Raw genomic sequence first — 111,775 nt, 5'->3', positions numbered from 1 at the left:
GCTGTCTCAGAAGCGTGCGGACAACGCCATCGAGCTGCTGCGGCGGATGAGCGCGCAGTGATCGACCTGGGATACGTGCTCGACACCTCGCTGCTGGCCGAGATGGGCCGGGGAGACTTCGGCCTGATCGATCTGATAGCCACACTCGACGGGCGAAGCGTCCGGATGAGCGTCCCGATCCTTGCGCTGTCAGTCGCAGCGGCGCATCTGAACAAGGAGCAGCGAGACCTCCTCGCCGGGGCACTGCTGCTCGAGCACGTCGAGCTCGACGGTCTCTCCAGCATCGACGACGCCGCGCGCCTCACCTTGCTGGTCGAGCGGTTGGCAGATCCACCGAGCGAGCGGCCCTCGGATCTGGCCGTGGCGCACACGGCAGCTGTGGCGCGCCGGCTTGGCTGGCCTGTCCTGACCGCCGATCGCAAGCCCTGGGATGCGGAGGTCAGGCCGCTGCTGCCTTGGGACCTGATCGTGGTGGATCTGCGGGAGTTCGACAGGTGATGGCAGCCCGACACGAGAAAGTCCGCCGCTGCGACGCAGCGACGGACTTTCTCGATGTCTTTCAACCCGCCGGACGCGGGTAACCCTGCGGTCAGACCTGGCCGGCCTTCTCCAGGGCGGCGCAGCAGGTGTCGACCAGGAGGCGGGTCACCACGTAGGGGTCGACGTTGGCGTTCGGGCGGCGGTCCTCGATGTAGCCCTTCTTGTCCACCTCGACCTGCCAAGGGATGCGCACCGAAGCGCCGCGGTGGGAGACGCCGTAGCTGTACTTGTTCCACGGGGCGGTCTCGTGGGCGCCGGTCAGGCGCGACTCGATGCCCGAGCCGTACTGGGTGACGTGCTCCATCGGCTTGTCGCCCTCACCCAGCGCCTCGCAGGCGGTGATGATGGCGTCGTAGCCCTCGCGCATGGCCTTGGTGGAGAAGTTGGTGTGCGCGCCTGCGCCGTTCCAGTCGCCGCGGGCGGGCTTGGCGTCGAGGGTGGCCTCCACGCCGAACTCCTCGGCGGTGCGGTAGAGCAGCCAGCGCGCGATCCACAGGTGGTCGGAGACCTCGAGGGGGCCGGCGGGGCCTACCTGGAACTCCCACTGGCCCGGCATGACCTCGGCGTTGATGCCGGAGATGGCCAGACCGGCGGCGAGGCAGCGGTCGAGGTGCAGCTCGACGATCTCGCGGCCGAAGATGGCGTCGGCGCCGACACCGCAGTAGTACGGGCCCTGCGGGGCGGGGAAGCCACCCTCGGGGAAGCCGAGCGGACGCGAGCCCTTGAAGAAGGTGTACTCCTGCTCGATGCCGAACCACGACTCCTGGTCGGCGTAGCGCTCGGCGATAGGACGCAGCAGCGCACGCGTGTTGCTGCTGTGCGCCTGGCCGTCGATCTCCTCCACCTCGCACAGGACGAGAATGTGCTCGCCACCGCGAATGGGGTCGGGGCAGGTGAAGACAGGGCGGAGCACGCGGTCGGAGGAGTGACCCTCGGCCTGGTTCGTGCTCGAGCCGTCGAAGCCCCACACCGGCGGCGTGGCGCCGTCGGCCAGGATCTTGGTCTTCGAGCGGAGCAGAGCCGTGGGCTCGGTGCCGTCGATCCAGATGTACTCAGCCTTGATGCTCACGGCGGTCCTTTCGGGGTGTTTCTCAGCCACGCCGAGATTCGCATTGCGCCGTTTCGAGGTCTTTGCCCATATGTGAACGCCGTGTTAATCGGTGCGGCTGTGAGCAAGGTCACTCGTCGGGTCGGTCATCAGCGACATGGGGATGAGCACCACCGCGGTCGTGCCCCCGTAGGGCGAGCGTTGCAGGGTGACCTTGATGCCGTGCCGGACGGCCAGCCGCCCGACGACGAACAGGCCGAGCCTGTCGCTGTCGGCCAGGTCGAACTCGGGCGGCTCGGCCAGGCGGCGGTTGTGCTCGTCGCGCTCGGCGTCGGCCAGACCCAGGCCGCGGTCCTCGATCTCGACGGCGAAGCCGCGGGCGACCAGCTCGCCGCTCACGTTGACGTGCGTGTTGGGCGGGGAGAAGACGGTCGCGTTCTCGACCAGCTCGGCCAGCAGGTGGATGACGTCGGCCGCGGCGCCGCCGGTGAGCGTGGAGTGCGGCATGGGCTGCACGTTGACGCGCAGGTAGTCCTCGACCTCGGCGACCGCGCCGCGCACGACGTCGATCATGGCGACGGGGCGGCGCCAGTGCCGGCCGGCGGGCGCGCCGGACAGGATGACCAGTCCCTCGGCCTGCCGCCGCATGCGGGTGGTGAGGTGGTCGAGCCTGAACAGGTCGCTGAGCTGGTCGGGCTCGGTGGTCTTGCGCTGCATCGCGTCGAGCTGGCCGAGCTGACGGTGGACGAGCGACTGGTTGCGCCTGGCGAGGTTGCGGAAGACCCTGTTGAGCCCCTGGCGCAGCTCGGCCTGGCCGACGGCGGCCTGGACGGCGGTGCGCTGCACGCTCTCGAAGGCGTTGGCCAGGTCACGTACCTCCTGCGTGGCGGCGGTGGCGGCGATGCGCGGGGTTCCCGCCTCGACGGGCTGGCCGAGGCTGAGCCGCCTGACGAGCTGGGGCAGGCGCACCTCGGCCAGGTCGGTGGCGGCGCCGCGCAGGCCGTCCAGCTCCTCGACCAGGCCGCGGCCGAGCCGTACCGACCAGATGACGGCGGCCAGGATGGCCGCGAGCCCGAGACCGCCGACGATGACGATCGTGGCGATGATGCCGCCCGCCGAGTCGTCGGCCCTCCCGGTGAGCAGGCCGATGCGTGAGGCCAGCAGCTGGTCGAGGGCGGGGTCGAGTCTGGCGGTGACGGACTGCCACGCGGCCCGGTCGGCGGGCAGTTCGGCCTCCTCGATGATCTCGTGCTCGAGGCTGACGAGCTGCTTGTGGTCGGGCGAGTCGACCATCCGCTCGAAGGGGGCGCGCAGTTCGGCGTCGAGCGTGGCGACGCCCTCGGCCAGCAGGAGCTGCCGGTTGGGAGAGAGCACCTCCATGGCCTCGTACTCGTCGTGCGTGAGCTTGCCGGACATCACCGCGCCAGAGACCAGCGCGTCCTCTCGGGAGAGCAGGTCCTGGGCGTGGGCGATGCGCCGCAGGCCGACCGCCTGCTGGAACAGCCGCACCTGCGGCACGGTGATGAGCTGGTCGAAGAGCCGGTAGACCGTGTCGGTCACGCCGCCGTAGGCCTTGACGGCCTCCAGCCTGTTCGTCAGCCGCTCGTCCACCTTCTCCCTGAGCCTGGCCAGGCCCTGCGCGCCGTCGAGCACCGCCTCGACGGCCACGCGAACCTCCTCCGTGGTCACGGTCGAGGCCCGCTCGCCGGTGGCCATGGTCCTGAACAGCGCGACCGCCTGGTCCGTACGGCGGCGCGAGTCGGCCAGCCGCACCGCGTCAGGCCGATCGGAGCTGAGGAACAGGGCGGAGTCCCTGCGTTCCTGCTGGAGCGCGCCGACCAGGCCACTGGCGGGCGAGCCGATCTCCTCGAAGACCGCCGTGGCGGTGGACAGCTCGAAGAAGTCGCCGAGCGTGTGTCCCGCCACGAACGTCCACAGCCCGATGAGCGCCACGATCGGCAGGCTGAGCAGCGAGTACAGCTTGAAACGGAGGCTCTGGGAGGCCATGTGTCCTAGGTCATTTCGGTCAGGGGTGAACCGCCCACCACGGTCGCCGCGCAGCGGCCCGCGCCGCGCTCGGCCAGCGATCTGTAGGGGTTCTCGGAGAAGGGGTCGAGGTCGAACACCGCGAAGTCGGCGCGGTGTCCTGGGGTGAGGCTGCCGATCTCGTGCTCCAGGCCCATGGCGCGCGCTCCCCCGAGCGTGGCCGCCTCGATGAGGCGCTGGTCGAGGTCGGGCTCGTGGTAGCCCTGCCGTTCGGCCAGCTCTCTGAGCGCGGCGACGTCGGCGAGCAGGTCGAGTGAGGGCGAGGACGACAGCGAGTCGGTGCCGACGGCGATGGGGTTGCCCTCACGCAGCAGCGCCGCGACGTCGGGCCCCGGCAGTCCGAGCACGTGGTTGGAGCGGGGACAGAGCGCGACGGCGGTGCGCCGCTCACGCAGCAGCGCGCGGTCCTCGGCGGTGAGGTCGACGCCGTGCGCGATGTGGCAGCCGGGCCCGAGCAGGCCCGTCGAGTCGATGTAGGCGGTGGGCGGCAGGCCCGAGCCGTGCTCGCGCAGGATGGCGAAGTCGAGGCCGAGCTTGGTGACGTACTGCTCCAGCGGCCCCGAGCCGTGCACCGTGAACTCGCGCTCGTGGACCGACTCCGAGAGGTGGATGTGGGTGCGCATGCCCCGTTCGGCCGCCAGGCGGGCCAGGTCGGCCAGCACGCCGGTGTCGAGGGAGTAGGGGGCGTGCGGGGAGATGCCGTCGGCCTTGGCCAGCAGGTCGAGGAAGCGGCCGCGCCCGCCGTCGCGCCAGCTGGCGTCGCTGTCGCCGATCGCCTCCAGGTAGCGCAGGCCGCCGAGCGGGGTGTCGACGAGCGCCTCGGGGTCGGTGACGATGTCGGCGGCGGCGGTGGTGCCGGTGCGCAGGCACTGCCAGGCGCCGTCCATGGCGCCCGCTGCCCAGTCCCACACACCCTCACGGTGGGCGGAGTTCCAGCTGCCGTCCTGACCGCCGAAGTAGGCCAGGTCGAAGGCGCGCGCCCAGTCCTCGAAGGAGGCGTAGACCCGGCTGCCGATCTCGGCCATGGCCGTGTACTGCAGGTGGGTGTGCGCGTTGACCAGCCCCGCGACGAGGATGCCCTCGTAGTGGACCTCGCCGCGTCCCGTGCCGACCTCCTCGATCCTGCCCTCGCGCACGACGATCCTGCCGTCGCGCACGGGCGGCCCCGAGATGGGCAGGACCAGCGGGGCGCTGAAGCTCACGGGACCCATACGACGTCGCTCCCGAAGATCTTGAAGGCGAGCAGGGCCGCCGCGAGAGCGGCGAAGCCGGACAGCACAAGGTAGTCGGTGCGGTCGAAGGCCAGCTCGCGCATCCAGGTGCGGTGCTTGGCGCCGAACCCGCGCAGGTCCATGGCGTTGGAGGTGTCCTCGGCGTCGATCAGCGAGTTGACGGTGAGCGGGATGACGATGGGCTTGAGCGACTTCAGCCGCCTGACGGGGTTGCTGGTGCGGGGGTGGTTGTACCCGCGTACGCGCTGGGCGTCGACGATCTCCTGCATGCGCGCGGCGGTGGACGGCAGGAAACGGAAGGTCAGATCCACCCCGAACGCCAGTCGCTGCGACACCCTGAGCCTGGCGAAGGTGACACCCAGGTCGCCCGGCGCGATGCAGAAGGCGACGGGGAAGCCCATCATCGCCAGCGACACGAACCGCACGAGCAGCGTCGCCGAGTACGACAGCGTCGCGGTGCTGACCGCGTTGCCGGTGACGGGCATCGAGAACAGTGTCGGCGCCTCGGCGGCCGCCTCGATCTGCAGGGCGTCGGTGAAGACGCTGTTGACCACCACGGTGATCGTCATCAGCGTGAGCACGAACGCCCAGTTGGCCCTGACCGCCCGCCACGGAATTCCCGCCGACAGGTAGTAGGCCAGGGCCACCAGGCCGCAGAGCAGGATCACCCGCAGGTCGCTGAGCCGCGCCACGGCCACGAGGTAGAACACCGGGACCAGCAGGAGCACGCGCGGATCACGGCGACCGAGGAAGGAGTCCCCTCCCAGGTAACGTGGCGTGACGTCCATCGGCTACCTGCCGATGCGCTTGGAGATCGGTTCCCAGACCGCGTCCAGCGCGGGCGTGAGGATGAGCGCGACGAGGGTGTTGCTGAGCAGCAGCGGGCCGAAGGCCACCCCTGCCCATGCCCCCAGGGTCAGGTCCTGCAGCCACATGTCGGTGATCGTGGTGGCGAAGGCGATCAGCATCGCCACCCAGGTCAGCACGCCCACCGCGACCAGGCGCACGGCCTCCTTGTTGATGCGGGAGACGACGAGGGCGAACAGGAGGCCGGCGATCAGTCCCGTGAGGGCGTTGGCCAGGCTCCAGTTCCAGTAGGTGAGGGCGCCGTAGCCCTTGATCTGGTCGATGACGATGTTGCCGACCAGGCCGGTGAAGAACCCGGCGATGGGCCCGAACCTCATGCCGAAGAACGGTACGAGGGCGAAGGCGGGGCGGATGTCGACGTTCTGGGTGCCGGGGATGGTGAAGCTGATGAGGCCGAGCACCGCGTAGAGGGCGGCGCCGACGGCGGCGAACACCACCACTCTGGAGTTGATCTCCCAGAGCGGGGGCCGGACTGTCTCGGACTTCATGGGGGGTGAGTCCTTCCTCATGGATGGGTTAATCGCGCCAACTCGAAGGGGTGCGGGACGGTTCCCGCGCCCTGAAGACGGTCGCGGACGGCCCGCACCAGGCTGGTGGCGCGCAGGCCGGAGTCGGCCCACAGCTGCTCGCGATGGGCCAGCTCGGAGGGGGAGGCGTCCGCGACGATCCGTCCCCCGTCGACGATCACGATGCGGTCGGCGGAGGTGATCGCCAGGTCGACGTCGTGGGTGATGAAGTAGACGCTGCGCAACCCGCCGAGCACCCGCTCCATGAACGTCGTGGTCGTGTGGAGGTCCTGTCCCGCGGTCGGCTCGTCGAGGATGAGCGTCTCGGGGCGCATGGCCAGGGCGAGCGCCACGGTGAGGCGGCGCTGCTGACCGTGCGAGAGCGTGTGCGGCGAGCGGTTCATGATGTCGGGCTCGTGGTGCAGCAGCATCGTGGCCAGGGCCTCGCTCGACACCTCGGCGATCTGCTCGGCCGTCCAGCCGAGGTTGCGGGGGCCGAAGGCCAGCTCCTCCTTCACCGTCGCGGAGAACAGCGCCTGGCTGGGGTTCTGGAAGACGTAGCCGAAGGTCGTGGCCAGGCTCAGCACCGAGCGGTCGCCGATGGGCGCGCCGTCCACGAGCACCTCGCCCTTCGACGGCTCGATCAGCCGCACCGCCGCCCGCAGCAGCGTGGACTTGCCCGCGCCGTTGCGGCCCAGCACGGCGACCCGTTCGGTCGCGCCGAGCGCGAGATCGACCTCGCGCAGGACGGGCCGCTCGCCGTAGCCCAGGCTGACCCCTCTGTACTCCAGACGGGTCGCCTCGGAGACGGCCCGCGCCCTCGGTACGGCCGGCGCCTCGGGCAGCTCACCCGCCCTGGCCACCAGCGCCTCGAAGGGCAGCTTGACGTGCGCGACGGGCGCCTCGCGCAGGAAGCCCGGCACGTCACCGGTGTAGCGGGCCCGCCCCTCCTCCAGGTAGAGCACCTGGGTGGGGCCGAACTCCAGCAGCTCCTCGACCCTGTGCTCGACGACGACCGCCGCGCCGCCGTCGTCCACGAAGCGGCGCAGCTCGCCCAGCAGGCGGCGGCTGGCGGCGGGGTCGAGATTGGCCAGCGGCTCGTCGACCACCACCACCTGCGGGCGCATGACCAGGACGCCCGCGAAGGCGACCATCTGCAGCTCGCCGCCGCTCAGCTCGTGCGTGGCGCGCCGGAGCAGGTGGGTGATGCCGACCCTGGCGGCGACCTCCTCGATGCGGGCGAGGATGTCGGCCCTGGGCAGGGCGAGGTTCTCGGGGCCGAAGGCGAGCTCGCTGAAGACGGTGGCGCCGACGATCTGCTTGTGCGGGTCCTGGAGCAGGGTGCCGACGACGGTGGAGAGCTGCCTGATCGTCTGCTCGGCGACCGGCCTGCCGCCGACGTTCACCGTGCCCTGGACCTCGGACCTGTAGGAGTGGGGGACCAGGCCGTTGACCATCCTGAGCAGCGTGCTCTTGCCGCACCCCGAGGGGCCGCTGACGAGCGCGAAGTCTCCTGCCGCGACGGCGAGGGAGACCCCGCTCAGCACCTGCTGCCCGGTGCTGCGGTAGCGGACGGACGCGTCGCGGATGTCGATGATCACTGGTCGAGCTCCAGTCCGAGCGCGTCGAGCTTGAGCCTGGCCACCCGTTCGTCGAGGTGGTCGGGCAGCAGGTGCAGCCCCGGCGGGAGGTCGTGGGTGAGCAGGTGCCCGACCGCGAGCGCCTGCAGCGACAGGGACAGGTCCATGATCTCGATCGGGTTCCCCTCGGCGGCGGCGCAGTTGACGCACTCGCCGTCGGCCAGCAGCCGGTACGCGCCCTCCACCCCCGGCTCGACCTCGTCCAGCACCCCTCCTGCGACGGCCACGAAGGCGCCGGGCCTGAGCGCCCGCAGGTGCTCACGGGTGATCGTATGCCGTACACCGGTCGCGGAGAAGACCAGGTCGGCCTCGGGGCAGGCGTCGGCCAGCCGCCTGACCTCGTGTCCGTCGTGGTGGGCGCGCAGGGCGGCCAGCGGGTCGACCTCGCTGACGATCACCCTGGCGCCGAGCGCGGCGGCGTAGCGGGAGACGCCCTGGCCGACATGGCCGTAGCCTGCCACGGCGACGGTGGCGCCCTCCAGGTCCAGGCCCGACAGGTCGAGGGCGGCCATGACGCAGGACTGCCCCGTGCCGTGGACGTTGTCGAAGAGGTACTTGGAGCGGGCGTCGTTGACGGCCATGACGGGCACCCGCAGCGTCATCTCGCGCAGCGGGCGCAGCCCGCTCGTGGTCTCCTCGGCCGCGCCGCGCAACCCGCCCAGGCGGTCCTCGGCGTGGGCGAGCCTGATGACGCGCGAGCCGTCGTCGACCAGGACGTCGAGGCGGGCGTCGAGCATGCGCCTGGCCAGCTCGTCGTCCTGGTCCCTGCCGGAGTCGGAGCGGGCCAGCACCGCGACGCCCTCGTGGACGAGCGCGGCGGCCACGTCGTCCATGGTCTCCCTGCCCGGGCAGGTGACGGTCACCTCGGCCCCTGCGTCCCTGAGCGCGAGCGCGAGGTTGGCCGTCTTCGGCTCGAGGACCAGCACCAGCCCCACCCTGGCGCCCTCGAGCGAGAGCTCCGAGCGCAGGGTGCCCAGGACCGGCATGAACCGGCGCGCCCAGGCGATCTTCTCCAGCCCCTCCCGCCAGCGGTCGGGGTGGCGGATGTCGGTCAGCACGTCAGGTCCACCACGAACACGTGACCGCTGGCCACCACTCCCTCGCGCATCCGCTCCCCCTCGACCGGCTGGGTGGTGGCCAGGATCGCGCCGGGTTTGAGCGTGCCGAGGTCCACGCCGTCCCCGATCACGAGGTCGGCGTCGGCGGGCGCGGCGCCGGGGTGGGCGCCCATCGCGCGCAGGCGCGAGGCGAGCCCTGGCACGTCGCCCACGATCGCCACGCGTCTGCCCGCCATGAGGAGGTTGGTGCGGCGCAGGAAGGTCTGGATGACGACCTGAGCGCCAGGAAGCCGGGTCAATGCTCTCCGTCCGAATGCGCAGAGTCCGATTAAAGGGGAGATCAGGGGCTCACTGCAAGGAACAGGAAAGCACCGAAAAGCACCAGATGGACGGTTCCCTGCATGAGTGTCGCCCTTCCCGGAGCGACTGTCAGCGTTGTCACCACCACGGTCAGCGCCAGCAGCACCATCTGGAGCGGTCCAAGGCCGAGCGCGAGGCTGCTGCCGGTGATGATCGAGACGACCGCGATCGTCGGGATGGTGAGGCCGATGCTCGCCAGAGCCGAGCCGAGCGCGAGGTTGAAGCTGTTCTGCACCCTGTCGCGGGCCGCGGCGCGTACGGCGGCGGCCGTCTCGGGCAGCAGCACCAGCATCGCGATGGCGACGCCGACCGTGGTGCGCGGCGCGCCCACGGCCGCGATGCTCGCCTCGATGGCGGGCGAGGCCGTCTTGGCCAGCCCGACCACGGCGACCAGGCAGAACACGAGCAGGCCGAGGCTGATCAGGGCGGTGCGCGCGGGCGGCGGGTCGGCGTGGTCGTCCTCGCCCCTCGCCTGGACGGGCAGGAAGTAGTCGCGGTGACGCACGGTCTGCATGAAGACGAACACGCCGTACAGGACCAGCGAGGCGACACCGGCGAAGGCCAGCTGCGCGGTGGAGTACGTCGGGCCCGACGTGGTCACCGTGAAGGAGGGCAGCACCAGCGCGAGCGTGGCGACCGCGCTCAGCGTGGCGAGCGCCGCGGTCACGCCCTCCACCCTGAACTCCAGCACCCGGTGCTTGAGCGCGCCGACGAGCAGGCACAGTCCCATCACGCCGTTGCACACGATCATGAATGCGGAGAACACCGTGTCGCGCGCCAGCGACTCCGACCCTTCGCCGCCCGCGCTCATCAGCATGACGATCAGGCCGACCTCGATGACGGTGACGGCGATGGCCAGGATCAGGGTGCCGAACGGCTCGCCCACCCGATGGGCGACGATCTCGGCGTGGTGGACGGCGGCTATCACCGCCCCGATCAGGGCCAGGGCGACCACCGCGACGAGCAGGCCGCCGGGCGAGCGGCCCCAGGTGAGCACGAGTACCAGAAAAGCGACGATTGGCACGATAAGGGTCCAACGCATCATGTGATCACCCTATCGAACCCGCTTGACGGAGTGAGTACTCACTCCTTAGCGTGTTCGGCATGACGACTCCCTCTCCCCGGCGCCGCGCGCCGGGCATGAGCCCCGATCAGCGCCGCGCCATGATCGTCGCGGCGGCGCTGCCGCTGGTCGCGGAGTCAGGCACCGCCGTGACGACCAGCCAGATCGCCCTCGCCGCTGGCATCGGTGAGGCGACCGTCTTCCGCGTGTTCGCCGACAAGGACGAGGTGCTCAACGCCTGCATGGCCGAGGCGCTGCGCCCCGACCACGCCGTCGCCGAGATCGCCGCCATCTCCATGGACCGGCCGCTGGCCGACCGCCTGACGGAGGCCGCCGACGCCCTCCAGGCCCACCTGGCCCGCATCGGCACGGTCGCGGGCGCCCTGATGGCCTCGGGACACGCCAGGCGCGAGAGCGCCGCCCGCCACGGCGACCGCGAAGGGTCCATGGAGGCGATCAAGGCCGCGGTCGCCGAGCTGTTCGAGCCAGGCACGCTGCGGGTGCCCGCCGACCAGGCCGCCGCCGTCTTCCTCGGCCTGCTGTTCACCCGCGGCAGGACGGGCGATCCCGGCACGGCCGCCCTGGTTGACATCTTCCTGCACGGCGCGCTGAACGGCGGGCCCGCATGAGCCCCACGCGCCCGGCGCTCAGGTCGCCGCGCTGAGCCCGCCGTCGCCCGAGACCGTGATCGCGGCCTGAGGGCCGCCCTCACCGCAGTCGGGACCGTTGGGGAAGCTGCCACGCGGCGTGACCGTCAGCGTCCTGTCCAGCACCGTGCCCCCGTCCGCCCCCTTCAGCTTCACCCGCACCTCCACCGGGGCCTTCGGCAGGCCCGCGACGTCGCCGAAGCCGCGCTTGCCGCCCGTCCGGGTGAGCGTCGCCCCGCAGCTGTCCGCGTCGCAGGTCTGCGTCGTCACCCGATCGGCAGGGCTCAGCGGCGGCCGCGCCGTCGTGCAGGAGCCACCCCCGCAGGCCGTCAGCTCCGCCTCCGACACCCTGGCCGCCAACGGCGGGGCGATCGTCAGCGAGACCCCCGCGGGGGCGCCGATGAGCGTGCAGTCCCTCTCGGGGGCGCAGCCGGGGAGCGCGAGCATCACGCTCAGCGTGGAGAGCATCGTCAGCCGACCTGTCACACCTCCACAGACGTAAGACGTTCCCGGCAGGTTCACTCTTGATAGCGTCGGGCTGTGCGCGCCCGTGATCTGCTCGCCGACTTCCCGGTCGTCGCGCTCGACTCATCAGCGATCGAGGCGGCGCGGCTGCTGGCCGACCAGGACCTACCCGGGCTGATCGTCGTCGACAACGCGGGGTCGCCCTTCACGATCCTGCCGGGCACCCAGGTGCTGAGGCTGGCCGTCCCCGCCTACTGTCAGGACGATCCCGCGCTGGCGCGGGTCGTGGACGAGGCGCACGCCGACCGGTTCCTGCGCGGGCTCGACGGCCTGTCGGTGCGCCAGTGCCTGCCGAAGGAGCATCGCGAGCTGCCGGTCGCCAGACCTGAGGCGACGGTGCTCGAACTGGCGGCGCTGATGGCCCGTACCCGAAGCCCGCTGGTGGCGGTCGTGGAGGGCGGGAGGCTGCTCGGTGCGGTCACGCTCCAGGCGCTGCTGGACAGGGTCCTGTGACCGTTCTGGCCTGGATCTCCCTCACGGTCTTCCTGTGCTCCTACGCCCTGATCGCCACCGAGCGGATCCACCGTGTGGCGGCGGCGCTGGGCGGGGCGGGGATCATGCTGCTCATCCACGCCACCGACGCCAGGGCCGCCTTCTTCACCGAGCACACCGGCGTCGACTGGAACGTCATCCTCCTGCTGCTCGCCATGATGATCACCGTCGGCGTGCTCAAGCAGACCGGTGTCTTCGAGTACCTGGCCATCTGGGCCGCCAAACGGGCCAGGGGCATGCCCTTCCGGTTGATGGTCCTGCTCGTGGTCATCACCGCCTGCGCCTCGGCGCTGCTCGACAACGTCACCACCGTGCTGCTGATCGCGCCCGTGACGTTCCTGGTCTGCGAGCGCCTGGCGCTGCCCGTCGCGCCGTACCTGATCGCCGAGGCGATGGCCGCCAACATCGGCGGCACCGCGACGCTGGTCGGCGACCCGCCCAACATCATCATCGCCAGCAGGGGCGGGCTGTCGTTCAACGACTTCCTCATCCACCTCGCGCCGCTGGTCGTGGCGCTGCTCGTGATCTTCATCGGGCTGTGCAGGTTCCTCTTCCGCGGGTCCTTCGTCTACCACCCCGAGCGCGCGGCCGAGATCATGGCGCTCAACGAGCGCGAGGCCATCCGCGACCGGAGGCTGCTGTGGCAGTCGCTCGGCGTGCTCGCCCTCGTCATGGTCGCCTTCGTGCTCCACCCCCTGCTGCACTACGAGCCCTCGGTCGTGGCGCTGCTGGGCGCGGGCGTGCTGGTGGCGGCCACCAGGGTCACCACCGAGCAGGCCATCGCCGAGGTCGAGTGGCCGACCCTGGTCTTCTTCGCGGGGCTGTTCGTCATGGTCGGCGCGCTGGTGGAGACGGGCGTCATCGGCACGGTCTCCGACAGGGTCGTCACCCTGACCGACGGCGACCTCAGGCTCACCACGATGCTGCTGCTGTGGGGGTCGGCGGCCATCTCGGCGATCGTCGACAACATCCCCTACGTGGCCACGATGAGCCCGATCGTGTCCGACCTGGTCAACGCCACCGGCGGCGACGGCACCTCGCAGGTACTGTGGTGGGCCCTGGCGGTGGGCGCGGACCTCGGCGGCAACGCCACGGCCGTGGGCGCGGCGGCGAACGTGGTGGTCCTCGGCATCGCCGCGCGGAACAGGACCCCCATCAGCTTCTGGGAGTTCACCCGGTACGGTCTGGTCGTGACGTTCGTGACGGTTCTCGCGAGCGTGCCCTACTTCTGGGTGAGATACCTGATTTGAACCACGCACTACCTGAGGAACGGGTCATAGTTGGTTGACATGAGGAACGACCCGGTCGTCGTGATCGGTCTCGGCCGGTTCGGCACCGCGCTCGCACTTGAGCTGACCAGACGCGGCACCGAGGTCCTGGCCATCGACAACCGCCCCAAGCTCGTCCAGGCGCTCTCCGGTCAGATCACCCAGATCGCCGCCGCCGACTCCACCGACCTCGAGTCGCTCAACCAGCTCGGCGTGCCCGACTTCTACCGGGCCGTCGTCGCGATCGGCAGCGACCTCGAGGCCAGCATCCTGACCACCTCCCTCCTGGTGGACATGGAGATCGACGACATCTGGGCCAAGGCGGTCAGCAGGCAGCACGGGCAGATCCTCAGCAGGATCGGCGCCCACCACGTCGTCCTGCCCGAGCACGACATGGGCGAGCGCGTGGCCCACCTGGTGAGCGGCAGGATGCTCGACTACATGCAGGTCGACGCCGGCTTCGCGTTGGCCAAGACCAGGCCGCCCAAGGACTACGTCGGGGTGCGGCTGGGCACGTCGGGGATGCGCAAGAAGTTCGGGGTGACCGTGGTCGCGGTCAAGAGCCCTGGCGAGGAGTTCACCTACGCCACGGCCGAGACCGAGCTCACCTACGACGACGTCATCCTGGTCTCGGGCAGGACCGCGGACGTCGAACGCTTCGCCGAACTTCCCTAGCTCCACGCTCGCACGGTCGTGGCCACGGGCCTGCCGCCCTCCCGCCGCCGCGGCGTGACCGCTTCCCGCGACCCGCGCCGAACCGCTTTCCGCCGCCATACGAATGCCCGAAATATCATGATCAATCAGTAAATGATCTGCTAGTTTTCAGGCATGCGGGGGGGTTTATCCAGGCAGGGCAAGGCATGGCGGCTGGCAGCGGCGGGGGCCGTGATCACGGCACTCGGGTACGGCACGGTGCTGGGGGACGACGACCTGTTCCCCTTCGGGCCCATGGTGCAGTACGCCTTCAGCATCCCGCCTGACGGCGAGATCAAGTCGCTGCACCTGCACGCCGAGACCGCCGCGGGCACCAGGGTCGAGATCCCGATCGAGCCCTACTACGTCGGCATCCGCAGGGCCGAGCTCGAAGGACAGCTCAGCCGCTACCTGGCCCGTCCCGAGCTGCTCCAGGGGCTGGCCGACGCCCACGCCAGGATCAGGCCCGGCGACCCGAGGCTCACCAAGCTCATCGTGGTCACCAAGGTGATCACGCTCAGGGACCGCCGTCCCGCCTGGACGACGAACGTGGAGAGGCTCTCATGGGTGGTGCGCTAGATCGCTGGTGGTTCGCGCCCGTCTCGCCGCGACGCGTGCGGATCCTGTCGGTGGTCGTCTACCTGTTCCTCCCGCTGGACATGATCCTGTTCACCGGCGGCGTCTGGGGCAACGCCGGCAACCCCTCCGGCTACCGGCCCGTGCTGGTGGCCCGCCTGCTGCACCTGCCGGGCGCCAACCCTGCGCTGGTCTACGCGCTGTTCGCGGTGGTGGTCGGCGCGGCCCTGATCGCCGCGTGGGGCAGGCTGCCGCGCGCGGCGGGCTACACCGTCGCGGCCGGCTACCTCTACTGGGCGCTGCTGGCGATGTCGTACGGCAAGGTCGACCACGACCACCTCGCGCTGGTCGTCGCCCTGTTCGTGCTGCCCACCGCCGTCCGCGCAGGAGAGCAGGCGGCGGGGTGGGCGATCAGGTGCGTCCAGATCGCGGTCGTGGCCACCTACTTCCTGTCGGCCTACGCCAAGATCAGGCACGGCGGCTCGGAGTGGCCGAACGGCGCCACCTTCCAGTGGGCGGTCAGCAGACGCGGCACGTTCTTCGGCGAGTTCGTCGCCTCCGTGCCCGGCGCCCTGCTGATCGGGCAGTGGGTCGTGCTGCTGGCCGAGACGGCCGCGCCCGCGCTGCTGTTCACGCGCGGGCGCGTGCTGTACGCGGGGGTCGGCTTCTTCGCGCTGTTCCACCTGATGACGTGGGCGGCGATCACGATCCACTTCCTGCCGCACGTGATCTGCCTGCTGGCCTTCCTACCGCTGGAGCGGGCGGCGATCGGCGGGAAGCGCGCACGCAGGGGTACCGCCGGGCAGCCTGCCACGGTTGTCGGCGACGGCGCGGTAGAGCCAGTGAGCTAGCCAGCGCACCGGCGGCACCCGCAGCAGCAGGCCAGGCGCGCTCCACGGCAGCCCCGCGTGGATCAGCAGCTTGGCCACGGCCTGCGCGCCGCCGAAGGCCCTGCCGCGCTGGTCGACCCACAGCAGCTCGTATTCGGCCTGTTCCCTGGTCACCCCCAGCTCGCCCAGGTCGGCGAACTGCCAGGCGATGATCGTCGCGTCGGGGCGCAGGTAACGTTCGACGAAACGCACGCAGGTGGTGCAGAAGCCGCAGTCGCCGTCGAAGACGAGCACAGGTCTCATGATCCGACTCTACGCCCCGAGGAGCTTGCGGACGCGGTCGGCCCCGACGGCCAGCAGCAGCGTGGGCAGCCTCGGGCCGGTGTCGCGGCCGACGAGCAGCGTGTAGAGCAGGACGAAGAACTCGCGCTGGGCCGCCTTCAGCTCCGGTGTCGCCTTGGCGTCGGCGGGCAGGCCCGCCTGGAGCTTCGGCACTCCGTACACCAGGGCGGTCAGCCCCTCCAGCGACCAGTGCTCGTCGAGCCCTTCGAGCAGCAGCCGCAGGGACTCGCGCTGCTCGTCGCCGAGCCCGGCCAGCAGGTCGGCGTCGGGCTCGGCCAGGACACTGGTGCGCTGCTCGGCGGGCACCTGCGTGCTCACCCACCGCTGTGCCCTGTCCAGGCGCGGACGCACCGACTCCAGGTCGGTGACCGGGTCGGCGGGGTCGAGCTCGCGCAGGATCCGCAGCGTCTGCTCCTCGTCGCCGGTGGTGACGTCCGCGATCGAGGCGAGCATCCGGTACGGCACCCGCCGCCGCGTCGACTCGAGCGGCCCCTCCGCCGTGCGCACCGACCTGGCGTGGACGGTCAGGTCCGCGGGCAGCGCCGTGCCGTCGGCGACCTTGCGCTCCAGCGCGTCCCACTCGTCGTAGAGGCGCTGGATCTCCTGGTCGAAGGCGACCTTGAACGACTGCGCGGGCTTGCGGCGCGCGTACATCCAGCGCAGCAGCGGCGCCTCCATGATCTCCAGGGCGTCCGCCGCGGTCGGGACGCCGCCCTTGGAGCTGCTCATCTTCGCCATGCCGCTGATGCCGACGAAGGCGTAGCGGGGGCCGATCGGCTGCTGCCCGCCGAACACCTCGCCGACCAGATGGCCGCCGACCTCGAAGGAGGAGCCCGGCGAGGTGTGGTCGACGCCCGAGGGCTCGAAGACGACGCCCTCGTAGGCCCAGCGCATCGGCCAGTCGACCTTCCACACGAGCTTGCCGCGGTCGTGGGTGGCCAGCCGTACGGTCTCGCCGTAACCGCACGCGCAGGTGTAGGCCAGCTCGGTCGTCTCGTCGTCGTAGCCGGTGACGGTGGTGAGGTCGCGCCCGCACAGCGCGCAGTAGGGCTTGTACGGGTAGTAGCCCGCCTCCTCCTCGGCCGCGCCTGAGCCTTCGAGCGCGGCGGCCTCGTCGGCGTCCTTCGCCTTCGGCTTGGCCTTGGTGCGGAAGCGGGACAGCACCGCGTCGATGCGGTCGCGCTCGCGCATCGCGTGCAGGATCTGCTCGCGGTAGACGCCCGAGGTGTACTGCTTGGTCTGGCTGACGCCCCGGTAGGTCACGCCCAGGCGCGCCAGCGCGGAGATCATCGGGGTCTTGAAGTGCTCGGCCCAGTTCGGGTAGGCGCTGCCGGGCGGGGCGGGGACCGAGGTGAGCGGCTTGCCGATGTGCTCGGCCCACTCCTCGGGGATGCCCACCGGCACCTTCCTGAAGCGGTCGTAGTCGTCCCACGAGAGCAGGTGCACGCAGTCGAGGCCGCGCCGCCTGATCTCGTCGGCCACCAGGTGCGGGGTCATCACCTCGCGCAGGTTGCCCAGGTGGATCGGGCCGGAAGGGCTGAGCCCCGAGGCGCAGACGATCGTTCTGCCGGGGGCGCGGCGCTCGGCCTCGGCGATGACGTCGTCCGCGAGTTGGGAGACCCAGTCGGTCATGGAACAACCCTTCGATCGAGGTGTGGCGACCCATTCTTCCCGAAGAATGGGGACTCATGGACTGGACTGCCCTCCGCGACCGTTTCCGCCGCGCTCCCCTGCGCCCTCCTCCGTCCCCCTGGCGGCCCGTGCCCGCGCAGAAGACGGGCGGCATCACGGACGTCGGCTTCGGGAGGCCCTCGCGGCCGGAAGGGCTCACCGCGCCCGATCTCCTGCTCGTCGCCTCGAGCACCGGCAGAGGCGTCTTCGACTGCGCGAGCGGGCAGCGGGTGTACCGCGACCACGAGGAAACCTACCCCGACGACTCTCTGGTGCGCGAGGGCATCGGCCCGCTGGAGGGCCTCCAGGTCACGATGGCGGGGCTGTGGGGCGGCGGTCTGCGCACCACGACGGACGACGGATGGGCGGTCCACCTCGTCGCCCCCGACTGGCCTGCCGAGAGCGTGCTCCTGTCGAAGGACGACGAGCCCTACCGCGGCTCGAACTGGTGGCACATCCATCGCGAGGAGGCCTGCGAGCTGCGCGCCTCCGGCTTCTCCCCCAGCGGCAGGACCCTGGTCATCGCCACGGCCTGCGACCTCGTCATCTACTCCAGAGGGGTAGAAAGGAGATCATGACCGATCCCGCCACATGGGTGGACGCCTACGTCAGGGCGTGGCACACCAACGAGCCGGCCGACATCGGCGCGCTGTTCACCGACGACGCCGCCTACTTCACCGAGCCCTACGCCCGGCCGTGGCGAGGGCGCGACGCGATCGTGCGCGGATGGCTGGAGCGCGAGGACCAGGGCGGCCCCTCGGCGTTCGAGTACGAGCCCGTCGCCGTCGAGGGCGAGACGGCCGTCGTCAAGGGCGTGACGACCTATCCCGACCGGGTCCTCAGCAACCTGTGGGTGCTCAGGCTGGACGGCGAGGGCCGCTGCGCCGAGTTCACCGAGTACTGGATGGAGCAGCCCGCATGAGATCACCGGTCGTCTTCGACCTCGACGGCGTGCTCGTCGACTCCGAGCCGGTCTGGGAGGAGGTCCGCAGGGCCTTCGTCGCCGAGCACGGCGGCACGTGGCGCGAGGAGACGCAGTCGAGGCTGATGGGCATGAGCACCGGCGAGTGGTCGGCCTACCTGGCCGAGCTCGGCGTACGGCTGCCGCCCGAGGAGATCGCGCGCGGGGTGGTCGGGCAGATGGCCGAGCGCTATCGGCACGGCGTGCCGCTCCTGCCCGGCGCGAAGGAGGCGGTCGAGCGGCTGGCGGCCGGCCGTCCCCTCGGCCTGGCCAGCTCCTCCCCCCGCGCGCTGATCGACGTGGTGCTGGAGGCCACAGGGCTGGGCGCCTTCTTCGGCGCGACGGTCTCGACAGAGGAGGTCGCGTACGGCAAGCCGGCCCCCGACGGCTACCTGGAGGCGGCCTCACGGCTCGGCGTGGACCCCTCGGACTGCGTGGCGGTCGAGGACTCCAGCAACGGGCTGCGGTCGGCGCACGCGGCGGGGATGCGGGTGGTCGCGGTGCCGCACCCGCTCTACCCGCCCGCCCCCGACGCCCTGGCCCTGGCCGCCGGCACGGCCAAGACCCTGGAGGAGCTGACCCCCGATCTGGTCGACTCCCTGCCCCGCTAGGCCAGGGGAGGCCGTGCCGTGCCCCGGGGGTCTTCGGGGCACGGCGTGAGCGGGTTCATGGACGGTCGTCTGGGCGCTGGCCGTCGTAGCCGAGCAGGCGCATCGCCGTTTCCGGGTCCATCGCCGCGGCCAGCAGCTGGGCCCTGGCGTTGGCCCTGTCGCGTTCCTGTTCGGCCCTTCGCTGGGCGGTGCGCACCGCCTTCACCGCGATGAGCGCCACCGCGACGCCCACGACGATCGCGACGACGATGATGAACAGCACCAGCAGCAATCCGGGCGACAGCGCCCCTGCCACGCTGCCGATCGCGCCCGTAGCGGCCAGCGCGCCGAACAGCGCCAGGCCCGCCAGCACGATCACGCTGCCCGCCACGACCCACACCGTCGCGGGCGACCTGCGGGAGGGCGGTGGCTCCGCCGTACCGAAGGCATGGGGGGCGCCTCCCGCGAGACCCGGCGAGGCCGGCGCGCTCGCGGTCATGGTCTCCGGCGACCAGGGGACGAACTCGGGACGGCGTTCCTCCCCGTGGGCCGTCGGCTGCACCTGGGCGGAGCCCTGCGTCGCCGGCTGAACCGCCGCCGGCTGGATCGGGACGGGCGCGGCCCCTGCGGGGGCGTAGACCACGTCGGCCTCGACGACCTCGGCCTCCACGGTGACAGGGCCCGGCAGGTCGCGCTCGACCCTGTTGTGCTCGCGGTGCGCCCTGGCCGCGTCGCGGTGGTACTCCTCCAGCTCCTCGAGGAGCTCCTGCGAGCGGTAGATCGCACCGTCCACCAGCGGGCCCTGCCTGCCCTCGAGGACGGCGACCACGTCCTCGCCGTTGAGCGTCTTGTGGGTCTCCAGCGCGTGCGCCAGGCACAGCACCTCGCGCCGGTGCTCACGCAGCAGCTCCTCGGTCTGCTCCAGCAGCCGGACCAGGTTGAACTCGACCCGCTCGCTGAGGTGCTCGGGGACGGAGGCCTCGCGCGGCGCGGGATCCTGGGCGGCGCCCTGCTGCCCGCGCATCGCCTTGCCCGCGTGGATGCCCAGCTCCTGCAGCGCGGGCAGCGAGGCGATGCCGGTGCCCATGCCCCAGTGCGACTCCATGAGCCCGACGAGGTAGGTCGCCGACATCAGGTCGCCCGAGACGCCGGAGGAGTTGTCGTCGCCGAAGAACATCCGCTCCCCCGCCAGCGAGGCGAGCGAGACCATGATGTCGGCCTCGTGCTCGGACTTCCACCGGGTGAACTGGTCCTCGGGCTTGATGGAGGCGACCATGCCGAGGTAGTCGGCGCCCTTCTCGATCGTGGCGATGTCGATCTCGAGGTGGTAGCGGGTGCGGTAGGCGACGACCGCGTGGCAGGCCTCGTGGACGGCGACCGCGTGCCGTTCGCGCTCGATGTACTCGACGTCCTCGGGCGGGCCGAGCTGCTTGAGCCGCTTGGCGCGCAGCACGTCGGACCAGGTGATGACCTCGCGCCCGTCGCGGATGGTGGTGATCAGCGCCTCGTTCACCAGGTCCTTGATCGTGGCGCCGGTGGCGTAGGGGGTGATGGTGGCGAGCTTGTCCATCTGCTCGTCGGTCAGCTCGTGCTGGACCTTGGCGAAGTAGCCCTGATAGGTGCGCACCCTCCCGGCCTTGGACGGGTAGCCCACCTTGTAGATGCGGTCGATGCGCCCTGGCCGCAGCAGCGCCTCGTCGAGGGCGTCGGGCATGTTGGTCGCCATCATGACGAGGATGCGGTACTTCGGCGGCGGCTTGGGCCGCATGCCGAGCGCGCGCCGTACCAGCCTGTTGAACAGGCCGCGCGGCTTCTTCAGCCCTGACAGCTCGGTGAGCAGCGCCTGCAGCGTGCCCATGTCGCCGCTGCCGCCGTTCATGCCGCCGCCCATGAAGAAGCGGTTGTCCTCCGCGCCGGCCGCGGGTCTGGTGAGCAGGACCGAGCGGGAGTGCTCGGACAGGTAGTTCAGGCCGTGGCAGCCGTCGGCGGTGAAGCCCTGCCCAGGGGGCGCCTGTCCGGCGAGCCTGCCCCTGCGGCCGAGGGAGTCGGCCTCGTCGAAGAAGACGATGACGCCGCCGTAGCGGAGCGCCAGCTTGCGCAACTTCCTGAAAAGGGCCTTCACCTTCAGGATGCCGATGCCCATGAACATGTTGACGAAGGCGCCTGGGTCGACGAAGACGTACGGCTTGCCCGTCTCCCCTGCCACGGCCTCGGCCATCAGCGTCTTGCCCGTCCCCGGCGGGCCCCACAGCAGCAGGCCGCTGGGCACGTACCCGCCCCTGGCCTCGATGGCGTCGGGCTGCTCGAGGAAGACGATGTTCTCCTTGACGCGCTCGACGACGTGGTCCTGGCCCCACACGTCACGGAAGCGGGTCTTGATGTCGTCGGGATAGTAGGTCTCCACGCCGCCGCGCGACAGGAACCAGAACAGTCCGACGAACTGGAAGATGATGAAGAAGAAGGCGAAGGCCAGCTGGGCGACGTACGGCAGCGCCTGGAAGGCCAGCGCGGGTGCCTGGAAGAGGGCCAGGAAGGGGCTGGTGTCGAGGACGGCGCCGAGCACGAGGGCGAGCAGCGTGACCCAGAACACGATCTTGATGAGCCTGGCGAGGCGGAACCTCGTCCAGTCGCTGAACCTGCGGTGCGTCCAGCGCTCGAACCCGCCGAAGACGCCCCTGCTCCAGAAGCGGTGGTAGCCGGAGGAGCGCTCGCTGACGAAGAAGTGGACCTGCCTGACGAACTCGGCGCCGAGCAGGTAGAAGATCCACGGATGGTTCTCCCCGATCCTGCGCAGGGCGTCGTCGAAGGGCATGATGCCCGCGTAGTCGGCCATCTCCTTCCACGCCAGCACCAGGAAGACGATCGACAGCACCAGCAGGATCTTGATGCGGTCCCAGAAGACCATCCGTTTGCGGGTCACGGTGTCGGGATCGACGGGGCCGCTGCCGGGAGCGCGCAGGCCGCCCTCTTGGTAGGTCGTGGTCACTGTGGCACCCTCATCCCGGCAACTTGAGCAGCTTGAAGGATTCGGCGATCTTGTCGAACTCCGCGGCCCTCTTGCCGAAGCACTCGGCCGTGCAGCGGATCAGCAGCACCGACACGGTTCCGCCCGTCTTGTCCAGATAGGCCGTCTGGTCGAAGGTCTGGACCGTGTCGCCGATCTGGTAGTTGAAGCGCACCCGCACGCCGCGCGCGCCGTCGCCGAGCGCGAGCTGCTGGTCGTTGAGCAGTTCGAAGCCGGTGAGCATGGGCCGCTGGCCCGCCTCCATCAGGCGCTGGACGTAGGCCTGCCGCATCTCCTCCGTCACGGGCAGCACGAAGTCGCGCATCGTGTTGAGGGAGATCATGTTGCGCTGGGGCTCGGTGAGCAGGTGAACGGTCGAGTAGACGAACGGGTCCTGGGAACCCAGCAGGTGGTCGACCGCCGGTTCGGCGGACTGGTCGAAGGCCGTCGACCAGACCAGCTGCTTGCGCAGCTTCGCCGTCTCGGAGTTGGGATGGTCACCGCTGAGCAGGAGATCGATCTGCGTGGAGTCGACCTTCGAGAAGGAGGAGGGCACCCTGAAGTAGGTGGTCCCTTCCCTGTCGCGCACGTAGGTGTATTCCGCCTGACCGCAGGCGGCGGTTCCGGCCATCAAGAAGGCCGCGACCGTGATCGCGGCCCATCTCGTCCAAGCCCGTGTCTCTTTCACCAGGGCTTACCTCCGCGTTACCCGCCAACGCCTTGGTTGTGCCCGTTTTTGCCGTCTAATCCCCTCTTTGCCGCCAGAAGCCTTCACCAAATCTTGGCCGACCCTTGGCTCCATTTGTTACAGATCGCCGAAGTGAGGGCCATTCATCCGCATGATGGCTTCCTCTCCCCGTCTCTACCCGGTCGCAACGTTTGCGCAACCGAGACCTGGTGATGATGTCTTTTCGAAGGACCTATCTCTTGCCGCCGAACTGGCTAAGGATAGGGAGCTTCGAAATCCCCTCCCGCCTCGCTCGGAGCGCGCCATGAAGGAACCTCTCAACTTCGCCATGACCGTGGAGCACCTGTTCGCCGAGGTGTGGTCACGTGAGGCGATCAGCGACCGCGACCGGCGCCTGCTGCTCGTCGGCCTGCTGGTCGGCCAAGGACTCGACGAGGCGGTCGAGGTGCAACTGGAGACCGCGCTGCGCACCGGCGACCTGAGCGCGGAGGAGCTGAGGGAGACCGTCGTCTTCCTCACGCACTACGCCGGCTGGGCACGCGGAGCCAGGCTCAACGCCCTTGCGGAGGACCTGATCGACCGGGTGATCATGAACTGATCGTCGCCGCCACCGTCGCTCCGAGCTCCCAGCACGCCTCGAGGTCCGTCCTGGTGACGGCGCCGATCACCACCACCGGCGCCGCCACCGGGCTCCAGCCGAGCCCGCCCGCGATCGACTCGACCGCGCGCACCGCGCCCGTGGCGTCGTCGTTGCCGTGCACGTACAGCCCGTACGGCAGGCGCCGCGTCTCCTCCAGGCACGGGTAGTAGATGGTGTCGAAGAAGTGCTTGAGCGCCCCGCTCATGTAGCCGATGTTGGCCGGGGTGCCGAGGATGACCGCGTCGGCGGCGAACACGTCGGAGGCGGTGGCCTGGAGCGCGGCCCTGGTCACCACCTCGACGCCGTCGAGCTCGTCGGTGCCCGCGCCCTCGCGCGTCTTCTCCAGCAGCTCGTGGGTGGCCGGTGAGGCGGTGTGGTGCACGATCAGCACCCTGCTCACGGCCCGTCCACCCGGTAGACGGGCCCCTGGAGGCTGAGCGCGTAGAGCTCGCCGTCGTGGTCCTGGCCGAAGGACGACAGCTGCTCGACCTTGCCCACCTCGACGCCCTTGGCGGGGTCGTCGGCGGGGGCCGCCCTGATCCAGCCCGCGCAGAAGTCGCCGTAGAGGAAGTGCCCGCGCAGGCCGGGGATCTTGGTGCCCCTGTAGACGTATCCGGCGATCACCGAGCAGTTGCCGCCCTCGCCGAGCGGATAGGTGATGACGGGCGCGACGGCCTTGCCGATGTCGACGCTCTCGTCGAAGGGCCTGTCGCCCTCGAAGGCGTTCCACCCGTAGTTGTTGCCGCCCCGTCCCCTGGGCTCGTGGTCGACCTCCTCCCAGGCGTTCTGGCCGACGTCGCCGATCCAGAGGTCGCCTGTCTGCCTGTCGAAGCTGAAGCGCCAGGGGTTGCGCAGGCCGTACGCCCAGATCTCGGGTTCGGCGCCGCGCCTGCCGGCGAACGGGTTGTCGTCGGGCACCTTGTAGGGCTCGCCGCGAGGGTCGATGCGCAGGATCTTGCCCAGCCACGTGCCGAGGTCCTGACCGTTGCCCTCCGGGTCGCCGCCGCTGCCGCCGTCGCCCAGCGCGATGTAGAGGTGGCCGTCGGGACCGAAGGCGAGCTGCCCTCCGTTGTGGTTGGCGTACGGCTGCTCCTGGGTGAGCACGTCGCGGCGGCCGGTGGCCTTCGTGCCGTCGAAGGCCCATTCGGTGACGTGGGTGTCACCCTCGGCGTCGGTCCAGTCGAGGTAGAGCCACCTGCCCGAGGGGTGGAAGGCGACGCCGAGCAGGCCCTGCTCGTTGCCCTTGCTGACCTCCGCCGACAGGTCGATGATCTGGGTCGTGGCGCCGCCCTTCACCGCGTGCAGCCTGCCGCCCTGCTCGGCGATGTAGAGCGCCTCGTCGCCGGCGCGCACGGCGAGGGCGACGGGCTTGTCGAGCCGGGCGATCTGGGTGAACCTCAGCTTGCCCTGCAGCCCCTGGCCCGCGTTCACGCTCGCACCGGAGGTAGGGCTCACCGCGAGCGAGGGGGCCGCGGGCGAAGGGGGCGGTGACGCGGGCGTCGTGTCCGCGGTCGGGGTGGCCGAACAGGCGGTCAGCGCCGCGACCAGCACGGCGAAGGGAAGCGCGAGGCGCACGCTGTCGATCCTCTCATGTGGGCTCTTTCCAGGGTCCTACCCCTGGCGACCGGCGGAGGTTCCCCGCGGCCTGCTGGCATTACGCTGGCGGCATGCCTACCGCAATGATCACGGGCGCGACCGCCGGCATCGGCGCGGCGTTCGCCCGCCGCCTGGCCGCCGACGGCTTCTCGCTGGTCCTCGTCTCACGTGACGAATCCAGGCTCGCCGAGACGGCGGGCCGGCTCAAGCTGAGGTACGGCGTCGCCGTCGAGACCCTCCCCGCCGACCTGGCCACCGACGACGGCCTCGCGGTCGTGGAGTCCCGCCTGCGCGACGGCGTCGACCTGCTGGTCAACAACGCCGGCTTCGGCCATCAGGGCCACTTCCTCGACGTTCCCGTCGAGGACGAGCTGCGCATGCTCAAGCTGCACTGCGAGGCCGTGCTGAGGCTGACGCTGGCCGTCCTGCCCGGGATGCGCGCCCGGGGCAGGGGCGCGGTGGTGAACGTGGCGTCGGTGGCGGCGTTCTTCACCCGCGGAACCTACAGCGCCTCCAAGGCCTGGGTGGTCAACTTCAGCGAGTCCACGGCCGCCGAGGTCGGCAGCCCGCGCATCCGCGTCATGGCGCTGTGCCCGGGGTTCGTGCGCACCGAGTTCCACCAGCGGGCCGCCATGGACGTCTCCGGCATCCCCGGCTTCCTCTGGCTCAAGGCCGACGACGTGGTCAACGAGGCGATGCGCGACCTCGCCCTCGGCAGACGGGTCTCCATCCCCGACCTGCGCTACAAGGCGATCGTCGGGATCGGCAGGCTCATCCCGCGCGCCCTGACCGAGCGGGTCTCCGCGCGCATCGGCCGCAAGTGAACGTCTAGACGGCGCGATCGGGGGCACCTTGAGGGTTCAGGCGACCCTCGGGGAGGTGCGTGCGGTGCGGCTCGAGGACTGGTTCCTTACGCACGAGGAGCGGGGCAACCCCTCGACCAAGCTCGAGGGATGGACGACGGGAAACCTGGTGCGTCCGCTCATCCACGGCGCGACCTACTTCGCCGAGCTGGCCGAGCGCATCGACGGGCTGGGCAAGGACGACCTGCTGCTGTTCGCCGACTGGCGCGGCGACCCCGACGAGCTGCTCACCGGCGGCGGGCAGCCGGTTGCCGAGGTCATGGCGGAGGCCGCCCGCAGGGGCGCGCTGGTCAGGGGGCTCATCTGGCGCTCCCACCTCGACTTCCTGCGCTTCAGCTCCGCCGAGAACAGGCACCTGGGCGAGGACATCGAGCAGGCGGGCGGCCAGGCCCTGCTCGACACCCGGGTACGGCACGGCGGCTCCCACCACCAGAAGTTCGTCATCCTGCGCCACGACCGCGACGCCGAAAGGGACGTGGCCTTCGTGGGCGGCATCGACCTGTGCCACAGCCGCCGTGACGACGCCGCCCATTTCGGCGATCCGCAGGCCGCTCCCATGCCGAAGTCCTACGGCGAGCGCCCGCCCTGGCACGACGTGCAGGTGGCCATCCACGGCCCGGCCGTGGGCGAGGTGGAGAAGGTCTTCTGCGAGCGCTGGGAGGACCCCGCACCCGAGACCCGCCAGCCGATCAGGCGGCTACGCGACCACCTGCAGCGGATGGACGACGTGCCGCCGCTGCCGAAGCCGGGGCCGCCGCCCGACCCCGTGGGCACGCACGCCGTCCAGTTGCTCAGGACCTATCCGCACCTGCGGCGCGCCTACCCCTTCGCGCCCGAGGGCGAGCGGAGCGTGGCCAGGGCCTACCACAAGGTGCTGGGCAGGGCGCGCTCCATGGTCTACCTGGAGGACCAGTACCTGTGGTCCACCGAGGTGATCGAGCCGTTCGCCGAGGCGCTGGAGCGGGAGCGGGACCTGCGCATGGTCATCGTGGTGCCCCGGTACCCGGACCAGGACGGCTGGCTGGCCGGCCCCGCCAGCCTGATCGGCAGGTCCGAGGCGCTGGCCAGGCTGACGCGCGCGGGCGAGGGCCGGGTCGCGATCTACGACCTGGAGAACCACCTCGGCACGGCGGTGTACGTGCACGCCAAGGTCTGCGTGGTGGACGACGTCTGGGCGAGCGTCGGCTCCGACAACGTCAACCTGCGGTCGTGGACGTTCGACTCCGAGCTCAGCTGCGCGGTGCTCGACGAGGAGCCCGATCCGCGCCCTCCCTCGGGCGCGAGCAGGTACGCCAGGCGCCTGAGGCTCGCTCTGGCGGCCGAGCACCTCGATCGCGACCCCGACGACGTGGACGAGCTGTGCGACCCCGTGACCGCCTTCGAGGCCTTCGCCGAGTCGGCCGCGCGGCTGGAGTCCTGGCACAAGAGCGGCCGCAGGGGGCCGCGCCCGCCCGGCCGCCTGCGTCCCCATCCGCAGCCCGAGCTCGGCCGCCTGCGCAGGACGCTGGCCATGCCGCTCTACCGCATGGTCGTCGACCCCGACGGGCGGCCGCCGAGGCTGCGCCGTTCGAAGGACTTCTGATGCGGGGCACACGAGGGAATTGATCGACGCTTCTAACGCTTACATCTGTTCGTAAGCGTTAGATTGGAGGCGTCATGAGCAGTCGGTTCGCGCAGATCGCGTTCACCCCCGGCGTCCAGCGGCACCAGCTGGAGCACGGCAGCCACCGCGCCTATCGAAGGCTGATGGAGGGCGCGGGCGGCGCCGACCTGCTCGGCGACGCCGAGCGGCTGTTCATCGGCGAGCGCGACAGCTTCTACCTCGCCAGCGTCGGCGAGAGCGGCTGGCCCTACATCCAGCACCGCGGCGGGCCGCGCGGCTTCCTGCGGGTGCTCGACGAGCACACCCTCGGCTTCGCCGACTTCCGCGGCAACCGGCAGTACATCACCCGCGGCAACCTCGACCACGACGACAGGGTCTCGCTGTTCCTGATGGACTACGCGAACAGAGGCAGGCTGAAGGTGCTCGGCAGGGCGCGCGCGGTGGAGGACGACCCCGAGCTGATGGGACGGCTGGCCGTCGAGGGCTACCAGGGGAAGGTGGAGCGGGCCGTGCTGATCGATGTCGAGGGCTTCGACTGGAACTGCTCGCAGCACATCCCGGAGCTCTACCCTCGCGACCTCGTGGAGCGGGCGCTGGGGTCGGCCCGCGACCGCATCGCCGCGCTGGAGCGCGAGAACGCGCGGCTGCGCGCCGGCCTGGCCGCGACCTGAACGTGACGACGGGTCTCCGCCGGGCGAGCCGCCGCCGATCGAGCCGGTCGGCGGCGGGGACGAAAAAGAATCCCCCCGCCGCGGGAGGGGGTCGCGGCGGGGGGACGTCTCCTTCGATGGGTCAGCGGTTGGCCTCGTGGCCGATGGCCAGGCCGCTCTCGGAGTCGAAGAAGTGCAGGTTGTGCGTGTCGAGGACCAGGTCGATCGTCTGGCCGGGACGCACGTGGCTGCGGGCGTTGACGCGGGCGGTCCACAGCGACTTGTCGCCGATCAGCGGGAGCGCCGCCTCCTCGTCGTCACCCGTGTCCTGGGCGGCGACGGTGTCCTTGTGCTCGACCGGCGGGGCGTCGATCAGGAAGAGGACGTTGATCTCGGAGCCGAGCTCCTCGGTGACCTCGGCCTTGGCGGGCAGGGTGGCCCAGCCGTTGGCGTGGCTGCCGGCGGCGCTGGCGTCCTCGAAGTCGGAGGGGCGGATGCCGAGGATGAGCGACTTGCCGATGTACTGGTCGAGGCCGGGCTTCTCGGTGAAGGTCGAGGCCGGGATCTGCAGCTTGACGTCGGCGAAGGTGACGGCCGCGCCGTCGCCGTCGCGGACCACCTGGGCGGTGACGAAGTTCATGGACGGCGAGCCCATGAAGCCGGCGACGAACAGGTTGACCGGCTTGTCGAACAGGTTCTGCGGCGTGTCGACCTGCTGGAGCAGACCGTCGCGAAGGACGCACACCCTGTCGCCGAGGGTCATGGCCTCGACCTGGTCGTGGGTGACGTAGACGGTGGTGACGCCGAGGCGCTCGTGCATCTGGTTCAGCGAGGCGCGCATGGAGACGCGGAGCTTGGCGTCCAGGTTGGACAGCGGCTCGTCCATGAGGAAGGCCTGCGGCTCGCGGACGATGGCGCGGCCCATGGCGACACGCTGGCGCTGACCACCGGAGAGGGCGGCCGGCTTGCGCTTGAGGTAGGTCTCGAGGCCGAGCATCTTGGCGGCCTCGTTGACGCGCTTCTGGATCTCCGGCTTGGGCATCTTGCGGAGCTTCAGACCGAAGGCGAGGTTCTCCTCGACGGTCATGTGGGGGTACAGCGCGTAGTTCTGGAAGACCATCGCGATGTCGCGGTCCTTCGGAGGCAGGTGGTTGACCACCTTTTCGCCGATGGAGATCTCGCCGCCGCTGATGTCCTCCAGGCCGGCGATCATCCGCAGGGCGGTCGACTTGCCGCAACCGGAGGGGCCGACCAGGACCATGAACTCGCCGTCCTTGATCTCAAGGTTCAGCCCGTTCACTGCCTTCACGCCACCGGCGTAGATCTTGTCGACATTTGACAGGACGATGGATGCCATGACATTCCTTCGCGCAACGGGCGGGGGCCCGGATGGTCGTGGGGGTCACCACGCACTGTGGATACGTTTTCATGCATCTCACCCGAAAGGGACATCGCTGTCAAGAGACCAGCCCCTGTTATTGATTAGAGCTGGAAACCTCGTGGAACCCATGATGGAATCGTTTCCATGAAGCGCACCACCATCAAGGACGTGGCCGAGGCGGCCGGGGTGGGCGTGGCCACCGTCTCCAGGGTGCTGTCGGGCGGGTCGGCCAGCCCCGAGACCCGCGAGCGCGTGCTCGCGGTGGCCGCTCATCTCGACTACCGCCCCAGCGCGCTGGGGCGCAACCTCCGTCAGCAACGTACCGGCGGCATCGGCCTGCTGCTGCCCGATCTGACGGACCCGCTGTACGGCAGGCTGGCCGAGGGCGTGCTGGCGTGCGCCCGCTCGGCGGGCGAGCCCGTGCTGGTGGGCTCGACCGGGGGCGATCCCGAGCAGGAGTCCGAGCTGATCGGCATGCTGCTCGAGCAGAGCGTCGACAAGGTGGTCGCGGTCCCGTCGGGCGACGCCGACACCTGGGGCCCGGCTCTCAGGACCGGCATGACGGTGGTCTTCGCGGGCGAGCGGCCCGACGAGCCCACCGAGGAGCCGGTCGACGACCTGCTGTTGCTCGACGGGCTGAGGGGCAGGCCCAGAGTGGAGGGCGGCATCCCCACGGTGCTCGCCGACGACCGCTCGGGCGTCCGCACGGCGGTGCAGTACCTCAAGGGCCTCGGTCACCGCCGCATCGCCTATCTCGGCGGTCCCGGCCACGCCCGGCGCGTCTCGGCCTTCAGGGAGGCGCTGGGGCCGCTCGTGGACGACGAACTGGTGGTCTTCGCGGGCGGCTCCCGCGACGCGGCCTACGCGGCGGCCTCGGGGCTGTTCCAGAGCCGTCCCGACCTGACGGCCGTCCTCGCGGGCGGCAACCAGCTGGGCGAGGCGGCCGTGCTCGCCGCCAGGGAGCTCGACCTGCGCATCCCACGGGACCTGTCGCTGGTGATGTACGACGACGTGCCGTGGGCCGAGCTGTGCTCGCCGCCGCTGACCGTCATCGCCCAGCCCGCGCAGGACCTCGGCTACCGCGCGGCCGAGCTGGTGCTGCGGGCGGGCATCCGCCGGCCGCGCAGCGTGCTGCTGCCCACCGAGCTCATCGTCAGGGGGAGCTGCGGACCTCGCCGTTGACGTAGACCCATGCGCCCTCGTGCCTGGCGAACCTGCTGACCTCGCGCATCTCCCCCGCCCTGCCGCGCCGGCTGAAACGGGCGCGGAACTCCACCGTCCCCTCCTCGTCGGCGGGTCCGCCCGCGCCGGTGGCGACGACGGACAGACGCTTCCACCGCAGGTGCGGCTCGAAGGCGAGCTCGGCGGGCCTGGTGGCGGGGTGCCAGCTCCTGAGCAGGTAGTCCGCGTCACCCACCGCGAAGGCGCTGAAGCGCGAGCGCATGAGCTGCTCGGCGGTCTCGGCCGCCGCCTCGCCCCTGTGCAGGCGCCCGCAGCACTCGTCGTAGGGCGCGGGCAGCCCGCACGGGCACGAACTCACAGGAGCTTCTCGATCGCGGAGACGACGGCGGGGTCGGTGGGCTCGGTGCCGGGCCTGAACCTGGCCACGACCGAGCCTTCACGGTCGACCAGGAACTTCTCGAAGTTCCACTGGACGTCGCCGGCCTGGCCCTCGGCGTCGGGCGTGGCGGTCAGCTCGGTGTAGAGCGGGTGCCTGCCCTCGCCGTTGACCTCGGCCTTCTCCAGCAGCGGGAAGTCGACGCCGTAGGTGGTGGAGCAGAACTCCTGGATCTCCTCGGCCGAGCCTGGCTCCTGGCCCATGAACTGGTTGCAGGGCACGCCGACCACGCTGAAGCCGCGCTGCCCGTACTCCTTCTGAAGCTCGACCAGACCTGAGTACTGCGGGGTCAGTCCGCACCTGGAGGCGACGTTCACGATGAGCAGCGCGCTGTCGCCGGCCAGCTCGGCAAGGGTGGTCGGAGCGTCCGCGATCGTGCGGACGGGGATGTCTCGGAGACTCATGAGCCGACCCTACCCCTCGCCAAAATGTGACAGGCTCCACATTTGGCGGCTATAAGCCCTGAATAACCACAAGATCGGATCTTTACTAACGATCTACCTTTTCATGGTCAATTAGCGACAAATGCTCCCTTTGCGGCAGGGTGACGCAGTCCCCCGATCGCCTTCGAAAGGGAATACCGCATGTCACGCCGTACCAGAGCCCTGCTTCTCGCCGCCACGTTCGTGGCGTCGGGAGCGGGCACAGCGACGGCCGCCTACGCGGAGAGCGGCAGCAGCAGGAACAAGTCCATCGCCAGGCCGATGGTGGCGGACAAGGGCTGGGGCAGGGCCCAGTTCGGCTGCCTCGAGCGGCTCTGGACCAGGGAGAGCGGCTGGAACCACCGCGCGGGCAACGGCTCGGGCGCCTACGGCATCCCCCAGGCGCTGCCCGGCCACAAGATGGCCAGCGCGGGCAGAGACTGGCGCACCAACCCCAGGACACAGATCGAATGGGGCCTTTCCTACATCAAGAAGCGGTACGGCTCGCCGTGCGCAGCCTGGTCGCACTTCCTGTCGCGCGGCTGGTACTGATCCCTTTCCCACCCTCGCGTCCGCTGTTCGAATAGTCATGGTCACCAGGGCTCCGGGGCGCGCCAACGCGGGATCGCCACCTCGCAAAGTCCTTTCCTTTCCCTGCTTCGGCTGCCTGACCAGTGGCGACATGGCGTACTAGAAACCGCCTAGAGACACGTCGCGGCGTCTTCGGGGCCGTCCAGCACGATCGGGCGGAAAAAGATCCCCGCAAGGCCACGCGGGCCCTCCTCGCCCGAGCCACGGGCGCGGTCCGGCAGGGTGCTCCCTCACGTGGAGGCCCGCCCGCACGCGACCGGACAGCAAGGATCGAGTTGGACAGCAATCGCGTGCTCGCCGTGATGATCGCCTCTGTCGCTTTCACCGGCGGGACAGCCTCGACCGCCCTGGCCGACATGGAGTCGGCCAGGAAGGTCCACCAGCGGACCTGGACGCTGGACGCGGAGCCTCGGGTGTTCCATCACCAGACCTACAGGGTGACGGCACGGCCCATGGTGAGCCATCAGGCCACCTGGGAGACCGAGGCGCTGCCGAAGGCGAGACCCATCACACCGGGCAAGGGCACCAACAAGCGGATCGCCCTCGACCTCGTGAGTCAGAGGTCATGGTCGCTGCGCGAGTTCCAGTGCCTGGACAGCCTCTGGACCAGGGAGAGCAACTGGAACCACAGGGCCGAGAATCCCTCGTCCGGGGCGTACGGCATCCCGCAGGCGCTGCCTGCGGTCAAGATGTCGGGCGTCGGACAGGACTGGCGGCACAACCCGACCACCCAGATCCGCTGGGGGTTGAAGTACATCCAGGGCAGGTACGGCAGGCCGTGCGGCGCCTGGGGCCACTTCAGATCGCACAACTGGTACTAGGAAGCCGCCAAGGGGAAGTGGCGGCTGCCGTGGAAGGGCGCCCTGGGCTCAGCCCCGGGTGCCCTTCCTGTCCAGGTGGACGGCGATCGCCTGGATGAGCAGTTCGAGGCCGAAGTCGAACTCCTCCTCGTGGTCGCACGCGCCGAGGAGCGGGGCCAGCGCGCTCACCTCGGGAAACAGCTCGGGGTCGACCTTCTCGACCTTGGTGGCCCCCTGAACGGGCGCGAACGTCGGCGTGACGCCCACCTCGCGCAGCAGGGAGCCGATGATGTAGGCGATGAACAGGCGCAGCATCCGCACCGCGTCGGCCCCGTCGAAGCCCGCCTCGCGCAGCGTGGACAGCGCCCGCTCGACGGGCAGCAGGCCCGCGTTGGAGTGCAGCTGGCGGCTGACGACCAGCATGGTGGAGCGCGGGTGGTGGTGGGCGATCTGCCGGAAGGCCCTGGCCTGCATGCGCACCCTGTCGGTCCAGTGCGCCTCGGGATCGTCGGTGAACTGGATCTTCGACAGCACGGCCTCGGCGACGCCGTCGAGCAGCGAGGCCTTGTTCGGCACGTGGTTGTAGAGCGACATCACCCCCACGCCGAGGTCGGCGGCGATCCTGCGCATGGACACCGCGTCGGCGCCCTCCCGCTCGATGAGGTCGATCGCGGCGGCGACGATGCGCGCGCGGGACAGCGGCTCAGAGGGCATAGCTCATTCTATTGACGCACGTACACCGTACGTGCAAGTCTCGAAGACGTACGTACGGTGTACGTCCCCGGGAGGCCGCATGTCGACGCACGATCTCTACACGATCCCCGCCGAGCTCTCCACGTGGAATGTGGACATGGCCGGGTCCAGCCGTTTCACCTGGGAGTACGACGACGGCCGTGACCGCATGCTGGCCCTTTACCAAAAGGGCAAGGACAAGCAGTGGGACTCCGTGAAACGGATCGACTGGGATCTCGAGGTCGATCCCTACAACGTCCTGGGCATGCCCGACAACACCATCGCCATCTACGGCACGCCGCTGTGGGAGCGCATGGACGACAGGACGCGGGCCGAGGTCCGCAGGCATGGCGCCGCCTGGCAGTTCTCCCAGTTCCTGCACGGGGAGCAGGGCGCGATGATCTGCTCGGCGAGGATCGTCGAGTCGGTGCCCGACCTCGACTCCAAGTTCTACGCCGCCACCCAGACCATGGACGAGGCCAGGCACGCCGAGACCTACGCGCGCTTCCTGCAGGAGAAGGTGGGCCTGGCCTACCCGATCAACGAGCACCTCAAGGCGCTGCTCGACTCGACGCTGTCCGACTCCAGGTGGGACATGCCGTACCTGGGCATGCAGGTGCTGATCGAGGGCCTGGCGCTGGCGGCCTTCGGCGTCATGCGTGACATCACCACCAAGCCGCTGCCCAAGCAGATCCTCGCCTACGTCATGCAGGACGAGGCGCGGCACGTCGCGTTCGGCCGGATGGCGCTGCGCGACTACTACAAGAACCTGTCGGAGGCGGAGCTGCGCGAGCGCGAGGACTTCGTCATCGAGGGCTGCTACCTGATGCGCGACCGCCTGCGCGGCAGGGAGACCTGGGAGACCCTCGGCCTCTCGCGCGCCGAGGTGGAGGAGGCGATGACCTCGGTCGACCAGTCGGAGTACCTGCGCATCTTCAGGTCGCTGCTGTTCAGCAGGATCGTGCCGTGCGTGAAGGACATCGGACTGTGGTCGCCGCGCCTGCAGCAGGCCTACGCGGACATGGGCGTGCTCGAGATGGCGGGACAGTCGCTCGAGGCGCTGATGAAGCAGGACGAGGACATCGCCGACAAGCTCGACGCGGAGCGGTTCGCCGCCGAGGAGGCCGAACGCCACGCGGAGGTGTCGGAGACCATCGCGATGGGCGCGACCTCCTGACCGTCCTGGGCGAGTGGGCGGGGGATCCCGCCGAAGGCGCGATCCCCTGCACAGGGCCGCCGGTCAGAGCCGGTCGGCCAGTTCTCTGAGCACCTCCCAGAAGTAGTCGATGTCCGCCTCGGTGGTGCGCCAGTTGACGATGGCAGGGCGCAGCGCGGTCACGCCCCTGTAGGTGGTCGTCCCCGCGTAGACGCGGCCGTCGGCCAGCAACGCCGCGCCGAGCCGGCGGTTGAGGTCGTCGAGCTCCTCCTCCCGCGTTCCCTCGGGGCGGTACCTGAAGCACACCACGCACAACGGCACAGGAGCGAGCAGCTCCATGTCGGGCGCCTTGTCCACGGCCTCGGCCAGGCGAAGGGCCAGGTCGTGGTGGCGCTCGACCAGCCGCGCGTAGCCCTGCCTGCCGTACGCCCTGAGCGTCGCCCAGATCGGTAGCGCCCGCGCCCTGCGCGACGACTCGGGGCCGAGGTTGTTGTAGTTGACGTCGGAGGGCAGGTAGTGGGCGCCCCACGCGCCGAACGACCTGAACATCAGGTCCTGGTCGCGCACGAAGGCGAAACCGCTCTCGTAGGGGACGTTGAGCCACTTGTGCCCGTCGGCGGTGATCGAGTCGGCCCGCTCCACGCCCTCCACCAGGTGCCGCAGGCGCGGCGAGGCGGCGGCGAACAGGCCGAAGGCGCCGTCCACGTGCAGCCAGGCGCCGTACCGCCCGGCGAGGTCGGCCAGGTCGGCGATCGGGTCGAAGTCTCCCGTGTTGACCTCCCCCGCGTTGCCGACGATCACCGCGGGTTCCTCCAGCGCCGCCAGCTCCCTCTCCATCGCCTCCAGATCGACCCTGCCCGCGTCGTCGCGCGCGCACACGGTCACGCCGTCGCGGCCGACGCCGAGCATCTGGAGCGCCTTGCGGCTGCTGGGGTGGATGTAGCCACCGGCCAGCACCGGCATCCTGGGCAGCCCGGCCAGGCCCTGCGAGGTGACGTCGGCGCCGTGCCGCTCGCCCCACCACTGCCTCGCGCACGCCAGGCCCGTCAGGTTCGCGAACGTGGCGCTCGGCGTCAGCACCCCGCCGTACGCCGGGGGCAGGCCGAACAGGTCCTTGAGCCAGTCGAGCGCGACCCGCTCGGCCCTGGCGGCCAGAGGCGAGGTCAGGTGCAGGCCGCTTGCCTGGTCGAGCAGCGAGGTCACCCAGTCGGCGGCCTGCGCGGCGGGCGTGGCGCCGCCGACGACGAAGTGGAAGAAGCGCGGGCCCGAGGTCTGGGTGGAGGCCTCGGTCCCGACCGCGAGCAACTGCTCGACGGCGGCCATCGTGCCCTCGCCCTCCTCGGAGAGCGGGCCTTCCAGCAGGTCGAGCAGGTGGTCGGCGGAGTGGTCGTGGACAGGGCGCTCGCCCAGCGAGCCGAGGTACGGCTCGGCGGCCGCGGCGACGAGGTTCAGCGCGGCGGTGGCCTGCTCCCGCTCGGACAGTGGATCACTCATTTCCGGATTGTGCCTCCTCGGCGGGCGAAACGAGCGGGAGACGCAGCACCAGGCGGGCGCCCTTCGCCGAGTCACCGACGCGGAGGGTGCCGCCGTGGGCGGTGGCGATGTCGCGGGCGATGGACAGGCCGAGGCCGGTGCCGCCGTGGTCGCGCGAGCGGGCCGTGTCGAGCCTGGTGAACCGCTGGAAGATGGCCTCCCGCTGGTCTTCGGGGATGCCCGGCCCGTCATCGTGCACCTCCACCACCCCCTCATCACCGCGGCGCGAGACCGTGACGTGGACGGCTTGGCCGCCGTGCCTGTCGGCGTTGGACAGCAGATTCGTCACCAGCCTGTCGAGTCGCAGGCGGTTGCCGCGCACCATCAGGCGTGGCTCGACGCAGGCGGTGAAGGGAAGGCGGAAAGAGCGGCGGTCCATCTCGTCGGCCACCAGCTTGCCGAGGTCGAGCAATTCCTCCGTGGGACGTGTCCCCTCATCGAGCCTCGCCATGAGCAGCAGGTCCTGGACGATGGCCGACAGCCGCCTGGCGTCGCCGAGCGCCTCCTCCAGCGTCTGGGCGCACTCCTCGGGATCGGGTCTGACGGCGCACGCCTCCAGCCGCACCAGCATCGCCGTCAGCGGGGTGCGCAGCTCGTGCGAGGCGTCGGAGACGAAGCGGCGCTGCCGTTCGACAGCCTCCTCCAGCCTGCCCAGCGTGTCGTTGACGGTGACGGCCAGCCGTGCCACCTCGTCGCCGGTGTCAGGCACCGGCATCCTGTCGCCGAGGTCGGTGGCGCTGATCTGCTCCAGGCCCGACCTGATGCGTTCCACGGGGGCCAGGACGCGGCCGACACCGATCCACGCCGCCCACCCCATCAGCGCGAGCAGGACGAGCGCGGCGGCGCCCAGGATCACGGCCAGGAGCGGGACGTTCAGCACCGCCGACTCCCTGACCGCCGCGTAGGCCACGGCCGGGCCGTACGCGGTGGACCTGTTGCTGGTGCCCACGACGATCAGGCAGTTCTCGCCGCCGGCGCGGCAGACCCTGTCCAGGATCCTGGAGTCGCCGCCGACGGGCACGGCGCGGGTGAGGGGCGGCTCCCCCTCCAGGGTGGAGCTGGCGGCGACTACCTCTCCCCTCGCGTCCACCACCTGCAGCAGGAAGACCTCGCCCTGCGACGGGATCGGGCCCTGGATCGGCCGGGTGTCGATGAGGGTCGTGACCATGCGGCTGGCCTCGTCCGCGCGGTCGACGAGCTGGGCGCGCGCCCAGGAGGGCAGGGTCAGGCAGAGCGTCACGACGCCTACCAGGAGGACGACGCCGAACAGCGCCACCGTGGCGACCGTCATGCGGGCCCTGATGGAGCGTGGGCGAAATCTGCTGAACTGCACCTTTCCACGGTCACTGACGGCCCATCACGGCCGGTGCAAACAGGGCTCACGAGCGGCTATAGAACCTCTCACGAACCGGTGCACGGGGCGTTTCGGCCCGTTCGCGGCATGGTGCGGGTCTGCCGACGGTCAAGCGAGGGAATGGCGGCGCGGCCTGGTACGGTCGCGGGCGGCAAGGCCCCGGACGGGCGAGTTCGACCTCGCCTGACCGCCATGCGACATGGGCCCCAGGGGGAGCACTCTGAGGGCTTTCGTCACCAAAAATGGGTTGATCCCACTATTAATCTAGAAGGGATGCCTCCCGATACGAACTCCCCCAGACGTCCCCTGCTCGCTTCCAACTCCCTGTGGCGCATGCGCTCCTATCTGCGCCCCCACATCGGCAAGCTGGTCTTCATCTGGCTCGTCGCCATCCTCGGCATAGCCGCCAGCATCGCCTTCCCCCTCGTGGGCAAGGAGGTGATCGACGCCGAGCAGACCGCCGACCTGCTCCCCCTCGGGCTCCTGGCGGTGGGCGTCGGCGTCGCGGAAGCCCTGATGATCTTCCTCAGGCGATGGGTGCAGACCAAGCCGGTCCTCGGCCTCGAGACCGAGATCCGCGACGACCTCTACGATCACCTGCAGCGCCTGCCGATGGCCTTCCACAGCGACTGGCAGTCGGGCCAGCTGCTCTCGCGCGCGACGACCGACCTGTCGACCATCCGCCGCTTCCTCGGCTTCGGCATGCTGTTCCTGGTCATGAACGTCATCCAGCTCACCACGGTGACGATCGTGCTGCTCAACATGTACTGGCCGCTGGGCCTGCTGGTGGCGGCCTCCGCCGTGCCCATCATCTGGGTGTCACTGCGCTTCGAGAAGAAGTACATCAAGATCTCGCGCCAGGTCCAGGACGAGCAGGGCGACCTCGCCACCCTCGTCGAGGAGTCCGCGATCGGGATCCGCACGATCAAGGCCTTCGGCCGCCGCCACCACGTCTACGACAGCTTCGACGAGTCCGCGCGCAAGGTCTACGCCACCTCGATCGACAAGGTCGGGCTCTCGGCCAGGTTCTTCACCTTCCTCGAGGTGATCCCGAACTTCACCCTCGCCCTCGTGCTCCTGCTGGGCGCGCTGGCCGTGGGCACAGGGGGGCTGACGCTGGGCACCCTGGTCGCCTTCACCACGCTGATGCTGCAACTGGTGTGGCCGATCGCGAGCCTCGGCTACATCCTGGCGATGGCGCAGGAGTCGATGACCTCGGCCGACCGCGTCATGGAGGTCATGGACACCGTGCCCTCGATCAAGGACGGCTCGGAGACGATCGAGGACCCCAGGGGCCACCTTCGCCTCGAGGGCGTGGGCTTCCGCTTCCCCGGAGCCGAGCGCCCTGTTCTGCACGACGTCTGGCTCGACGTGCGGCCGGGCGAGACAGTCGCGGTGGTCGGCGCCACGGGCTCGGGCAAGACGACGCTCACCGCGCTGGTGCCCCGCCTGGTCGACGTGACCTCGGGCCGGGTCACCATCGACGGCCACGACGTGCGCGACCTCAAGCTGAGCGTGCTGCGCGACGTCGTCGCCACCGCCTTCGAGGAGCCCACGCTGTTCTCGATGAGCGTGCGCGAGAACCTCACGCTGGGCCACCGCGAGGCCACCGACGAGGAGGTGCGCGAGGCCCTGGAGGTCGCGCAGGCGACCTTCGTCTACGACCTGCCGTGGGGTCTCGACACCCGCATCGGCGAGCAGGGCATGTCGCTGTCGGGCGGTCAGCGTCAGCGCCTGGCGCTGGCGCGCGCGGTGCTGTCCAAGCCGAAGATCCTCGTCCTCGACGACACGCTGTCGGCGCTGGACGTGGAGACGGAGGCGCTCGTGGAGGAGGCGCTGCGGCACGTGCTGCGCGAGGCGACGGGCATCGTGGTCGCCCACCGCGCCTCGACCGTGCTGCTCGCCGACAAGGTGGCGCTGCTGCGCGGCGGCACGATCACCCATGTCGGCACCCACCAGGAGCTGCTCGCCGACGTGCCGGAGTACCGCGAGCTGCTGGCGCAGGACGCCGACCTGTCCGAGGAAGGGGCCCTGCGATGACGACCACCACCGACTGGCGCGGCGTCGCCTCGGAGAACAAGGACGACCTTCCCGAGAAGGTCTCCCTGCTGCTGCGCACCCGCTCGCGCAAGCTGCTGACCGACCTGCTCAGCCCGCACCGCAAGGCGATCGCGCTGCTCAGCGCGGTCATCGTCTGCTCGAGCGGCGCCGGCCTCGCCATCCCCTACCTGGTGAAGGTCGGCATCGACTCGGGCATCCCGCCGATGGCCAGGGGCGAGGGCTCAGGCACGCTGCTGACCGTGATCGCGGTCATCCTGGCCGCCGCCGTCACCCAGGCGCTGACCAGGCAGGCCTTCCTGAAGATGTCGGGCCGTATCGGCCAGGACATCCTGCTCGAACTGCGCCGCAGGGTCTTCGACCACTTCCAGCGGCTCTCACTGTCCTTCCACGAGAAGTACACCTCGGGCAGGGTCATCTCGCGGCTGACCTCCGACATCGAGGCGATCGCCGAGCTGCTGCAGTCGGGCTTCGACGGACTGGTCACCGCGGTGCTGACGATGTTCGGCACCGCGGCGCTGCTGCTGATCCTCGACGTGCACCTCGGTCTGGTGGCGCTGGTGCCGCTGCCGATCCTGCTGCTGTTCACCCGGTGGTTCCGCCGCCAGTCGGCTCTCACCTACCGGCGGACCAGGGAGACGGTCGCGCTGGTCATCGTCCACTTCGTGGAGTCGATGACCGGCATCAGGGCCGTGCAGGCCTTCCGCCGCGAGCCGCGCAACCAGGAGATCTTCGGCCAGCTCAACACCGACTACCGCGACGCCAACGCCCGCGCCATGCAGCTGATCGCGGTGTTCATGCCCGGCATCAAGCTCATCGGCAACCTCACGATCGCCGGGGTGCTGATCTACGGCGGCTGGCTGGCCTTCCACGAGGAGGTCACGGTCGGCGTGCTGGCTGCCTTCCTGCTCTACCTGCGCCAGTTCTACGAGCCGATGCAGGAGATCAGCCAGTTCTACAACACCCTGCAGTCGGCGGGCGCGGCGCTGGAGAAGCTGTCGGGCGTGCTGGAGGAGGAGCCCTCGGTCCCCGAGCCGCCGCGCGGCGCGGAGCTCGTCAGGGCGCGCGGCGAGGTCCGCTTCGAGGGCACCGCGTTCTCCTACGTGCCGGAGATGCCGATCCTGCCGCGCCTCGACCTGACCATCCCGGCGGGTCAGAGCGTGGCGCTGGTCGGGGCGACAGGCGCGGGCAAGACCACGCTGGCCAAGCTCATCGCCCGCTTCTACGACCCCACCGAGGGCAGGGTGCTGCTGGACGGCGTGGACCTGCGCGACCTCGACGAGACGACGCTGCGCGGAGCCGTGGTGATGGTGACGCAGGAGAACTTCCTGTTCTCGGGCACGGTCGCGGAGAACATCGGCTTCGGCCGTCCTGGCGCCTCCCGCAAGGAGATCGTCGAGGCGGCCAAGGCGATCGGCGCGCACGAGTTCATCTCGGCGCTGCCCGACGGCTACGACACCGAGGTCGGCAAGCGAGGCGGCCGCATGTCGGCCGGTCAGCGCCAGCTGGTCGCCTTCGCGCGCGCCTTCCTCGCCGACCCCTCCGTGCTCATCCTGGACGAGGCCACCTCCTCGCTCGACGTGCCGAGCGAGCGGCTGGTCCAGCGGGCGCTGCGCACGATCCTGGCCGACAGGACCGCGCTGATCATCGCGCACCGTCTGTCGACGGTGGAGATCGCCGACAGGGTGCTGGTGATGGACAAGGGCGTGATCGTCGAGGACGGCTCGCCCGAGCAGCTCGTCGCCTCGTCAGGCCGCTTCGCCGGCCTGCACCAGGCCTGGCTCGACAGCCTCGCCTGAGCGACGCGAGAGGGCGCGGCCCCGCCACGGCGGGGCCGCGCCGGTGCGTTCGCCACTACATGATCGGCGCCCGCCAGGTGAACTTCAGCGCCGTCTCCTGCGCGATCTCCCTGGGCGCCGGCACCACGGGCTCGGCCCTCTTGGCCAGGTAGCCCGAGGGGAACGTGGTGATCTGGACCGCCCCGCACTTCGGGCAGCTCCTGTCGGAGTTGGGCGGCTGGACCGACACGCCGGACCTCAGCCAGACCTCCACCTCGTTGCCGTGGTCGTCGGTGAGACGTCTGACGAGGTACTCCTCTTCCCAGACATGCCAGCAGCACTGGCACTCGAACGGCCACGTCTCCCTCGCGTCATAGCCTTCTCGCACGAGGATCACCTCCGCCTCTCTTCCGAGTGTCCGCCTCCATGCCCGGCGCTCGCAAGCCATTGACGAGGGAGAAAACGGCCCGTAGGTTCCCATACCGACCGGTTGGTTCACGAGCGAGGAGAGCGTCGATGGTCGATCCCCACGTGGCGAGGCGGGCATGGCGACGCCTCGAGCCGGTGCACGGCATGATCTACTTCGTCCCCGAGGCGAGCGAGCGCTACGCCGCGCTCGGCCTCACCGGACAGATGACGGGCTACTTCGCCTCCAGGGGCGCCGCCTTCGGCGAGGCGAGCGCCGAGGTGGTCATCGCGGCCTTCTTCAACTTCTACCCCGCCCTCGTACGGCGGGCGCTGCCCTCCGCGTGGGAGGTGACCACGCCCGCCAAGGTGCTCGAGGCCAGGATGGAGGCGGCCGAGGCGGCGCTGCGCAGGGGCGGCATCGACACGGCGGGCGCGCTCGAGGAGACGCTCGCGCTGGCCAGGAGGGCGGCGGAGGCGGCGGCCGAGCACCTTCACGGCAGGCCGTTGTTCGCCGCGCACACCACGCTGCCGTGGCCGGGTGAGCCGCTGCGCGACCTGTTCCACGCCCAGACCCTGCTGAGGGAGTTCAGGGGCGACGGCCACGTCGCGGTGCTGACCTCGGAGGGCCTGTCGCCCGTGGAGGCGCTCGCGATGCACGCGGCGGGCGGTGACGTGCCCGAGATCTTCCTGCGGGCGTCGCGCGGCTGGCCCGAGGAGGCCTGGGCGACGGCGGTCGCCTCGCTGCGCGCGAAGGGCCTGCTGGCCGGAGCCGCCGACGGGCTGGCCGCCGACGCCCCGCCCACCGGAGGCGGCTGGACCGCGGCGGGCCTGACCGAGGAGGGCAGGCGGCTGCGCGCCCATATCGAGGCGAGGACCGACGAGCTGGCCCTTCCCGCCTACGCCGCGCTCGGCGAGCAGGGATGCGCGCGCCTGGCCGAGCTCGCCCAGCCGTTCGGGCGGGCGGTGGTGAGCGCGGGGCTGCTCGCGGTGTAGGGGCTGCTCGGTGGAGCCACCCGAACCGAAGACGGCGGCCGTCCGCGCTGGAGGCGGGGCCGTCCGCGCTGGAGGCGGGGCCGTCCGCGCTGGAGGCGGGGCGGCCGTCAGAAGGTGGAGACGACCACGAAGCAGGCCGCGCCCACGACCACGCAGAGCGTGCCGATCCAGGCCAGCATGGCGTCCAGGCGGCCGTCGAGCGGGTCACCGCGATGCAGGGCGAGCTGAACGGCGCGGAAGCGGGCCGAGGTGCGCACGAGCAGGATCCCTCCGCACAGGGCGGCCAGCGCGAACCCGGCCACGAACACCGGGCCGAGACCGGTGCGCGCCGACAGGCCGGCCGCGGCGAGGCCGCCGGTGGACAGCGCGACCGCGGTGCGCACCCAGGCCAGGCGGGTGCGCTCGCTCTGCAGTCCGGGGTCCCAGATCTCGCTCGACATGGTCAGACGGTCATCAGGATGAGCACGAGGGCGACGACCGCCACCGCGGCCACGCCGTAGCCGAAGACGGCGGCCAGCGCCGGGGGCGGCAGCGGGGCCTGGTTGCGCAGCGCGCGCTGGATGTTGCGCCAGCGCGGGTAGGCCATGCCCGCGGCCAGCGCGGCGAGCGCGACGAGCATCACCGACAGGACGGTGCGCGCCCACGGGACGAAGACGTCGTCGGCCACCGCCGCCATGGCGACGCCGCCCGCGCACAGCGCCAGGGAGGTGCTCAGCCAGGTCAGGAACGTCCTCTCGTTGGCGAGGGTGAACCGGGGGTCGGGCTCGGTGCCGTTCATGTCTCCACGCTAGTTCGACCCCATTTCCCCTAGAGAAGCTGGGATAGGAGATCCTGGGAGCATGCGCATGGCGGAGATCGCGGCACAGTTCCTCGGCGGCCTCACCGACACCCAGCGGCAGGCCGCCGCCTACCCCTTCCACGACCCGCGGCGGCTGCGCTGGACGTACGTGCCCACGCCCAGGCCGGGGGTGTCGCTGCTCGGGCTGGACAGGCAGTCCCGCAAGGGGGCCCACAGACTGCTGGCCACCGCGCTGTCACGGCACGCCTTCGCCCAGGTGGTCACGATCATGGCGCTGGAGGAGGTGCTCGACCTCGACGAGGGAGGCGCCAGGGGCCGCCACAGCGACGACTACCACCTGGCCGTCTTCGGCACGCCGGGCGACGACGAGTGGGGCTGGCGCTTCGAGGGTCACCACGTGTCGGTCACGGCGACGGTCAGCGGCGGGCGGGTGGAGGTCGCGCCGCTGTTCCTCGGCGCCCATCCGGCGGGCGTCTGGTACGGCTCAGCCGCGGTGGTTCGCCCGCTGCCGCTGGAGGAGGAGCTGGCCAGGGCGCTGCTGGCCGAGCTGTCACCCGCCCTGCGCGGCCGGGCGATCGTCGCCGACGAGGCGCCGCCCGACATCCTGACCGGCACCTCGGAGGTGACCTCGGCGCTGGAGCCGCTGGGCGTGCGCGGCGACTCCATGGGCTCGGCCGAGCGCGACCTGCTGGCCGGGCTGACGGCCGTCTACCTGGACCGGCTGGCTCCCGAGCTGCGCGGCAGCCACGACGCGGCAGGGCTGTCGTTCGCGTGGGCCGGCCCCGCCACGCCCGGGGCCGGGCACTACTACCGCATCCAGGGGCAGGGCCTGCTGATCGAGTACGACAACACGGCGGACGCCGCCGACCACGCGCACACGGTCATCAGGCGGCCCGGCGCCGACTTCGGCGCGGCGATCCTGCCCGCGCATCTGACCGGCGAGCTGGGCCTGTCCTAGCTGCAGGCCTCCTTCAGCTTGGTCAGGTAGGCGGTGGTGTCGGTGCCGACCTTCTGGACCGCGTCGACCGCCTCGTTGGCGCTGGTGACGTTGAGCTTGCCGAGGCTGGTGGCCAGGTCGTCCGTCGCCTCCTTGAGCGTGGTGTTGGAGGCCTTGTCGGCCACCTCGCCGAGCTTCTGCGAGGCGGAGTTGAGCTCCTTCTCCATCGCCGCGGGGTCGTTGACCAGAGTGCCGATCTTGGTGACGGTCTCGGTGATGATCTTGGGGGCCTCCAGGCAGGCCTGCGCCTTGTCGACCGTCGCGTTGATCTCGCTGCACCCGGTGGCGAAGACGGCCACGGCGAAGGCGGCGAGGGGCACGAACCTGCTGGAAACGAGTCGCATACCGACGACCCTATCCAACGGCCGCGCCCCCCGCGATGATCAGGACAACTTGCTGAAACAGGGGCCGTCCATCGTGTGAGCCTGCGCGGTGGGCCCTGTGAAGAAGTCCTTCACCTCCGTGACCCCGGTCGGCGCCGACTCGTCCACCTTGTTGATCAGCGTCTGCCGGAACGTGGCCGCGTTCGCGTCGCCCGCGAAGTTGCCCGCCTCCGGGGGCAGCATGCCCTCGTAGTCGACGGTCGCCAGCGTCTTGACCGCCGCCAGCAGGCCCTTGCGGCTGACGTCGCCGCCGGCGACCATCTTCTCCAGCGCCGCCTTCAGCGGGTAGGACCACGCCCAGCCCGAGGTGTAGCCGTCGTTGGGCGTCACGCCTGGCAGGGCGTCACGCATGGCCTGGTGGCCGGGCGTGTCGGCTCCGTACGGCTTGCCGGGCGACGACTGCTCGTACAGCGCCTTCAGCGCGGGCGCGGCAGGCGACTTGAGCAGGGCGGGGTTCCACGTCGGGCCCGTGCCGATGAAGCGGCCCTTGTATCCCGCGGCGGCGGACTGCCCGATGATCGCGGCGGCGTCGGCGGGGCCCGTGGTGAGGATGACCAGGTCGGGCTTGTTCTTGGTGATCTCGGTGATCGCCCTGCCCTGTTCGGTGGCGCCCGAGGGGGTCTCCACCGCGGTGAACTCCAGCCCGTTCTTCTCCGCGGCGATCTTCGCGCCCGCCGCCGCGTCGGCGCCGTAGTCACCGGCCAGGTGGACGGCCATCACGGACTTGGGCTTGTAGGCCTCCATCGCGTAGTCCACCGAGTTCATGGCCTCGATGCAGTAGTTGGAGCCGGTCTCGATGATGACGTCCTCGAACTCCCACGCCGAGGTCCAGGAGGCGGGCGCGGCGACCACGCTGTTGGCCTTGAGGTCGTCGATGATCGCCGCGGTCGTCGGCGAGCCGAGCGTCTGGGCCAGGCCGAGCACCTTGTCCTTGATCTCGTTGTAGACCTGCCGGTGGGTCTCGGGGTTGTACTTGTTGTCCCTGACGTAGCTCTCGACGTCCACCTCGTACTTGCCGCCGATGCCGCCGGCGGTGTTGACCCGCTTCCAGAAGGCCTTCTGTGCGTCGGTGATGGGGACGGCCAGCGCCGCGAACGGCCCCTGGGTGAGGTCGGAGACGGTGCCGAGGTAGATGCACCCCTTCTTCTTGTCGATGGCCTTGGGACATGGTTCGTTGGTGACGCCCGTTGCCACGGCGCCGCCCTTGCTGCCCTCGTCGTCCCCCCGGATGACGCCACATGCGGACAGAAGGGCCACTACCGCGACCCCGGTCACGACATAGCGACTCTTCACGAAATTTCCTCTCTTAGTAGGAGAAGGGCCAGCTCTTCCAGTAGTTACGGACGCGGATCCAGACGCCGAACAGACCACGCGGCTCGAAGACCAGGAAGAGGATGATCAGCAGGCCGTACAGCACGGTCTCGACCTGGAAGACGTTGGGAGTGACCGTCGTGTCGGCGCTGACGAACGGCACCAGCGCCGGCAGCGACCTGGTCAGCGGCTGCAGCAGCGAGATGAACAGCGCGCCCGCGATCGCGCCGGACACGGTGGCCACCCCGCCGATCAGCACCATCGCGATGAACTGCACCGACAGCAGCAGGCTGAAGGAGCCGGGCTCCACGTAGCCGCTGATGCTGTAGAGCAGCGCGCCCGCGCAGCCGGCGTAGAAGGAGGAGATGCCGAAGGCCAGCACCTTGTACCTGGTCAGCGGCACCCCCATGACCTCGGCGGCGATGTCGCGGTCACGGATGGCCATGAACGCCCTGCCGATGCGCGAGCGCGCCAGGTTGCGCGCGGCGACGGCGAAGACGATGAGCAGGACCAGCATCAGCAGGTAGAGCAGCTGCTCCCGGGTGCCGAGCGGCCCGTCCTGGTCGAGACGCACGCCGAACAGCTGCGGCACCGCGGCCGAGCGGCCGACGCCTGGCCCTCCCGTCAGGGCGTCCCACTCCTTGAAGACGTGCTCGCCGAGGAAGACCAGGCCGAGCGTGACGACGGCGAGGTAGAGCCCGCGCAACCTGGTGGCCAGCGGCGCGACCAGCACGCCTGCCGCTGCGGCCATCAGCCCCGCGGCCGGCAGCCAGATCCAGATCTCCGCGACGCCGAACCCGAGCGTCCTGCCGCCGGGCGGCCCCGACAGCGCCGCGCCCGTGTAGGCGCCGATCGCAACGAAGAAGGCGTGGCCGAGCGAGACCTGGCCCGCGTAGCCGGTGACGATGTTGAGCCCGATCGCCCCGATCGCCAGCACGTACGCGCCGGCCAGCACCTCCAGCGAGCGGTCGGCCAGCACGACCGACAGCCCGAACGCCACCAGCACCAGCAGCCCGGTCCAGACCTTCTTGGCCCCGGTGTCGAGCAGCGCCATGTCCTGGCTGTAGGAGGTGTAGAGCAGCGGGCGCCCACGGGGTCTGCGAGACCGTCCGGTCGGTATGTCGGCGGCCCAGGCCATGGGCCGGCGCCCCTGCTTCCACGGGCGCCGTTCCTTCGTCGGCGATTCCCTGTCGCTCATACCCGCTCCACCTCTTTGGTGCCCCACAGGCCGTAGGGTCTGATGAGCAGCACCACCAGCATCACCACGTACGGCGTGACCACCGCGAAGTTCTGTCCCAGCCACGGCGCGAGCTGGCCCTGGTAGCTCTGGAACAGCGACTCGACCACGCCGATCGCGAGGCCGCCGACCACCGCTCCGCCGAGTGAGTCGAGCCCGCCGACGATGATCGCCGGCAGCGCCTTGAGCGCGATGATCCAGGTCAGCTGCTCCACGCCCTGACCCGTGCCGACGAACATGCCTGCGATCGCGGCCAGGAAGCCGGCCAGCCCCCATGACAGCGCGAACACCATGCCGACCGAGACCCCCTGGGCGAGCGCGGTCTCCTGGTCGAAGGCGGCCGCCCGCATGGCCAGGCCGTACCTGGTGTAGCGGAAGAAGGCGAACAGCAGGCCGACGAGCACGGCCGTGACCAGGAGCATGGCCAGCCACCTGGTCTGCACCACGAACGGGCCGAAGGAGACCTGCGTGAAGCCCCACGGGTCGCCCATCTGGCGCACGTCGCGCCCGATGAAGGCGTTCACGACCACCCGCACCACCACGTCGACGCCGAGCGTGATGATCGCGACCACGAAGAAGGGACGGCCCACCATGGGCCTGATCGCGACGCGCTCGATCACCAGCGCGACCCCCGCGATCAGCAGCCCCGCCAGGAGCACCGCCAGGTAGAACCCGGTGACCTCGGCCAGGTAGCTGACCGCGACGGCCCCCGCCAGCATCAGCGACGGCTGGGCGAAGCTGATCACCCTGGTCGCCTTGTAGATGATCACGAAACCGAGGGCGAGCAGCGCGTAGACCGAGCCGTTGCCCAGGCCCCTGATGACCGACTCCACCACGTCCGTCACCGGCGGTACATCCCTTCGACGAGCTCCTCGAACAGCTTGGCGATGGCCGAGCGCTTGACCTTCTGGGTGGCGGTGAGCTCGCCGTCCTCGTGGTCGAGCTCCTTGGGCAGGAAGGCGAAGCGCCTGACCTGCTCGACCCTGGCGAACCTCTGGTTGACCTCGTCGACGATGCCCTGCACCAGCTCACGCACCTCGCTCTTCTCCGACAGGTCCCTGTAGGTGGTGTAGGACAGGCCGCGCCTGCGCGCCCACTCCCCCACGGTGTCGAGCTCGATGCCGATCAGCGCCACCAGGTAGGGCCGCTGGTCGCCGATCACCACCGCCTCCTTGATGTACGGCGAGGCCTTCAGCGCGTTCTCCATCTCGCTGGGCGCGACGTTCTTGCCGCCGGCGGTGATGAGGATGTCCTTCATCCTGTCGGTGATGCGCACGTGCGTGCCCTCGACCCATTCGCCGACGTCGCCGGTGTGCAGCCAGCCGTCCTCGTCCAGCACGTCGGCGGTGGCGCGGGGATTGCGCCAGTATCCGGCGAAGGTGCCGGGGTGCCTGGTGAGGATCTCCCCCGTCAGCTCGTCGATCCTGAGCTCGACGCCCTCCTGGGGCTCGCCGACCGTGCCGAGCCTGATCCTGCCCGGACGGTTGCCCGTGGCGATCGCGGTGTTCTCGCTCATGCCGTACACCTCGTGCATGGCCACGCCGATGCCCATGTAGAACTTGAGCACGTCGGGCGCGATGGGCGCGGCGCCCGAGGCCGCGTAGCGGACGCGGCGCATGCCGAGGCGCTCGCGCAGCGAGCGGTAGCACATCAGCCAGCCCAGGCCGTAGAGCGCCCTGGTGCCCATGGTGTGCCTGCCGCCCGTGCGCACGAGGGTGTCGCCGATGCGGTCGGCCACGCGCAGCCAGAGGCGGGTGGTGAGCCGCTTCAGCGGGGAGGCCGAGTCGATCTTGATGTTGACCTGCGCGAGGATCTTCTCCCAGATGCGCGGCACGCCGAACAGGATGGTCGGCTGCACCTCTCGCAGGTTGGCCTGCACGGTGTCGATGGACTCGGCGAAGTTCACCTGCACGCCGGCGGCCGAGTTGAACCAGACCGTGAAGGCGCGCTCGGCGACGTGGCACAGCGGCAGGTAGGAGACGATCAGGTCGCGCTCCGAGGGCGGAGGCGAGGTGAAGCCGCCGTTCTCGACCAGGGTCCGCACCGCGAACTCCACGTTCGCCACGGTCAGCATGACCCCCTTGGGCGGGCCCGTGGTCCCCGAGGTGTAGATGAGCGTCATGACGTCGCCCGGTTCGGCGCCCGCCATCCGCTCCTCCAGGGGACCCGCCCGCTCGGCGCCCATGGCCAGCAGTTCCTCCCACGACATCAGCCGCGGGTCGTCGTAGCGCCCTCTGATGCCGCGCGGCTCCAGGTAGACGATGCGTTCGAGGTCGGGGCACTCGTCGATGACCGCCAAGGCCTTGTCGACCTGTTCCTGGTCCTCGGCGATGAGGATCTTCGCGCCCGAGTTCGACAGCAGGTAGGCCACCTCGGCGGGCGGGTTGGTCGGGTAGAGGCCGACCGTGATGCCCCTGATCGCGACGGTGGCCAGGTCGGCGTAGAGCCACTCGGGCCTGTTCTCCGAGTGGACGGCCACCCTGTCGCCTGGCTCCACCCCCAGCGCCATCAGGGCGTGCGCGACCAGCTCGACGTGCGTCCAGTAGGTGAGCCAGCCGACCTCCTTCCAGATGCCGAAGTCCTTGTAGCGCATCGCGACCGCGCCAGGGCTCTCCTCGGCCCTGCGGCGGACTCTGGTGGCGATGGTCTGCGTTCTCGTTGCCGTCATTGTCATGCGGCGCCTCCCAGGTACGCCTCGATGACCTTGGGGTCCTGCTGCACCCGCGCGGGCGTGCCGAGCGCGACCTGACGGCCGAAGTCGAGCACGAGCACCCGGTCGGCCAGGTCCATGACCAGGCCCATGTCGTGGTCGACGAGCACGATGGGGATGCCGAGCTCGTCGCGGATGTCCAGGACGAACCTGGCCATGTCCTCGGTCTCCTCCAGGTTCATCCCGGCCACGGGCTCGTCGAGCAGCAGCAGCTTGGGCTCCATCGCCAGGGCGCGGCCGAGCTCCACCCTCTTCTGCACCCCGTACGGCAGCAGCCGCACCGGGTGCCTGCGCCAGGCCTCCAGTTCGAGGAAGTCGACGATGTCCTCGATCCTGGCCCTCGCCTCGAGCTCCTCCCTGCGCGCCCTGCCGTACCAAAGGACGGCGGGCAGCGCGCCGTAGCGGAAGTGGCAGTGGCGGCCGAGCATCAGGTTGTCCAGGACGGTCAGGTTGTGGAACAGCTCGACGTTCTGGAAGGTGCGGGCCAGGCCCATGGCGGCGATCTCGTGCGGGCGCCTGCCGAGCAGGTCGGCGCCGAGGAAGGTGACACCGCCCTGCTGCGGACGGTAGACGCCGGACAGCACGTTGAAGATGGAGGTCTTGCCCGCGCCGTTGGGGCCGATCACGGCGAACAGCTCGGTGGGGCCGACGGTGAAGGAGACACCGTCGATCGCCTTCACACCGGCGAACGAGAGCCGCACGTCCCGCACGTCGAGGACGTCGGGCGCGCCGGGGGGTTCCGGGGCGGTCATGAGAGCCACCGCTTCCTTCTCTTGTAGTGCTTGACGTCCCTGAAGGACTTGGCGGCTCCCTCGGCGCCCAGGCCCAGGTAGAACTCCTTGATGTCCTCGTCGGCCAGCAACTCGGCCGCGGGCTTGTCCATGACGATCTTGCCGGTCTCCATCACGTAGCCGTGGGCGGCGATCGACAGCGCCATGGTGGCGTTCTGCTCGACCAGCAGGACGGTCGTGCCCTGCTTGTTGATCTCGATGATGAGGTCGCGGATCTGCGCGACCAGCGCGGGCGCGAGGCCGAGGCTCGGCTCGTCCATCAGCAGGTAGCGGGGGCCCGCCATGAGCGCCCTGCCGACAGCGAGCATCTGCTGCTCGCCGCCCGACAGGTAGCCAGACACGCTCCTGCGCCGCTGCTTGAGCACGGGGAACAGGCCGTAGACGCGGTCCAGGTGCGACTCGGTGGCGGTGTGTCCGCCGACCTTGAGGTTCTCCTCGACGGTGAGCTCGGCCAGGATGCGGCGGCCCTCCATGACCTGGCTGACGCCCCGCCTGACGATCTGGGCGGGTCTCAGGGTGTGGAGCGGCCTGCCGTCCAGGGTGACGGAGCCTTTGGTGATCTCTCCGTCGTGCACGTCGAGCAGGCCCGACAGGGCGCGCAGGAGAGTGGTCTTGCCCGCGCCGTTGGCGCCGAGCAGCGCGACGATCGAGCCGGGCGGCACGGTGAGACTGACGCCGCGCAGCACGAGCATCACATCGTCGTACACGACCTCGAGATTGCGAACCTCAAGCAAGCGGGCCTCCTAGGTGGCGACCCCCCGATGAGAGAAAGAGTCGCCTTCACCAAGCGCTCGATCAAGGGGTGCGACCAAATTGGAACCCTGTTCTGGTTCTAAGCTTCCTGTCATGGCAATTTGCGAGCATCTTTCCAAGGCAGGAGACCCTTCCCCGCGGACACCGGAGGGCTGCGAGGAGTGTCTGGCCACGGGGGGCCGCTGGGTGCACCTGCGGCGCTGCCTCGACTGCGGGCACATCGGCTGCTGCGACTCCTCGCCGGGCAAGCACGCCTCCAGCCACTTCCGCATGGTGGGTCATCCGGTCATGCAGTCGTTCGAGCCGGGCGAGGACTGGCGGTGGTGCTTCACCGACAACACCATGGGCTAGCGCTAGCGCTCGAGGATCGCCTCTTCGAAGTCGAGCTCCGCCGTCACCCGGCGGAGCACCTCGTCGTCCAGCCTTCGCTCGTCGCGCAGCCTGACGAGCACCTCGCGCTCGGCGGCGAGCATCTCCCTGCGCAGGCGCCGGTAGAGGCGGCTGGGCGTCTCCGCGCCGCCCTGACCGGTGCCGCCGCCCAGGCGCTCCCAGGCGGTGAGGGCGCGCCGCTCCGACTTCTGCCGCAGCATGTCGATGACCTCGCCGTGGATCTGGTCGCCGGGCTCCTCGCGCAACACCTCCTCCAGCCTGGCCAGGCCCGCCTCGACGGCGGCCTGCTGGGCGGCGGCCTCCGACAGGTTGTCCTCGTACTCCTCGCGCTCGCTCGAGACGCGCAGCTTCCTGATCAGCATGGGGAAGGTCAGGCCCTGCACCAGCAGGGTGAGGATGACGGTGCTGAAGGTCAGGAAGAGCAGCAGGTCGCGCTCGGGGAAGCCCTCGGGGATGGCGAAGGCGGCAGCCAGCGAGACCACGCCGCGCATGCCCGCCCAGCCGACGATGACCACGTGCTGCCACGGCGGCCTCGGCGCGCTCTTCAGCCACAGCAGCGGCAGGTAGGCCGAGGGGAAGACCCATACGAACCTGGCCAGCACGGTGACGGCGAAGATGGCAAGCACGTAGCCCGCCACCTCCCATGGGCTGCGGCCCGCCAGTCCGCTGAGCACCGGCACCAGCTGCAGGCCGATCAGCGCGAAGACGATCGACTCCAGCATGAAGTCGACGACCTTCCACACCGACGACAGCAGCACCCGGGTGCCCGCGCCGGTGCGGTGCATCCGGTAGCCGAGGTAGAGCCCGACGATCACCACCGCGATCACGCCTGAGGCGTGCACCGACTCGGCGCCCAGATAGGTGGCGAACGGGATCAGCAGCATCACGGTGTTCTCGACCAGCGCGTCGCGCGTCCTCCCCAGCAGCCAGCCGGACGCCAGCGCGACGGCGAGGCCGATCAGCACGCCGCCGACGGCGGTGTAGAGGAACTCGCCGACCCCCTCGATCAGGCTGATGCCGTGGCCCACGACCGCGCCGATGGCGACGCGGTAGACGGTCAGCGCCGTGGCGTCGTTGAACAGGCTCTCGCCGATGAGGATGGTCAGCGGCCTGCGCGGCAGGCCGAGCCTGCGCCCGACCGCGACGGCGGCGACGGCGTCGGGAGGTGCGATGATCGCGCCCAGCGCGAACGCGGCGGCCAGGGGCAGGTCGGGCAGCAGCAGATGCACCACGCCGCCGACGACCAGCGTGGTGAACAGCACCAGGCCGATCGAGAGCATGCCGATCGCCCGCTTGTTCTCGCGCAGGCTGAGGTAGGAGCTCTCCAGCGCCGCGGAGTAGAGCAGCGGCGGCAGGAACACGTAGAGGATGAGCTCGGGCTCCAGCTTGATGGAGGGCACGAGCGGCGAGACCACCAGCCCTGCCAGCACCAGCAGCAGCGGAGCGGGCCAGCCCCTTCGCCTGGCCACCCAGGCGACCGCGATCGCCCCGCCCGCCACGAGCAGCCAGTAGAGGCCGGTCGACGCTTCCACGCGCTCCCCCTGCTAGGCAGCGGACCAGGTCAGGCCCGCGGCACGATTCTCACTCGGCACGGGGACATCTTAGACAGGGGCCTGCCGATCACCACTCGCGGCGCTCGGTCCTGTCTTCCTGGTGCTGCTGCTCGGGGCGCAGGCGCTCGCCGGTGACGAACATCTGGTCGTTGACGTAGGGGCGGTGCATGCTCGGGTCGGGCTGCTGGTGCGGCGGCTGCGTCTGGTAGGCGCCAGGACCGAGGCCGAGCGGGTCGGCGGGGTTCAGCGGCGACTGCGGGTAGCCGGGCTGCTGGCCGTACTGCTCGGGTGGTGGGTACTGGCCGGGCTGGCCGTACTGGTCGGGCCCGCCGTACTGATCAGACTGGCCGTACTGGTCGGGCTGGCCGTACTGATCCGGCTTGCCGTACTGGTCGGGCTGGGCGTACCGCTCGGGCTGGGCGTACTGCTCGTGCTGGACGTACTGGTCCTGCGGGGTGTACGGCTCGGGCTGCGGGTAGGCCTCGGCGACGGGCCTGCGGCCCGCTCCTGGGATGCCGTGCATGGGCGTGCCGAGACCCGCCGCTCCCGGGACCGCCGGGGCGCTCTGCGCGCGCTGGGGCGGCGGCGAGAAGGGGTCGGTGTACGGCGCGGGGGCGGCCTGCTGCGGCGGCTGAGCGTAGGGGTCCTGGTGGACCGGAAGCTGCTGCGTGGCCGCCTGGTGAAGGGGCTGCTGCGCGGCGAACGGGTCGGAAGGGGTCTGCTGGTGGGCGCCGCCCTGCCCGGGGAAGCCGAACGGGTCGGTCGACTGGGGCGAGCGCTCGACGGGCATCTGGTAGTCGGGCATCTGGTAGCCGGGCCCGCCCAGCGGGTCGGCGGCCCTGGCCGCCTGCGGCTCGGCGGCGCGTGGCCTGCCGTCGGCGCCGATCACGGGCTCGCGCTGGTCCTGGTAGGCCGTGGCGACGAGCTTGTCCTGCTGCGGCGGCGCCCCCCTGGCCACGAGGACGTCGCTGGGCGCGAGCGTGGCCGTGGGCCTGTCGTCGTGCTGGGGGCGCTGCGGGTCGTGCTCGAAGGGCGGTGGCCGGTGGTAGGTGCCCGTCCCCGGATACTCGCCCACCTCCACGGGGGGCTCGACCACGACGGGCGGCTGCTCGCCGGTGGCCTCCGCGTAGCCGTCATCGAGGGTGTCGAGCAGCCGCCCGACGTCTTCCATCGGCATCCGGAAACTGCCGGTGCACATCTCCCCTCGCCACAGGCTGAGCACCAGGGTGCCCTCGTGCCACGTGACCCGGAGACACCGCTCCTGACCTCGTGCATCGAAGAACACTTCGCCGAACGACGGCAACGGGACAACTTCCGACATGGCAGACATACTGCTTTAACCAGCCTTTATTCGTCCACTCAACCTTCAGAAACCCTAGCGAAACGGGCCTTACGCCCCCACCTCGGGCCCCACACGCCACAGCAGGAAGATCTTCTTTGACCTGGCGGGTTATCTCCGCAAGTGTGCCACGGGGAACGGCCGACGGGGCCTGGAACGCCAGGATGCGTCCGCCCGATGACTGCGCGTTCTGTCACCGCGACCGGGTACGGTTTCTGCCGTGCCGGACTCCACTCTCCCTCCAGTCGAAGAGCTGCTATCCATCGCCGTGGGCGCCCTGGGAGGGAGCGACCGGCCTGGGCAGATCACCATGGTCAAGGCCGTGCAGAAGGCCATCGACGACGAGGAGCACCTCGCCGTCCAGGCCGGCACGGGCACCGGCAAGTCGCTGGCCTACCTGGTGCCGTCGATCAGGCACGCGATGGAGTCCGACTCCCCCGTGGTGGTCTCCACCGCCACGATCGCGCTGCAGCGCCAGCTCGTCGACCGCGACCTGCCGCGCCTGGCCGAGACCCTGGGCAAGGAGCTGCCGCACGAGCCGACCTTCGCCATCCTCAAGGGGCGGCGCAACTACCTGTGCCGCTACAAGGCGACGGCGGGGTGGCCCGAGGAGGAGGACCAGCTCTTCGATCCGCGCGAGGTGAGCGCGACGGGCCGGATGGTCCAGCGCATCCAGGAGTGGGCGGAGGAGACGACCACGGGCGACCGCGACGAGCTGGTCCCCGGCGTCAACGAGCAGGCCTGGCGGCAGTTCTCGGTGAGCGCCAAGGAGTGCCTGGGCGCCCAGCGCTGCCCGAGCGGCGCCGAGTGCTTCGCCGAGCTCGCCAAGGCGCGCGCGGGAGAGGTCGACGTGGTGGTCACCAACCACGCGCTGCTGGCGATCGACGCCATGGAGGGCATGGCGATCCTGCCCGAACACGAGGTGGTGGTCGTCGACGAGGCGCACGAGCTGGTCGACAGGGTCACCTCGGTGGTGACCGACGAGCTGTCGGAGGCGGCGATCGCGCTGGCCGTACGGCGGGTCGGCAGGCTCATCGAGCAGCCGATCGCCGACCAGCTCCTCGAGGCGGGCGAAGACCTCAAGGCGCTGCTGGAGGCGGCGCCGCCCGGCCGCATCGACGAGCTTCCCGAGGTGCTCGGTCTCACCCTGGCCCTCGTGCGCGACAGCTCCGCCAGATGTCTCACGGCGATGGGCTCGCGCGGCGCCGACAAGGACGACCCCGACAAGGCCGGCCAGCGCAAGGCGGCCTTCACCGCGCTCGACGAGGTGCACGACACCGCCGTGCGCATGCTCGAGGCCTACGGCCACGCCACCGAGGTCGACAGGGCGGAGGTGGTGTGGCTCGACGGCAGCACCGACCGGCGTCCGGCGACGCTGCGCGTGGCGCCGCTGAGCGTGGGCGGCATGCTGCGCGACAAGCTGTTCGGCGAGCGCACCGTGGTGCTCACCTCGGCCACTCTCGCGCTGGGCGGCACCTTCGACGGCCTGGCCAAGCAGTGGGGGCTCGGCGACCCGGAGGGAAGGGGCTCGAGCTCGGCAGGAGAGAGCGACAGCCGTAAGCGCGGGTGGACGGGCATCGACGTCGGCTCGCCCTTCGACCACCCACGCGCGGGCATCCTCTACGTCGCCAAGCACCTGCCCCAGCCGGGGCGCGACGGGCTGCCGCAGGCCTACCTCGACGAGATCGCCGAGCTGATCGAGGCGGCGGGCGGTCGCACGCTGGGGCTGTTCTCCTCCATGCGGGCGGCGAAGGCCGCCACCGAGGCGCTGCGCGACAGGCTCGAGGTCCCGCTGCTGTGCCAGGGCGACGACTCGACGATGCTGCTGGTCAAGCAGTTCGCCGAAGACGAGCCGACGTGCCTGTTCGGCACGCTGTCGCTGTGGCAGGGCGTGGACGTGCCCGGGCCGTCACTGCGGCTGGTGATCATCGACAGGGTGCCGTTCCCCAGGCCCGACGATCCGCTCACCTCCGCCAGGCAGCGGCACGTGGTCGCCAAGGGCGGCAACGGGTTCATGGCGGTGGCGGCCAACCACGCGGCGCTGCTGCTGGCGCAGGGGGCGGGGCGGCTGCTGAGGGCGCAGGACGACAAGGGGGTGGTGGCGGTGCTCGACCCCCGGCTGGCCACGGCGCGTTACAGCGGGTTCCTGCTGAACTCGCTGCCGCCGTTCTGGAGGACGAGCGACCCGGCGGTGGTCCGCACCGCCCTGAAACGCCTGACGGGCTGAGAGCTCCCGCCGGGTCGGAACCGGCCGCCCCACGGATCCCCTTCTATCCCGCGATCACGGGATCTCCCACCCGGATCTCGCCCACGTCCCGCGGAACGAGGCGGATGCCGAACCAGGTCTTGCCGTCCCACCTGCGGTGCGCGGCGAGCGTACGGAGAGGCTCCTTGCCCTTGCGGTAGGTGTGAGGGTCGATGGTGGTCACCGCGCACCGGTCGCACAGCTCGGAGACGCGGAAGGAGACCGTGCCGATGCGGACCTCGCGCCAGGTGTCCTCCTCGAACGGCTCGGCGCCCTCGACCATCACGCTGGGCCTGAAGCGCAGCGGCGAGAGCGGGCCCCCTGAGGCCTCACCGCGTTCGGCGGCGCCCTGCTCGATCCATTCGTCGAGCCTGCGCGAGGAGGCCGTGGTGATGAGCAGCAGTGGGGCGTCCCATGCGAAGCTCACCACCTCGCCGGGCAGTCCGCCGTGGGCGGGGTCGACGGAGCGGCGGGCGGGATCGTCGAGCCACACCAGCCTGGCGGGGACGCCGAGCAGCTCGGTGAACCACGCGTGCGCCTCGGGCGCGGCCAGCATGGCGTGGTCGAGGCCGGTGAAACCCACGGGCACGCTCGGGCCGTCCGCGGGCGGCACCCTGAGATCGGGCAGGCCCCGCGCGGACAGCAGCAGGCCGCCCGCAGGGAGCTCGGTGGCCGTGACGGCGAGCAGACGAGGGTACTCGCCGAGCCAGAGGTTGTCGCCGTCGGGGCCGACCACGGCCCAGCGGCGATCGCCTTCGAGGCCCCACGGGTGGACGTGGGCGCGGTCGACCGCCCATCCGGTCACCGATTTGATCGGGTAGACATGGATCTCCGAGAGAATCACGCCCTTTACTGTAGCTCTCGAGAGAGCGCTCTCTGGCGATCTGCGGGACCGTACTCCGGGCCGGGGCACGGGTTTTTGTCGGCACCAACCGCTACCTTCTGAGCAGGATGCGAACTCACGACGCGGGGCCGGAACTCATCGGCAGGGAGCACCCTGCCGAGCTGCTGCGCGCCGAGATCAGCAGGGTGACCGGCAGCCACGGCGGCCTGGTGCTCGTCACAGGTGAGGCGGGCATCGGCAAGACCACGCTCGTGACCAGCGCCGCCGAGCAGGCCAGACGGCAGGGCGCGCTCGTGCTGAGCGGCTCGTGCTGGCACTCCGACGCGGCCCCTGGCTACTGGCCGTGGGTGCAGGTCATCAGGGCGCTGCGGCGCAGCGGCGAGTGGCCCGCGATGGAGGAGGCGGCGGGCGGGAGCCTGTCCGCGCTGCTGGGCGACGGCGCGCGAGCGGAGGCGGCCGACGCCTTCGAGGTCTACGACGCGGTGACGACCGCGCTGGTGACGCTGTCGCAGTCACGTCCTGTGGTCGTGGTCCTCGACGACCTCCACTGGGCCGACGGCGCGTCGCTGAAGCTGCTCGAGTTCGCCGCGCAGCACACCTGGTTCGAGCGGCTGCTGCTGATCGGCACCTATCGCGACGTGGAGGTCGAGCAGGGCGAGCATCCGCTGGGTCCGCCGCTGTCCGCCCTGGCCGCGCGGGCCACGGTGATCGCGCTCACCGGCCTCGACCGCGCGCAGGTGGCGGCGCTGGTCACCCGCACGATCGGCCACCGGCCCGACGACGACGTCGTCCAGGAGATCCATCGCCGCACAGGGGGCAACCCGTTCTTCGTCGAGCAGACCGCCAGGCTGTGGCGCAGCGGCGGTTCGGTGGCTGCCATCCCTCCGGGTGTGCGCGACACTCTGTGGCGGCGGCTGTCGCTGCTGCCCGCTCCCGTGGTCAAACTGCTCACCGACGCGGCCGTGCTCGGGCGTGAGTTCCACCGCCAGGTGCTGGCCTCCGTCGCCGCCGAGCCCGCCGCCCAGGTCGACAGGCTCCTCGCCCAGGCGGCGGCGGCCCGGCTCGTCGGGTCGCAGGGCGGCGGGGTGTTCACCTTCGCCCACGATCTGGTCCGCGAGACGCTCTACGACTCCCTCGACCAGGCCGAGCTGCGCGCACGGCACGCGGCCGCCGTCCATGGCCTGCGCGACCTGCCCGCCGCGATGCCCGGAGAGCTGGCCCGCCACGCCTATCTGGCGGGCGGCGACGTCGACCCCGATCTCGCGACCGAGCTCCTGGTCACCGCCGCCAGACAGGCCAACCAGCGGCTGGCCATGGAGGAGTCGCGGCTCCACTGGCGCAGGGCGATGGAGCTGGCGGGCGCGGGCGACCCCAGACGGCTGGTCAAGATCGCCCTGGAGTTCGGCAGGCTCCTCCACCACGCGGGCGAGGCCGAGGAGTCGGCGCGGGCCTTCGACAGGGCGATCGCCGTCGTGCGCGAGCTCGACGACCCCGAGCTGCTGGCCAGAGTCGCACTCACCCTCTTCCAGACCTGCGGGGCCGAAGAGAGCGGCCGCGGCAGCGTCGCGCTCCTGCGCGAGGCCCACCGCAGCCTCGTCGGCGAGCTGCCCACCGTCAACCCGTCGCCCGACCGGCTCGCGCAGGACCTCGCCCTTCGGGTGAGCGTTCTGGCCAGGAACAGCTCAGACGACGAGGCGCTGACCTTCGCCCTGTGGGCGGTGCACGACACCATCTGGGGTCCTGGCACGGCCAGGCAGCGGGTCGAGCTGACCGAGGAGCTGCGCGGGCTCGCCCGGCGCAGGGGCGACGTCGAGATGGAGCACTTCACCTCAGCGCTGCACTGGGTGGCGCTGCTCGAGCTCGGCGACCCTCGCTTCCACGACCAGTTCCGCCTCTACGTCGCGATGGGCAAGGCCAGCGACCAGCTCAACATCGGGCTGTCCACCTCGATCGACCAGAGCATCATCGACACCCTCACGGGCAACTTCGCCAGGGCCGAGTCGCTCACACGCGAGGTGTCGGAGCTGGGCCACGGCCATGGCCACGCCCACTTCGGCTACATGCTCGAACACCACCGGTGGGCCACGCTGCTGGCGCAGGGGCGCTTCTCCGAGCTGGAGGAGGTCCACGAGCGCCTGCGCGCGAGCCGCCATCCATGTCCCGGGCTGCTCGAGGCGCTGTCGGAGTTCAGGCAGGGCAGGGGCGATCCCGCGCTGTTGCGCGCTGTGCCCGAGCCCGCCGACGACGGCGTGCGCCCCCTGTGGCTGCGGTTCCTTGCCGAGGCGGCGGCGTTCACCCGCGACCCCGACCTGTGCGCGCAGGCGCGCGAGGCACTGGAGCCCCATCTCGACGAGTGGGCCGTCTCCCTCTACGGCTGGGACGTCAGTGGGCCCGTCATCCTCTGGATGGGCGCCGTGGAGGCGGCCGAGGAACGGTGGGACGAGGCGATCGCCTCGTTCACCGCCGCCGCGCGCTCGGCCGACCTCCTGCGGGCGCGCCCGTGGTCGGTGGAGGCGAGGCTGCGGCTGGGCGCGGCGCTGACGGCCCGTGGGGGGCCTGGCGACGCGGAGGCCGGCGAGCGCCTCTGGGCACAGGTGGCGGCCGACGCCGCCGACCTCGGCGTCCGCGACATCTCCGACCGCCTCGATCGGGTACGGCAGGCGAACGCGAGGCGCGCCTCGGAGCTGGCGATCGAGCGTGACAGCGTGGGGCACGACGACCGTGCGGCGGACCGGCAGGAAGGCGGCACGGCCACAGGGCAGCCACGGGTCCCGTCCTGGGACCCACCCGGTGCCGCACGTCCCCCGAGCACGCCGGAGTCGTCGTCTCCGGTCGGCATGCCCGAGGGCTCGCCTGCCGCAGGCACCTCCTTCCCGGCTGGCCCTCCACTCACTGACACGCCCTCCGGCTCCCCTTCCGCCACCGGCTCGTTCGCGACGGGACCATCTGCCGTTGGCCCACCCGGAGGCTCGGGTAGCTCACGGGCTTCGGCGGGCTCGCCTACTTCGGGCGCGGGCAGACCGGTAGGTTCAGGCGACGCGCCTGGTCTGAGTGCGGGCGGCTCGTCTGGTTCGGGCACGCCAGCAGGCTCAGGGGGCACGTTCGCTCCAGGTGCGACGGGCTTGTCGGGTTCGGGTGGACAGGGGCCCGTGGGGAACGCGTTCAGGAGGGAGGGGGCCGTTTGGACGCTCTCCTTCGATGGGCGGACCGTTCACATGCCCGACGCCAAGGGCCTTCGCGACCTCCACACGCTGCTGAGCAGGCCAGGCGCGGAGCTGCCTGCCGTACAGCTGCTCTCTCCTGAAGGTGGCGACGTGGTGGTGGCCGCCCGGCGGATGGGCGGCGACCCCGTACTAGACGAAGAGGCCAAGGCCCGCTACCGCAGCCACCTGACACGGCTGGACGAGGAGACCGAACGCGCCCTGGAGCTGGGCGACGATAGGCAGGCGGCGGAGCTCGACAGGGAGCGCGAGGCACTGCTGTCGGAGCTGCGCCTGGCAGCGGGCCTCGGCGGGAGGGCACGCCGACTCGGCGACGAGGCGGAACGCGCCCGCAAGACGGTCACCGCACGCATCCGCGATGTGTTGCGCAAACTCGACAGCCTTCACCCCGCACTCGCCGCGCACCTCCGCGCCACCGTCTCCACAGGCGCCACCTGCCGCTACGACCCCCGCCCGACCACCAACTGGCACCTCTAGCCTCGTATTCCTCGGGCAACCGTCGTCCTACCGGTACCCTCCGCTGCCTGCGGTAGCCACTTTTTTGTGGGTACTTGTCGACCGGGCCAGGACGGCCTGAAGCTTGGACGTGCGGGCCAGAACGCCCTTGGATCCAGATAAGACGGGGAGGTTGGCGGTGTCTCAGGAGACCAGTTGGGACTCGGCCAGCTTCTCCAGACGGCGATGGCCCCAATCGGAAAGCGGTGCCAGCGCTTCGGAGAGCTCGCGACCGAACGCGGTCAGGGAGTACACGGTCTTCAGCGGCCGAACATCGTGTACCTCCCGGTGGATCAGTCCGTCGGCCTCCATCTCCCGCAGCGTCTGAGTCAGCACCTTCTCGGTGAGGCCCGGCAGGCGCCGGCGCAGCTCGCCCGGACGGTGCGGACCGGACTCCAAGGCCCACAGCAGAGTCGACTTCCACTTGCCGTCGATCACTGCGATCGCGGCGGTCACTCCGCAGACGTTCGGGTCCTGGGCACGGCTCCGCGTCACTTTCATCCCCATTCGTAATCGTTTTGCTTATTTTCGAGGAGTTAGGCATGACCTCGCACATTGAACAGTCTGCCGTCACCGTGCTCGGCCTGGGGCCGATGGGCCGGGCGCTGTCCAGTGCCTTTCTGGATGCCGGGCTGCGGACCACGGTCTGGAATCGGACGCCGGGCAAGGACCGGGAGCTGGTCGAGCGAGGCGCGGTCGGCGCCCGATCGCCCGAGGAGGCGGTCGCCGCAAGCAGGTTGACCGTGGTCTGCGTGGTGAACTACGACGCGGCGGACGCCGTCGTGCGGCGCGGTGCGGTGACCGACGCGCTCAAGGGGCGCACGGTCGTGAACCTGACCGCCGACACCCCCGATCGAGCCCGGGACACCGCGGCCTGGGCGGCCGAGCACGGCATCGGGTACCTGGACGGTGCGATCATGACGCCGACCACGACCATCGGCACACCGGCCGGAGTCTTCCTCCACAGCGGCCCTGAGGCGCTGTACCGCGAGCACCGGCCAGTGCTGGACGCCCTGGGCGGCACCCACACCCACCTCGGTGAGGACGTCGGCCGGGCCGCTGCGTACGACATCGCCTTGCTCGACATCTTCTGGACCGCGATGGCGGGTTACGCGCACGCGTTGGCGGTGGCCAGAGCCGAGGGGGTCAGCGCACGGGAGCTGGCACCGTTCGCCAAGGGCATCGGCGCGATCCTTCCGCCGATCTTCGAACTCGGCGCGGACGATGTGGACAGCGGGCGGTTCTCCGGTGAGGACAACCCGATCACGTCGGCGGTGTCGTCCATGGCCCATATCGTCCACACCTCCGAGGCTCACGGCATCGACGCGAGCGTGATGCGTGCGGCTGAAGGCTTGGCTCGCCGCGCCATCGGGCGTGGCCACGGCACCGACGGGTTCCTCCGGATCACCGAGATCATGAACCCCCGCTGAGAAGGCATTCCTGCACCGTCCCTTCAGGGACGCGGCCCGGGCCGGCTTACTGCGGTCACGCCCTTTCAAGCGCTCGCTTCGCCCGCTTGGGCCGAGTGAGCGCTTGTGGGCGCGCGGCGCAGTTGAATCGTGGCGTCGGCCAAGCCCGTACCCGAATCAAGGGGCACGGGCTTGGCGGTACGAGGGTTCGGCCGTTCGTGCGAGTCGCCGAGCCATGCGGCTGGCCGGCAGCCCAGATCCCTCGGGCGGTGGAGCCGGCGGTCCGGATTTCAGAACCGTCGGATCCTCCGGGCGGGGCCCGAGGGTTCGGGTTTCCGGGTGGGGCTACTTGCGGTTGTACAGGCGCATGGTCAGGGAGCCGAAGATCGCGATCAGCGCGACGCCCGCGACCAGGACCCAGCCGAGTTCGGCGACGTTCGGCTGGCCCGACATCAGCGAGCGGACCGAGGCCACCAGGTGGCTGATCGGGTTGATGTGCACCACGAAGACCTGCAGCCAGCCCGGCATCGTGCTCGGGTCGACGAAGACGTTGCTGAGGAAGGTCAGCGGGAACAGCACCATCATGCTCCACCCCATCACCGACTTCTCGCTGCGCAGGAGCAGGCCGAGCATGGTCCACAGCCAGGAGAAGGCGAAGGAGAAGCCGACCAGCACCGCGATGCCCGCCGCCGCCCCCGCGATGCCGCCCGCGGGGCGGAAGCCGAGGATCAGTCCGACGATGAGGATCACGACCGAGGCCATCACGTAGCGGAGCATGTCGCCCAGCAGGTAGCCGACCATGGGCGAGGGCCGCCAGATCGGCAGCGTGCGGAAGCGGTCGAACACGCCCCGCTCGATGTCCTTGTTGACCTCGATGCCGGTGTACATGGTGATCATCACGACGCTCTGGACCATGATGCCGGGCAGGACGAACTGGAGGTACTGCCCAGGCGAGCCCGCCAGCGCCCCGCCGAACAGGAAGGTGAACATCAACGTCATCATGATCGGGAAAGCGGTGACGTCGAAGAGCTGCTCGGGGACGTGCTTGATCTTGAGCATCGCCCGCCAGCCGAAGGTGACCGACGCCGACAGCGCGCTCGGGCGCGGCGGGCGGGAGGACGGGGCGAGGACGGTGCCGAGGGTCTCGGCCACCGGCACGTAGGCGGTGGTGGATGCTGAGGTGTCCGTGCTCATGCCGCGATCTCCTTCTCGGTTGCGGGGTGGTCGGTGAGGGCGAGGAAGACCTCGTCGAGGCTGGGCTGGCCGAGGGAGAAGTCGTCGACGACGATCCCCGCCCCTGCCAGCTCCGACAGGGCGAGGGCGGCCTGCTCGGCGGCGGCGGCGCCGTCGGCGGAGACACGGGCGGTCAGCGCCACGGGGTCGGCCTCCAGGTAGACGGGCGCGTCGAGCGCCTTGGTCAGCAGCCGCTCGGCCTCTGGCCGCTGGCCGGCATCGCGCAGCCGTACGTGGACGGCGCCCGCGCCGACGGAGGACTTGAGCTCGCCAGGAGTTCCTTCGGCGATGACCTTGCCCCTGTCGATGACGGCGATGCGGCCCGCCAGACGGTCGGCCTCCTCGAGGTACTGGGTGGTCAGCAGCACCGTGGTGCCGTGGGCGACGACGATGCGGATGATGTCCCAGACCTGGTTGCGGCTGCGGGGGTCGAGCCCGGTGGTGGGCTCGTCGAGGAAGAGCAGGTCGGGGGTGTTGAGGATGCTGGCGGCGATGTCGATCCTGCGCCGCATGCCGCCGGAGTAGGTCTTGACCAGCCGTCCGCCCGCGGCGGTGAGGCCGAAGGCCTCCAGCAGCTGGGCGGCCCGCTCCTTCGCGGCCGGCTTGCGGTGACCGAGCAGCCTCGAGAGCAGGACGAGGTTCTCCATGCCGGTGAGGTCCTCGTCGACCGAGGCGTACTGGCCGGTCAGGCTCACCCTGTTGCGCACGGGGTCGGCCTCGCGGGCGATGTCGTGGCCGAACACCCTGCCCTCGCCGCCGTCGGGGCGCAGGAGGGTCGCCAGCATCCTGACCGCGGTGGTCTTGCCCGCCCCGTTGGGGCCGAGCACGCCGTAGACCATGCCGGCGGGGACGGCCAGGTCGAGGCCGTCGACGGCGCGGGTGTCGCCGAAGGTTTTGATCAAACCTCTTGTCTCGATTGCCAGTTCTGTCATGAGATTTCGTCCTCTTCCTTGGTCGTCAGGAGGCGAAGGGCCGGGTGGCGCGGGCGGCGCGCAGCGCGAGGCCCCACCACAGGAGCTGGTCGAGCATGGTGGTCACGGCCAGCGAGCGTTCGTCGGTGTCGTACGGCGTGCCGCCGTCGTCCACTCCCCCGCCGAGCAGGTCGATGCCCACCCCGTCACGCACGGTGACGGTGTGCAGTCCGACGAAGACCGTGCGCAGCTGCTCGATCGCGTAGAAGCCGTCGGAGCCCGAGCCGTAGGACACGAAGCCGACCGGTTTGGCCTGCCACTCGTCGTAGGCGAAGTCGATCGCCTGCTTGAGCGAGGCGGGAAAGCTGCGGTTGTACTCGGGAGTGACCACGGCGAAGGCCTCGGCCCCCGCGACGGCGCGGGAGAAGGCGCGCATCGCGGGTGTGGCCACGGCGGGGAAACAGCAGGGGAAGGCGTAGTCGGCCAGGTCGAGCACCGAGACCGCGAGATCGTCGCGCAGCTCGGCACGGGCGGCGAACCATCGGCCGATGCTCTCGCCGACCCTGCCCTCGCGTGTGCTGCCGATGATCACCGCTGTCCGCAGCGGGCCCTTGGGCGTCATCTCGCACCTCCTCTCACCAAGGAGGCGCTAGATCGTCGCTAGATCGGATCTAGCGGAGTTCCCACGGCCTGAGGTCGGGCCGCTTGGGGTCGAGCCCGTCGCCCGAGGAGGTGCCGCGCAGGCGCCGGTTGACCCACGGCACCAGGAACTCCTTGACCCATCGGGCGTCCTCGCGCCGCTTCACCCTGGGGTCGACGGAGCGCGAGGGCCAGTCCTTGCGCCAGGTGTCGTCGCAGGGGACCTCCAGCACGTCGAGCACGCGGGCGGCGACCAGGCGGTGCCCCTCCTCGTTCATGTGCAGGCGGTCGTCGCTCCACGCCCTCCAGTCGCGGATGGCCTGCATCGACCACTGGTCGACGACGCGGCAGCCGTACAGGTCGGCGATGGAGCGCAGGTGCAGGTAGAAGATGGCGAACTTGCCGCGCATGCGCCGCATGAGCGGCGTGTCGCGCGGGTCGACGCCGGTGAACAGCAGCACCTCGGCGCCGGTGGCCCGCAGCTGCCGGACGGCCCCGGCCAGCTTCTTGGCCATCTGGTCGGGATCGCTGCCCGGCCTGAGCAGGTCGTTGCCGCCCGCGCAGAAGCTGACCAGGTCGGGCTTCATCGCGACCGCCGTGGGGACCTGCTCGGCCACGATCTGGTCGATGAGCTTGCCCCGCACGGCCAGGTTCGCGTACTGGAAGGAGGGCTCCTTGGTGGCCAGCACCTCGGCGACCCTGTCGGCCCAGCCGCGGAAGTGGCCGTCGACGCCGGGGTCGTTGAGTCCTTCGGTGAAGCTGTCGCCGAGGGCGACGAACGAACGGTAGTGCGTCATCTGATCAGGTCGGCCATCGCTCGCAGGGCAAGGACGTAGGACTGCAGGCCGAAGCCCGCGATCGTACCCGTGGCCACGCCCGCCACGACGGAGGTGTGGCGGAACTCCTCGCGAGCGGCGGGGTTGGAGATGTGCACCTCGATCAGCGGCGCCGTCCGCATGGCGACGGCGTCGCGCACGGCGTAGGAGTAGTGGGTGAAGGCGGCGGGGTTGAGCACGACGGGGATGCGCCGGTCGGCGGCCTCGTGCAGCCAGGAGAGGAGTTCGCCCTCGAAGTCGCTCTGCCTGACCTCGACCTCGAGGCCCAGCTCCTTGCCTGTGGACACGCACAGCTCGACGAGGTCGGCGTAGGTGTCGGCCCCGTAGATCTCGGGCTCGCGAGTGCCCAGGCGCCCCAGGTTGGGCCCGTTCAGCACGTAGATCATCGCGCCACCTCGCGGTAGGCGGCCTCCAGCAGTTCCTCAGGCGGGTCCTCGAGGCGGCCGGGCTTGGCCAGGCCATCGAGGACGACGAAGCGCTGCTTGGCGCCGCGGTTCTTCTTGTCGAGCCGCATGTGGTCGCGCAGCTCGGGCCAGGCGTCCTTGCGGTAGGAGGTGGGCAGGCCCACCGACGTCAGGATGGTGCGGGTGCGCTCGACCAGGTCGGCCCTGCCGGCCAGCTTCGACAGCTCGGCGGCGTAGACCATGCCGATCGCGACGGCCTCGCCGTGCCTGATCTGGTAGTGCTCGGCGCGCTCGATGGCGTGGGCGAGCGTGTGACCGTAGTTGAGGATCTCGCGCAGGCCCGCCTCACGCAGGTCGGCGCCGACCACGTCGGCCTTGACCTGGATCTTGCGCTCGATGAGCGCGCGGGTGTGCTCGCCCTCCGGCGTGGTGGCGGCGGCGGGGTCGTCCTCGACCAGCATGAGGATGGTCGGGTCGGCGATGAAGCCGCCCTTGATGATCTCGGCCAGCCCCGCGACGTAGTCGTCGCGCGGCATCGAGGGCAGTGTGGCCAGGTCGCAGAGCACGCCCGCCGGAGGCAGGAAGGTGCCGACGAGGTTCTTGCCCTCGGGGGTGTCGATGCCGTTCTTGCCGCCCACCGCGGCGTCGACCATCGCCAGCAGCGTGGTCGGCACCAGGACGACCTTGACGCCGCGCAGCCAGGTGCCGGCGACGAAGCCCGCCAGGTCGGTGGTCGCGCCGCCGCCCACGCCGACGACGGCGTCGGAGCGGCTGATGCCGTACCTGCCGAAGGCCGACCACAGCTGGGCGGCCACCTCGACGGACTTGGCCGCCTCGCCGTCGGGGACCGGCAGGGAGACGACGTCGTAGCCGGCCGCCTCCAGCGCCCCGCACACCGGGCGGGAGATCTCGGGCAGCGTGGCGGGATGGACGACGGCGACCGTGCGGACGCCCTCGCCCAGCAGGCCGGGCAGCTCGGCGAGCACGCCGGTGCCGATGACCACGTCGTAGGGGCTCTCGCCGCGTACCGTGATGCGGGTGGCGCTCATGCGGGCAGCCCCTTCACGATCTCCTCCACCAGTTCCTCGGGGTCGCGCTTGTCGGTGACCACTCTGAGGACGGCCAGGCGCTCGTAGATCGGGCGGCGCTCGTCCATGAGCTTCTTCAGCTGGCTGCGCGGGTTGAGCACCAGCAGCGGACGGGCCGAGCCGAGGCCGACCCGCTGGACGGCGTCGGCCAGGCCGACCTCGAGGTAGACCACGGGGTGGCCGCCGAGCAGCTCCTGGGTCTTCTCGTGCAGGATCGCGCCGCCGCCGAGGGACAGGACGCCGTCGTGCTCGGCCAGCGCCGCGCGGACCGCCTCGTGCTCCAGCTCGCGGAAGCGCTCCTCGCCGTCCTCGATGAAGATCTCGCTCACGGCCTTGCCCGCGACCGCCTCGACGTCGGAGTCGGTGTCGCGGAAGGTGAGGCCGAGCCGCTGCGCCAGCAGACGGCCCAGTGTCGTCTTGCCCGACCCTGGCGGGCCGATGAGCACGACCTTGGTCATTTGATCACCATCGAGGAGAGGTAGCCGGACAGGTTGCGGGCGACTTCCTCCACGGAGTCGCCACCGAACTTCTCGAGGGCCGCGTCGGCCAGCACCAGGGCGACCATCGCCTCGGCGACGATGCCCGCCGCGGGGACGGCGCAGACGTCGGAGCGCTCGTGGTGGGCCTTGGCCGCCTCGCCGGTCTTGACATCGATCGTGGCCAGGGCCCTCGGGACGGTCGAGATCGGCTTCATCGCGGCGCTGACGCGCAGCACCTCGCCGTTGGTCATGCCGCCCTCGACGCCGCCCGCGCGGTTGGTGACGCGCCTGACGCCGTCCTCGGTGGTGTACTCGATCTCGTCGTGCGCCCGCGAGCCGGGCCTGCGCGCGGTCTCGAAGCCGTCGCCGACCGCGACGCCCTTGATGGCCTGGATGCCCATGAGGGCGCCGGCCAGGCGGGAGTCGAGGCGGCGGTCCCAGTGGGTGTAGCTGCCGAGGCCGGGCGGCAGGCCGTAGGCCAGGACCTCGACGACGCCGCCGAGGGTGTCGCCGTCCTTGTGCGCCCTGTCGATCTCGGCCACCATCGCGGCGCTGCCCTCGGGGTCGGCGCAGCGGACGGGGTCGGCGTCGATCGCCTCGAGGTCGGCGGGGACGGGGAAGACGTTGCCCGGCGACTGCGCGGCGCCGATCGACACCACGTGGCTGAACAGCTCGACGCCGAGGGCCTGCCTGAGGAAGCGCTTGGCGACCTCGCCGAGCGCGACGCGGGCGGCGGTCTCGCGGGCGGAGGCCCTGTCGAGGACGGGCCTGGCGTCGTCGAAGCCGTACTTCTGCATGCCCGCCAGGTCGGCGTGGCCGGGGCGGGGGCGCGAGCGGGGCGCGTTGCGCGCCATGCCCTCGAGCTCGGCGGGGTCGACGGGGTCGGCCGCCATGACCTTCTCCCACTTGGGCCACTCGGTGTTGCCGACGCGGATGGCGACGGGGCTGCCCAGCGTGCGGCCGTGGCGCAGGCCACCGACGATGGAGACCTTGTCCTCCTCGAACTTCATCCGGGCGCCGCGGCCGTAGCCGAGGCGGCGACGGCGCAGCGCCTCGTCGATCGCGGCCGTGGTCACCTCCACCCCCGCGGGCAGGCCTTCCAGGATGGCGACGAGTTCGGGGCCGTGGGACTCTCCGGCGGTCAACCAACGCAACATGCTCACAAGTCTTCCATGTGCGGAGCGGTGAGATGGACACCGCTCACCAGGCGAGACAGAGCGCGCCGGCCAGCATGAAAGGACCGAAGGGAAACTCCGCCGACCTGTCGGCCCTTCTCAGGACGAGCAGGGCGATGGCGTACAGGGCGCCGAGCAGCTGTCCCGCCAGCGCCGCGGCGACCCAGGCGTTCCAGCCGACCGCGCCCGCTGCCATGCCGATCAGCCCGGCCAGCTTGACGTCGCCAAGACCCATGGCCGTCGGCCTGACGAACCACAGCACGCCGTACAGCAGCAGCAGCGCGGCGCCGCCCAGCAGCGCGTCGGTGAGGCGTCCCGTGGGGAGCAGCAGGAGGGCGAGGATCGGATAGGAGGGCAGCGTGAGGACGTCGGGCAGCCGCTGGGTGCGCCAGTCGATCACGGCGAGGGCGCTCCCGACGGCCGCGGCGTACAGCAGCGCGGGCAGGTAGACCGGCTCCATCCGCCAGGCCAGCAGCGCGAACACGGCCGCGGTCGCCGGCTCGATCACCGGCTTGGCCAGGCGCACCCTGCCCGCCAGGCCGGCGAACACCCGCCTGGCCTCGGCACGGGGGTCGACGGGGTCGGGCTCGAACCCGTCGGCCAGCGCGCGCACCAGGACACCCACGACGAACCCCGTCAGCGCCGCCGCCCAGACCATCCCGCCATCCTCCCCGTGCTCCGGGGGCTCTGTCAGGGCTTTCCGTACGGCTCCCGCACGGAGCGGCCACCGCGGTCACCGGCGGGCGTGCCTCCATCAAGCCGCTCCGGCGGCGCGGGCGGCCCGCCGTGACGCCGGGCTCCTCGAGCGATCGGGTGGTCAGCGGCGGCGCGACCAGGGGAAGCGGCGCCGCCTCGGCTCGGTGCTCTCGGCGAATCGCGCCACGGTGACCGAGGGGCCGACCTGGTCGAGCGTGCCCGACTCCACCGCGGCCATCGCCTCGAGCACGCCGCCTTCGATGACGAAGGGCACCGGGCCCGCCACGTCCACCACCACGGCCGCCGCGCCCTCGTGCACGGCCGCCTGGCACACCTGCAGCGTGGTCGCCTGGATGGGCCGGGCGTCCTGACGCCATCGGGTGAGCGCCTCGACGCCGGTGAAGGCGATCACCGCCTGCCTGCCGTCCTTGCCGATGAGCTTGGGGAGAGCCATCTCGCTCTCCTTCTCCTGCCTGAGCCCGTGCTCGCCCACCTCGGACTCGGTCAGCAGCGCCACGACCGGCACCAGCAGCCTGGACGTGCTCAGCGCCGACAGGACGGCGGTGGCGTCGGCCGTACCTGAGGAGAAGGCGGTCAGCGCGGCGGCGACGGCGTCGTCGGCGCTCCCGTCGTCACCTGGGACAAGGGGCTGCGGAATGCTCGGCACAACGTCCGAGACTACCCGGCCCTGCGGGCCGGTCCGCGACGTCCCGGTCCGGCCTCAGCCGGCCTCGGCCGGCCTCACGTCCCGGCGGGGGCCACCCACTCCACGAGCTGGATCACGACGCCGTTGGGGTCGGTGAGCTGCAGCAGCTTCTCCCCCCACGGCTCCTGGCGCAGCTCCATGGTGATGTTGGCGCCCTCGCGAACCAGCCTGTCGGACTCCGCCGCGATGTCGGTCACCGTGAAGGCGACAATGACGCCCGCCGGCCGCTGGTGGCGCAGGTTCTCGGGCAGCACCTCGCTGCCCCGCCGCAACAGCACGACGTCGGCGGCCGCGTCGTCGCGGGTGAGCGAGGCGAACCCCTCGTCGGCCAGCGCCTCGCGGAAGCCCAGGTGCGTGGTGAAGAACCCGCTGGACGCCTCGACGTCGTCCACGGTCAGCGACACGGTGGTGGTGGTGATGTTCACATGCCCTCCAGATATGTCCGCCCGATATGGGCTTTTTCAGGTGCCTCAATGGTGGGAGGGCGGGGCGCGGGGAACAACGCCGAGTCTCGCTACGATCCCATTACCCGGACTAATGACCACGAAAGGGCCGAGGTGGAGCTCAGAGACCTCGAGATCTTCCTGACCCTGGCCGAGGAGCTGCACTTCGGAAGGACCGCCGAGCGGCTGCGTCTCACGCAGGGCCGGGTCAGCCAGGCGATCAAGAAGCAGGAGCGCCTCATCGGCGCCGAGCTGTTCGAGCGCTCCAGCCGCAAGGTGACGCTGACCGCCATCGGCAGGCAGCTCTTCGAGGACCTCGAGCCCGTACGGCGAGGCCTGCACGAGAGCATGGAGCGCGCCAAACTCGCCGCCCGAGGCAAGACCGACGTCATGCGCGTCGGCATGATCGGTTACAACTTCCAGGAGCTGCGCCCCTACTTCGACGCGTTCGCGACCCGCCACCCCGGCTGCGACGTGCGCCACCGCCACCTCGACTTCGGCAACCCCTTCGGCCGGCTGCGCACGGGCGAGGACGACCTGGCGATCGTGTGGCTGCCCGTCGAGGAGCGCGACCTGACCGTCGGCCCCGTCGTCTTCACCGAGCCCGTCGTGCTCGCCATGTCGGCGGCCCACCCGCTGGCCGCCAGGGAGTCGGTCTCCCTCGAAGATCTCGGCGACCAGACGGTGATGGGCGGCGCCTCTCCCGGCTACTGGCGCGAGGCGCTCGTCCCCACCCGTACGCCTGGAGGGCGCCCGATCAGGGTCGGGCCGACGGCCACCAGCTGGAGCGAGATGCTTCCCATCCTGTCCAGCGGCGAGGCCGTGTCACCCGTGCACGCTCACGGCACGCGCTACGCCGCGCGGCCCGACATCGCCTTCGTGCCCATCCACGACGCCGCCCCCGCCCGCTGGGCTCTCGTCTGGCGCTCGGCCGCGGAGACCGGCCTCATCCGCGACTTCGCCGAGATCGTCCACGACCTGGGACCCCTGGCCCTCTGAGCGGCGTCAGGTTCTCCCGTCTCAGTAGAGTGGTCGGTATGGGCATGATCGGTACCGTTGGGCTGGTGTTGCATCCTCGGCGTGACTCCGAGACGGCGATCGAGACGATCGTCTCGTGGGCCACCGCCAGAGGCGTCACGGTGCTGGGCCTGCCCGACGAGGTGGACCGCATCCACTGCAGCGCCGTCGCGGTGGAGCCCGAGGTCCTGTGCGAGCGCGCCGACCTGCTCGTCAGCCTCGGCGGCGACGGCACGATGCTGCGCACCATGCGGCTCATCGCGGGGCTCAAGACGCCCATCCTCGGCGTGAACCTGGGCAAGCTCGGCTTCCTCGCCGAGATCGACGTCGACGAGCTGCCCGAGGCGCTGTCGGCGATCGACGAGCACCGCTACACCGTGGAGCCGCGCATGGCGGTGCGCGCGGCGCTGGGCGACGGCCAGGAGGTAACCGCGTTCAACGACATCGCGCTGGTGCGGGTGCCCGGCGACGGCATCGCGGCGGTGTCGGTGGCCGTGCAGGGCCATCCGTTCGTGCGTTACGCGGCCGACGCGGTCATCATGGCGACCTCGACGGGCTCGACGGCCTACAGCTTCTCCGCGGGAGGCCCGATCGTCTCGCCGCTGGTCGAGGGGTTCCTGGTGGTGCCCGCCGCGGCGCACTCGTCGTTCAACAGGGCGGTCATGCTGTCGGCCGACGAGGAGGTCACACTGGAGCTGCTACCGACCAGCGGCACGCTGGCCGTCGAGGTGGACGGCGCGGTGATGGGCACGCTGGCCCCCGGCGACCGGCTGAACGTGACCGCCGTGCTGGGCGCCTCCTGGGTCGTACGGCTGGGCACGACGACCTTCTACGAGCGCGCCCGCCGCAAGCTGCGGGTCAACGGGAGCGCGGAGGTCGACTGAGCCATGCGGATCGCGGTGGCCGCCGACAGCCTCGACGGCGTGGCCGCGCGGATCGTCGGCGAGCTGCGCGAGCGGGGGCACGAGGTGGTGACGCACGGCGCGCTGAACGAGGCCGAGCGCGACGACTGGGCCTGGGCCTGCGAGGCGGCGGCGCGCGACGTGGCCGAGGGCAGGGCAGAGCAGGCTGTCGTGTGCTGCTGGACGGGCACGGGCGCCTCCATCGCGGCCAACAAGGTGCGGGGCGTGCGCGCCGCGCTGTGCGCCGACGGCTACACCGCCGACGGCGCGCGCAGGTGGAACGACGCGAACGTGCTGGCGCTGAGCCTGCGTGTGGTCTCCGAGCCGCTGCTGAAGGAGATCCTCGACGCGTGGTTCGCGGGCACGGCCAGCACGGACCCCGCCGACGTGGCCAACGTGGAGCACCTCGAGACATGACGGCGCCCGGCCGCGGCCGCGCCGGGGGCGTGCAGGACGGGCGGCCACCGATGAAGCGCGGTGGCCGCGCCCGTGCGCGCCGTGACGGCCTGGCCTGAGGTCAGGACAGGTCGGCGATGGCGGCCACAGGACCACCGCCCGAGGGCCCCTGGTGGACGGCGGCCACGGAGACGAACACGGCGGGATCGCCCGTGACGGAGGCGGCCACGCCGCCGACGGTGGCCTTGATCTGACGGTGCCAGTGCACGTCGGAGTCGTCGAGCATGATGTTGCGCCGTCCCCGCACCCGTCCCGAGGGGTCGGCCTCGCACTTCATGAACACGTTGACCAGGCGTCCGCCGAGGTCGGAGTGGTGCGGACGCTCGGGAAGCTCCAGGCCCGAGTCGCGGATGGCCTCCCAGATGCCGTCGGCGTCGAGGGCGTCCTTCATGACGCTGTGCCCGATGCGGTAGCGCCCGCCGATGCCTCTGACGTTGCCGACGACGACGATCTGGGCGCGGTCCAGCTCGACGCCGCTGGAGCAGGAGGCGACGCTGCTGTAGAGCGACAGGTCGCGGTGGATCTGGTCGGCCGAGGGCATCTCGATCTCGCCGAGGGCGACGGCGACGCCGAGGGCGGTGGTGGAGTTCGACAGGTCCATGGAGGGGCCGGTCTCCTCGATGGCGGTGTCCTTGCCCCTGCTCTTGGCGTCGGTGATGGTGGCCAGGGTGAGCAGCGGGGTCTTGGTCTGCACGTAGTGGACGTCGCGCGGGTCGTCGATGCCGGCGACCTTCATCGCCTCTCGCACGCCCGCGGCGACCTTCTCCACCATGGCGGGGCGGCCGATGTCCTCGGGCAGGATCACCTCGCTCATGGCCACGCCGACCGAGATCCTGGGCTCGTCGGAGGCGGGGGCGTCGGCGGTGGTGGCGAAGATCGTGGCGTGCGGGCTCAGCACGCCGTCGGTGCCGCCCGACCACACCAGCGGCACGCTCTCGGGCGCGGGATGGCCCTTCCTGGCCAGCACCCCGCGGAAGGCGGTGTCGGCCAGGATGCGGGTGTAGTCGTTGACGCCGCCGTTGCCCTCGGTCTTGCCGACCACCGCGAGCACCCGGTGCGCCTCGATCACCCCGTCGTCGATGAGCTTCTCGAGCCCTGAGGCGTCGGTCACGCTCTCGATGGCGACCTTGCGCACTTCGATCGGTTCGGGCATCTATCTCTCCACTCTCGTTCCTGCGCCTGGATCGGCGATGTGCTCCAGCGAGGTGATCACGGCCCGCTCGCCGCCTGCCGCGACGAACCGCAGGACCGCCTCCACCTTCGGTCCCATGCTCCCCCCGGCGAAGTGCCCAGCGGCGTGCAGGACACGCAGCTCACCGGCGGAGATCTGACCGATCGGCCTCGGGTCCCGCCCGCCGTAGCCGACGACGGCCTGCGGCACGTCGGTCGCGATGACCAGGATCCGCGCCCCGACGGCCCGCGCCAGCACCGCCGCCGCGAGGTCCTTGTCGACGACCGCCTCCACGCCCGTCAGCGAGCCGTCCCGCTGCCGCACCACGGGGACCCCGCCGCCGCCCGCGGCCACCACCGTGAAGCCCGCGGCCATCAGCGCGGTCGCGGCGGGCGCGTCGAGGATCTCCAGCGGCTCGGGTGAGGCGACCACGCGCCGCCAGCCGCGTTCGAAGCGCCGCCAGCTCTGGCCGAGCTTTTCGAACCTGCGCGCCTCCGCCTCGGTGAAGTAGCGTCCGATCGGCTTGACCGGATCGGCGAACGCGGGGTCGCCCGCGTCGACCAGCGTGCGGGTGACGACCGTGGCGGCGGGGCGGCCGAGCGCGTTGAGGATCAGCGTGCCGATCGTGGCCTGTGTCTGCGCGCCGCACCAGTCGAGCGGCACGGGCGGCACGACGGCGGCAGCGAGCTGGTTCTTCAGCAGCAGGTTGCCCACCTGCGGCCCGTTGCCGTGGGTGAGCACCACCTGGTGCCCGGCGTCTATCAGCGCCCTGACCTGCCGCATCGCCGCCTCGATCGCGTTCAGCTGAGCCTGCGGCGAGGCGCTGCCGTCAGGACCTGTCATGGCGTTGCCACCCAGCGCGACGAGTACCCGTTCACCCACCCTCGCGACGCTACCCACGCTGGACAAGGCGTTCATTGGCAACCTTTGCCCATGATGTGAGGGACGGCATGGCGGACGCCGTCCGACGGTCATCTCGGGACAAAGGTAGCCTCACGGACGTGATTCGCACCGCACACGTCAACGGCGTCGACCTCTCCTACAGGGAGGAGGGCGACCCCGCGGCCCCCACGCTGGTCCTGCTGCACGGGCGCACCGCCGACCACAACAACTGGAACCCGTTCATCCGCCGCTTCGCCGAACGTTTCCACGTGATCGCGCCCGACCTGCGGGGACACGGCGCCAGCGAGCGCCCCGACCGCTACGAACTGCCCGACATGGCCGAGGACGTCGTGGCCCTGCTCGGCGCGCTCGGCGTGGACCAGGCCATCCTGATCGGCCACTCCCTCGGCGGCGTGGTCGCCTACCACCTGGCCATGAACCACCCCGAGCGGGTCTCGCTGCTGGTGCTGGAGGACCCGCCCGCGCCGGTGCCGCACGAGCGGCCCGCGCTGGAGGACGACTCCCCCATGATGGTCGAGACCGAGCGTCAGATCGTCTCCCCCGACCCCGCGTGGGCCGAGGGGCTGAAGCGCGTCACGGCTCCCACGCTGGTGCTGGCAGGCGGACCCGCCAGCCATGTCATCGCCGAGCCGCTGGCCGACCTCATTCCCGGCGCGAAGCTGGTCACCATCGGCGTGGGGCACCTGATCCACGCCGACGCGCCCGAGGAGTTCTGGGCGGCCGTCGGGCGGTTCCTGGAATAGCTCAGCCGAGGCAGGCGCGGAAGACCCGCGTGAGACGGTCGACGACCGCCTCACGCCGCCACTCGCCGGCCGGGCCGAAGACCCTGCGCAACTGGGCGCTGCCCATGATGAGGGCGGTGGCGAGGGAGGCGCGCATCTCGGCGTCGTCGCCCGGCAGCCGGTCGCTCAGCGGCTCGAGTATCGCGGTGCGGATGCGCTCGCGGATGATCTCCTGGATCTCCGAGGTCGGCGTGGAACGCGCCAGCGTGGCCACCAGCACGCTGTCGCCCGGCGAGGTCAGCCGGTCGGCGACGTACTCTGCCAGCGCCCTCGGCAGGTCGCCGCCCGCCTCGTCGAACACGCCGGGGAAGCGGCCCTGTTCGGCGATCACCTCGGCGAACAGGTCACGCTTGCTGCCGAAGTAGCGGTTGATCAGCGAGAGGTTCGCCTCCGCCCTCGCCGCGATGAGGCGCATCGTCACCTGGTCGTAGCCGTGTTCGGCGAACAGCTCTCTGGCCGCCTCCATGATGCGCAGCCTGGTGGCGTGCCTGTCGCGCAGCCGTACCTCTTCCACACCTGGATCCTCCCACCTGGGAGCGCGTGCGGAGACGCGAAAGGGCGCTCCCTTGGGCAAGGGAGCGCCCGTCGTGCTTCTGGTGGAGGTCAGACCGTGACGAGGGCGGCCTCGGCCTCGAGGGTCGCGGCCGTCGCGTTGATCACCGCGGCGATCCGCAGCGCCTCCTGGATCTGCTCGCGCGGCATGCCCGCGCCGCGCAGCACCTGCTCGTGCGACTCCAGGCAGCGGCCGCAGCCGTTGACCGCCGAGACCGCGAGGCACCACAGCTCGAAGTCGACCTTGTCGACGCCGGGGTTGCCGATGACGGTCATGCGGAGCTTGGCCGGCATCGTGCTGTACTGCTCGTCGCCGATGAGGTGCGTGGCCCGGTAGTAGACGTTGTTCATCGCCATGATCGAGGCGGCGGCCTTGGCGGCCTTGAACGCCTCGGCCGACAGGTTGCCGGCGGCCTCGCCCGCGACCTCGGCGATGACCTGCGCCGACCTGGTGGCCATCGCGCACGCCAGCGCCGCGCCCCACAGCTGCTGGTCGGTCAGCGACGACGTCGTCGTGACCGAGCCCAGGTTGAGCTTGGTGTCCTTGGCGTAGTCGGGCAGAGCGGCCTTCAGGTTGTCGATGCTCATGCGCCCTCCTTCGTCGGTCGCACAAGCATCAGATGGCTGTGTTCCCTGCGCTCGCTTCGCTCGCTCATGCGCCCAGCAGCGCCTTCGCGTCGAGGCCCTTCTCGCCCTTGTTCCAGTTGCACGGGCACAGCTCGTCGGACTGCAGCGCGTCGAGGACCCGCAGGACCTCCTTGACGTTGCGGCCGACCGAGCCCGCGGTGACCATGGCGAACTGGATCTCGTTGTTGGGGTCCACGATGAAGGTGGCGCGCTGGGCGACGCCGTCCTCGCCGAGGACGCCGAGCGCCGACGACAGCTCGCGCTTGATGTCGCTCAGCATCGGGAAGGGCAGGTCGCGCAGGTCCTCGTGGTCCTTGCGCCAGGCGTGGTGGACGTACTCCGAGTCGACGGAGACACCGAGCACCTGGGCGTCGCGGTCGGCGAAGTCCTCGTTGAGCCGGCCGAACTCGGCGATCTCGGTGGGACACACGAAGGTGAAGTCCTTCGGCCAGAAGAACACCACGCGCCACTTGCCCTCGTAGGACTTGTGGTTGATCTCCGCGAACGCCTTGTCGGGGTCGAGGTCGACACAGGCGGTGAGTTCGTACTCGGGGAACTTGTCACCAACGGTGAGCACGTGAATATCTCCTTGAGTAAGACGTCGTTGTCAGGGCTTCAGGGTGCCTCACCTAGCATTGATCCGAGAAATCGAGCAGTCGGACGAATCTGAGAGGTGATTCCTATCAGTGAGCCCTCGCCCACCCTCGCTCAGCTGCGCGCATTCCTCGCCGTAGCCGACCATCTCCACTTCAGGGAGGCGGCCACGGCGCTGCGGATGAGCCAGCCGGCGCTGTCGGCGTCGGTCTCCGCGCTGGAGGAGATCCTCGACACCCAGCTGCTGGAGCGGACCACCCGCAGGGTGCTGCTCACCCCTGCGGGCGAGCGGGTGGCCGTGCACGCGACCAGGGTCCTCGCCGCGGTCGACGACCTCATCGGCGAGGTCGACAGGAACCGCGAGCCGTTCAGCGGGCCCGCGCACCTCGGGGTGATCCCGACCGTCGCGCCGTACGTGCTGCCCGCGCTGCTGCCGATGTTCGCCAGACGCTTCCCTCACCTGAAGCTGACGGTGCACGAGGCCAAGACCGAGACGATCGTGGAGGAGGTGCGCGAGGGCAGGCTCGACCTGGTGCTGCTGGCGCTGCCGACCGAGACGAGCGGGCTGGTGGAGGAGCCGCTCTACGACGAGGACTTCCTGCTGGCGCTGCCCGAGGGGCACCCCCTGGCCGCCGACGACGCGCCGCTGAGCAGGTCGGCGCTGAAGGGTCTCGACATCGTGCTGCTCAACCAGGGCCACTGCCTGCGCGAGCAGGCGATAGACGTGTGCAGGGAGGTGGGGGCGCGGGCCACCGCGACCACCTACGCCACCAGTCTGCCGACGCTGGTGCAACTGGTGGCGGGCGGGCTCGGGGTGACCCTGCTGCCGGAGTCGGCGGTGCCGGTGGAGACGGGCAAGAGGGTACGGCTGGCGCTGCGCCGCTTCGCCCATCCCGCGCCGGGGCGGACGATCGGCCTGGCCTACAGGGCGAGCTCGGCGCGGGCGGCGGAGTACGCGCAGCTGGCCAAGGCGGTGCGAGGGGCGGTCAGGCAGCGGAAGCTGCCGGTGAAGGTGATCTCCTGAGGCGTCCCCGCGCGCCGGCCTCCCTCCGGATCAGTCGCCGAACGGCCAGCCGGTGACCGGCGGGCGAGGCGCCCTGGCGGGGGCCAGGCCCAGCACGCCCAGCGACTCGGCCAGCTTGACCGCTGCGCTCACGCCGTCCACGACGACGCGCCCCGTGGCCGACGCGACGTCGGCGGCCATGCCCGCCATGCCGCCGCAGCCCAGCACGACGACCTCGGTCGCGGCCAGCGCCGCGACGCCCGCCACCGCCTCCAGCGCCCGCTCCCGCCGCTCGACCAGGTCGGGCACGCTCTGCCCCGAGGCCAGTACGGCGGCGCAGGCCGCGTCGAGACGCAGCGCCCTGAGGCGGTCCTCGACGATCGGCACCGCCGCGGCGGTGGAGGTGACGATCGTGTAGGAGGCTCCGAGCGTGCGGGCCAGCAGCGGGCCGCACTCGGTGATGTCGAGCACGGGCGCGGCGGTCAGCTCCTGCGCGGCCTCCTTGCCAGGCTCGCCGAAGCCCGCCATGACCACGGCGTCGGCGGGCGTGCGCGCGATGACCTCCAGCACGCCGACCGCGCTGAACAGCACCTCCGACTGCCCCGTCAGCTCGAAGGGGCCGCGCCCCGGCGCGAGCGTGGTGACGGTGGTGCCCGGCGCGGCGGCGGCGCGGGCCGCCGCGTGGATCAGGCGGGTGCAGCCGTCGACGCGGTTGGGGTTGACCACCAGGATCTCCATGCAGCGTAACGGTATACCAGTATTAGCCGAGTCGCTTGAGCCTGGTCACCGCCTCGTCGATGACCTCGTCCTTCTTGCAGAAGGCGAACCTGACGAAGTGCCTTCCGCGCTCGGGGTGGTCGTAGAAGACCTGCGTCGGGATGGCCACCACGCCTGCCAGCTCGGGCAGGCGCCTGGTCAGCTCGAGCCCGTCGGTGAAGCCCAGCGGCCTGATGTCGGTCTGCACGAAGTAGGTGCCCGACGGCTTCAGCACCTCGAAGCCCGCGCCCGACAACCCGCTCATGAGCCTGTCGCGCTTGCTCTGCAGCGCCGCCCGCAGCTCGGCCACCCAGCCCAGCTCCTCGCGCAGGCCGTGCGCCACGGCCAGCTGCCAGGGCCCGCCCACGGTGAAGGTGAGGAACTGTTTGACCGTCTGCGCCGCCCGCGTCAGCTCGGGCGGCGCGCACACCCAGCCCGTCTTCCAGCCCGTGACGGAGAACGTCTTGCCCGCGGAGGAGATCATCACGGTCCTCTCACGCATGCCGGGCAGCGTGGCGAGCGGGACGTGCGCGACGCCGTCGAAGGTTAGGTGCTCGTAGACCTCGTCGGTGATCGCGATCAGGTCGCGCTCCTGGCACACCTCGGCGATGACGGCCAGTTCCCCGGGGGTGAAGACCGTGCCCGTCGGGTTGTGCGGGGAGTTGACGAGGATCGCCCTGGTGCGCGGTGTGACGGCGGCGCGCAGCTCGTCGGGGTCGAAGGTGAAACGGCCCTGCTTCGGGCGCAACGTGACCGCGGCCAGCCTCGCGCCGGCCAGCGCGATGGAGGCGGCGTAGGAGTCGTAGTAGGGCTCGAAGGCGATCACCTCGTCACCCTGCTCGCACAGGGCCAGCACCGTCGCCGCGATGGCCTCGGTCGCCCCCACGGTGACCAGCACCTCGCCGTCGGGGTCGTAGTCGAGACCGTAGTGCAGCCTCCTGTGCTCCGACACCGCCTGCCGCAGCTGCGGCAGGCCCGGCCCCGGCGGGTACTGGTTGACGCCCGACCTGATGGCCTCCACCGCGCGGTCGAGCATCGAGGCGGGGCCGTCGGTGTCGGGGAAGCCCTGCCCCAGATTGATCGACCCGGTCCTGACGGCCAGCGCGCTCATCTCGGCGAAGATGGTGGTCCCGAACCGTCGCATGCGGGAAACAAGGGGATCGCTCACAGAGCCAGACTATTAGTCTCGAGGGGTGATCACCCGGGTCGTCCTCGCCCTCACGCTCGTGTCCGGCCCTCTGACCGCCGCTCCCGTCCCCCTGGAGGCCAGGGCGTGTCCCGTCGCGATGCCCGAGGGAACACGGTGCGGCTTCCTGGTGGTGCCCGAGCGCCGCGACGCCCCCGGCACGACGATCAGGGTGGGCTACGCCGTCCACCGGTCGGACGCCCCCTCGGGCGATCCGGTGGTCTACATGAGCGGCGGCCCCGGCTCGGCCTCCATCCAGCTCACCGGCTACCTGGCGGCGCTCTTTCCCGACCGCGACGTCGTGACCGTCGAACAGCGCGGCAGCAGGTTCTCCAAGCCCACCCTCGGCTGCCCCGAGACCGTGGCGGCGATGCTCGACCGGCTGCGCGCCCCCGGCGCCGACGTGGCCAGGGGCGCGCGCGACTGCCGCAGGCGCCACCAGGAGGCGGGCGTCGACCTGCGCGGGTACACCACCAAGGAGATCGCCGCCGACGTCGTGGACCTGCGCAAGGCGCTCGGCTTCGAGAAGTGGAACCTGTTCGGCGTCAGCTACTCCACCAGGGTGATGGTGGACGCGGCCGCCGCCGACCCCGGCGGGACCGCCGCCGTCGTGCTCGACTCCTTCCTGCCGCAGGACGTCTCCTGGTACGGCGACGCCGACCGCAACCTGGACGACACGGTGGCCGCGCTCGGCATCGACGAGGATTTCGAGGTGATGACCGGGCGGCTCAACGACGACCCCGCCCTGGTGCCGACCACCGACCCGCTGACCGGCAGGGCGTTCACCGCCAGGCTGACGGGCGACGACGTGGCGACCGTGCTGGCCGAGGGGCTGCACGACACGAGCGTGATCGCCGCGGCCCCCGCGCTGGTCGGCGCGCTCGCCCAGGGGCACGACGAGCTGCTGCGCCCGCTGGCCGACCAGACGGGCCCCGGCCTGGCCTCCCACGAGTTCGGGCTCTACCACGCCGTCCAGTGCCAGGACGAGGCCACCTTCCCCGACAGGTCGCGCCTGTTCACGGTGAACGTGGACAGGGCGGTGTGCGCGGAGTGGCGGCTGCCGGCCTCGAAGCCGACGAAGGCGAGCACGAAGGCGCCCGTCCTGGTGCTGGCAGGACAGTACGACCCCACCACGCCCCCGAGGACCGCCAGACCCGCCGCCGAGCGGCTGCCTCACGCCCGCTTCGTCGAGTTCGCGGGGGTGGGACACGCGGTGTTCCTCTCCGACCGGTGCGGCGCACGCACCATCGCCGCCTTCATGGCCGATCCCGAGGGCTGGAAGCAGCCCTGCGACCCCTCCGTGCGCGGCCTTCCCCCCGTGCGGCCCGGCGACCTGCACGTCACAGGCGCCCCCTACCAGGCGATGACCGCTCCGTGGCTGGCCGCGCCGCCGGCGCTGTTCGTGCTGGCCAGCCTGGCCCAGCTGGTCACGGGCGCGATCAGGGGCAGGGCGCTGACCGCCTTCGCGGGCCTGACGGGCCTGGCGTTCACCGGCCTGGCCGCCGACGCGGTGTGGGGGCTGACGAAGGTGAACGAGACGGCGCTGGCCGTGGGGGTGCCGCGCGTGCTGGAGTTGTACGGGTGGATCGCGGCGGGTTCGGCGGTGCTCACCGTCGCGGCGCTGGCTCGCGCCCGTACAATCCCCAACAGCCTGGCCGCGACCGTCGCGGCGGGGTTCCTCGTATGGTGGTGGTCCTGGTTCCTTTGACGCGCATCAGAGAGCTCGACGCGCTCCGCGGCTTCGCGGTGTGCGGGATCATGCTGGTCAACACCTGGCAGCACCACGAGGGGCCCAAGGGCGAGTGGTGGGTCGAGACCTTCTTCCAGGGCCGCTTCTACCCGATCTTCTCGCTGCTGTTCGGCATCAGCTTCGTGCTGGTGCTGCGCGGCGCCTCCCGATGGGTGCTGCTGCGCAGGCTGCTGTGGCTGCTGCTGTTCGGGCTGATCCAGCACACCTGGTACGAGGGCGAGGTGCTGACCGACTACGCGCTGTTCGGGCTCGGTGTGCTGCTACCCGTCTCGTTCCTGTCGGCCGGATGGCCGATCCTGGTGCTCGGCGTCGCGGCGCTCGGGTGGGGCACGTGGATGGGCGGCGGGATCCTGATCATCCCTGGGCTCTTCCTGATCGGCATGACGCTGATGGAGTGGCGGCCAGGGCGTCGCTGGCTGCTGCCGGGCTTCGGGGTGTCCGCGGCCGTCTCGGCGGTGTTCACGTGGCTCTATCCGATCGCCGGGCAGTGGTGGATCTACGTGGTCGCCGGGCTGGCGGGGGCGGCGGCCTACTCCACCGCGATCCTGTACCTGCGGCCGCGCTGGCTGGAGCCCCTGGGCAGGATGGCGCTGACCAACTACGTCACCGGCACCGTGGTCATCGTGCTGACCGGCCCCACCCGCTGGCCGGTGCTGGCGGTGACGGGGGTGACGCTGCTGGCGCAGCTGCTGTTCAGCTGGTGGTGGCTGTCCAGGTTCAGGTACGGCCCGCTCGAGTGGGCGTGGCGGGCGCTCACCTGGTGGAAGCCGGTAGGTAACAGGCTCGTCTCTTCTGACCGTTGACGGCGCCCCCGCCCCCGGATACACGAGTAGCGGAAGGACGTGCGCTGGATGCGGATGATGCTGGCACGCGGCTGGCGGCGGCGAGGTAGGCGGGCACACCCGCCTCCTCGAAGGGCAGCAGGACGACCTGGCCCCGCCTTGCCGAGCAGCAGGTCGTAGGTGCGGCGGGCCGCCGCGGGCAAGCCCGTCCGGGTGATCTGGCCGCCCGGTTCCATGCGGGCATAGTCTCGGAGGCGTGACGAGAATCGCCCTGTGCCAGCTGCCGGTCTCCCCCGATCCCGCCGCCAACCTCAAGCGGGCCACGGAGGCCCTGGCCAGGGCGCAGGGCGCCGACCTGGCGATCTTCCCCGAGGCCACCCTGACCAGGTTCGGCAGGAGCGTCAGCGACCTGGCCGAGCCGCTCGACGGGCCCTTCGTCACCGGTCTGGCCGCGGCGGCCCGCGAGCACGGCGTCGCGGTGATCGCAGGGGTGTTCGAGCCCGCCGAGGGCAAGGTCCACAACACCGCCGTCGCGATCGACGCCTCGGGCGCGGTCGTGGCCGCCTACAGGAAGATCCACCTGTTCGACTCCTTCGGCTTCCGCGAGTCAGAGCTGGTCGCCCCGGGCTCCGAGCCGACCGTGGTCGAGCTGGCCGGGCTCAGGATCGGCCTGCTCACCTGCTACGACATCCGCTTCCCCGAGCTGGCCAGGGCGCTGGTCGACAGGGGAGCCGACCTGTTCGCGGTGATCGCCGCCTGGGGTTCGGGCCCGCTCAAGGAGGACCACTGGATCACGCTGGTGCGCGCCAGGGCACTGGAGAACACGATGTGGACGGCCGCCGTCGGCCAGGCGCCCAACCCCTCCGAGTCGGGCGACGGATTCGGCATCGGGCGCAGCATGCTGGTCGACCCGCTGGGCGTGGTCCGCGCCGACCTGGGTAGCGGACCCGCCGTGCAGGTGGTCGAGGTCGATCCCGAGGCGACCGCTTCGGCTCGCGCGGCCCTGCCCTGCCTCGAACACAGAGTGCTGTAGGCCAAGAGATCGTAAAGTGGTGTCGTGAACGAGCGTAGGACGCAGATGCAGAAGGTGGTGCCGCCTCGGCTGCTCGTGCCCTACCTCTCGGGCAAGCGCACGGTCATCTCCGGCTACGTCTACAGAGTCCAGGACTGCGCGCGGCTGACCACGCCGCGCACCCTGTTCCTGGGGCTCGACCTGTCGTTCGAAGGATCGGAGCTGAGCGCGGAGGTGCCCGAGCTGTACGTCATGCGGTGGTACGCACGAGACGTCGACACCTACGCGGTGCCGTACGGGCCGCACATGGGCGGCGATTGGAGCGACGCGCCGCCGTTCGCGGGGAACGGGTTCACCACCTCGCGCGAGCACGTGGTCCCCCAGTTCCACACCGCGCCGATGCCGATCCCCGCGGGGGCCGAGATCGTGCACGTGAGCGACAGGGGCGAGCGGCCCTTCGCCCTCTACGACGGGCTCACCTGGCGGCCCTCCGCATGAGCGACGAGATCGTTCCCGTGGCCTCGGGGTTCGTCGCCCGCCACAGGGGACACACCCATCCGGCGGCGATCGGCCCCGACAGCGACGAGGTCGTGCTGTTCAGCGAGGAGGAGCTCGAGGGCTTCGAGGCCGCCTCCGGCTACTGGCGGCGCACCGTGGACCGCTCCGACCTGGAGTGGCTCGTGCTGGTGCGCACGGTCGGCGCCTTCGGCGGCGAGCCGTGCGTCATCCTCGACGAGGACGACGACGGCCTGCACATCGCCTACACCGGCCACAGCGGCATGAAGGCCGAGGCCCTCGGCTACTGGATGGTCGACCACGGCGCCTACGAGGTCGTCGTGCCACGCGAAGAGGTCTTCTCGATCAGGGTCGAGCGCCTGCCCGTCACGTAGAAGAATCTCGGCGCCGCCGTCAACCGGCCGCCCCTTCAGGGGTCTCTCAGACGTGATGGAAACACCCACCATGACGCCCGCGCCCCCGGGCCACGCGGAGCTGTTCGCCGCCCACTACGGGTCGCTCGTACGGCTGGCGGGTCTGCTGGGCGCGGACGACCCCGAGGACATCGCCCAGGAGGCGTTCGCCAGGCTGCACACCCGCCGCCTGCGTGACGAGGGGGCCGCACTCGGCTACCTGCGCTCGACCGTCTGCAACCTGACCCGCAACCGGCTGCGGCACCTGCGCATCACGCGGCTGCGCCGTCCCGAGCCGCCCGAGCACGCCCGCAGCAGCGAGCACGCCGTCCTGGTGGCGGAGGAGCACCGCGAGCTGCTGGCCGCCCTCGACGCGCTGCCGCGCCGTCAGCGCGAGGCGCTGATCCTGCGCTACTGGCTCGACCTGTCCGAACGAGAGATCGCCGAGGCCATGGGCGTGACGCCCGGCTCGGTGAAGACACACGCCAGCCGCGGCCTCGCCGCCCTGAGGGAGAAGCTGTGAACGACCTCGAAGAGCGCCTGCGCGCCGCCCTCGACGCCAGGGCCCAGACCTACGAGACCAGCCCGACCGCCTGGCTGCGCGTGCAGGAGCGCAGGCGCGGGCCGCTGCGCCGGTGGGGAGTGGTCCTGGTCGCGCTGCCCGTCGCGCTGGTCGCCCTGCTCGTGCCCGTCCTGCTCGGCGGGTTCCAGGGGGGTCAGGTGATGACGGGACCGCCACCCGAGCCGGCCCCCGTCGGCCAGGCGCTGGTCATCGACAACCCGGCCGAGAACCGGCCGATGCGGCTCTGGTTCGCCACCGACCATAAGGGTCTGCTCGTCTTCTGCCGGGCCGTGCAGTACGCAGGCGAAGCCCCCCACACCGTGTGCGGCGGCGACGTCGGGGCCCAGGCGATGGAGAGCGTCGGCTGGTTCGAGGGGACGACGCAGTCCGTCCCTCCGCGCGAGAACGTGCTCGACTACGGCGCCGCACGCCTGGACGTCGCCACGGTGACGGCGGTGACCAAGAAGGGGACGCGCGTCGCCGGAGCCGTCCACCGGCCTTCTGGCGCACCCTTCAAGATCTGGACGGTCGACTTCCCTGACACGGACCAGGTCACCGCCTACGAGTTCACCGCCACCGACGGCAGGCTCCTGTCGCGGGTGGCCAGACCCTTCGCGATGCCGCCTGAGGCCGAGCAGGGCGAGCCCGCGGGCGACGCGACGAAGGTCGCCGGGCTGAGCGTGCGGCCTTACAAGACGCCCGACAGGACGCTCATCTGGAGCCTCGACGGCCGCGAGCTGGGGCTGAACCACAGCGCCAAGGAGCTGTTGCGCAACATGGGCGGCAAGCCGATGGACGTCGACCTGCAGGTCAACGGGGGTCGCTGGTTCGGCATCGCCCGCCCGGCCACCGCGAAGGTCGAGCTGGTCCGCAAGGACGGCAAGGTGCTCAGGGCGGCGGTCAAGCAGGACCCGTGGAAGTTCGGCGTACGGCTGTTCGCCGGTGAGGAGCCCGTCTCCGGCGACCTCTACCTGGAGGGCTTCACCCTCGTCGGCTACGATTCCGGCGGCAAGGAGCTGTGGCGCGAGGACCACCCCGCCGACAAGCCGGCCTGGGACCCGCACCCGCCGATCGGCGAGGTCGTCACCCTCGGGGAGGCGAAGGTGTGGTTCAGCAAGGTGACGCTCGCCGACGGCAGAACCTGGGACGGTCTGTGCCGCTCGATGCCCGGCAAGAAGACCACCTGCGACGCCTTCGAGCCGGTCGCCACCCACTACGCCCGCCGCCTGCCCGACCTCGGCACGATCGCGATCGGTGTGGCGGGGACCGGCATCACCCAGGTGACGGCGCAGAAGTCCGAGACCAAGGGGACGATCCACGCCCCCGCGGGCGCGCCGCTGAAGATCTGGACCGTCCCCTACCCGGGCGGTACGGAGACGTTCGACCTGCGCGACGCCAGGGGTGAACTCGGCATGGCGATCGGCGGCGAGGCGCCCTCAGGCTGCTCGGTCTCCCCTCCGGTCGGCAGGGCCGCCACGCTGGCGGGCGGGGTCACCGTCACCCACCAGGACGGCTGCCTGATCATGTGGCGGGATGGGCAGCAGTTCACCGTCGAGATGCGGGACTTCGAGGACGCCACCTACACCTACGGCGACGAGATCTTCACCGGCATCGCGATCAAGGGCACGGCCCGGGTCGAGATGGTCTACGACGACGGATCCCGTCTGGTCGCGGCGGCGACCACGCCCGACCCGTGGGGCCTCGGCCTCGTGCTGTTCTCCACGCCGGCCAAGAAGGCCGAGGGGGGAGCTCTCGTGATCGGCTACGATGCCGCCGGCAAGGAGCTCTGGCGACTGGACTAGATCCCGAGAGAGCGGTAGCGCGCGAGGCGGGCAGGCAACCTGTCCGCCTTCGGCGTCTCCAGCAGTCGCGTGATCTCGAACTCCAGCGCCCTGGCCACCCGCTCGCAGAAGGCCCTCGGCTCGTAGGCGGCGTCGGGCTCCTCGGGGATGATCCTGTCCACGATGCCGTCACGCCGCAGGTCGGTGGCGCGCACCCCCTGCGCCTGAGCGATCTCGGGGGCGAAGTCCACGCTGCGGTAGAGGATCGCCGAGGCGCCCTCCGGCGGGAGCGGCGACAGCCAGGCGTGCTGGGCGGCCAGCACCCTGTCGGCCGGCAGCAGGGCCAGCGCCCCTCCGCCCGCGCCCTCGCCGAGCAGCAGGCAGACGGTCGGGGCGTCGAGCATGACGAGGTCGGCGAGGGAGCGGGCGATCTCGGCGGCCAGACCGCCCTCCTCCGCCGCTTTCGACATCGCGGCCCCTGCCGTGTCGATCACGGTGACGAGCGGGAGGCCCAGCTCGGCGGCCAGCCGCATGCCGCGTCTGGCCACCCGGAGCCCGGCGGGGCCGAGCGGAGCTATCGCGCGCTGCCTGCGCCGGTCCTGGCCGAGCACGACGGCGGGCGCGGCGCCGAACCTGGCCAGCGCGAGCAGCAGCCCTGGATCGGCCTCGCCCTCGCCGGTGCCGTTCAGCGGGGTGACATCGGTGGCGGCGAGCTTGAGCAGGGTCCTGATGCCCGGCCTGTCGTCGCGGCGCGAGCGGGTGATGGCGTCCCACGCCTCGACGGGGCGCAGCGCCTCCTCCGGCGCCTGCCCGGCGACCAGGCCCTCCTTCTCGGCCGCGAGGACGGTCAGCGCCCTGATCGCCACCTCGCGGGCGTCCTCGGCCGAGACGACGGCGTCGACCAGGCCGTGCGCGAACAGGTTCTCCGCCACCTGGACGCCCTCGGGGAAGGCGTAGCCGTGCAGCGACTCGAACACCCTGGGCCCGAGGAAGCCGATCAGCGCGCCCGGCTCGGCCGCGGTCACATGGCCCAGCGAACCCCAGCTGGCGAAGACGCCGCCGGTCGTGGGATGGCGCAGGTAGACGATGTACGGCAGGCCCGCGTCGCGGTGCCGCTGCACCGCGACCGTGATCTTGACCATCTGCGCGAAGGCGAGCGCGCCCTCCTGCATGCGCGTGCCTCCCGAGGCGGGCGAGGCCAGCAGCGGCAGCCTCTCGCGGGTGGCGCGCTCGACCGCCAGCACCAGCCGCTCGGCCGCGGCGACGCCGATGGAGCCGGCCATGAAGGCGAACTCGCAGGCCACGATGGCCACCCTGCGACCGCCGAGGAAGCCCTCACCGGTGATCACCGACTCGTCGAACCCGGTCTTGGCGCGCGCGGCGGCCAGCTCGTCGGCGTAGGAGGAGCCGGACACGGCGGGGTCGGCGGGCGGCGTGTCCCATGACTTCCACGACCCCTTGTCGAGGACCGTCTCGATGAGAGTGCGCGCATCCGGCCGGCTCACCACTGCTCCCCTGCTGTCGACGAGTGCTGCAATGTTGACGCGCGGATCACCGTTCCCGTTCCGCCAACCACGAAAGCACGGCCTCGCCGTCCTGGCCGAGGGCCGGAGGGGCGGTGTGCCGCGCCTGCGGGGCGCCGTCGAAGCGCAGGGGCGGTCCCGGCAGCTCGATCGTGCCGAGCACGGGGTGCTCCACCTCCACGACCAGCCCCTGGGAACGGGTCTGCTCCCATGTGTACACCTCATCCAGCGTGCGGATGGCGCCCGCGGGCACGCCCAGGTCGGCCAGCGCGGTCAGCCAGTCCTCCCTGTCGCGACGGGCGAGCGACTTCTCCATCTGTGCGATCAGCTCGTCCCTGTGCGCGAGTCTCTGCCTGTTCGTCGCATACTTCGCGTCATCGGGGTCGATGTCCAGCAAGGTGGCCACCTTGCGCCACTGGCCGTCGTTGGCGGCGGCGATCTGCAGCATGCCGTCGGCGCAGCGGAAGGCGCCGTAGGGGGCGATGGAGGCGTGGTGGTTGCCGCCCGCGACCGGGACCGTGCCGCCGACCGTCCAGGCCGTGCCGTGGTAGGAGTGCACGCCCGCCACCGCGGCCAGCAGGGAGGTGCGCACGACCTCTCCCCTGCCGGTGCGCTCGCGCGCGTAGAGGGCGGCGACCACGCCGTAGGCGCCGTGGATGCCGGCCAGCAGGTCGGCGATGGAGGCGCCCACCCGGTACGGCTCGTCCTTGGAGGGCCCCGTGAGCGACATGAGCCCCGCCTCGCCCTGGGCGATCTGGTCGTAGCCCGGCCTGCCGCCCTCGGGGCCGTCGTGGCCGAAGCCGGTGATGGACAGGATCACCAGGCGCGGGTTGAGCTCGTGCAGCCGCTCGACGGGGAAGCCCAGGCGGTCGAGCACGCCGGTGCGGAAATTTTCGATCAGGACGTCGCTCTGCCGTACCAGCCGCTCGACGAGCCGTCTGCCCTCGTCCGACTTCAGGTCGACGGCGATGGACTGCTTGTTGCGGTTGGCCGCCAGGAAGTAGGTGGAGATGTCGTGGTCAGGGCCGACGAAGGGCGGGCCCCACCCTCGCGACTCGTCGCCACCGCCCGGATGCTCGACCTTGATCACCTGGGCGCCCAGGTCGCCGAGCATCTGGGCGGCGTGCGGCCCGGCCAGGGCCCTGGACAGGTCGAGGACGACGATGTCGCCGAGGGGTCCGCGCAAGATCAACCTCCTGTGATGGTCGCCGAGCCTACGGCTTTCTAGCCTTTCAGGCGAGAGCCCCCACTCGACAGTCAGGTCCCCGTTCCGGCGTGGCAGGATCTGGTGCGTGGACCACCTGGTGAAACGCGTCATGGACCGGCCGCCCTCCTGCGGCGGGACCAGGGTGGTCGCCGTCGACGGGCCGGCGGGTTCGGGCAAGACCACGTTCGCGGCGCGGCTGGGGCGGGCGCTCGGCGCGCAGGTCGTGCACAGCGACGACTTCCCCGTGCCGTGGCAGGAGGGCCCTGGGCCCTGGTTCACCGCGCTGGAGGAGCAGGTGCTGCGCCCCCTCTCCTCGGGCAGGGCGGGCGCCTTCCGCCGCTACGACTGGGCGCGCGGGGCCTACGCCGAGCTCGTGAGCGTGCCCGTCGCGCCCGTGCTCGTCATCGAGGGCGTCGGGACCGCCCGCCGTAGCCCGCTGGTGACCTTCAGGGTGTGGGTGGAGGCGCCGAGGCCCGTGCGCCTGGCCAGGGTGCTGGAGCGGGACGGGCCCGAGCTGGAGCGGCGGTGGCTGGCGTGGTTCGAGGCGGAGGAGCGGTGGTTCGCCGAGGACGGCACCAGGCAGGGGGCCGATGCCGTCCTCGACGGCACGCGCGGGATCACTGGCGGGCGAGGCGGATGACGTTCCAGGAGACGGCGGGCAGCGTGATCTCGAGCTTGCCGTCGGTCAGGCGGGCGTCGGGGTTGGCGCGCGGCGCCACCGCGTCAGGGGTGTCGGCGCTGTTGCGGGCGTAGGGGTCGGGGCCCGACAGAGTGGTGACCTCCTCCAGCCGGAGCGCGCCGAGGGAGCGCAGGTCGGCGGTGAGGGTCAGCGGCTGGTCCACCGAGCGGTTGACCGCGAACACGGTGGTGAACTCGCCGTCGTGGGTGGCGACGGCGTCCAGCGCGGCGACCTCGCCGAACCTGCTGGTCTCGTGGACGGGCGAGGTGGTCTCGACCCGCAGGACGTCGCCCTTGGCGTGGGCGGCGGCCTGGGCGAAGGGGTGGAAGGTGGTCTGCTTCCACGCGCGCCCGCCCGGCTCGGTCATGATCGGGGCGATCACGTTGACGAGCTGGGCCAGGCAGGCGGAGGTGACGCGGTCGCTGTGGCGCAGCAACGAGATCAGCAGACCGCCGAGCGTCACCGCGTCGGCCAGGTGGTAGTGGTCCTCGAGCAGCGGAGGGGCGACCGGCCATCCGGTCATGGGCTCGGCGTTCTGGTAGCGCGACAGGTACCAGACGTTCCACTCGTCGAAGGAGATGTTGATCTTCTTCTTGCTCTTGAGCCTGGCGCCGACGCTGTCGGCGGTGGCCACCACGGAGTCAATGAAGTGGTCCATGTCCATGGCCGAGGCCAGGAAGCTGGCCAGATCGCCGTCGTGCTCCTCGTAGTAGGCGTGACAGGAGATGAAGTCGACGACGTCGTAGGTCTCCTCCAGCACGGTGGCCTCCCACGCGCCGAAGGTCGGCATGCTGGAGCCCGAGCTGCCGCAGGCCACCAGTTCGAGGCCAGGGTCGAGCATGCGCATCGCCCTGCCGGTCTCGGCGGCGAGCCTGCCGTACTCCCTGGCGCTCTTGTGGCCGATCTGCCAGGGGCCGTCCATCTCGTTGCCGAGACACCACATGCGGACGGCGTGCGGCTCCTTGGCGCCGTTGGCGACCCGCAGGTCCGACAGGTGCGTGCCCGCGTCGATGTTGCAGTACTCCAGCAGGTCGAGGGCGGACTCGATGCCCCTGGTGCCGAGGTTGACCGCCATCATCGGCTCGACGCCCGCCTTGCGGCACCAGGTCATGAACTCGTCCAGGCCGAACTCGTTGGTCTCGGTGGAGTGCCAGGCGAGGTCCAGCCTGGTGGGACGCTGCTCGCGCGGGCCCGTGCCGTCCTCCCACCGGTAGCCGGAGACGAAGTTGCCACCGGGATAGCGGACGCTCGTCGCCCCCAGCTGCCTGGTCAGGTCGAGCACGTCCTGGCGGAAGCCGTCCTGGTCGGCGGTCGGGTGCGTCGGCTCGTAGATCCCCGTGTAGACACAGCGGCCGAGGTGCTCGACGAAGGTGCCGAAGGTGCGGCGGTGCACGGGGGCCACCCGGAAGGCGGGATCCAGAGTGAGGTGCGCGGTCAGCACTGAGCTTCTCCTAGATGAACGTGTGTTAGCGCTAACATTTCGTACTGTTAACGCTCACTTGGAGACGAGTGTTGATGCTGTGTCCTCGTGGGTCAACCCCTCTGTTCAGTCGAGGTGGCCGACCTCGTTGAACGACACCAGCTCGAGGCGCCCGTCCGGCGCGGCCCACGTCGAGACCGAGGCGTTCCTGATCGGGGCGTGGACGTCGACGGCCGCCAGGTCGGTGTCGTGCGCCTGCTCGATGACGTGGCGCAGGACCAGCACCACCGAGTCGTGGGCGACGATCAGCACGCGCCGCCCCTCGGCCTTCGAGGCCAGGTCGGCCAGGAAGTCCCTTAGCCTGACCGCCACGTCGCCGAACGACTCGCCGCCGGGCGGGCGGTAGCCGTACTCCCCTTGGGCCAGCATCCGCGCCACCTCGTCGGGGAAGCGCTGCTCCAGCGCGGCCAGGTTGTAGTAGCGCAGCTCGCCCCACTCCCTGTCGCGCAGCCGCGCGTCGACGCTGACGGGAAGCGAGGGGGCGCCCCATGCCCGCTGGGCGAGCCTCCAGGTCTCCTTGGCCCGCAGGTACGGCGAGCACCACACGACCTCAGGCGCCTCCTGCGGGGGAAGCGCCGCCAGGTGCCTGCCCAGGGCCGCGGCCTGCGCGCGCCCCAGCGCGGTCAGCGCGATCTCGTCGTCGCCAGGCTCGTAGAACAGCGGGACGCCGATCGCCTCCTGGAAGGCGAGGTTGGCCTCGCTCTGGCCGTGTCGTACCGCGATGATCCGCCTGGGCCCGGTCATATGATCATTCTGCCCCCGCCGGCACCCGCACACCCGAAAAGCGGTGAAAGCAGTTCAATTCGCCGAGCGCCGCCCGGGGCCCGAAGCCGACCGGCGAGACGCCGAACACACGGGTGAGCGTTCCCTGCGCGGGAGTGCGCGAGTTACCCCGGCCCCCTCGAGGAGAGGGGAGCTTCCGTGGCAGGGAGGGAGCTGGCAGAATTACGGCCATGACCGTATCTTGGCGGGCGGCGGCTCTGGCCCTCTTACTCGCCCTCACCCCCGCAGTCCCGGCCCAGGCCGAAACCTCCGCCGCACCGCCCACCGGGTGCGGTTTCAAGAACCTCGGCACGATGCCGCTCACCGGCGCCACCACGGCGGGCACCGCGCTCGACGCGACCCACCCCGACGGCCCTCGCGTCTACTCGGTGACCTCCAGCGCCTCGGGCCCCGCGATGCTCGGCATCAGGAAGGCGGGCGACGGCAGCCTCATCGCCGAGCGCCCCCTCCCCCTCGCCCTCGGCTCATGGGCGGTGACCGTCGCCCCCGACCACGCCGTCTACGTCGGCAGCTACAACGCCACGGCCGGCGCGATGGGCCGGCTGTTCCGCTACGACCCCGCCGCCGACCAGGTCAGAGAGCTCGGCATGGCCGCGCAGGGCGAGTCGTTCGTGTGGACCGTCGCGGCCTCCCCCGACGGCAGGTCCGTCTACGCGGGAACCTCGCCCAACGGCAAGCTCGTCCGCTACGACACCGCGACGGGCCAGATCACCGACCTGGGCAGCCCGGTCCCCGGCGAGCAGTACCTCAGGGACCTGGCCGTCGCCGAGGACGGCACGGTCTACGCCGGCGTCGGCGCGCAGAACATGAAGGTCGCCGTCATCGGCCAGGACGGCACCACCCTGCGCGTCATCGACCCGCCCATCGAGGGCCACGGCTACGCCTACGACGTGGACGTCATCGGCCGCCACCTGCTCGTGAGGTTCTCCACCTCCACCAACACCAACCCGATGGGCGTCTACGACCTGGAGACCGGCGCCTGGAAGGACGTCGTCGAGGACGTCGACAGCCTCACCGTCGGCGGCGGCAGACACGGCCGCCAGGTCTACCTCTTCCAGAACGAGGAGCTCGTCGCCTACGACCTGACATCGGGCCAGATCGTCACCAGGACCGGGTTCACCGACTACGGCGGCGGCGCGGCCAGGCCCCTCGGCTGGATCGGCCACACGCTGGTGGGCACCGGCTCCACCGGGCGGATCTGGCACTACGACCGCAGGAGCGGCAAGGGCGAGCTGCTGGAGGGCACCCTCACGGGGCAGCCGGTCAGCGTCCGATCGATGGCCGTCGGCCCCGACGGCCGCGTCTACGGCGGCGGCTTCTTCACCGGCGGGCTGGCCTCCTACGACCCCCGCACCGGCCAGTCGCAGTTCTGGCCCAACGTCGGCCAGAGCGAGGGCATGGTCACCCACCAGGGCAAGCTCTACCTCGGCGTCTACCCGTGGGCAAGGATCTACGAGTGGACGGGCAGCGAGCCCAAGCCCCTGCTCAACCTCGCCGAGCACGAGCAGGACCGCCCCTTCGCGATGATCTCGGCAGGCGACTGGCTGGCGTTCGGCACCGTCCCGAAGGCGGGCACGGTCGGCGGCGCGCTCGGCCTGTACGACCCGGCCACCGGCAGGAGCGTCATCAGGCGCAACCTCATCCCCGGCCACAGCATCATCGGACTGGCCTACCGCGACGGCGTCGTCTACGGCACGACCTCCGCCTTCGGCGGCATCAGCACCCCGCAGGACGACGCTGCCGTCGCCTTCGCCTACGACATCGCCACCGACTCGCTGAAGTGGCGGACCAAGCCCGTGCCGGGCGACCTGGCGCTCGGCTCGATCACCTTCGACGGCGACGGCAGGCTGTGGGGCCTGTCCCCCGACGCCCTCTACGAGCTCGACCCCGCCACTGGCGCGACCCTGCGCTCGGTCAAGCACCAGACCTACCCGTGGGCCACCGCCACCCAGGTCTGGCTCGACACCAACATCGAGCTCGGCTCCGACGGCAGGCTGTACGGCAAGGCGCAGGGCAAGGCCTACCGCATCGACAGGGCGACGATGGCGCTGACCCTCATCGCCCGCCCGATCTCGATCCTGCTCAAGGGGCCCGACGGGCACATGTACCTGTCGCGCTTCGAGAACTTCTACACCTACAGGATCTGCTGAGTCATCCCGCCACCCGCTCCAGGTAGCGCCCTGAGTGGAACACCAGCGGCTCGCCGCCCGTGCGGTCGAACTGCTCCACCGCGCCGACGAAGATCAGGTGGTCGCCGCCCTCGTGCACGGTCACCGTACGGCACGCGAAGCTGGCCAGCGTGCCCTCCAGGACGGGCAGCCCGCCCGCCGCCGAGCTGGTCGCCACCCCCGCGAACTTGTCCTCCGCGGGGGTGGCGAACCGGCGCGACAGCTCGTCCTGACCCGCGGCCAGCACGTTCACCACGAACCTGCCCGCCCGCAGGAACAGGTCCGCACTGGGCGCCCGCCTCGACAGGCACCACAGCACCAGCGGCGGGTCGAGGGAGACGGAGGTGAAGGAGTTGACCGTCACTCCCGCCCTGCGCCCGTCCTCCAGCGCGGTGGTCACCACCGCCACCCCCGTGGCGTACATGCCGAGCGCCTCCCTCAGCGACCTCATGACAGCGCCGCCAGGTAGGCGTGGGCCTTGGCCGGGTCCATGAACCACTCGGCGAAGTCGGAGGGGTCGTCGAAGCCGTTAACGAAGCGGGAGGCCACCTGCGGCAGAGCGCCCGCCGCGCCCAGCAGTTCGAGCACGTGCGGCGGCGGGGGCGCCAGCAGCGCGTTGGTCCAGGCGGTCGCGTGGCCTGCGACCTGCCAGTAACGCTCGAAGGCGGCCGTCATCCACGCCGCGTCGAAGGGCCTGGCGCCGTGCTCCAGCACGCTGTCGAGGTAGGAGGCGGCGCACTTGGCCGCGTTGTTGGCGCCCTGCCCGGTGATCGGGTCGTTGAGCACCACCACGTCGGCCACGCCGAGCACCCGCGCGCCGGAGGGCAGGGTCGCCACGGGCCGCCGCACCACGGGGGCGAAGCGGCCCGACAGCACGCCGAGGTCGTCGGTCAGCTCCACCTCCGCGCACCGCTCGGCCTCCCACGGCAGGAAGGTCTCCAGCACCCACCGGCTCCTGGCCAGGTGCTCGGCGGGGGTGCGCACGTCGGCCCAGCAGTCCATGGGCCCGCCTGGCACGCCCTCGAAAACCATGATCTCGCACGGCCCCGACAGGGTCAGCGCGGGGAAGACGAAGTACTCCCCGACCCCCGGGACGAGGTTGAAGCAGACCGCCGAATGATCGGGCCGCGGCGCGAGCCCGTGCACGTAGGTGAGCGCCAGCGCCCGCTGCGGCCTGTCGTACGGCGAGCGTGACGCGTCACGCTCGAACAGCGAGGCGATCGCCCCCTTGCCCGCGGCCACCATCACCAGGTCGTACTGCGCGGCGTAGGTCTCCAGGTCGGCGACCGTCGCCTCGTGCACGACGAGCTTGCCGCCCAGCCGCTCGAACTCGGCCATCCACGCGGGCATCTTGACCCGCTGGTCGACCGAGCGAGCCGCCACGTCCAGCCTGGCGGCCCAGTCGATCACGGGAGCCTCAGGGCCCGGCACGGTGAAGGAGATGCCCTCGATCGGCGGGCAGGACCCGGCCCACAGGTCGAGGCCGAGGTCGCGCTCATGGCCGAGGGCGGTTCCGAACATGGCCTGGCTGGAGGTCACCCGCCCGTCGCGGATCTCCTCCGGCGAGCGATCGGTGACGACGGTGACGTCGTAGCCGTTCTTCAGCAGTCCGACGGCCAGATGGAGTCCGGCCTGCCCGGCGCCGACGATCAGGATTCCGCGCATGGTGAGGCTTCCCTTCGGGGGATGGAGTGGGATGAGGGTGGATCGGTCAGGCGCCTGGTGAAACCGTACGGGCGAGAGGCACGCTCGGGCCATCCGCTCAGCGCGGATCCCGTCCGCCTGGCGCACGATCTCCGCGCAACGTGGCCGACGGCGGCTGCCCGAAGCGCTGCCTGTAGGCCGCGGCGAATCTCCCCTGATGGGTGAAGCCCCAGCCGGCGGCCACCGCCGTGACCGTACGGCGCGCCGGGTCACAGGCGAGCAGTTCCTCGTGCACCCTGACCAGCCGCACCTCTCGCAGGTACGACATGGGGGTGTGGCCAAGGTGGCGGCGGAAGCCTTCCTGCAGCGAACGCCCGCTGACGGCCACGGCGCGCGCCACCTGCTGGGTCGTCAGCGGCTCGTGGGCGTGCTCCCTGATGAACTGCGCCGCCCTTCCCACCACCTTGGGCAGCGCGGGCGGGCAGGGGGCGAGCAGCCGTTCCCTGTAGGTGGAGGGCTGCATGGTCAGCAGCGAGGTGAGCATGGCGCTCTCGAGGTGCGCGACGGCCAGCGGCTGGGCGGCCAGGCCGTCGTCGTGCTCGGCCTCGGTGACGATCAGGTCCACCATGCCGCGCCAGGCCCGCGCCCAGCCCGCCGTCAGGTCGAGGCCGAGGTCGAAGACGAGCGGCCGGTCCATCGGCGCGCCGAGCAGCTGCTCCAGCGCCTTCTCCACCGCGGCCCGCTCGAACTTGACGATGAGCTGCGGGCAGCCCGCCGCCCACCGCATGTCCAGGTACTCCGTCGGCGAGGGCAGCGAGGCCAGCGCGGGCGTGGAGACGATCTCCTGGCCGCCGCAGCGGATGAGGCTGCGGCCCGCGAGCGGGATCTGGACCAGGAAGAACGACTCCAGCTCGCCCGGCTCGATCCGCACGTCCGCGGCGTAGTCGAGGTAGCTGATCCGCACCGCGCCCAGCTGCGCCGAGTTGAACCTGGCGTTCAGCAGGGCCACGTCGCCCGTCAGGTCGAGGCGATGCGGGCAGAACACCCGCGCCACCTGCTCGCGCACCTCGTCCAGGTCGGCGCTGGCGAACAGCGGCCTGTTTCCCAGCAGGACCTTCTCCCGCATCTGTGACGCTCCCGCGCTCCGGTACCGGTGTCGCGGCGATCATGACGGCAGGCGCGGGAGGTGGTCCACGTACTTGTGCACACAGGCGGCGCGGACGCCTTTACAAAGTAAGTCTCACCCTTGCAGCACCTTGGCGAGGGCCTCGGCGATGTCGCTCGCGCGGGCGGGGTCGTCCATGAGCATCGACTGGCGGACCCAGACGACGCTCTCCGAGGCCGCCCGCGTGGCGGGGCACGGCTCGGCGCGGGCACCCGCCTCGGTGAGGGCGCTCATCGTGCCGAGGGGCGGGTAGCCGGAGTCGAGCGGGACGCCCTCCGCGGCCATGGCCGACAGCACGAACGACCTGTCGATCGGGGTGTCGAAGCGGAGCATCAGCAGGTGGCGGGAGTCACGGGTGGTGCCCGGTGGCTGCGGGACCAAGCCGACCGGCAGCCCGGCCGCCGCCAGCTCGCGCTCCAGCGCGGCGCAGAAGGCCTCGCGCCGGTCGAGCTCGGCCTCCAGCCGGTCGAGCCAGGGCAGCAGCAGGGCGGCCTGGATCTCGGTGAGGCGCAGGTTCCAGCCGACGGTCGGGTGGCCGTACCACTGGCCACCGAGCTTGCGGCCGAGGTTGCAGACCGACCAGATCGCCTCGTGGGCCGACTCCTCGCGGCAGACGATGAGGCCGCCCTCCCCCGCGGTCATCGCCTTGCTGGCCTGGAAGCTGTAGACGCCCGCGTCGCCGAGGCCGCCGATGGGACGGCCGCGGTAGGTGGCGCCGTGGGCCTGCGCGGCGTCCTCGACGACGACCAGGCCGTAGTCGGCGGCCAGGTCGTTGATCGGGTCCATGTCGGCGGGGCTGCCCGCCAGGTGGACGGGCATGACGGCGGTGGTCCTCGAGGTGATCGCCGCTTCCACCGCGGCCGTGGACAGGTGCAGGTCCACGGGGTCGACGTCGACGATGACGGGGGTGGCGCCGGTGAGCAGGACCGAGGTGGCCGAGGCGACGAAGGTGTAGGCGGGGATGACGACCTCGTCGCCGGGGCCCACGCCGAGGCCGCGCAGGGCGGCGAAGAGGCCGAGCGTGGCGTTGCCCACCGCCACGCCGTACGGCACGCCGGACAGTGCCGCGAAGGCGGCGGTCAGGTCGGAGACGACGCTGCCGCCCTGGGTGGCGCCCCACAGGCCGCTCTCCAGCACGTCGGTGACGAGCTTGCGCTGGGCGTCGTCGACGGGCGGCGGCCAGGAGGGCCAGGGGGCGGTGCGGACGGGCGCGCCGCCGTGGATGGCGAGGGTCACGCTTGACCTCCAAGGATTCGGGCCAGGTTGCCGCCCTGGATGAGCGCCCTGTCGGCCTCGACGAGCGGCGCAAGGGCGATGCGGCCGTAGCCGACGCGCAGGTCCAGGAAGCAGGAGTCGGAGCCGAACAGCACCCGGTCGGCGCCGGCCAGCTCGGCCAGGCGGGCGATCCAGCGGCCCGTCATCTTCGAGCCGCAGGTCTCCAGGTAGAGGTTCGGGTGGTCGGCCGCCAGGCGGGCGGCGCTGGCGAAGCCGTAGGGCCACAGGCCGGTGTGACCCATGAGCAGCGGCACATCGGGGTGGCGGGCGGCGACGACGGCGAACCGGGCGGGGTCGCTCCACGGCGAGTCGGTCTGCCCGTGGGCCAGGACCGGCAGGCCGAGCTCCCACACCGGGTCGTAGCGTGGGTCGTCGAGCGGGCACTGGTGGACGTCGGGGTGGATCTTGACGCCCCAGACGCCCTCGGTGACGAGCCGGTTGCGGTGGTGGGGGTTGTAGACCTGCCAGACGCCGAACCTGCCCGGGTGCCGTTCGGCGGCCTCGAAGGCCAGGCGGTTGCCGCCCTCCGCGTCGGGACCGACGCCGAGCAGGTGGCTGATGCCCATGGCGTCGATGCCGAGCCTGTCCATGAGGCTGACCAGGCCGTCGGCGGTCGGGTCGGGGATGAGGAAGTCGGGCCATGAGCCGACGTGGCCGTGCGCGTCGAGGATCACAGCAGGTCGCCTCCCGTGGCGATGAGCTCGACGTCCTTCTCGGGCAGCTCCAGGTGGTCGAGCAGGAAGCGGGGCCCGCAGTCGTCGAGGACGGGCGCGCCGGTGCCCCAGACCAGCCGGCGGGCGCCGAACCTCTCGGCCAGCCACTCCACCGCGCGCTGGGTGTTGACGGTGCCGATCTCCAGCCAGATGTTCGGCGCCTCCGACATGAGCTCGGCGATCGCGCGCAGCCTGCGGTAGCCGGGGTTGAGCAGCAGGACCCTGAGCTCCGGCAGCCGCGTGGTGAGCGCGAGCAGCTGGGCGGGCGAGGTCTCCTCCAGGTCGACGGCGACGACGGCGTCCATGGCGGCCAGCCAGCGCAGGGCGACGGGTCCCGTGAGGTCGAACCTGTGCCGTTCGGGGCACAGCCGCACCATCGCGACCTGCCACGAGGGGATCGGCGCGAACGCCTCGGGGACCACGACGGGGACGGGGATCAGCCTCGGGTCGTCGAGCGCGAAGAGCGCCTGGTTGCCCGCGTGGGCGTCGGAGTAGAGGCTCAGCGTGTGGGTCACGTAGGCTCGCTCGACGCCCAGGCGGTCCATCTCGGGCCGCGGGTCCTCCGGCAGATCGTCGAAGGGCACGGGCCCGATCAGGCGGTGCGCGTCAATCAATTTCGGCACAGACCGAAACCTAACTCTGTGGGCACCTGGGGTCAAGCCCGATTCTTGCCAGCTCCCTGCCCGACAGCGCCCAGGCCTTCCACGAGCCCGGCTCGAAGTGCAGCTGGGGGTTGGTGTACCACTCGTCGCCCAGCCCCGTGGCCAGCAGCTTGGCCTCGGTGCCCAGCTCGTAGGCGTTGCCGCCGCCGAAGAAGACCGAGGCGAAGACCCTGCCCCTGTGCACGGTCAGCTCGCCGTAGCCGGACAGGGCGCCCTGGTGCCTGACGGTCCTGGTGGCCAGGTCCAGGGCGATCCAGGCGCCGGAGTTGCGCTTGTAGACCCCGTAGAGCAGGCCGTCGTGGACCTTGATGTCCTGGAAGGTGCGGTTGCCCTGCACCGGGTCCACCTGCCAGAGCACGGTGCGCGTCTTCAGGTCGAAGGCGGCCACCGAGGCGGAGGTCCTGACCGGCGGGGTGCCGCCGCCGCCCAGCACGTCGCCGCCGAGGTAGACGACGCCCGCCGCCGGGTCGAGCGAGAGGCTCATCAGGCTCTGGTCGGGGATGACGCCCTCGTAGACGTCCATCTGCCCGGTGTCGGGGTCGACGACCGACAGGGCCCCGTCGAGCCTGGCGCCCAGCGGGGCGCTGGCGACCAGGAGCTTGTCGGTGCGGGGGTCGTACTCCAGGTCCCACGGGCGCTGCTGGCCGTGGCCGAGGAAGCCGAGGCTGGTGACCTCGTCGGTCCTCATGTCGATGGCGATGATCTGGCCGCTGGGGTAGATGGCCGCGTAGATCTTGTCGCCGCGCCGGACCAGGTCCTTGGGCTCGCCGGGGACGCGGAAGCGGCGGTGCTCGCCGGTGCGCAGGTCGCGCACGTCCATGGAGAAGTGGCCGCCGATGTAGACGGCCCTGTTGGGCACCAGGAGCATGCTCTGCGGGCGTTCGGCCCCGCTGGGCAGTCCCGCCTCGATCAGGTCGACGAACTCGGCCTTCGCGCTCGGCAGGTCGAGCGTCCACATGCCGCCGCTGCCCGAGAAGCCGACGAGGGCGCCCTCGCCGGTGAGCGCGAGGCGCCTGGTCTCGTCGCCGGGCGAGGGCGCGTCGGCGATCCTGGTGAGAGCCTCGTCGCCGGTGCGGTAGCGGTGGACGGCGCCGTCGGGGCGCGTCGTGCCGTACACGGTGCCGTCGGGGGTGGAGACGATCGCGTCGAGGCTGCCCGCGCCCGTCGGCACCCGCCTGAGGTCGGTGCCGTCCTTGCGGACGTCGATCAGGGTCGTGCCGCTGACGGCCAGCACCCTGTCGCCGTGCTCGGCCACCACGCCGATGCCGCCGGGGCCCTGGGCCAGCTCGCGCACGGCCCCGCTCGCGCGGTCGATCGCCACGAGCTTGCCCTTGTCGAGCAGGCCCGCGTAGACGTTGTCCGCGTCGGCCGCGACGGCCCTGACGTAGCGCTCCCCCGCGGCCAGCACGCCGAAGTTGCGCACCGCGCCGGTGTCGGGCCTGTACTCCCACACCCTGCCGTCGGGGTAGGTGCCGGCGTAGAGCGTGCCGTCGGGGGCGGCCGCCAGGCTCCAGACGAAGCCGCCGTTCCTGCCGAAGGAGCGCAGGTGCTTCACCTCGCCGGTGGCCAGGTCGAAGCTGTAGAGGTCGGGGACGGGGTAGGTGCCGGCGTAAACCTTGCCGCCGGAGACGGCGGTCGCCCACGCGCCCTCCGGCTCGCCGGTCGCCGGGGCGTCCGGCAGCGTGACGCTCCTGACGACCTTGCGGGTGGACAGGTCGAGCTCGGCGAGCACGGGCGGCTTCTGGCCCCTGGTCACCACGTAGGCCTTGCCCTCGTGGACGGAGGCGCCGACGATGGCGCCGGTCACCGAGGCGGGGCCGAACCTCTCCACGGTGGGGGGCTCGCAGGTGGCCGCCTGCGCGGGGGCGGTGGTCAGGAGCACGGTGGCAAGCACGGCGGCCAGTGCCGCCAAGGGTGTCTTCATGGTGTCGCTTTCGGGCAGCGGGGGTCGAGTCTGATCGTGGCGAGGTCTCTGCCGACGAGGGCCCAGGCCTTCCACGAGCCCGGCTCGAAGTGGAGTTCGGGGACGTTGAACCACTCCTCGCCCAGTCCTGTGGCCAGGTGCCTGGTCTCGGGACCGAGCAGGTAGGCGTTGCCGCCCTCCCTGTAGGTCGAGGCGAAGACCCTGCCCCTGTGGACGGTCATCGTGCCGTGGAAGGTGACGGTGAGGGGGTCGTAGCCGATGTCGGCGGGGCGCTGCTGGTCGTGGCCGAGGAAGCCGAGGCTCGTGACCTCGTCGGTCCTGTGCGTCGCAGGTGGCGGCGTGCGCGGGTGTGGCGAGGAAGACTGTCGGGACCAGCAGAAGGGCTAAGAGCAGTCTCGGCACGGCCGGGCCTCCACCTGGTTGCTCGATTTTGGCCCAGACCGTAATCTGCTGAACGCGAATAGTCAATGGAGGCGGTTGTGACGGCGTTCGACGCGCGTGGCTTGATCGGCGAGCTCACGGTGACGCTTGATGTGGACGTGCTGGTGGGAGCGTACGCCGACAGGGACGGCCCGCCGGGCGACCCGTCGTCGGTGCTGGCCGCGCTGGGCGAGAACAGGATCGGCGTGGGCGCGGTGGCCTCGCTGCGGGCCGCCCTGTTCGACCTGCGCTCCGGCAACGACGAGGTGCTCGCCCTGCCAGGTGTCGTCCCCGTGGGCGCGCTCGACCTGCGCGACCCGATCGGCTCGGTGCGCGAGATGGAGCGGCTGGCCGCGCGCGGGGTGAAGGCGGTCAGGCTCTTCCCCGACGAGCAGGGCGTCGAGGCGGGCTTCCCCTCCGTGCGGCACGTGGCGAGGAGGGCGGCGGCGCTCGGGCTGGTGGTGCTCACCGGCGGGGACGTGCGCCGCTTCTGGCAGCCGTTCTCCGGCCTCGAGGCCAAGGTCGTCTTCCTGGACACCCACTTCTACCACCTGGGCGACTTCCTGGTCGTCGCCGCCGACGAGCCCGGCTTCCACACTTCGACGCGGCTGCTCAACTCGCCCGACGCGCTGGAGACCGTACCCGCCGACCGGCTGCTGTACGGCTCCCGCACCCCCCACTACGAACCGCTGGTCCCGCTGCTGCGGCTGGCGACCAGCGGGCTGAAGCCCGAAGAGATCGCCGCCGTCGCGGGCGGCAACGCGAGGAGGCTGCTCGGATGATCGTCGACGTGCACGCGCACTGGGGGCCGTGGTTCTTCACCATGGACGTGGCCGAGCTCAACCTGGCCACCATGGACCGCTACGGCATCGGCGTGTCGATCGTGTCGGCCACCGAGGCGGTCATCTACGACGCCTCCGCGGGCAACAGGGCGCTGGACGGCTGGCTGGCCACCACCGAGCGCCACTACGGCTACGTCACGGTCAACCCGCGCAGGCTGGCCGAGGCCGAGCGGGACCTCGACGAGTACCTGCCGAAGGGGCGCTTCGTCGGCGTCAAGATCCACACCGACTACACGGGCTCGCCCGTCACCTCTCCGCAAATGCGTGAGGCTCTCGCGCTGGTGGCCTCGCGCGGCGTGCCCGCCCTCGTCCACACCTGGGGCGCCTCCGTGCTCGACCTGGCCCAGGCCGTCATGGACACCCCCGGCCTGCGCGCGATCGCGGGCCACATGGGCGCGGACGGCCATCGCTACGCCGTCGAGGCCGCGCGCTCCTGCGACAGGCTCTGGCTGGAGCCCTGCTACTCCCACGCACCGGCGGGCAGGATCGCGCAGGTGGTGGCAGGCGTCGATCCAGGAAGGCTGCTGTTCGGCACCGACTCCACGCTCATCGACCCCGCCTCGGCCTTCGGCGCCGTCGCGGCGGCCGACCTCTCCCCCGGCGTCGCCGAGCTGATCGCTTGGCGCAATGCCGTCCAGCTCTTTGGTCTGGACATTACGGCCTAGGCCGTTATAGCGTCCGGCAGATGATCCCGCGTCGCCGTTTCCTCCAGGTAGCAGCCGCCGCGTCCGCCGCCGCTGTCACCCTTCCGGCCACCCCCTCCCTCGCCGTCGCCCGCGAGCCCGAAGGCACGCTCACCGACCTCGGCCCCGCCAGCGTCGCCAGCCCGCTGGGCAACGGCGAGTTCGTCGGCAACGTGCTCTACATGGGCTCGCGCGGCCTGTCGCCCAACGTCGTGGGAGCGTGGGACCTCGGCGCCGACAAGGTCACCACCCACTTCGAGATCCCCACGGGTGTGGGCATCTGGGCCATGTGCAAGGTGGGCACCGACCTGTACGTCGGCACCCACTCCAGGTCCGACCTGTACAAGATCGACACGGTGACGGGGACGACGACCAAGCTCGCCGAATATCCCGACCACTTCATCTGGACCATGGCCTCCTCACCCGACGGCAAGATCTACATGGGCATGTCCGAGCCCGGCAGGGTCGTGGAGTACGACCCCGCCACCGGCGTCAGCCGCGACCTCGGCCAGCCCGTGGCGGGCGAGTCGTACGTGCGCAGCATCCAGGCCGACGCCACCCACGTCTACGCCGGCATCGGCACCAACGCCCACCTCATCGCGATCGACAGGAAGACCGGCGAGAAGCGCGACCTGCTGCCCGCCGAGCTGGCCGACCGCGACTGGGTGTCGAGCATGTCGAGCTCCGACACGCACGTGGCGGGCGGCGTGCTGTCGCTGGCCGAACTGGTCGTGGTCGAGAAGGCCGACCCGGCCAACTACAAGATCGTCAAGGCGACCGCGCCGGGCGAGAAGTACGTGGTCGCGGTGCTGATCCACGACGGCTGGGTCTACTTCGCAGGGCGGCCCTCCGGCACCCTGTACCGCTACCACATCGCCACGGACAGGCTCGAGGTCCTCGGCGTGCCGTTCTTCGAGGCGGCGACCGGCAGGATCCTGGAGCACGAGGGCCGCATCTACGGCATCCAGGACCCCGGCGTCTTCGTCTACGACCCCGCCACCGGCAAGCTCGACTACCTCAGCCACGTGCAGCGCGGCTACCGGGCCGCCGCCGAGGCGCCCATGTCGGTGCACTCCGACGGCGAGTACGTCTACGTCGGCGGCAAGAGCGGCGCCGACCTGCACGAACTGGCCACCGGCAAGGTCACCAGGCTCTCCATCCCCGGCGAGCCGAAGACCATGATCACCGTCAGGGACACCACCTACCTCGGCGTCTACACCCAGGCGGCGCTCTACTCCCACCGCATCGGCGACCCCGAGGCCAAGCTGCTGTTCCGCACGGGACACAACCAGGACCGCCCGCGCGACCTGGCCTACGACAGGCGCACCCGCCTGATCGTCATGCCGACCCAGTCCGAGCCTGGGCACCCCAACGGCGCGCTCGACGTCTACGACCCGCGCAGCGGCAAGGTCGACACCTACCGCCCGATCGTGGAACGCCAGACCGTCGCCTCGGTGACCGCGCTGCGGGGCATCGCCTACCTGGGCACCAGCACCCAGGAGGGGCTCGGCTCTCCCCCTGTGACGCCCACGGCCCGGCTGGCCGCCTTCGACCTGCGCTCGCGCAAGCTGCTGTGGGAGATCGAGCCGCTGCAGGGCGTCGCCTCCATCACCGGCGTGAAGCACACCGCCACGGCGGTGTACGGCCTGACCAACACCGGCGTGCTGTTCGAGTACGACCTGCGGCTGCGCAAGGTGACGCGGACGCTCAAGGTCAACAACAGGGGCGGCGACCTGGTGATCGCCGGCTTCACGGCCTACACCAGCGACGTGGACGGGGTCTACCGGATCGACCTGGTGCCGTTCACGGCCAAGAAGATCGTGACGGGGCTGGCCAGCGACTGGTTCGGCGGCGGCTCCAAGCTGAACATCGACCCGTCGGAGCGGGCGCTGTACGGCATCAAGGGCCGCAACCTCGTGCGCATCGCCATCTCCCCCCGCTGACCCTCACTCGCCGAGCCCGGCCCCTTGGGCTCTCCCGCAGGGCCGCCCCCGCCGCAGCGGGGCGGCCCTGCCGCGTCGTGCGGGGCCGGCGCGAGAAGGTCCAGCGCACGAAGGTTCAGCTTCAGCGCACAGGGGTTCAACGCACAGGGGTTCGAGCGCACGAGGGCTCGAGCTCACGAAGGTTCGAGCTCACGGGGGTTCAGCGCACAGGGGTTCAGCGCACAGGGGTCAGGCGGAGGACGGCCTTGCCGCTCGACAGCGAGAGCACGCGCACCCCGATGCCGTTGACCGACCCCGTCGTGCCCTCGCCCAGCAGCGCCTGCGAGGTCACGCCAGGCCCCGTGCCCTTCACCCTGACGGAGTGGCCGGTGAAGGAGATGGCCAGCCTGGTGATGCCGAACCTGGAGCTGACCCTGAAGGAGACAGACTTCCTGAGGGTGAGACTGCACCTGCCGTCATGGCAGGCCCGCAGGTTGGGAGCCGTGGCCGCCGCGGGCACGGCCGAGGCGCCGGCGCCCGCCGCCGCGCCGGGCACGGGCACGGAGGCGGGCAGGCCGGTAAGGGCCGTGGCGAGCAGCACGGAAGCGGCGATCATCACAGGCATGTCCGTCCATTCGTCGCTCTCACAGGGGGATGTGCCGACGCGCTCAACCCTTTGTCAACGACGCCGTGATGTCCACCGGTTCGGCGAAATCCCCTTCCGAGGCCCCAAGGACGAGCGGTTCGGCACATCCCCCTCCGCGGCCCTCATGACGAGGCGGCGAGGACGTCGGCGCGCTCGGCCTCGGCAAGGCCCGGGCCGAAGGGGTCGTGGGCGTGGGATTCGGGGATGAGGCCCTCGGCGGCGGCCAGCCACAGCATGCGCTGGACATAGCCCTCCATCGGCGCGGTGAACGTGGCGGCGGCGAGCCTGTCCAGCCTGGCCGAGGCCTTCTCGAAGGCGCGCAGGTCGTCGCCATGAAAGGCGCGCATCACCGCGCCCGTCGCCTCCACCGAGGCCGCGGCGATGCCGACCAGGGCCGCTTCGGCGCCCCACAGCAGGGAGGGGCCGAACATGCGGTCCTCCCCCGTGATCGCCAGCCTGCCCGACGCGCGGGTGAGGGCGATCGTCTCCTGGCAGCCCATGGCGTCCGACAGCAGCGCGGTCTTGAGCCCCGCCACGCCGGGATGGCCGAGGATCTCGCGCATGACGGCCGGCGGGCACGGCGAGGTGTAGAGGTCGAAGGCGATCATCGGCAGCCCCGCGGCCCGCCACACCGCGTCGTGCAGCGCGACGCGGTCGCCCTCCGAGGGGAACAGCAGGAGGCCGTCGGCGCCGAGCTCGGCGGCCGTCATGGCGTCGGCCACCGTCCGCTCGACCACCCCCGTGCCCTCGGCGGCCGTCACCCCGGTGGGTGCCTCCCGGCCGGGAGGCGTCGCGGCGCTCCGGGCGTGGACGGCGTGCGGGGCCGCACCGCCCGAGCCGCCGACGCCCACGATGACGGGGACGCCCGCGCGCCTGGCGCGCACGATCAGGCCGCGCCGCACGTCGGCGGACAGGAAGGGGCCGCGGCCCGTGTGGGCGAGCACGGCCAGGGCGTCGGCGCCCGAGGCGACGAGCCGGTGGAAGTAGCTCTCGGCGAGGTCGAGGTCCACCTCGCCGGAGCGGGTCATCGGGGTCGCCGCCGCGGCCACCAGCGCGCCGCGCAGGCGGTCGCGCAGGCGGGCGGCGCGCGTGTCGATTGCCGTGCTCATGATCGCTCCCTCACCGGACGTTTCGGGGCGTCCAGCGTAGGACGTCCCGTCACGAAGCGGTACGCCCGCCTTCCCGATGAGCCGGGGCCGGTCACCCCCCGGCGCGCGGGAGCCCCGTCACTTGAGGCCGGTCATCGCGATGCTGTTGACGAGGTAGCGCTGCAGCAGGAAGAAGACCAGCAGGCACGGCACCGCCGAGATCGCCGCCGACGACATCACCATGGACCACTGGAGCTCCTCGGTCCTCAGGATCGTGAGGCCGACCGTCAGCGTCCTGGTCGCGTCGCTCTGGGACAGCACCAGCGGCCACAGGAAGTCGTTCCAGTGCCACAGGAAGACGAACACGCCCAGCGTCGCCATGATCGGCTTGGTCAGCGGCACCACGATCGTCCAGTAGACCCGCAGCTCCGAGGCCCCGTCCACCTTCGCGGCGTCGAACAGCTCGTCGGGCAGCCCGAGGATGAACTGGCGCATCAGGAAGACGGCCTGCGAGTTGGCCAGCGTCGGGACGATCAGGCCCCAGAAGGTGTCGACCCCGTTCAGGTTCGAGATGAGCACGAAGACGGGGATCAGCGTCGCCTGGAACGGCACCATCATCGTGGCGAGGAACGTCCAGAGCATGGCGTCGCGGCCGGGGAAGCGCTTCTTGGCGAAGGCGTATCCGGCCATGGAGGCCGTGATCAGGATGACGACGACGGACACCGCCGAGTAGATCAGCGAGTTGAGCGTCCACTGGGCGAAGCCCGACGCCGACAGCACCTGCGTGATGTTGTCGAGGGTCAGCGACTCCGGCCACTGGACCGGCACCGTGGGCTTGCCCCTGGGGCTGAGCGCCACGATGATCATCGCGGCGAACGGCGCGACCGTCAGCAGCGACATCAGCGCCAGCAGCGCGAACAGCCACCACCTGCCGCGCGGACGGCGGGGCCTGGTCGTGGCGCGGGCGCTGGTGGCCGCGGGACGGGTGGCGGTGAGCGTCACGTGTTCCCCCTCCCGAGGAAGCGGCGCTGGATCAGCGAGATGGCCAGCACGATGGCGAAGAGCACCATCCCCCACGTGGCCGCGTAGCCGAACTCGAAGAAGCGGAAGCCGCGCTCGTAGATGCCGTAGATGAGCGTGTAGCTGGCCTTGGCGGGGCCGCCGCCGGTCATCACGTAGATGGTGTCGAAGACCTGGAACGAGCTGATCGTCTCGATCACCAGCACGAAGAAGAGCGCGGGCTTGAGCAGCGGCAGCGTGATGCTGCGGAAGCGCTGCCAGGCGCTGGCGCCGTCGACGCGGGCGGCCTCCATGTACGAGCCGGGGATCGCCTTCAGCCCGGCCAGCAGGATCAGCATCGAGTAGCCGAACCCCTTCCAGCAGGAGACGACCGCCAGCGCGGGCAGCACCAGCGAGGAGCTCTCCAGCACCTGGACGGGGCCGAGGTCGACCTTGGTGAGCAGGCCGTTGAGCAGGCCGTCGAACTCGTAGATCCAGCGCCAGATGATGCCGGCGAAGACGAAGCTCGTGACGTAGGGCAGGAACAGCATGCTGCGGAACAGCCCCCGCATGAAGATCACCGCGTTGAGCAGCAGCGCGGTGCCCAGCGAGACGAGCACCGTCAGCGGCACGAAGATCGCCGCGTACACCAGGGTGACGCGCAGACTGGCCCAGAAGTTCGGGTCGTTCCACAGCCGGACGTAGTTGTCGGCCCCGACGACGTCCCACTCCCCGCCGATGTTCCAGTTGGTCAGGCTCATGCCCGCCGCACCCAGCGTGGGGAAGATCCGGAAGATCAGGAAAAGGACGAGCACGGGCAGGACGAACAGCAGTCCAGTGACCGGATCACGCAGGCGATGACGCACCGGGGTTCACACCTTTCCAGAAAAACAGGGCCTTCCCTCGGGAAGGCCCCAATCGTGTCAGCTGCCGCTGGACAGCAGCTCGTTGGCCTCCTTCGCCGCGGCGTCGAGGGCGGTCTTGGCGTCCTCCTTGCCGAGCAGCGCCGCCTGGATGTGCGACGCGATCATCGCCATCACCTGACGGGCCTTCGGGTGGGTGTCGCCGGGGAAGGCGAACTCCAGGGACTTGGCGAACTCCTTGGAGGCGGCCGACTGCCCGGGGATGGTGACGTCGGTCCTGGCCGAGAAGAAGCCGGACTCCTTGGCCAGCTCGGCCGCCACGGTGGTGGAGGCGAGGTAGCCGGCGAACTTCTTGGCCGCGTCCTTGTCGGCGGCGTGCTTGGCCAGCACGAGCCCGCCCGGGATGCCGAAGGCGACCCGCTTCGTGCCCTCGAG

Annotated in this window: 115 protein-coding genes (2 of these 115 running past the window's edge); 44 read left to right on the top strand and 71 right to left on the bottom strand. The window is 70.9% G+C overall.

Features of this window, described 5'->3' with window-relative positions; translation table 11 throughout:
• Positions 1–61, top strand: the end of a protein-coding gene (locus ABFX50_RS27275; RefSeq protein ID WP_346150177.1) for a hypothetical protein. 200 nt of this gene lie to the left of the window's left edge; only the last 61 of its 261 coding nucleotides appear in the window; its start codon lies beyond the left edge, outside the window; its stop codon occupies positions 59–61.
• Complete coding sequence (locus ABFX50_RS27270) at positions 58–498, top strand: hypothetical protein (protein WP_346150176.1); 441 nt, start codon at positions 58–60, stop codon at positions 496–498. The genes ABFX50_RS27275 and ABFX50_RS27270 overlap by 4 nt, the downstream gene beginning before the upstream one ends.
• A 91-nt stretch (positions 499–589) precedes the next feature.
• Here the strand turns inward: ABFX50_RS27270 and glnII are convergent, their stop codons facing one another.
• The 9 genes from glnII to ABFX50_RS27225 form a co-directional block, all read right to left on the bottom strand.
• Complete coding sequence (glnII, locus tag ABFX50_RS27265; protein ID WP_346150175.1) at positions 590–1,609, bottom strand: glutamine synthetase; 1,020 nt, start codon at positions 1,607–1,609, stop codon at positions 590–592.
• 84 nt (positions 1,610–1,693) lie between these two features.
• The gene (locus ABFX50_RS27260) at positions 1,694–3,595 is read right to left on the bottom strand and encodes a sensor histidine kinase (protein ID WP_346150174.1); all 1,902 of its coding nucleotides are present in this window, start codon (positions 3,593–3,595) and stop codon (positions 1,694–1,696) included.
• A gap of 5 nt (positions 3,596–3,600) precedes the next feature.
• Positions 3,601–4,836, bottom strand: coding sequence for an amidohydrolase family protein (locus ABFX50_RS27255; protein ID WP_346150173.1), 1,236 nt, complete (start codon positions 4,834–4,836; stop codon positions 3,601–3,603).
• Positions 4,833–5,654 carry an energy-coupling factor transporter transmembrane component T family protein gene (locus tag ABFX50_RS27250; RefSeq protein WP_281388154.1) on the bottom strand — a complete coding sequence of 274 codons (822 nt, stop codon included), beginning with the start codon at positions 5,652–5,654 and terminating at the stop codon, positions 4,833–4,835. The genes ABFX50_RS27255 and ABFX50_RS27250 overlap by 4 nt, the downstream gene beginning before the upstream one ends.
• Positions 5,655–5,657: 3 nt before the next feature.
• Positions 5,658–6,221 carry an ECF transporter S component gene (locus tag ABFX50_RS27245; protein ID WP_183645877.1) on the bottom strand — a complete coding sequence of 188 codons (564 nt, stop codon included), beginning with the start codon at positions 6,219–6,221 and terminating at the stop codon, positions 5,658–5,660.
• A gap of 17 nt (positions 6,222–6,238) precedes the next feature.
• Entirely contained in the window at positions 6,239–7,840 is a 1,602-nt protein-coding gene (locus ABFX50_RS27240) for an ABC transporter ATP-binding protein (RefSeq protein ID WP_346150172.1), read from the bottom strand.
• Positions 7,837–8,937 (bottom strand): adenosylhomocysteinase, encoded by a 1,101-nt coding sequence (locus ABFX50_RS27235; protein ID WP_346150171.1) that lies wholly within the window; start codon positions 8,935–8,937, stop codon positions 7,837–7,839. The genes ABFX50_RS27240 and ABFX50_RS27235 overlap by 4 nt, the downstream gene beginning before the upstream one ends.
• Complete coding sequence (locus ABFX50_RS27230) at positions 8,931–9,236, bottom strand: hypothetical protein (RefSeq protein ID WP_346150170.1); 306 nt, start codon at positions 9,234–9,236, stop codon at positions 8,931–8,933. Before ABFX50_RS27230 ends, ABFX50_RS27235 begins: the two co-directional genes overlap by 7 nt.
• A 41-nt stretch (positions 9,237–9,277) precedes the next feature.
• Positions 9,278–10,321 carry a calcium:cation antiporter gene (locus tag ABFX50_RS27225; RefSeq protein WP_346150169.1) on the bottom strand — a complete coding sequence of 348 codons (1,044 nt, stop codon included), beginning with the start codon at positions 10,319–10,321 and terminating at the stop codon, positions 9,278–9,280.
• An 80-nt stretch (positions 10,322–10,401) separates the two neighbouring features.
• Here ABFX50_RS27225 and ABFX50_RS27220 point away from each other — a divergent pair, with 80 nt between their 5' ends.
• Positions 10,402–10,989, top strand: a complete 588-nt coding sequence (locus tag ABFX50_RS27220; protein ID WP_346150168.1) for a TetR/AcrR family transcriptional regulator — start codon at positions 10,402–10,404, stop codon at positions 10,987–10,989.
• Between the two features lie 18 nt (positions 10,990–11,007).
• On the opposite strand, the gene ABFX50_RS27215 is transcribed toward ABFX50_RS27220, so the two are convergent.
• Entirely contained in the window at positions 11,008–11,493 is a 486-nt protein-coding gene (locus ABFX50_RS27215) for a hypothetical protein (RefSeq protein ID WP_346150167.1), read from the bottom strand.
• 54 nt (positions 11,494–11,547) lie between these two features.
• Between ABFX50_RS27215 and ABFX50_RS27210 the strand changes: the two genes are divergently transcribed.
• The 5 genes from ABFX50_RS27210 (at position 11,548) to ABFX50_RS27190 (ending at position 15,412) form a co-directional block, all read left to right on the top strand.
• Positions 11,548–11,985, top strand: a complete 438-nt coding sequence (locus ABFX50_RS27210) for a CBS domain-containing protein (RefSeq protein WP_346150166.1) — start codon at positions 11,548–11,550, stop codon at positions 11,983–11,985.
• Positions 11,982–13,274, top strand: a complete 1,293-nt coding sequence (locus ABFX50_RS27205; protein ID WP_346150165.1) for an ArsB/NhaD family transporter — start codon at positions 11,982–11,984, stop codon at positions 13,272–13,274. The genes ABFX50_RS27210 and ABFX50_RS27205 overlap by 4 nt, the downstream gene beginning before the upstream one ends.
• Before the next feature lie 39 nt (positions 13,275–13,313).
• Complete coding sequence (locus ABFX50_RS27200; protein ID WP_346150164.1) at positions 13,314–13,967, top strand: potassium channel family protein; 654 nt, start codon at positions 13,314–13,316, stop codon at positions 13,965–13,967.
• 153 nt (positions 13,968–14,120) lie between these two features.
• Complete coding sequence (locus ABFX50_RS27195; RefSeq protein WP_346150163.1) at positions 14,121–14,564, top strand: hypothetical protein; 444 nt, start codon at positions 14,121–14,123, stop codon at positions 14,562–14,564.
• On the top strand, positions 14,549–15,412 hold the full coding sequence (locus ABFX50_RS27190; RefSeq protein WP_346150162.1) for a hypothetical protein: 864 nt from the start codon (positions 14,549–14,551) through the stop codon (positions 15,410–15,412). The genes ABFX50_RS27195 and ABFX50_RS27190 overlap by 16 nt, the downstream gene beginning before the upstream one ends.
• On the opposite strand, the gene ABFX50_RS27185 is transcribed toward ABFX50_RS27190, so the two are convergent.
• Together ABFX50_RS27185 and lysS are read right to left on the bottom strand one after the other, a co-directional pair.
• Positions 15,308–15,694 (bottom strand): thiol-disulfide oxidoreductase DCC family protein, encoded by a 387-nt coding sequence (locus ABFX50_RS27185; protein ID WP_346150161.1) that lies wholly within the window; start codon positions 15,692–15,694, stop codon positions 15,308–15,310. The genes ABFX50_RS27190 and ABFX50_RS27185 overlap by 105 nt on opposite strands.
• Positions 15,695–15,703: 9 nt before the next feature.
• Positions 15,704–17,365 (bottom strand): lysine--tRNA ligase, encoded by a 1,662-nt coding sequence (gene lysS, locus ABFX50_RS27180; protein WP_346150160.1) that lies wholly within the window; start codon positions 17,363–17,365, stop codon positions 15,704–15,706.
• A 56-nt stretch (positions 17,366–17,421) separates the two neighbouring features.
• Between lysS and ABFX50_RS27175 the strand changes: the two genes are divergently transcribed.
• Genes ABFX50_RS27175 through ABFX50_RS27165 form a run of 3 tightly spaced genes read left to right on the top strand, consistent with a single transcriptional unit; the run spans position 17,422 to position 18,976 of the window.
• Entirely contained in the window at positions 17,422–17,982 is a 561-nt protein-coding gene (locus tag ABFX50_RS27175) for a hypothetical protein (RefSeq protein ID WP_346150159.1), read from the top strand.
• Positions 17,979–18,326: a nuclear transport factor 2 family protein gene (locus ABFX50_RS27170; RefSeq protein WP_346150158.1), complete on the top strand. Its 348-nt coding sequence runs from the start codon at positions 17,979–17,981 to the stop codon at positions 18,324–18,326. Before ABFX50_RS27175 ends, ABFX50_RS27170 begins: the two co-directional genes overlap by 4 nt.
• Positions 18,323–18,976, top strand: a complete 654-nt coding sequence (locus tag ABFX50_RS27165) for an HAD family hydrolase (protein ID WP_346150157.1) — start codon at positions 18,323–18,325, stop codon at positions 18,974–18,976. Before ABFX50_RS27170 ends, ABFX50_RS27165 begins: the two co-directional genes overlap by 4 nt.
• Before the next feature lie 55 nt (positions 18,977–19,031).
• Here ABFX50_RS27165 and ABFX50_RS27160 read toward each other — a convergent pair whose 3' ends face one another.
• The gene (locus ABFX50_RS27160) at positions 19,032–21,941 is read right to left on the bottom strand and encodes an AAA family ATPase (RefSeq protein ID WP_346150156.1); all 2,910 of its coding nucleotides are present in this window, start codon (positions 21,939–21,941) and stop codon (positions 19,032–19,034) included.
• Positions 21,942–21,951: 10 nt separating this feature from the next.
• Positions 21,952–22,647, bottom strand: a complete 696-nt coding sequence (locus tag ABFX50_RS27155; RefSeq protein WP_346150155.1) for a hypothetical protein — start codon at positions 22,645–22,647, stop codon at positions 21,952–21,954.
• A 304-nt stretch (positions 22,648–22,951) separates the two neighbouring features.
• Here ABFX50_RS27155 and ABFX50_RS27150 point away from each other — a divergent pair, with 304 nt between their 5' ends.
• Positions 22,952–23,245, top strand: a complete 294-nt coding sequence (locus tag ABFX50_RS27150; protein ID WP_183645893.1) for a carboxymuconolactone decarboxylase family protein — start codon at positions 22,952–22,954, stop codon at positions 23,243–23,245.
• Here the strand turns inward: ABFX50_RS27150 and ABFX50_RS27145 are convergent.
• Both ABFX50_RS27145 and ABFX50_RS27140 read right to left on the bottom strand, forming a co-directional pair.
• Positions 23,235–23,687 carry an NAD(P)H-dependent oxidoreductase gene (locus ABFX50_RS27145; RefSeq protein WP_183645894.1) on the bottom strand — a complete coding sequence of 151 codons (453 nt, stop codon included), beginning with the start codon at positions 23,685–23,687 and terminating at the stop codon, positions 23,235–23,237. The genes ABFX50_RS27150 and ABFX50_RS27145 overlap by 11 nt on opposite strands.
• Entirely contained in the window at positions 23,684–24,862 is a 1,179-nt protein-coding gene (locus tag ABFX50_RS27140; protein WP_346150154.1) for a PQQ-dependent sugar dehydrogenase, read from the bottom strand. Before ABFX50_RS27140 ends, ABFX50_RS27145 begins: the two co-directional genes overlap by 4 nt.
• A gap of 92 nt (positions 24,863–24,954) precedes the next feature.
• On the opposite strand from ABFX50_RS27140, the gene ABFX50_RS27135 reads away from it, so the two are divergent.
• The 3 genes from ABFX50_RS27135 (at position 24,955) to ABFX50_RS27125 (ending at position 28,020) form a co-directional block, all read left to right on the top strand.
• Positions 24,955–25,707 carry an SDR family NAD(P)-dependent oxidoreductase gene (locus tag ABFX50_RS27135; protein WP_346150153.1) on the top strand — a complete coding sequence of 251 codons (753 nt, stop codon included), beginning with the start codon at positions 24,955–24,957 and terminating at the stop codon, positions 25,705–25,707.
• 64 nt (positions 25,708–25,771) lie between these two features.
• Positions 25,772–27,328: a phospholipase D family protein gene (locus ABFX50_RS27130; RefSeq protein WP_346150152.1), complete on the top strand. Its 1,557-nt coding sequence runs from the start codon at positions 25,772–25,774 to the stop codon at positions 27,326–27,328.
• Between the two features lie 74 nt (positions 27,329–27,402).
• Positions 27,403–28,020: a pyridoxamine 5'-phosphate oxidase family protein gene (locus ABFX50_RS27125; protein ID WP_346150151.1), complete on the top strand. Its 618-nt coding sequence runs from the start codon at positions 27,403–27,405 to the stop codon at positions 28,018–28,020.
• Positions 28,021–28,141: 121 nt separating this feature from the next.
• On the opposite strand, the gene ABFX50_RS27120 is transcribed toward ABFX50_RS27125, so the two are convergent.
• Positions 28,142–29,356: an ABC transporter ATP-binding protein gene (locus ABFX50_RS27120; protein WP_346150150.1), complete on the bottom strand. Its 1,215-nt coding sequence runs from the start codon at positions 29,354–29,356 to the stop codon at positions 28,142–28,144.
• 168 nt (positions 29,357–29,524) lie between these two features.
• Here ABFX50_RS27120 and ABFX50_RS27115 point away from each other — a divergent pair, with 168 nt between their 5' ends.
• Positions 29,525–30,562: a LacI family DNA-binding transcriptional regulator gene (locus tag ABFX50_RS27115; protein WP_183645898.1), complete on the top strand. Its 1,038-nt coding sequence runs from the start codon at positions 29,525–29,527 to the stop codon at positions 30,560–30,562.
• Here the strand turns inward: ABFX50_RS27115 and ABFX50_RS27110 are convergent.
• The gene (locus ABFX50_RS27110) at positions 30,534–30,920 is read right to left on the bottom strand and encodes a YchJ family protein (RefSeq protein ID WP_346150149.1); all 387 of its coding nucleotides are present in this window, start codon (positions 30,918–30,920) and stop codon (positions 30,534–30,536) included. The two genes, ABFX50_RS27115 and ABFX50_RS27110, sit on opposite strands and share 29 nt — an antisense overlap.
• Complete coding sequence (locus tag ABFX50_RS27105; protein ID WP_346150148.1) at positions 30,917–31,402, bottom strand: glutathione peroxidase; 486 nt, start codon at positions 31,400–31,402, stop codon at positions 30,917–30,919. Before ABFX50_RS27105 ends, ABFX50_RS27110 begins: the two co-directional genes overlap by 4 nt.
• Positions 31,403–31,582: 180 nt before the next feature.
• Between ABFX50_RS27105 and ABFX50_RS27100 the strand changes: the two genes are divergently transcribed.
• Together ABFX50_RS27100 and ABFX50_RS27095 are read left to right on the top strand one after the other, a co-directional pair.
• Entirely contained in the window at positions 31,583–31,972 is a 390-nt protein-coding gene (locus tag ABFX50_RS27100; RefSeq protein ID WP_183645901.1) for an aggregation-promoting factor C-terminal-like domain-containing protein, read from the top strand.
• A gap of 314 nt (positions 31,973–32,286) precedes the next feature.
• On the top strand, positions 32,287–32,832 hold the full coding sequence (locus tag ABFX50_RS27095) for an aggregation-promoting factor C-terminal-like domain-containing protein (protein ID WP_346150147.1): 546 nt from the start codon (positions 32,287–32,289) through the stop codon (positions 32,830–32,832).
• A gap of 48 nt (positions 32,833–32,880) precedes the next feature.
• On the opposite strand, the gene ABFX50_RS27090 is transcribed toward ABFX50_RS27095, so the two are convergent.
• Entirely contained in the window at positions 32,881–33,525 is a 645-nt protein-coding gene (locus ABFX50_RS27090; protein ID WP_183645902.1) for a TetR/AcrR family transcriptional regulator, read from the bottom strand.
• A gap of 79 nt (positions 33,526–33,604) precedes the next feature.
• On the opposite strand from ABFX50_RS27090, the gene ABFX50_RS27085 reads away from it, so the two are divergent.
• Positions 33,605–34,720: a ferritin-like domain-containing protein gene (locus ABFX50_RS27085; RefSeq protein ID WP_346150146.1), complete on the top strand. Its 1,116-nt coding sequence runs from the start codon at positions 33,605–33,607 to the stop codon at positions 34,718–34,720.
• A 63-nt stretch (positions 34,721–34,783) separates the two neighbouring features.
• Here the strand turns inward: ABFX50_RS27085 and ABFX50_RS27080 are convergent, their stop codons facing one another.
• Positions 34,784–36,193 (bottom strand): pyridoxal phosphate-dependent decarboxylase family protein, encoded by a 1,410-nt coding sequence (locus tag ABFX50_RS27080; protein WP_346150145.1) that lies wholly within the window; start codon positions 36,191–36,193, stop codon positions 34,784–34,786.
• Positions 36,186–37,523 (bottom strand): sensor histidine kinase, encoded by a 1,338-nt coding sequence (locus ABFX50_RS27075; RefSeq protein WP_346150144.1) that lies wholly within the window; start codon positions 37,521–37,523, stop codon positions 36,186–36,188. The genes ABFX50_RS27080 and ABFX50_RS27075 overlap by 8 nt, the downstream gene beginning before the upstream one ends.
• A gap of 336 nt (positions 37,524–37,859) precedes the next feature.
• On the opposite strand from ABFX50_RS27075, the gene ABFX50_RS27070 reads away from it, so the two are divergent.
• A complete protein-coding gene (locus tag ABFX50_RS27070) occupies positions 37,860–39,626 on the top strand; it encodes an ABC transporter ATP-binding protein (RefSeq protein WP_346150143.1) in 1,767 nt (588 codons plus the stop codon).
• Complete coding sequence (locus ABFX50_RS27065; protein ID WP_346150142.1) at positions 39,623–41,443, top strand: ABC transporter ATP-binding protein; 1,821 nt, start codon at positions 39,623–39,625, stop codon at positions 41,441–41,443. Before ABFX50_RS27070 ends, ABFX50_RS27065 begins: the two co-directional genes overlap by 4 nt.
• 55 nt (positions 41,444–41,498) lie before the next feature.
• On the opposite strand, the gene ABFX50_RS27060 is transcribed toward ABFX50_RS27065, so the two are convergent.
• Positions 41,499–41,810 (bottom strand): hypothetical protein, encoded by a 312-nt coding sequence (locus ABFX50_RS27060; RefSeq protein ID WP_183645910.1) that lies wholly within the window; start codon positions 41,808–41,810, stop codon positions 41,499–41,501.
• A gap of 128 nt (positions 41,811–41,938) precedes the next feature.
• Between ABFX50_RS27060 and ABFX50_RS27055 the strand changes: the two genes are divergently transcribed.
• A complete protein-coding gene (locus tag ABFX50_RS27055) occupies positions 41,939–42,823 on the top strand; it encodes an SCO6745 family protein (RefSeq protein WP_346150141.1) in 885 nt (294 codons plus the stop codon).
• Positions 42,824–42,930: 107 nt separating this feature from the next.
• On the opposite strand, the gene ABFX50_RS27050 is transcribed toward ABFX50_RS27055, so the two are convergent.
• Together ABFX50_RS27050 and ABFX50_RS27045 are read right to left on the bottom strand one after the other, a co-directional pair.
• Positions 42,931–43,263, bottom strand: coding sequence for a DUF202 domain-containing protein (locus ABFX50_RS27050; protein ID WP_346150140.1), 333 nt, complete (start codon positions 43,261–43,263; stop codon positions 42,931–42,933).
• Positions 43,264–43,265: 2 nt separating this feature from the next.
• On the bottom strand, positions 43,266–43,601 hold the full coding sequence (locus ABFX50_RS27045; protein ID WP_183645914.1) for a DUF202 domain-containing protein: 336 nt from the start codon (positions 43,599–43,601) through the stop codon (positions 43,266–43,268).
• Positions 43,602–43,662: 61 nt separating this feature from the next.
• Here ABFX50_RS27045 and ABFX50_RS27040 point away from each other — a divergent pair, with 61 nt between their 5' ends.
• Positions 43,663–44,580: a DUF3500 domain-containing protein gene (locus ABFX50_RS27040; RefSeq protein WP_346150139.1), complete on the top strand. Its 918-nt coding sequence runs from the start codon at positions 43,663–43,665 to the stop codon at positions 44,578–44,580.
• On the opposite strand, the gene ABFX50_RS27035 is transcribed toward ABFX50_RS27040, so the two are convergent.
• The 7 genes from ABFX50_RS27035 to ABFX50_RS27005 are packed head-to-tail and all read right to left on the bottom strand — an operon-like array spanning position 44,577 to position 51,785.
• Positions 44,577–44,963: a hypothetical protein gene (locus ABFX50_RS27035; RefSeq protein WP_183645916.1), complete on the bottom strand. Its 387-nt coding sequence runs from the start codon at positions 44,961–44,963 to the stop codon at positions 44,577–44,579. The genes ABFX50_RS27040 and ABFX50_RS27035 overlap by 4 nt on opposite strands.
• A 39-nt stretch (positions 44,964–45,002) precedes the next feature.
• Positions 45,003–46,295 (bottom strand): ABC transporter substrate-binding protein, encoded by a 1,293-nt coding sequence (locus tag ABFX50_RS27030; RefSeq protein WP_346150138.1) that lies wholly within the window; start codon positions 46,293–46,295, stop codon positions 45,003–45,005.
• A 13-nt stretch (positions 46,296–46,308) separates the two neighbouring features.
• Entirely contained in the window at positions 46,309–47,511 is a 1,203-nt protein-coding gene (locus ABFX50_RS27025) for a branched-chain amino acid ABC transporter permease (RefSeq protein ID WP_346150137.1), read from the bottom strand.
• The gene (locus tag ABFX50_RS27020) at positions 47,508–48,395 is read right to left on the bottom strand and encodes a branched-chain amino acid ABC transporter permease (protein ID WP_183645917.1); all 888 of its coding nucleotides are present in this window, start codon (positions 48,393–48,395) and stop codon (positions 47,508–47,510) included. Before ABFX50_RS27020 ends, ABFX50_RS27025 begins: the two co-directional genes overlap by 4 nt.
• Positions 48,392–50,224, bottom strand: coding sequence for an AMP-dependent synthetase/ligase (locus ABFX50_RS27015; RefSeq protein ID WP_346150136.1), 1,833 nt, complete (start codon positions 50,222–50,224; stop codon positions 48,392–48,394). Before ABFX50_RS27015 ends, ABFX50_RS27020 begins: the two co-directional genes overlap by 4 nt.
• Complete coding sequence (locus tag ABFX50_RS27010) at positions 50,221–51,012, bottom strand: ABC transporter ATP-binding protein (protein ID WP_346150135.1); 792 nt, start codon at positions 51,010–51,012, stop codon at positions 50,221–50,223. Before ABFX50_RS27010 ends, ABFX50_RS27015 begins: the two co-directional genes overlap by 4 nt.
• Positions 51,009–51,785, bottom strand: coding sequence for an ABC transporter ATP-binding protein (locus ABFX50_RS27005; RefSeq protein WP_346150134.1), 777 nt, complete (start codon positions 51,783–51,785; stop codon positions 51,009–51,011). The genes ABFX50_RS27010 and ABFX50_RS27005 overlap by 4 nt, the downstream gene beginning before the upstream one ends.
• A gap of 112 nt (positions 51,786–51,897) precedes the next feature.
• Here ABFX50_RS27005 and ABFX50_RS27000 point away from each other — a divergent pair, with 112 nt between their 5' ends.
• Positions 51,898–52,155: a UBP-type zinc finger domain-containing protein gene (locus ABFX50_RS27000; protein WP_183645923.1), complete on the top strand. Its 258-nt coding sequence runs from the start codon at positions 51,898–51,900 to the stop codon at positions 52,153–52,155.
• A gap of 2 nt (positions 52,156–52,157) precedes the next feature.
• On the opposite strand, the gene ABFX50_RS26995 is transcribed toward ABFX50_RS27000, so the two are convergent.
• Both ABFX50_RS26995 and ABFX50_RS26990 read right to left on the bottom strand, forming a co-directional pair.
• Positions 52,158–53,726, bottom strand: a complete 1,569-nt coding sequence (locus ABFX50_RS26995) for a Na+/H+ antiporter (RefSeq protein WP_346150133.1) — start codon at positions 53,724–53,726, stop codon at positions 52,158–52,160.
• Between the two features lie 88 nt (positions 53,727–53,814).
• Positions 53,815–55,068 (bottom strand): hypothetical protein, encoded by a 1,254-nt coding sequence (locus ABFX50_RS26990; protein ID WP_346150132.1) that lies wholly within the window; start codon positions 55,066–55,068, stop codon positions 53,815–53,817.
• A 238-nt stretch (positions 55,069–55,306) separates the two neighbouring features.
• On the opposite strand from ABFX50_RS26990, the gene ABFX50_RS26985 reads away from it, so the two are divergent.
• Complete coding sequence (locus ABFX50_RS26985) at positions 55,307–57,313, top strand: ATP-dependent DNA helicase (RefSeq protein ID WP_346150131.1); 2,007 nt, start codon at positions 55,307–55,309, stop codon at positions 57,311–57,313.
• A gap of 43 nt (positions 57,314–57,356) precedes the next feature.
• Here ABFX50_RS26985 and ABFX50_RS26980 read toward each other — a convergent pair whose 3' ends face one another.
• A complete protein-coding gene (locus ABFX50_RS26980) occupies positions 57,357–58,175 on the bottom strand; it encodes an MOSC domain-containing protein (protein WP_346150130.1) in 819 nt (272 codons plus the stop codon).
• A 107-nt stretch (positions 58,176–58,282) separates the two neighbouring features.
• Between ABFX50_RS26980 and ABFX50_RS26975 the strand changes: the two genes are divergently transcribed.
• On the top strand, positions 58,283–61,873 hold the full coding sequence (locus ABFX50_RS26975; RefSeq protein ID WP_346150129.1) for an ATP-binding protein: 3,591 nt from the start codon (positions 58,283–58,285) through the stop codon (positions 61,871–61,873).
• 162 nt (positions 61,874–62,035) lie between these two features.
• On the opposite strand, the gene ABFX50_RS26970 is transcribed toward ABFX50_RS26975, so the two are convergent.
• Complete coding sequence (locus ABFX50_RS26970) at positions 62,036–62,347, bottom strand: winged helix-turn-helix transcriptional regulator (protein ID WP_346150128.1); 312 nt, start codon at positions 62,345–62,347, stop codon at positions 62,036–62,038.
• A 62-nt stretch (positions 62,348–62,409) separates the two neighbouring features.
• Between ABFX50_RS26970 and ABFX50_RS26965 the strand changes: the two genes are divergently transcribed.
• On the top strand, positions 62,410–63,321 hold the full coding sequence (locus ABFX50_RS26965; RefSeq protein WP_346150127.1) for an NAD(P)-dependent oxidoreductase: 912 nt from the start codon (positions 62,410–62,412) through the stop codon (positions 63,319–63,321).
• Positions 63,322–63,645: 324 nt separating this feature from the next.
• Here ABFX50_RS26965 and ABFX50_RS26960 read toward each other — a convergent pair whose 3' ends face one another.
• From ABFX50_RS26960 to ABFX50_RS26910, 11 genes are all read right to left on the bottom strand, one after another.
• The gene (locus tag ABFX50_RS26960; protein WP_346118745.1) at positions 63,646–64,494 is read right to left on the bottom strand and encodes an ABC transporter permease; all 849 of its coding nucleotides are present in this window, start codon (positions 64,492–64,494) and stop codon (positions 63,646–63,648) included.
• Positions 64,491–65,465 carry an ATP-binding cassette domain-containing protein gene (locus ABFX50_RS26955; protein ID WP_346150126.1) on the bottom strand — a complete coding sequence of 325 codons (975 nt, stop codon included), beginning with the start codon at positions 65,463–65,465 and terminating at the stop codon, positions 64,491–64,493. Before ABFX50_RS26955 ends, ABFX50_RS26960 begins: the two co-directional genes overlap by 4 nt.
• Before the next feature lie 25 nt (positions 65,466–65,490).
• Positions 65,491–66,066: an NADPH-dependent FMN reductase gene (locus tag ABFX50_RS26950; RefSeq protein WP_346150125.1), complete on the bottom strand. Its 576-nt coding sequence runs from the start codon at positions 66,064–66,066 to the stop codon at positions 65,491–65,493.
• A gap of 49 nt (positions 66,067–66,115) precedes the next feature.
• Positions 66,116–66,880 carry an SGNH/GDSL hydrolase family protein gene (locus tag ABFX50_RS26945; protein ID WP_183645946.1) on the bottom strand — a complete coding sequence of 255 codons (765 nt, stop codon included), beginning with the start codon at positions 66,878–66,880 and terminating at the stop codon, positions 66,116–66,118.
• Positions 66,877–67,305, bottom strand: a complete 429-nt coding sequence (aroQ, locus tag ABFX50_RS26940; RefSeq protein WP_183645948.1) for a type II 3-dehydroquinate dehydratase — start codon at positions 67,303–67,305, stop codon at positions 66,877–66,879. The genes ABFX50_RS26945 and aroQ overlap by 4 nt, the downstream gene beginning before the upstream one ends.
• Positions 67,302–68,372, bottom strand: a complete 1,071-nt coding sequence (gene aroB / locus ABFX50_RS26935; protein WP_346150124.1) for a 3-dehydroquinate synthase — start codon at positions 68,370–68,372, stop codon at positions 67,302–67,304. The genes aroQ and aroB overlap by 4 nt, the downstream gene beginning before the upstream one ends.
• The gene (locus ABFX50_RS26930) at positions 68,369–68,869 is read right to left on the bottom strand and encodes a shikimate kinase (RefSeq protein WP_183645951.1); all 501 of its coding nucleotides are present in this window, start codon (positions 68,867–68,869) and stop codon (positions 68,369–68,371) included. The genes aroB and ABFX50_RS26930 overlap by 4 nt, the downstream gene beginning before the upstream one ends.
• Positions 68,866–70,047: a chorismate synthase gene (gene aroC / locus ABFX50_RS26925; protein ID WP_346150123.1), complete on the bottom strand. Its 1,182-nt coding sequence runs from the start codon at positions 70,045–70,047 to the stop codon at positions 68,866–68,868. Before aroC ends, ABFX50_RS26930 begins: the two co-directional genes overlap by 4 nt.
• Before the next feature lie 43 nt (positions 70,048–70,090).
• Positions 70,091–70,723: a prepilin peptidase gene (locus ABFX50_RS26920; protein ID WP_346150122.1), complete on the bottom strand. Its 633-nt coding sequence runs from the start codon at positions 70,721–70,723 to the stop codon at positions 70,091–70,093.
• A 159-nt stretch (positions 70,724–70,882) separates the two neighbouring features.
• The gene (locus ABFX50_RS26915) at positions 70,883–71,428 is read right to left on the bottom strand and encodes an SseB family protein (RefSeq protein ID WP_346150121.1); all 546 of its coding nucleotides are present in this window, start codon (positions 71,426–71,428) and stop codon (positions 70,883–70,885) included.
• A 74-nt stretch (positions 71,429–71,502) separates the two neighbouring features.
• Complete coding sequence (locus ABFX50_RS26910; protein WP_346150120.1) at positions 71,503–71,892, bottom strand: VOC family protein; 390 nt, start codon at positions 71,890–71,892, stop codon at positions 71,503–71,505.
• 132 nt (positions 71,893–72,024) lie between these two features.
• On the opposite strand from ABFX50_RS26910, the gene ABFX50_RS26905 reads away from it, so the two are divergent.
• The 3 genes from ABFX50_RS26905 to ABFX50_RS26895 all read left to right on the top strand — a co-directional run bounded on the left by ABFX50_RS26905 (position 72,025) and on the right by ABFX50_RS26895 (position 74,246).
• Entirely contained in the window at positions 72,025–72,909 is an 885-nt protein-coding gene (locus ABFX50_RS26905) for a LysR family transcriptional regulator (RefSeq protein WP_346150119.1), read from the top strand.
• A 65-nt stretch (positions 72,910–72,974) separates the two neighbouring features.
• Entirely contained in the window at positions 72,975–73,811 is an 837-nt protein-coding gene (locus ABFX50_RS26900; RefSeq protein WP_346150118.1) for an NAD(+)/NADH kinase, read from the top strand.
• Between the two features lie 3 nt (positions 73,812–73,814).
• Complete coding sequence (locus ABFX50_RS26895; RefSeq protein ID WP_346150117.1) at positions 73,815–74,246, top strand: RpiB/LacA/LacB family sugar-phosphate isomerase; 432 nt, start codon at positions 73,815–73,817, stop codon at positions 74,244–74,246.
• Positions 74,247–74,346: 100 nt separating this feature from the next.
• Here ABFX50_RS26895 and bar read toward each other — a convergent pair whose 3' ends face one another.
• Entirely contained in the window at positions 74,347–75,438 is a 1,092-nt protein-coding gene (gene bar / locus ABFX50_RS26890; protein ID WP_346150116.1) for a barbiturase, read from the bottom strand.
• The gene (locus ABFX50_RS26885) at positions 75,439–76,338 is read right to left on the bottom strand and encodes a carbamate kinase (RefSeq protein WP_346150115.1); all 900 of its coding nucleotides are present in this window, start codon (positions 76,336–76,338) and stop codon (positions 75,439–75,441) included. It lies immediately after the preceding gene.
• 119 nt (positions 76,339–76,457) lie between these two features.
• Here ABFX50_RS26885 and ABFX50_RS26880 point away from each other — a divergent pair, with 119 nt between their 5' ends.
• Positions 76,458–77,102 carry an alpha/beta fold hydrolase gene (locus ABFX50_RS26880; RefSeq protein WP_346150114.1) on the top strand — a complete coding sequence of 215 codons (645 nt, stop codon included), beginning with the start codon at positions 76,458–76,460 and terminating at the stop codon, positions 77,100–77,102.
• Between the two features lies 1 nt (position 77,103).
• On the opposite strand, the gene ABFX50_RS26875 is transcribed toward ABFX50_RS26880, so the two are convergent.
• From ABFX50_RS26875 to ABFX50_RS26865, 3 genes are all read right to left on the bottom strand, one after another.
• Positions 77,104–77,655, bottom strand: coding sequence for a TetR/AcrR family transcriptional regulator (locus ABFX50_RS26875; RefSeq protein WP_346150113.1), 552 nt, complete (start codon positions 77,653–77,655; stop codon positions 77,104–77,106).
• A gap of 89 nt (positions 77,656–77,744) precedes the next feature.
• Positions 77,745–78,281, bottom strand: coding sequence for an alkylhydroperoxidase, AhpD family (gene ahpD, locus ABFX50_RS26870; protein ID WP_183645969.1), 537 nt, complete (start codon positions 78,279–78,281; stop codon positions 77,745–77,747).
• 64 nt (positions 78,282–78,345) lie between these two features.
• Positions 78,346–78,897: a peroxiredoxin gene (locus ABFX50_RS26865; RefSeq protein ID WP_312895475.1), complete on the bottom strand. Its 552-nt coding sequence runs from the start codon at positions 78,895–78,897 to the stop codon at positions 78,346–78,348.
• 96 nt (positions 78,898–78,993) lie between these two features.
• Between ABFX50_RS26865 and ABFX50_RS26860 the strand changes: the two genes are divergently transcribed.
• Positions 78,994–79,938, top strand: a complete 945-nt coding sequence (locus ABFX50_RS26860) for a LysR substrate-binding domain-containing protein (RefSeq protein ID WP_346150112.1) — start codon at positions 78,994–78,996, stop codon at positions 79,936–79,938.
• 30 nt (positions 79,939–79,968) lie between these two features.
• On the opposite strand, the gene ABFX50_RS26855 is transcribed toward ABFX50_RS26860, so the two are convergent.
• Both ABFX50_RS26855 and ABFX50_RS26850 read right to left on the bottom strand, forming a co-directional pair.
• Positions 79,969–80,655 carry an aspartate/glutamate racemase family protein gene (locus tag ABFX50_RS26855; protein WP_346150111.1) on the bottom strand — a complete coding sequence of 229 codons (687 nt, stop codon included), beginning with the start codon at positions 80,653–80,655 and terminating at the stop codon, positions 79,969–79,971.
• A 22-nt stretch (positions 80,656–80,677) separates the two neighbouring features.
• Positions 80,678–81,841, bottom strand: coding sequence for a pyridoxal phosphate-dependent aminotransferase (locus tag ABFX50_RS26850; protein ID WP_346150110.1), 1,164 nt, complete (start codon positions 81,839–81,841; stop codon positions 80,678–80,680).
• Between the two features lie 25 nt (positions 81,842–81,866).
• Between ABFX50_RS26850 and ABFX50_RS26845 the strand changes: the two genes are divergently transcribed.
• The 7 genes from ABFX50_RS26845 (at position 81,867) to ABFX50_RS26815 (ending at position 88,675) form a co-directional block, all read left to right on the top strand.
• Entirely contained in the window at positions 81,867–83,567 is a 1,701-nt protein-coding gene (locus ABFX50_RS26845) for an alpha/beta fold hydrolase (RefSeq protein ID WP_346150109.1), read from the top strand.
• Positions 83,564–84,412, top strand: a complete 849-nt coding sequence (locus tag ABFX50_RS26840) for a DUF418 domain-containing protein (protein WP_346150108.1) — start codon at positions 83,564–83,566, stop codon at positions 84,410–84,412. Before ABFX50_RS26845 ends, ABFX50_RS26840 begins: the two co-directional genes overlap by 4 nt.
• Positions 84,413–84,647: 235 nt before the next feature.
• Positions 84,648–85,424, top strand: coding sequence for a carbon-nitrogen hydrolase family protein (locus ABFX50_RS26835; RefSeq protein ID WP_346150107.1), 777 nt, complete (start codon positions 84,648–84,650; stop codon positions 85,422–85,424).
• Between the two features lie 24 nt (positions 85,425–85,448).
• Positions 85,449–85,901, top strand: coding sequence for a hypothetical protein (locus tag ABFX50_RS26830; protein ID WP_312895476.1), 453 nt, complete (start codon positions 85,449–85,451; stop codon positions 85,899–85,901).
• A complete protein-coding gene (locus tag ABFX50_RS26825; RefSeq protein WP_183645986.1) occupies positions 85,898–86,293 on the top strand; it encodes a hypothetical protein in 396 nt (131 codons plus the stop codon). Before ABFX50_RS26830 ends, ABFX50_RS26825 begins: the two co-directional genes overlap by 4 nt.
• A 70-nt stretch (positions 86,294–86,363) precedes the next feature.
• Positions 86,364–86,834, top strand: a complete 471-nt coding sequence (locus ABFX50_RS26820; protein WP_346150106.1) for a SigE family RNA polymerase sigma factor — start codon at positions 86,364–86,366, stop codon at positions 86,832–86,834.
• Positions 86,831–88,675: a hypothetical protein gene (locus ABFX50_RS26815; RefSeq protein ID WP_346150105.1), complete on the top strand. Its 1,845-nt coding sequence runs from the start codon at positions 86,831–86,833 to the stop codon at positions 88,673–88,675. The genes ABFX50_RS26820 and ABFX50_RS26815 overlap by 4 nt, the downstream gene beginning before the upstream one ends.
• On the opposite strand, the gene ABFX50_RS26810 is transcribed toward ABFX50_RS26815, so the two are convergent.
• Complete coding sequence (locus tag ABFX50_RS26810) at positions 88,672–90,162, bottom strand: carboxyl transferase domain-containing protein (protein ID WP_346150104.1); 1,491 nt, start codon at positions 90,160–90,162, stop codon at positions 88,672–88,674. The genes ABFX50_RS26815 and ABFX50_RS26810 overlap by 4 nt on opposite strands.
• A 43-nt stretch (positions 90,163–90,205) precedes the next feature.
• Entirely contained in the window at positions 90,206–91,363 is a 1,158-nt protein-coding gene (locus ABFX50_RS26805) for a CaiB/BaiF CoA transferase family protein (RefSeq protein ID WP_346150103.1), read from the bottom strand.
• Positions 91,364–91,469: 106 nt separating this feature from the next.
• Between ABFX50_RS26805 and ABFX50_RS26800 the strand changes: the two genes are divergently transcribed.
• Positions 91,470–92,024: a uridine kinase family protein gene (locus tag ABFX50_RS26800; protein WP_346150102.1), complete on the top strand. Its 555-nt coding sequence runs from the start codon at positions 91,470–91,472 to the stop codon at positions 92,022–92,024.
• On the opposite strand, the gene arfA is transcribed toward ABFX50_RS26800, so the two are convergent.
• Both arfA and ABFX50_RS26790 read right to left on the bottom strand, forming a co-directional pair.
• The gene (arfA, locus tag ABFX50_RS26795) at positions 92,002–93,504 is read right to left on the bottom strand and encodes an arabinosylfuranosidase ArfA (protein ID WP_346150101.1); all 1,503 of its coding nucleotides are present in this window, start codon (positions 93,502–93,504) and stop codon (positions 92,002–92,004) included. The two genes, ABFX50_RS26800 and arfA, sit on opposite strands and share 23 nt — an antisense overlap.
• 105 nt (positions 93,505–93,609) lie before the next feature.
• Positions 93,610–94,287, bottom strand: coding sequence for a histidine phosphatase family protein (locus ABFX50_RS26790; protein ID WP_346150100.1), 678 nt, complete (start codon positions 94,285–94,287; stop codon positions 93,610–93,612).
• Positions 94,288–94,496: 209 nt separating this feature from the next.
• Here ABFX50_RS26790 and ABFX50_RS26785 point away from each other — a divergent pair, with 209 nt between their 5' ends.
• A complete protein-coding gene (locus tag ABFX50_RS26785; RefSeq protein WP_346150099.1) occupies positions 94,497–96,476 on the top strand; it encodes a ligand-binding sensor domain-containing protein in 1,980 nt (659 codons plus the stop codon).
• A gap of 1 nt (position 96,477) precedes the next feature.
• Here ABFX50_RS26785 and ABFX50_RS26780 read toward each other — a convergent pair whose 3' ends face one another.
• The 8 genes from ABFX50_RS26780 to ABFX50_RS26745 form a co-directional block, all read right to left on the bottom strand.
• Entirely contained in the window at positions 96,478–96,945 is a 468-nt protein-coding gene (locus ABFX50_RS26780; protein ID WP_346150098.1) for a flavin reductase family protein, read from the bottom strand.
• On the bottom strand, positions 96,942–98,159 hold the full coding sequence (locus ABFX50_RS26775; RefSeq protein WP_346150097.1) for a styrene monooxygenase/indole monooxygenase family protein: 1,218 nt from the start codon (positions 98,157–98,159) through the stop codon (positions 96,942–96,944). The genes ABFX50_RS26780 and ABFX50_RS26775 overlap by 4 nt, the downstream gene beginning before the upstream one ends.
• 97 nt (positions 98,160–98,256) lie before the next feature.
• On the bottom strand, positions 98,257–99,264 hold the full coding sequence (locus ABFX50_RS26770; protein ID WP_346150096.1) for an AraC family transcriptional regulator: 1,008 nt from the start codon (positions 99,262–99,264) through the stop codon (positions 98,257–98,259).
• Positions 99,265–99,378: 114 nt separating this feature from the next.
• Positions 99,379–100,539, bottom strand: a complete 1,161-nt coding sequence (locus tag ABFX50_RS26765) for a DegT/DnrJ/EryC1/StrS family aminotransferase (RefSeq protein ID WP_346150095.1) — start codon at positions 100,537–100,539, stop codon at positions 99,379–99,381.
• Positions 100,536–101,252, bottom strand: coding sequence for an amidohydrolase family protein (locus ABFX50_RS26760; RefSeq protein WP_346150094.1), 717 nt, complete (start codon positions 101,250–101,252; stop codon positions 100,536–100,538). Before ABFX50_RS26760 ends, ABFX50_RS26765 begins: the two co-directional genes overlap by 4 nt.
• The gene (locus tag ABFX50_RS26755; protein ID WP_346150093.1) at positions 101,249–101,914 is read right to left on the bottom strand and encodes an amidohydrolase family protein; all 666 of its coding nucleotides are present in this window, start codon (positions 101,912–101,914) and stop codon (positions 101,249–101,251) included. Before ABFX50_RS26755 ends, ABFX50_RS26760 begins: the two co-directional genes overlap by 4 nt.
• A 10-nt stretch (positions 101,915–101,924) precedes the next feature.
• Positions 101,925–103,877: an outer membrane protein assembly factor BamB family protein gene (locus ABFX50_RS26750; RefSeq protein ID WP_346150092.1), complete on the bottom strand. Its 1,953-nt coding sequence runs from the start codon at positions 103,875–103,877 to the stop codon at positions 101,925–101,927.
• On the bottom strand, positions 103,874–104,098 hold the full coding sequence (locus ABFX50_RS26745; RefSeq protein ID WP_346150091.1) for a hypothetical protein: 225 nt from the start codon (positions 104,096–104,098) through the stop codon (positions 103,874–103,876). The genes ABFX50_RS26750 and ABFX50_RS26745 overlap by 4 nt, the downstream gene beginning before the upstream one ends.
• Positions 104,099–104,356: 258 nt before the next feature.
• Here ABFX50_RS26745 and ABFX50_RS26740 point away from each other — a divergent pair, with 258 nt between their 5' ends.
• The 3 genes from ABFX50_RS26740 to ABFX50_RS26730 are packed head-to-tail and all read left to right on the top strand — an operon-like array spanning position 104,357 to position 107,765.
• Positions 104,357–105,079: an amidohydrolase family protein gene (locus tag ABFX50_RS26740; RefSeq protein WP_346150090.1), complete on the top strand. Its 723-nt coding sequence runs from the start codon at positions 104,357–104,359 to the stop codon at positions 105,077–105,079.
• Complete coding sequence (locus tag ABFX50_RS26735) at positions 105,076–105,804, top strand: amidohydrolase family protein (protein WP_346150089.1); 729 nt, start codon at positions 105,076–105,078, stop codon at positions 105,802–105,804. Before ABFX50_RS26740 ends, ABFX50_RS26735 begins: the two co-directional genes overlap by 4 nt.
• Before the next feature lie 20 nt (positions 105,805–105,824).
• Positions 105,825–107,765, top strand: coding sequence for a ligand-binding sensor domain-containing protein (locus tag ABFX50_RS26730; protein WP_346150088.1), 1,941 nt, complete (start codon positions 105,825–105,827; stop codon positions 107,763–107,765).
• Positions 107,766–107,979: 214 nt separating this feature from the next.
• On the opposite strand, the gene ABFX50_RS26725 is transcribed toward ABFX50_RS26730, so the two are convergent.
• From ABFX50_RS26725 to ABFX50_RS26705, 5 genes are all read right to left on the bottom strand, one after another.
• On the bottom strand, positions 107,980–108,369 hold the full coding sequence (locus tag ABFX50_RS26725; protein ID WP_346150087.1) for a hypothetical protein: 390 nt from the start codon (positions 108,367–108,369) through the stop codon (positions 107,980–107,982).
• Positions 108,370–108,512: 143 nt separating this feature from the next.
• Positions 108,513–109,499 (bottom strand): dihydrodipicolinate synthase family protein, encoded by a 987-nt coding sequence (locus tag ABFX50_RS26720; RefSeq protein WP_346150086.1) that lies wholly within the window; start codon positions 109,497–109,499, stop codon positions 108,513–108,515.
• A gap of 117 nt (positions 109,500–109,616) precedes the next feature.
• Entirely contained in the window at positions 109,617–110,480 is an 864-nt protein-coding gene (locus tag ABFX50_RS26715) for a carbohydrate ABC transporter permease (RefSeq protein ID WP_346150085.1), read from the bottom strand.
• On the bottom strand, positions 110,477–111,343 hold the full coding sequence (locus tag ABFX50_RS26710) for a carbohydrate ABC transporter permease (protein ID WP_183646031.1): 867 nt from the start codon (positions 111,341–111,343) through the stop codon (positions 110,477–110,479). The genes ABFX50_RS26715 and ABFX50_RS26710 overlap by 4 nt, the downstream gene beginning before the upstream one ends.
• Positions 111,344–111,400: 57 nt before the next feature.
• Positions 111,401–111,775: the 3' end of an extracellular solute-binding protein gene (locus tag ABFX50_RS26705; protein ID WP_346150084.1), read on the bottom strand. The gene runs 873 nt beyond the window's last position; the window shows 375 of its 1,248 coding nt (coding positions 874–1,248); its start codon lies beyond the right edge, outside the window; the stop codon is at positions 111,401–111,403.

This window comes from Nonomuraea recticatena (genome assembly GCF_039533245.1).
Taxonomy (GTDB): Bacteria; Actinomycetota; Actinomycetes; order Streptosporangiales; family Streptosporangiaceae; genus Nonomuraea; species Nonomuraea roseola.
This window is presented reverse-complemented; position numbering and strand designations above follow the sequence as displayed.

Excerpts from the sequence above, each read along its gene's own strand:
- ABFX50_RS27260 (WP_346150174.1), bottom strand. The coding sequence starts at position 3,595 with ATGGCCTCCCAGAGCCTCCGTTTCAAGCTGTACTCGCTGCTCAGCCTG.
- ABFX50_RS27250 (WP_281388154.1), bottom strand. The coding sequence starts at position 5,654 with ATGGACGTCACGCCACGTTACCTGGGAGGGGACTCCTTCCTCGGTCGC.
- ABFX50_RS27245 (WP_183645877.1), bottom strand. The coding sequence starts at position 6,221 with ATGAAGTCCGAGACAGTCCGGCCCCCGCTCTGGGAGATCAACTCCAGA.
- ABFX50_RS27220 (WP_346150168.1), top strand. The coding sequence starts at position 10,402 with ATGACGACTCCCTCTCCCCGGCGCCGCGCGCCGGGCATGAGCCCCGAT.
- ABFX50_RS27200 (WP_346150164.1), top strand. The coding sequence starts at position 13,314 with ATGAGGAACGACCCGGTCGTCGTGATCGGTCTCGGCCGGTTCGGCACC.
- ABFX50_RS27195 (WP_346150163.1), top strand. The coding sequence starts at position 14,121 with ATGCGGGGGGGTTTATCCAGGCAGGGCAAGGCATGGCGGCTGGCAGCG.
- ABFX50_RS27190 (WP_346150162.1), top strand. The coding sequence starts at position 14,549 with ATGGGTGGTGCGCTAGATCGCTGGTGGTTCGCGCCCGTCTCGCCGCGA.
- ABFX50_RS27185 (WP_346150161.1), bottom strand. The coding sequence starts at position 15,694 with ATGAGACCTGTGCTCGTCTTCGACGGCGACTGCGGCTTCTGCACCACC.
- lysS (WP_346150160.1), bottom strand. The coding sequence starts at position 17,365 with ATGACCGACTGGGTCTCCCAACTCGCGGACGACGTCATCGCCGAGGCC.
- ABFX50_RS27175 (WP_346150159.1), top strand. The coding sequence starts at position 17,422 with ATGGACTGGACTGCCCTCCGCGACCGTTTCCGCCGCGCTCCCCTGCGC.
- ABFX50_RS27170 (WP_346150158.1), top strand. The coding sequence starts at position 17,979 with ATGACCGATCCCGCCACATGGGTGGACGCCTACGTCAGGGCGTGGCAC.
- ABFX50_RS27165 (WP_346150157.1), top strand. The coding sequence starts at position 18,323 with ATGAGATCACCGGTCGTCTTCGACCTCGACGGCGTGCTCGTCGACTCC.
- ABFX50_RS27150 (WP_183645893.1), top strand. The coding sequence starts at position 22,952 with ATGAAGGAACCTCTCAACTTCGCCATGACCGTGGAGCACCTGTTCGCC.
- ABFX50_RS27135 (WP_346150153.1), top strand. The coding sequence starts at position 24,955 with ATGCCTACCGCAATGATCACGGGCGCGACCGCCGGCATCGGCGCGGCG.
- ABFX50_RS27125 (WP_346150151.1), top strand. The coding sequence starts at position 27,403 with ATGAGCAGTCGGTTCGCGCAGATCGCGTTCACCCCCGGCGTCCAGCGG.
- ABFX50_RS27120 (WP_346150150.1), bottom strand. The coding sequence starts at position 29,356 with ATGGCATCCATCGTCCTGTCAAATGTCGACAAGATCTACGCCGGTGGC.
- ABFX50_RS27115 (WP_183645898.1), top strand. The coding sequence starts at position 29,525 with ATGAAGCGCACCACCATCAAGGACGTGGCCGAGGCGGCCGGGGTGGGC.
- ABFX50_RS27105 (WP_346150148.1), bottom strand. The coding sequence starts at position 31,402 with ATGAGTCTCCGAGACATCCCCGTCCGCACGATCGCGGACGCTCCGACC.
- ABFX50_RS27100 (WP_183645901.1), top strand. The coding sequence starts at position 31,583 with ATGTCACGCCGTACCAGAGCCCTGCTTCTCGCCGCCACGTTCGTGGCG.
- ABFX50_RS27090 (WP_183645902.1), bottom strand. The coding sequence starts at position 33,525 with ATGCCCTCTGAGCCGCTGTCCCGCGCGCGCATCGTCGCCGCCGCGATC.
- ABFX50_RS27085 (WP_346150146.1), top strand. The coding sequence starts at position 33,605 with ATGTCGACGCACGATCTCTACACGATCCCCGCCGAGCTCTCCACGTGG.
- ABFX50_RS27080 (WP_346150145.1), bottom strand. The coding sequence starts at position 36,193 with ATGAGTGATCCACTGTCCGAGCGGGAGCAGGCCACCGCCGCGCTGAAC.
- ABFX50_RS27075 (WP_346150144.1), bottom strand. The coding sequence starts at position 37,523 with ATGACGGTCGCCACGGTGGCGCTGTTCGGCGTCGTCCTCCTGGTAGGC.
- ABFX50_RS27070 (WP_346150143.1), top strand. The coding sequence starts at position 37,860 with ATGCCTCCCGATACGAACTCCCCCAGACGTCCCCTGCTCGCTTCCAAC.
- ABFX50_RS27065 (WP_346150142.1), top strand. The coding sequence starts at position 39,623 with ATGACGACCACCACCGACTGGCGCGGCGTCGCCTCGGAGAACAAGGAC.
- ABFX50_RS27055 (WP_346150141.1), top strand. The coding sequence starts at position 41,939 with ATGGTCGATCCCCACGTGGCGAGGCGGGCATGGCGACGCCTCGAGCCG.
- ABFX50_RS27050 (WP_346150140.1), bottom strand. The coding sequence starts at position 43,263 with ATGTCGAGCGAGATCTGGGACCCCGGACTGCAGAGCGAGCGCACCCGC.
- ABFX50_RS27045 (WP_183645914.1), bottom strand. The coding sequence starts at position 43,601 with ATGAACGGCACCGAGCCCGACCCCCGGTTCACCCTCGCCAACGAGAGG.
- ABFX50_RS27040 (WP_346150139.1), top strand. The coding sequence starts at position 43,663 with ATGCGCATGGCGGAGATCGCGGCACAGTTCCTCGGCGGCCTCACCGAC.
- ABFX50_RS27035 (WP_183645916.1), bottom strand. The coding sequence starts at position 44,963 with ATGCGACTCGTTTCCAGCAGGTTCGTGCCCCTCGCCGCCTTCGCCGTG.
- ABFX50_RS27025 (WP_346150137.1), bottom strand. The coding sequence starts at position 47,511 with ATGAGCGACAGGGAATCGCCGACGAAGGAACGGCGCCCGTGGAAGCAG.
- ABFX50_RS27015 (WP_346150136.1), bottom strand. The coding sequence starts at position 50,224 with ATGACAATGACGGCAACGAGAACGCAGACCATCGCCACCAGAGTCCGC.
- ABFX50_RS27010 (WP_346150135.1), bottom strand. The coding sequence starts at position 51,012 with ATGACCGCCCCGGAACCCCCCGGCGCGCCCGACGTCCTCGACGTGCGG.
- ABFX50_RS27000 (WP_183645923.1), top strand. The coding sequence starts at position 51,898 with ATGGCAATTTGCGAGCATCTTTCCAAGGCAGGAGACCCTTCCCCGCGG.
- ABFX50_RS26990 (WP_346150132.1), bottom strand. The coding sequence starts at position 55,068 with ATGTCGGAAGTTGTCCCGTTGCCGTCGTTCGGCGAAGTGTTCTTCGAT.
- ABFX50_RS26975 (WP_346150129.1), top strand. The coding sequence starts at position 58,283 with ATGCGAACTCACGACGCGGGGCCGGAACTCATCGGCAGGGAGCACCCT.
- ABFX50_RS26960 (WP_346118745.1), bottom strand. The coding sequence starts at position 64,494 with ATGAGCACGGACACCTCAGCATCCACCACCGCCTACGTGCCGGTGGCC.
- ABFX50_RS26955 (WP_346150126.1), bottom strand. The coding sequence starts at position 65,465 with ATGACAGAACTGGCAATCGAGACAAGAGGTTTGATCAAAACCTTCGGC.
- ABFX50_RS26950 (WP_346150125.1), bottom strand. The coding sequence starts at position 66,066 with ATGACGCCCAAGGGCCCGCTGCGGACAGCGGTGATCATCGGCAGCACA.
- ABFX50_RS26945 (WP_183645946.1), bottom strand. The coding sequence starts at position 66,880 with ATGACGCACTACCGTTCGTTCGTCGCCCTCGGCGACAGCTTCACCGAA.
- aroQ (WP_183645948.1), bottom strand. The coding sequence starts at position 67,305 with ATGATCTACGTGCTGAACGGGCCCAACCTGGGGCGCCTGGGCACTCGC.
- aroB (WP_346150124.1), bottom strand. The coding sequence starts at position 68,372 with ATGAGCGCCACCCGCATCACGGTACGCGGCGAGAGCCCCTACGACGTG.
- ABFX50_RS26930 (WP_183645951.1), bottom strand. The coding sequence starts at position 68,869 with ATGACCAAGGTCGTGCTCATCGGCCCGCCAGGGTCGGGCAAGACGACA.
- aroC (WP_346150123.1), bottom strand. The coding sequence starts at position 70,047 with ATGTTGCGTTGGTTGACCGCCGGAGAGTCCCACGGCCCCGAACTCGTC.
- ABFX50_RS26920 (WP_346150122.1), bottom strand. The coding sequence starts at position 70,723 with ATGGTCTGGGCGGCGGCGCTGACGGGGTTCGTCGTGGGTGTCCTGGTG.
- ABFX50_RS26895 (WP_346150117.1), top strand. The coding sequence starts at position 73,815 with ATGCGGATCGCGGTGGCCGCCGACAGCCTCGACGGCGTGGCCGCGCGG.
- bar (WP_346150116.1), bottom strand. The coding sequence starts at position 75,438 with ATGCCCGAACCGATCGAAGTGCGCAAGGTCGCCATCGAGAGCGTGACC.
- ahpD (WP_183645969.1), bottom strand. The coding sequence starts at position 78,281 with ATGAGCATCGACAACCTGAAGGCCGCTCTGCCCGACTACGCCAAGGAC.
- ABFX50_RS26855 (WP_346150111.1), bottom strand. The coding sequence starts at position 80,655 with ATGGAGATCCTGGTGGTCAACCCCAACCGCGTCGACGGCTGCACCCGC.
- ABFX50_RS26825 (WP_183645986.1), top strand. The coding sequence starts at position 85,898 with ATGAGCGACGAGATCGTTCCCGTGGCCTCGGGGTTCGTCGCCCGCCAC.
- ABFX50_RS26820 (WP_346150106.1), top strand. The coding sequence starts at position 86,364 with ATGACGCCCGCGCCCCCGGGCCACGCGGAGCTGTTCGCCGCCCACTAC.
- ABFX50_RS26790 (WP_346150100.1), bottom strand. The coding sequence starts at position 94,287 with ATGACCGGGCCCAGGCGGATCATCGCGGTACGACACGGCCAGAGCGAG.
- ABFX50_RS26785 (WP_346150099.1), top strand. The coding sequence starts at position 94,497 with ATGACCGTATCTTGGCGGGCGGCGGCTCTGGCCCTCTTACTCGCCCTC.
- ABFX50_RS26780 (WP_346150098.1), bottom strand. The coding sequence starts at position 96,945 with ATGAGGTCGCTGAGGGAGGCGCTCGGCATGTACGCCACGGGGGTGGCG.
- ABFX50_RS26775 (WP_346150097.1), bottom strand. The coding sequence starts at position 98,159 with ATGCGCGGAATCCTGATCGTCGGCGCCGGGCAGGCCGGACTCCATCTG.
- ABFX50_RS26770 (WP_346150096.1), bottom strand. The coding sequence starts at position 99,264 with ATGCGGGAGAAGGTCCTGCTGGGAAACAGGCCGCTGTTCGCCAGCGCC.
- ABFX50_RS26750 (WP_346150092.1), bottom strand. The coding sequence starts at position 103,877 with ATGAAGACACCCTTGGCGGCACTGGCCGCCGTGCTTGCCACCGTGCTC.
- ABFX50_RS26745 (WP_346150091.1), bottom strand. The coding sequence starts at position 104,098 with ATGACCGTCCACAGGGGCAGGGTCTTCGCCTCGACCTACAGGGAGGGC.
- ABFX50_RS26735 (WP_346150089.1), top strand. The coding sequence starts at position 105,076 with ATGATCGTCGACGTGCACGCGCACTGGGGGCCGTGGTTCTTCACCATG.
- ABFX50_RS26730 (WP_346150088.1), top strand. The coding sequence starts at position 105,825 with ATGATCCCGCGTCGCCGTTTCCTCCAGGTAGCAGCCGCCGCGTCCGCC.
- ABFX50_RS26725 (WP_346150087.1), bottom strand. The coding sequence starts at position 108,369 with ATGCCTGTGATGATCGCCGCTTCCGTGCTGCTCGCCACGGCCCTTACC.
- ABFX50_RS26720 (WP_346150086.1), bottom strand. The coding sequence starts at position 109,499 with ATGAGCACGGCAATCGACACGCGCGCCGCCCGCCTGCGCGACCGCCTG.